Below are 113,997 nucleotides of genomic sequence, written 5' to 3' on the forward strand. Positions count from 1 at the left end.
TCGGCGCGCGGAAGATCAGGCCGGCCCGCCCGGTCTGCACCAGGCGGGTGGACGCGTCGATCACCGGCACCCGGTGCCGGATCATATAGGCGATCTTGGCCATGAACCGGGGCCGCAGGCTGTAGTCCAGGCCGATGACGGATTCGTTGCCGGAGATCGGGTAGACCCGTTCGATCCGCAACTTGCGGACGAAGACGATGCTGCGGATATCGGGCCGGGTCCGCGCCATGTCGGGCGCGATCGAGGCGAACGGAGCCGCCTCGCCTCCGGGCGAGGCGGTCAGCGCGGCAGCGAGGCGCCCGTTCATGTCCTGCAGCGCCCGCAGGTCATCTCGGAAGCGGACGACGTGGTCGTCGAACTGCTGGCGGACGCCGGCCACGACGCGCGCCTCGCTGCGTGAGCGGTCGTAGCGTTCCGTGCCCAGCACGGCGGCGACGCCCAGGAGCAGCAAGATCGCGATGGACAGCGTACGCTTCAACCCGTACCTCCGGCGCCCAAGCCTTTTTCCGGCAGTTTCGCATCTGCATACATTTCGCGCCACTAGGAAACAGTGCCCCCCACGCCGCGCAGCCTGCGGCTGCTTGCTGCCCCCCCAAGGGGGGCGCGTTCCGCCTTGGGACGGCCCGGCGGCGGAACAGCCCCCCACGCCGCGCGGGCTTCGCCCGCTCGCCCACCTCGCGGCCAGACACGGACTGGGCAAACCAGGGCGGCCGACTCTATGATGGCGGCATGCGCATCCTGCTGATCGAAGATGAATCCGAACTGGCCGCATGGCTGGCCCGCGGTCTGGCCCGCCACGGCGGTTTCATGGTCGACTGGGCCGATGACGCCGAACTGGCCGAACGCCGCCTCGCGGTCGAGGAGTTCGACGCCATCATCCTCGACCTGGGGCTGCCGGGGATGGACGGCCACGAATTCCTGCGCCGCCTGCGCGGGCGCGACGACCGCTGCCCGGTGCTGGTGCTGACCGCGCGCGACTCGCTGTCCGAGCGCATCGGCACGCTGCACGAGGGCGCCGACGATTTCATGCACAAGCCCTTCGCGATCGGGGAACTCGAGGCCCGCCTCAACGCGCTGATCCGGCGCAGCCGGGGCCGCGAGCACCCCCGCTGGGTCCTGGGCGACCTGGTACTGGACATCGGCGGCCAGCGCTTCCTGCGCCGCGACGAGCCGCTGAACCTGTCGCCCCGGGAATACGCGGCCCTCAAAGTCCTGATGCAGAAGGCGGGAGAACCGGTCGCCAAGCAGCAGATCCTGGAACGCATCAGCCCGGACGACACAACCATCAACCTGGAAGCCATCGAGGTCCTGGTGCACCGGCTGCGCAAGAAACTGGCCGGCACCGACGTGCAGATCGTCACGCTGCGCGGCATGGGCTACTGCCTGGAGCCGACGCATGACGCGCCCGGCTGAGCGCCGGCCCGTCAGCCTCCGGTCCCTGCTGCTGTGGGTCTTGGTGCCGGCCCAGATCGCGGTCCTGAGCCTGGCCCTGTGGTTCTCCAGCCACCAGCTGCACCAGCAGGTCGACCTGGCCTACGACCGGTCGCTGGCGGGCGCCCTGCGCGCCATCGATCACAACATCTCCACCGCCAGCGGCGGCCTGGCCGTGGAACTGCCCTACCTGATGCTCGAATTCTTCGAGCTGACCGCCAACGACTCGGTCTACTACCGGATCCTCACCGAGGACGGCCTGGCCGACATCGGCAACCAGGACCTGCCGCTGCCCGACGCGCGCCTGCCCTCGAACACCCCAGTGTTCTATGATCGCGACTACCTCGGCGCCTCCATCCGCATCGCCGCCCTGGCCCGACCCATGTCGCCGCCGCTCTACGGACAGAAGGACGGCCGTGTCATCGTCATGGTAGGCGAGGACCGCGCCGGCCGGAACCAGGTGATCCGGGACCTGATGATCCGCAACATCGTGCGCGACCTGATCGAGGTGCTGGCTTCCACCGGCCTGATCGTCATCGGCGTGCTGATCGGCCTGCGTCCCCTCACGCGGCTGTACCGTGAATTGAAAGGCCGGGCCTCCGACGACCTCAGCCCGATCTCCGCGCCGGAACTCCCCCGGGAAGTCCAGCCGCTGGTGGACGCCGTGAACCAGCACGTCGCCCGCCACGCCCGCCAGGCGCGCCGGCAGCGCCAGTTTCTGGACGACGCCTCGCACCAGCTGCGCACGCCGCTGGCCGTCCTGCGCACCCAGCTGGACTACGCCCTGCGCGAACCCGACCCCGCCGAGGCGCGCGCCGCCTTGCTGGCCATGCGCGGCGGCCTGGACCAGGCACAACGCACGGCCGCGCAGATGCTGGCGCTCGCCCGCGCCCGGGAAGCCGACAACCATGCCGAATCGCTGCGGGCCGTAGCGCTCACGCCCCTGGCCCAGGACGTCATCCGCCAGCTCTACAGCCTGGCGCGCCAGAAGCGGCAGACCATCGCCATGGACGGCGGCGAACTCGACGCCACGATGGCCGGGATCGAATGGCTGCTGCGGGAAGCGCTCGTCAACCTGATGGACAACGCCATCAAGTACACGCCCGAGGGAGGCTCCATCACCCTGCGGATCGAGTGCCCGCGCACCGGCGTGGTCCTGAGCGTGCGCGACACCGGCCCCGGCATGACCGAGGCCGACATCCGCAAGGCGGGGCGACGCTTCCGCCGGGGCCAGGCCGGCAAACGCGGCCACGGCGCGGGCCTGGGTCTGGCCATCGTCCACACCATCATGCGGCGCCATGGCGGCGCCCTGCGCATCGAACCCGCCGCCCCCGGCGTCCAGGTCTCGCTCGTCTTCCCCGCCGATCAGGGTTTTCCCGCGAAATCATCTTCTTGAAAGCCGGCGGAAAGCTTGGCCAGCCTAAGGTGTCGCCAACGCGCGCCATCCTTCCCCTGCGACGCGCCCCCGATATCCGAGGAGACCCACCATGAAATCCCGTTCCCTGTCGCTGCTGCTGGGCGGCGCACTGCTGTCCCTGGGCCTGGCGGCCCACGCGGCCCCGACCAAGCCCGAATGCATCGCGCCGGCCAATCCCGGCGGCGGCTTCGACCTGACCTGCCGCCTGGCCCAGGAAGGCCTGAAGGCCTCCGGCGCCCTGGCCGACCCGATGCGCATCGTCTACATGCCCGGCGGCATCGGCGCCGTGGCCTACAACCACGTGATCGCCCAGAAGCCGGACGACGCCAACGCCATCGTGGCCTTTTCCGGCGGTTCGCTGCTGAACCTCGCCCAGAAGAAATTCGGCCGCTACGACGTGAACGACGTGCGCTGGCTGGCCGCCGTGGGCACCGACTACGGCGTGGCCGTGGTGCGCGACGACTCACCGTACAAGAGCCTGAAGGACCTGATGGCGGCCTTCAAGCAGGATCCGAGCAAGATCGTCCTGGGCGCCGGCGGCACCGTCGGCAGCCAGGACTGGATGAAGGCGGCCCTGACGGCGCGCGCGGCGGACGTGGATTACCGCAAGATGCGCTTCGTCGCCTTCGAAGGCGGCGGCGACGCGATCACCGCCCTGCGCGGCGGCCATATCCAGGCCTACATGGGCGACGCGGCCGAGGCCTTCACCATGCTCGAAGGCGGCGCCCCGATCCGCGTCCTGGCCGTATTCAGCGACCAGCGTCTGCCGGGCAAGCTGTCCTCCGTGCCCACCGCCCAGGAAGAAGGCTTCGACATCCAGTGGCCCATCATCCGCGGCTTCTACGTCGGGCCGAAGGTCTCCGACGCCGACTACCAATGGTGGGTGAAGGCCTTCGACAAGACCCAGGCCGACGCATCCTTCGCCGCCATCCGCGACAAGCAGGGCCTGTTCCCCTTCAACAAGTCGGGAGCCGATCTGGACAAGTACGTCAAGGAACGCGTCGCCGACTATGCCAAGCTGGCCAATGACTTCGGCCTGATTCGTCAATAAAGCCAGTCCCCGGACCCCGCCATGAGTGATCGCACCCTGGGCTTCTGCGCCCTGATCTTCGCCGGCCTGATGGCGTGGTTCGGCCACGACCTGCAGGCCCCTTTTTCCTACGAACCGGTGGGCCCGCGGGCCTTCCCGATGCTGATCGCCCTGATCATCGCACTGTGCGGCGCCTGGCTGATGTTCAAGCACTGGCGCGAACATCGCGCCGGGGAAGCGATCGACTGGCCGCGCCTGCTGTTGATGGTGGCCTATGTCTTCGGCTACGCCATGCTCTTCGAAACCCTGGGCTTCATCATCGCCACCGCCATCGTCACCGTACTGATCGGCCGCCTGTTCGGCGGCGGCTGGGGCAAGATGGTCATCGGCGGCGTCGCGATGGGCGTACTGTTCTTCCTGCTGTTCGACCGGGCGCTGGACGTCGTGCTGCCCCTGGGTCCCCTGGAGTTCCTGTCATGAGCCAGATCTTCGACCATCTGAGCATCGGCTTCGATGTCGCCTTCTCCTGGATGAACCTGCTGGTCGCCGCCCTGGGCGCCTTCCTGGGCACCCTGGTCGGCGTGCTGCCGGGCCTGGGGCCGATCAACGGCGTGGCCATGCTCATCCCCATCGCCTACGCCCTCAACCTGCCCCCGGAGACCGCGCTGATCCTGCTGGCGGCCGTGTACGTGGGTGCCGAATACGGCGGGCGCATCAGCGCCATCCTGATCAACGTGCCAGGCGAAGCCAGCGCCATCATGACCACGCTGGACGGCTACCCGCTGTCGCGCAAGGGCCTGTCCAACGTGGCCCTGTCGCTGTCGGGCTGGTCGGCATTCTGCGGCTCCCTGGTGGCCACCATCGGCGTAATCCTGCTGGCCCCCCTGCTGGCCCGCTGGGCCCTGGCCTTCGGTCCGGCCGAATACTTCGTGCTGATCGTCTTCGCCTTCTGCTGCCTGACCAGCCTGCTGGGCCGCCAGCCGGTCAAGGGCACGCTGTCGGCGATGCTGGGTCTGGCGATCGCCACCGTTGGCGTGGACGCCAATTCGGGGGTCTACCGCTACACTTTCGATTCCGTCCACCTGTTCGACGGCATCGACTTCGTGGTCGTGGTGATCGCGCTGTTCGCCATCGCCGAATTGCTGGAGCTGCTGGAATCCTCCATCCGCGGCGAATCCCCGGAAGTCCCGCCCAACGAGCGCAAGCTCTTCAACCTGCAGGAACTGCTGTTCACCAAATGGACCGTGCTGCGCAGCTCCATCCTTGGCTTTTTCATCGGCGTGCTGCCGGGTGCCGGCGCCAGCGTGGCGTCCGCTGTGGCCTACTCCAATGAAAAGCGCTACCAGGAGGGCCGCGACCCCAATGCATGCTTCGGCGAAGGCGACCTGCGCGGCGTGACCGCGCCGGAGGCCGCCTCCACCGCGTCGGCCGTCGGCTCCTTCGTGCCCATGCTGACTCTGGGCGTGCCCGGCTCGGGGACCACGGCCGTGATGATGGGCGCGCTGACCCTGTACAACATCACCCCCGGTCCGGTGCTGTTCGACACCAAGCCTGAACTGGTCTGGGGCCTGGTCGCCTCGCTGTTCATCGCCAACGTGCTGCTGTTCCTGATGAACATCCCCATGGTGCGGGTCTTCTCCAAGGTCCTGTCGCTGCCGAACTGGCTGCTGGTGCCCGGCATCCTGTGCATCAGCTATATCGGGGTGTATGCGATCAACGCCGGCACCTTCGACCTGACCATGGCGGCCTTCCTGGGCCTGATCGGCTACCTGCTGCGCAAGGCCGGCGTGCCCATGGCGCCGATGGTGCTGGGGGTCGTGCTGGGCGACATGATGGAACAGAACCTGCGCCGCGCGCTGTCGATCACCAACGGTGAACTGCACATCCTGTGGGACAGCCCGATCGCACTGGGCCTGTGGATCGTCTCGCTGCTCATCGTCGTCGTCCCGCCCCTGATGCGCCGGCGTCGCGCGAAGCGGCTCCGGAAGGGCGGAGCCGTCATGCCCGACCTCGTCGCCTCGGACGACTGAGGATCCGTCCAGGCTGCGCGCTTCGGCCCGCGCTCACCACCAATCCGGCGGACCACTGCGCAGCAGCCCCGCCGGCAGATCCCAGCCCCAACGGGCGCCCGCCACCCGGCAGGGCGCCCGCAGTCTTTGCGCGGGCCCCCAGACAGTCGGCTCGATCGCCGGGTCGTAGGCCGCATCGGTGGCCGGCCCCAGGATGAAAGAAACCTCCGGCGGGGTTCCGGACACGGCGTCGACCGCGTCCTGCAGCAGCCGCGCCATCCGCGCCAGCGACACGCGCCAGCCGCCGCCCTGGCCGGTCTTCCGGCGCAATGCCAGGCCGCGCAACACGCAGGCCGCCATCAGATAGCCCGCCGACTGGTCCAGCGCCTGGACCGGCAGGGGATCGGGCGCGGCGTCCTCGCCCGCCCAGGCGATGCCGGCGCTCATCTGCACCAGGCTGTCGAACCCCCGGCGCGCCCGCCAGGGGCCGGTCCAGCCCCAGGCGTCCAGGCAGACGTCCACCAGGCCGGGCCGGATGGCCTGGCGGGTTTCGGCGTCCAGCCCCAGAGCGTCCAGGGCTCCAGGCCGATAGCCGTGGACCAACACGTCGGCCCGGGCCAGCAGCCGCCGGAACCGCTCCAGTCCGTCGGGGCGGCGCAGGTCCAGGAAGGCGCAGCGCTTGCCCACGGTGACCTCTGGCACCATGCCCGGCTCGTCCCAGTCCTCGGGATCCAGGCGCAGGACCCGGGCGCCGTAGGCGGCCAGAAAGCGCGTGGCCGCGGGTCCGGCCAGCACACGGGTCAGATCCAGCACGCGGATGCCCGCCAGCGGCCGCCCGGGATCCGGATCGTCCGGCCATCCGGCGTCCGGCGTCCCGGCCGCCCCAGGCAGGCGGTGGACCAGCGGCTCCGCCGCGACGGCGCGCCCCTGTGGATGATCGAACCAGGCGGCCGGCGCGCGCAGCGCGGCCGCGCAGCCGTCCCGGTCCACGATGGCTTCTTCCAGCGCCTCGGCGGACTCGCGCCGGATCCGGTCGGCGACCGCGGCGCGGACGGCATCGTCCGGCAGGCCCAGCGCGGCCAGTGCCCGGCGGCGATGATGGGCCGCGTTGGCGTGCAGGCGGATCCAGCCGTCCCGCGCCGCATAATCGCCCGTGACGGCGTCACGCACGTTCGGCCGTTCCCAGCCCAGTGGCCGGATGCTGAAGCCGAACCACCACGAGGCCAGCGCCCGATCGAGCAGGACTGGCTGGGAATCCCCGGGCCGCACCCATTGCGCCAGCATCAGCGCGGCCGCGCCGATGCCGGCGCAGGCCAGACCGCTGACCGGATAGCGCGAGGCCAGTCCCGCCCGACCTTCCACACGCAGCATGCCGGGCGGCGTGTCCGCGTCCAGCGCGGACAGCATCTGTCGCAGCATGCCGGTGTGATCCGAGGGTGGCGTATCGTGTGTCATCGCATGCCCCCAGTCCGGTGACTTCCAAGCCGAAGCATCCCTCCTCCTCCAGTCTACAGGCTGCCCGGATTCGTCTGGCTGTCAGTCCATGCGGTAAATCGCCCGGTGCTCGCGGATCGCGTAGCGATCCGTCATGCCGGCGATATAGTCCGCGATCGCCCGCGCCTGCGCCACCGGGTCGTCGCACCGGTATTCATCCGCCAGCAGCCTGGGATCGCCCAGAAACGCCTGGAACAGTTCCCGCACCACGCGACGGGCCTTGCCCGTCATGCGCATGACCTGGAAATGCCGGTACAGATTCTTCAGCAGGAACTGCTTGAGGGCATCGGCCTGGGCGCGAATCTCGTCGGAGAAGGCCGCCAGCGGCGGTCCGGCGCGGACATCGTCCACCGTCCGCGGCTGCAGCCGGGCGATCCGTTCCGCCGTGGTGCGCGTCAGGTCCAGCACCAGCGTGTTGATCATCGCGCGGACGACCTCGGACACCAGGCGCTTGGGCTCGGCGTCCGGATAATGGCGCAGGACCCGTTCATGATGCGCCGCGAAGATGTCCAGATCCAGCAGTTGCGGCAGGGTGATCAGGCCCGAGCGCAGGCCGTCGTCCACGTCGTGGTTGTTGTAGGCGATCTCGTCGGCCAGGTTGGTCAACTGCGCCTCCAGGGACGGCTGGGTGCCGTCCAGGAACCGCGCACCGACCTCGCCCAGCCGCCGCGCATGCCCGCGCGAACAGTGCTTCAGGATGCCCTCGCGGGTTTCGAAGCACAGGTTCAGGCCGTTGAAGGCCGCATAGCGTTCCTCGAGTTCGTCGACCACCCGCAGACTCTGGAGATTGTGCTCGAAGCCCCCCGCCTCGGGCGCGAATTCGCGCAGACAGGCGTTGAGCTCGTCCTGGCCCGCATGGCCGAAAGGCGTGTGGCCCAGGTCGTGGGCCAGAGCGATGGCCTCGGTCAGGTCCTCGTTCACCCCCAGGTTGCGCGCCAGCGTGCGCGCGATCTGCGCGACCTCGATGCTGTGCGTCAGGCGGGTGCGGAACAGATCGCCCTCATGGTTGAGGAAGACCTGGGTCTTGTATTCCAGCCGGCGGAAGGCCGAGCAATGGATGATGCGGTCGCGGTCGCGCTGAAAATCGGTGCGGCCGGCGGGCGGCGGCTCCGGATGGCGACGCCCCCGGGAAATGTCCGGGTGGCAGGCGTATGGAGCCGGATCGATCCGATTGTTCATGCCTTCGCGACTCCTCTCCATGGACGGGGGCTAGGACTCCACGGCGGCCGGCAGCAGCGGGCGCACCACGTCGTCGTCGACCGCCCGGACCTCGGCCCGCCCCAGGGCCGGCAGCAGCACGTAGCGGATCCGCCGGCCTTCGTTCTTCTTGTCCACCCGCATCAGCTCCAGCCAGCGATCGGCGCCCAGGCCCGGGGGATCCACAGGGCAGCCGATGGCCGCCACCAGCGCCCGGATACGGTCCACGGCCCCGGCGTCCAGCCCGCCGACCCGGGCTGACAGTTCCGCCGCCATGACCATGCCGCAGCCCACGGCCTCGCCGTGCAGCCACTGGCCGTAGCCCAGACCGGATTCGATGGCGTGGCCGAAAGTATGGCCGAAGTTGAGGATGGCGCGCAGGCCGGATTCGCGCTCGTCCCGGGACACGACCCAGGCCTTGAGTTCGCAGGAACGGCGCACGGCGTGCCGGATGGCCCGGTCGTCGAGCGCGCGCAGAGCGTCGACATGGGCCTCGCACCAGTCGAAGAATTCGGGATCGGCGATCATGCCGTACTTGACGACCTCGGCCAGGCCGGCGGAGATTTCCCGGGGCGGCAGCGTCGACAGGACCCGCGGGTCGATTTCCACGGCCAGGGGCTGGTAGAACGCCCCGATCATGTTCTTGCCGCGCGGATGGTTGATGGCCGTCTTGCCGCCCACCGAGGAATCCACCTGGGCCAGCAGCGTGGTGGGCACCTGGACGAAGCGGATGCCGCGCATGTAGCACGAGGCCGCGAAACCGCAGACGTCGCCCACCACACCGCCGCCCAACGCCACCAGCACGGCCTTGCGGTCCAGGGCAGCCGCCAGCAAGGCATCGAAGATGCGATCCAGGGATTCCCAGGTCTTGTACTGTTCGCCGTCGGGCAGTTCGATGGTCAACAGCGGCCTGCCGGCGGCCTCCAGGGCCGCGCGCAGCCGTGCGCCGTACAGGGCGCCCACCGTCGTGCTGGTGACGACGGCGATTGCCGTGGCGTCGGCCGGGATGCTGTCCGCGACGGCGTCCAGCCGCCCCGCGCCGATGTGGATGGGATAGCGCCCGCCGGGCGTCTCGACCTGGACCGTATGCATGGCTTCCTATTGAGTGGCGCGGGCCTGGGCCGCGGGCTGGGCCGCAAGCAGCGGCAGCAGGTTGCGCAGCACCTGGGCAACCGGCTGCTCCCCCGTGTCCAGCGTGACATCGGCCACGCTTTCGTACAACGGCTCGCGCTGGGCCAGCAGGTCGACGATGCGCTGGCGCGGATCGGCGGTGCGCAGCAGCGGCCGGTTGCGGTCCCTTGCCACGCGCCGGTAGAGTTCGTCGACCCCCGCCCGCAGGTAGACGACGCAGCCTCGCTCGCCCAGCATGCGGCGGTTCGCCTCGGACAGCACGGCGCCCCCGCCCGTCGCCAGGACCAGGCCGGGCCGACGCGTGTATTCGTCCAGCGTGGCCGTCTCGCGGCGGCGGAAGCCTTCCTCGCCCTCGATGTCGAAGATGGTGGCGATGCGCACTCCGCAGCGCGCCTCGATGGCGTGATCCAGGTCGATGAATTCCCGCCCCAGCGCCGCCGCCAGCTGCCGGCCGATCGTGGTCTTGCCCACCCCCATCATGCCGACCAGGAAAATCGGCCGCGCGCCGTCCCGCCCCTGGGGGGAAATCCGGGTTGAATCGGCGGCGCATTCCATCGTCATGGCGGGGCATCGGGCTGTTCGTTTGCGTGTATTATCGCATCAGCCGCTGGGCCGGCCCCGCCCGCGCGCATCATCCTGTTACACAGACTCCGCCCCCGCCTCCTGGCCCGATTCGGCCAGGGCTTACAATCGCCTCTGATGAAACCCACCAATACCTCCTCCAAGCAGAAGGCCCCGGCGGCCCGCTCCTGGTTCACGCGGTTGGTCCTCAAGGCGATCGTGCTTTTCGCCGGCCTGGGCCTGTGCGGAGCGCTGCTCATGAGTCTGGCGCTGGCGCTGGCCTGGCCCAATCTGCCGGACCTGACGGCGATGATCGACTACCGGCCCCGCGTGCCGCTGCGCATCTACACCGCCGACAAGGTCCTGATCGGCGAATTCGGCGAAGAACGCCGCAACGTCCTGCGCTTCGATGAAATCCCGGACGTCATGAAGTCCGCCATCCTCGCGGCCGAAGACGACCGCTTCTACCAGCATGGCGGCATCGACTGGACGGGCGTGCTGCGCGCCGCGCTGGCCAACACCATCCACATGTCCAAGACGCAGGGCGCCAGCACCATCACCATGCAGGTGGCGCGCAATTTCTACCTGTCGTCGGAAAAGACCTACACCCGCAAGTTCTACGAACTGCTGCTCACCTTCAAAATCGAGGCCACCCTCACCAAGGACCAGATTCTCGATCTCTACATGAACCAGATCTTCCTGGGGCATCGGGCCTACGGCTTCGCCGCCGCCAGCCGCGCCTATTTCGGCAAGCCGCTGTCAGAGATCACCCCTGCCGAGGCCGCCATGCTGGCCGGCATCCCCAAGGCCCCGTCGCGCTTCAACCCGATCTCCAACTTCGAGCGCGCCAAGGCGCGACAGGCCTACGTCCTCGGCCGCATGCGCAGCCTGGGCTACCTGACGGACGCTGAATACCAGCGGGCCATGGACCAGACCATCGTGATCCGCTCGGCGGCCAACTCCCCCGGCGGACGCTACGGCGTGCACGGCGACTACCCGGCCGAACTGGCCCGCCAGCTGTTGTACGGCGTCTACCAGGACGACATCTATTCGCGCGGCTTCAACGTCTACACCACCATCGACTCCAAGGACCAGGAAGCCGCCTACCAGGCCGTGCGCGAAGGCATCCTGGACTACACCCGCCGCGCTCCCTACACCGGTCCCGAGGAAAACATCGACCTGCCCAAGGGCATCGAGTCCGACCCCGAAGCGCTCAACGACCTGATCGACGACCAGCAGGAAAAGCATCCCGACAACGGCGACCTGCTCATCGGTATCGTCCTGTCGGCCAGCCCGACCGAGGTCCGGGTCGCGCGCAGCGCCAGCCAGATCATCGACATCACCGACAAGCGCGCCCTGCGCGTCGTGGCGCGCGGCCTGGCCGCCAACGCCAAGGACTCCGTGCGCATCCGGCGCGGTTCGGTCGTCTATGTGCATCAGACGGCGGACTACTGGGAACTCATCAACAAGCCCTCCATCCAGGCCGCCCTGGTCTCGCTGAGTCCGCAGGACGGAGCCATCAAGACCATGGTGGGCGGTTTCGACTTCGACGAAGGCAAGTTCAACCGCGTCACCCAGGCCTGGCGCCAGCCGGGCTCGTCCTTCAAGCCCTTCATCTACGCCTCCTCCCTGGAGCGCGGCCTGACGCCGGCCACGCAGATCTCGGACGAGCCCTTCTCCCTGACGGCCGAGCAGACCGGCTCCAAGGCCTGGAACCCCAAGAACTACGGCCGCTCCTACGAACCCATGCTGACCATGCGCCAAGGCCTGTACAAGTCCAAGAACATGGTCTCGATCCGCATCATGCAGGCCGTGGGCCCCCAGTACGTGCAGGACTACATCACCCGCTTCGGCTTCGACCGCTCGCGCCAGCCGGCCGTGCTGCCGCTGGCCCTGGGCGCCGGCAGCGTGACGCCGCTGCAGCTGGCCGGCGGCTACGCGGTCTTCGCCAACGGCGGTTACCGCGTGCCGCCCTACCTGATCGACTACGTCACCGACAGCGCCGGCAAGGTCATCATGCGTTCCCGGCCGACTGTGGCCGGCGACACCCTGGCGCGCGTGATCGATCCGCGAACTGCCTACGTCATGGACGACATGCTGCGCGGCGTGGCCACCTACGGCACCGGCGCGCGCGCCCACCGCGAGCTCAAGCGCAACGACATCGGCGGCAAGACCGGCACCACCAACGACTCTCAGGACGCCTGGTTCGCCGGCTTCACCCCGAAACTGGTCGCCGTGGCCTGGATGGGCTTCGACCAGCCCAAATCCATGGGCCAGGGCGAGACCGGCGGCGGCGCCGCCCTGCCCATCTGGGTCGATTACATGCGCGCGGCCCTCGCGGGCCAACCGGAAATCCCGCCCGGCCCCCCGCCCAGCGGACTGACGCGCATCGACGGCGACTTCTATTTCTCCGAATTTCCGCCGGGCACTGCCATCGCCCGTGTCGGCCTGCCCGCGCCGGGCGACCCGGCATCCGGCGCGCCCGCCGGCGGCCTGGACGGCATCGGCACGTTGCTGGACCAGCTGCATGGCGGCTCCGACACCGATTCCGACTCCGGCGGCGCCACCCCCCAACCCGTCCGCGTGCCCTTCTGATGACGACCCAGCCCCTTTTCCCGAATGCCGCGCGCCTCCTGGCCGGCGCCGGCCTGGCCCTCGCGCTGGCCGGCTGCGGCATGAAAGGCGCCTTGCGCCTGCCCGACCCGCCGCCAGCCGACGCCGCGCTGGCGGCCCCGCCCACCCTGCCGCCGGCGTCCACGCCGGACACGCGTCCCGCTTCGCGACCCTGACCTTCATGACCGCAGATATCCAGTTCCCCCTCCGGGATGGCATCCTGCATGCCGAAGACATCCCGCTGCCCGAACTCGCCGACCGCTACGGCACCCCCCTGTACGTCTATTCCCGCGCGGCGCTGCGCGCCGCCTGGCTCCGCTACGAACAGGCCATTGCCGGGCACGATGCGCTGATCTGCTACGGCGTCAAGGCCAACTCCAACCTGGCGGTCCTGCACGAATTCCAGCGGCTGGGCGCCGGATTCGACATCGTCTCGGGCGGCGAGCTCGAGCGCATCCTGGCGGCGGGCGCCCGCCCCGACCGCGTCGTGTTCTCCGGCGTGGGCAAGCAGGGCTGGGAAATCCGCAAGGCGCTGGCCGCCGGGATCAAGTGCTTCAACGTCGAATCGGCGGCCGAGCTCGAACGCCTGGCCGACATCGCCCAGGAACTGGGCGTGCGCGCTCCGGTGTCCTTGCGCGTCAACCCGGACGTCGACGCGCGCACCCATCCCTACATCTCCACCGGCTTGAAAGAAAACAAGTTCGGCGTCGACATCCGCCAGGCACCCGAGCTGTATCGCCAGGCGCTGCAGCATCCCGGCCTGGAGATCGTCGGCGTGGACTGCCACATCGGCTCCCAGATCACCCGGATCGCTCCCTACCTGGACGCGCTCGACAAGCTGCTGGGCCTGATCGAAGCCCTGGCGGCCGACGGCATCGCCCTGCGTCACCTGGATCTGGGCGGCGGCCTGGGCATCCGCTACACCGACGAAACCCCGCCCGACCCGGCGGAACTGCTGGAGCCGGTCTTCGCCACGCTGGCGGCCCGGGGGCTGGACCACCTGCAGCTCATCCTGGAACCCGGCCGTTCCCTGGTCGGCAACGCGGGAGTGCTGCTGACCCGTGTCGAATACCTGAAGCGGACCGAAGCGCGCAACTTCGCCATCGTCGACGCCGCCATGAACGACCTGATGCGCCCGTCCCTGTACGAAGCCTGGCACGGCGTCGTGCCGGTCGCCCCGCGCACCGGCACCCCGGTCCAGACCTACGACGTCGTCGGGCCGATCTGCGAGAGCGGCGACTGGCTGGCGCGCGACCGCGCGCTGCCCCTGGAACAGGGCGACCTGCTGGCCATCCAGTCCGCCGGCGCCTATGCCTTCTCCATGGCCAGCCAATACAACTCTCGCCCCCGAGCCGCGGAAGTCCTGGTGGATGGTCAGGATTCCTGGCTGATCCGCCCCCGCGAGACGATCCAGGAACTGTACGCCCAGGAACGCATTCCCCACCGACCCCAGGAGGGATGAACCCGGCCCATGCCCGCCACGAACGCCCCGGACGGACGCGCCGCCCCTAAACTTCCGCCGGTTCCGGACGTCAATCGCCCATAGCCCCGGTTTGCGCTCCACGGAACCGGAACGTTGTCCCACCTTCCTGTTTCATGGCGATCAAGACGCTCCTTCACCGCCCGTCCGCCCCACCCTCCCACTCCACCGCAGGGCGCGTCTGGTCGTTCCTGCTGTATGTCGGCATCCCGGCCCTGATGGCCCTGGGGCTGATCGCCTCCCTGCTGCTGCAACCACGCTACGCCGATTCCGCCGGCCAACCGCTGACGGCACGCTTCATCCACGCAGCCGATGCCGAACTCGAACCGATGCTGGCGCTGGAGCAGCTGCGGCAGCGACCCACCCGGCTCGCCGAATCCGCCGCCGGCCCGGTCTGGCTGCTGGCCGACCTGCCGGCCGGCGGCGACACCGACCCGGACAGCCGGCCCGCGCTCCTGGTGCCGGCCCATCCGGCCGACCCGCCCCGGTGCTGGCTGACCCGGGGCCGTCCCGCCGACGAAGCCGCATCCGACCCGCCGCTCCTGGAAACGCTCGAAGTCCGGAACGGGCTGCTCGGGCAGGAGATGCGGCTGCCGAACACCTCGACGGCCGACCAGATCCTGTGCCGGCTGGACATGACCGTCCCCGCCCGGCTCTCCATCGAGCAGTGGCGGAGCCACGAGCTGTCCGACACCACGGCGCACACCGCCCAGGCCAGCGGCCTGCTGGAGGGCGGGCTGCTGACGCTCGCGGCCTTTCTGGTCGTCATTTCCCTGACCATGCGCGAGCAGCCCTACACGGTGCTGGCCTGCTGGATCCTCTGCAACCTGCGCCTGGGCGCCTGGGCGCTGGGCTGGGATCATCAGTTCCTGGGCGCCATCATCCCGCCCCTCCCCCTGATCTGGATCCGCAAGCTGACCGTCCTGATCTACTACGTTCTGACGATCCAGCTGTTCACCACGCTGTTCCAGCCCAGCCTGGACGCCGTCACCGTGCGCCGCCTGCGTCTGGTCGGCCGCTCGAGCGCGGTCTGCCTGCTGGCGGCGCTGCTGGCGCTGCCCTACGACTGGTTCCAGCTCACGACATTCCTCACCGCCTGGCTGGCGACCGCCCTGGTCACGGTCACCGTGGTCCACGGCCTGTTCCGCTTCAACACACGCTCGCAGCTCTGGCATACGATCGGCATCTGCCTGGCCCTGGCGGTCCTGCTGACGGGCTTGATCCTGATCGGCCTCGGACGCGCGAGCCTGATCGCCCCTTTCCCCGGCACGGCGGCACTGCTGCTCTGCAACGTGCTGGTCGCCCTGGCGTCGGCCGACAAGATGCGCGAGGATCGGCAGCTGCGCCTGCGCCAGCGCAACGACCTGATCGCCCGCGACACGCTCACGCCGCTGGGCCTGTTCACGCTGGGTGCCACCCGGCATTTCGAGCACCTCAATCCGAACGCGCGCGACATCCTCGACATCGCTCCCGAGGCGGACCTGCACGCACTCGCCTGGAGCGATTTCTTTCCCAAGGTCGACTGGCTGGAAATCTCCGTGGCCACGGAGCAGGGCCGCGACACCGAGATCCAGCGTATCCAGGCCTCGCCGAACGCCCCGGCCCGCAACTTTCTGCTGCGCGCCACCCTGGTGGGCAGCCGCATCGAAGGCTCCCTGCAGGACATCAGCGCCCGCACCGAGACCATCCGCAAGCTGCGCCTGATGGCCGACAACGACCCCCTGACCGACACACTCAATCGCCGCGGGATCGAGAAGACCATGCAAAAGGCCATCGAGGGCCTGCAGCAGACCAGCACGCCCTGCGCCCTGGCCTTCCTGGACCTGGATCACCTCAAGCGCGTCAACGACCTGTTCGGCCATTCGACCGGCGACACGCTGCTGCAGATGGTCTGCGAACGACTGAAATACTCGCTGTCCGAGGATCAGCCCCTGGGCCGCATCGGCAACGACGAGTTCATCATCCTGTTCCCCGGCATGCGGGCCGGGGAGGCCCGCCGCGTGGCCCAGGACATGATCGAGAGCCTGAACGGCTCGGCCCTGTATGTCGGCGAACGGGCCTTCCAGCTCAAGAGCGCCATGGGGCTGATCGACATCGACCGCACCATGACGCCCAAGGACGCCATCGCCGCCGCCAGCCGCGCCTGCCGCGACGCACGCAAGCAGCATCAGGACGTCGTCCTGTACGAGGAAAACGCCCGCGAGCTGTTCGACCACATCGACGAGATGCACCTGTTCGAGCAGCTGGAAAGCACCGGCACGTCCGAGGACATCTTCCTGGAAATGCAGCCCATCATGTCGCTGCGCCATCCCCTGCAGACCCTCAATTTCGAGGCGCTGCTGCGGGTGCGCAACACCGGCGCTCGCCCGCTCCAGACCGGCAAGATCATCCAGGCGGCGGAAGACAGCGGCATGGTCACCGCCATCGACAAATGGGTGTTCACGACGCTGCTCGACTGGATGTCCAGGCATCACCTGAAACTCGGCCAGACCCGCCAGGTCAACGTCAACCTCAGCGGAGTCTCGCTGAACGACGACCGCTTCATCAACGTCCTGTTCGGCATCCTCAACCAGCAGCCGCAATTCACCCGGCGCCTGTGCGTGGAAATCACCGAAGGCGTTGCCCTGCAGGACCTGGAACGCACCCGCCAGTTCATGCGGCGGCTGCAGCGCATGGGCGCCCGCGTGGCCCTGGACGACTTCGGCGCCGGCTACACCTCGTTCTCCTACCTGAAAGAACTGCCGGCCGACATGATCAAGATCGACGGCACCCTGATCCGCGACATGCTGGCGAGCGAGGCCAACATCGCCATCGTCAACAGCATCGTGGACCTGGCCCACAACCTGGGCATGGAATGCATCGCCGAATGGGTCGAGGACGTCGCCACCCTGCGCGCGCTGACCGACATGGGCGTGGACTACGTCCAGGGCTACGTGATTTCGAAGTCTCGGCCGCCGCTGGACATCCTGGCCTGCGACAACATCCTGCCGCTGGTCGGCGATCCGGCCGCCCGCGCCTACATCGAGGAGATCAGCGGGCGGCGCCTGTCGTAGGAGCCGCCGGCGGGAACCGGAGGGATCGGGCCGTGTCTTCCGGGCGGCCCCGGACGCATGGGTGCCCTCGGCGAATCACAGTTCGCCGTATGAGTGCAGGCCCGACAGGAACATGTTCACCCCCAGGAAGGCGAAGCTGGTCACCAGCAGGCCCGACAGCGCCCAGTAGGCGGACATGGCCCCGCGCAGGCCCTTCATCAGGCGCATGTGCAGCCAGGCGGCGTAGTTCAGCCAGACGATCAGCGCCCAGGTTTCCTTGGGGTCCCACTGCCAGTAGGTGCCCCAGGCGTCGGCCGCCCACAGCGCCCCCAGGATCGTGGCCACGGTGAAGAAGGCGAAACCCACCGCGATGGCCCGATACATGATGTCGTCGAGGATCTCCAGCGAGGGCAGCCGCCGGGCGATCGGCGCACGGAACGCCAGAATCGAGCCCACGATCAGCGCGCCGATGCCGAAATACAGCATCCAGGTGGCCGACAGCTCGCGCGAACCGAAGATCAGCGGCTCGGCGCACAGGACGGCCCCCAGGATGAACACCGGCACCAGCGGCTTCCAGGTGCGGGTCTCGCCGTGCGACTTGACCAGATAGGCGAAGCCCACCATGGCCGCCAGGCTGAAGGTGCCGTAGCCGATGAAATTCGCCGGCACGTGCAGTTTCATCCACCAGCTCTTCAGGGCGGGCACCAGCGGCTGGATCTGGTAGGCGTCGCGGGTGAAGGAGTACCACAGCAGGAACACCACCAGGGAACTAATGACCAGCAGTACGAAGCCGCCCAGGGCGCGCGTGGCGTAGCGGCGCTCGTAGTACAGGTAGAACAGCGCCGTCACCAGACACAGCAGGACGAAGACCTCGTAGAGGTTGCTGACGGGGATATGGCCGATGTCGGGCCCCAGCAGATGGCCTTCGCGCCAGCGCACCAGCAGGCCGGTCACCCCGGCGTAGACCGCCGTCCAGGTCAGGATGGTGCCCAGCCAGGCCGCCGTGCGGCTGGCGAAGCCGATCCAGTAGCAGAGCGTCGCCAGGACGAACAGGGCGCACATCCAGAGGATGGCCGACTGCGATGAGATCAGGTACTTCAGCAGGAAGACGCTCTCGGCCCGCGACAGGTCGCCCCGCAGCAGTTCGCCGGTGGGGCTGTAGAGCCAGATCGCCAGCAGTGCCGTCAGGCCGCTGGCCGCCATCAGGACGCGCAGCGGCCGCCACAGCCAGCCCATCCAGCTGAACAGACCGACCGCGCCGATCAGGATCAGCTTCTCGTAGTAATCCATGAACGCGCCATATTGCGTCAGCACGTGGCCGGCGCCCGCCGCCAGCAGCAGGAAAAAGCCGAGATCGGTCCAGTCGGGCCGCCCCCGGCGGCCGCGGCGGTCGCCGCTGACGTTCATGTCATGCGGCCAGGCGGCCGCGGCGCTCGCGGCAATGGAATCAGACGTCATGATCGGGTCCTCCTGACAGGCGGCGCAGGGCATCCCGCAGCCGCTCGAATTCGTGGTTGAAATCCAGGGTACGCCGCTGGGTGGTCATGGCGGCCAGCCAGGCGCTGCCCCCGTCCTGCGGACGGATCCACACCCAGACGCGGCGTTCGCGGATGTAGAACATCGAGAACACCCCGAGCACCAGCAGCAGGCAGCCCATGTAGACGATGGTCTTGCCGGGGCTGCGAGCCACTTGGAAGACGCTCGCCTGGACCTGTTCGAAGCCGGTGAGCTGCAAAGCCACAGGGGCAGGATAATCCGGCAGCGTCGCCAGCGCCAGCACGGCCAGGCGCATCCACTGGCGCTCGCGCTCCGAGCCGGGCCCCTGGGGATCGAGCGCGGGCTCGCCGCGCCGGGCCCGCGCCAGATCGCGCAGCTCGGTCAGGCCGAGCTGGATCATGGGCACGGCGAAATTCAGGATCTTTTCCCGCTGGTCCGGGGGCGCGGCATCGATGATGCCGTTGAAGCCGTCGCGCGCGAAGGTGCGCAGCGCCCCGCGCGCGGCCTGGAACATCAAGTCGCGCTGTTCGCCCGCGGGCGCGTTGCGGTCCGCGAACCGTTGCGCGGCCTGGTCGCGCAGGCCGGCGTCATCGAGCGCGGCGCGCAGCTGCATGAATTCCGCCATCGTTCCCTGGCCATCAGCGGGGACGCGCAGATAGCGATAGGGCTGCGAGGCGTTGTCTCGCACCCCCAGCAGGAATACCGGAGCATCGTCGATCTTCACCGGCAGCAGGTACTGGTTGAATTCATGCGCCTGGCCGTCGGCGCCGATCAGCCGGTACTGCACGCTGGGTCCGACATTGCGCAGGCCGTCGTTGCGCGGCCGGGCCGCGCTGCCGGTCACGGCGGCCACGTGCGCGACCACGTCGGCCGGCTGCGGATCCTGGCCGCCGCCCATGTCCTCGACATTGATCACGCGCAAGCCGGTGTAGTCCACCGTCAGTCCGCCCAGACTGGCGGGCAACCTGGCCTCGCGCCCGACCGTGCCCGAGACGTCCACCGGCTGCGCGCCGGCGCCCCGCAGGGGCCAGGCCTTCAGCCGCAGGCCGCTGCCGCCGTCGTCGAAGCTGGACTGGTAGACGGTGACGCCGCGATAGTGCAACGGCTCGTTCACCTGGATCGTGCGGTCGAAGGTCTTGCCGGTCGCCAGGTCGGTCACCGTCACGTCGCTGCGGAAATCGCTGGGCATGCCGGTGTCGTAGTAGGCGATGTGGAATTTATTGAGCTTCAGCGTGAAGGGCAGGGGCTGCAGCAGCACGCCCTGGCCCGCCGCCACGATGCCGACGCTGCTCTGCTTGCCATCGGGCACCAGCATATTGGCCCGGAAGCTGGGATTGCGCGCCGACAGGCGCCCGGACTCGGGCACATCGGAGATCAGCATGTTGCCGGTCACCGGCTGCTTGTCGAACAGCCAGGTCTGCAGCCGCACCGGCAGTTCGCTGTCCAGCAATCCGCCCAGGCAGATCACGACGATGGCCACGTGCGCGAAGATGTAGCCCAGGCGGTTGGCCGCACCCTTCTTGGCGGCCACCATGCGGCTGTCGCCGTCCTCGCGCACCCGGTAGCGAAAGCCCTGGGCTCGCAGCAGTGCGCCCACTTCGTCGCAGGCCTGGCCGGGCGTCCGGCCGCTGCTCAGTTCGACCCGGTGATGGAAGGCCTTGAGGCTGGAGCCGCGCACGTACTCCCGGAACGAGCGCATGTCGCGCAGCATCTTCGGCGCGTTGCGCAGCACGCACAGCGTGGTCGACACCACCAGGAAGGCCATGATGAGCAGGAACCACGCGCTGTTGTAGACGTGCCAGATGGAGAACCGGTCGAAGACTGCGAACCAGAAAGGCCCGAACTGGTCGATGTAGGCGTTGGTCCCCTGGTTCTGGGGCAGCACGGTGCCGATCAGGCTGGCCACGCAGATGAACACCAGCAGGCTGATGGCGAAGCGCATCGAGCCCAGGAGCTCGATGACATCGGCGCCCAAGGCGCGGGAACGGGTGGAAGACGCCACGGCTGCTCGACTCATGAAAATAAAATGCCCCACGTTGCGCCTTTGGCTCGCTGCCCCCCAAGAGGGGCGCTTTTTACCTTGGGTCGGCCCGGCGGTAAAAAAACAGGGGGTGCGCTCGCGCGTGCCCCCTCGGTCCAGAAATTTTAAGTTTTAACGATACACCGGTACGCGCCGGGATCCCTCCAAGACCCTGTGCGCGACCGGGAAATTCCGGGGAACCTCCGGGCAAGCCTTCGCGCCGCGCGCATCCGCTCGCTTGTCGCTCGACTTGTCCAGGCGTTCCCTAGCGCAGACCGGCTGCGTAATCGGCGACGGCGGCCAGATCCTGGTCGGTCATGCGGTCGGCGATGTTGCGCATGATGTCGTTGGCCCGGTCGCCCGAGCGGAACAGCTTGAGCTGATCCAGCAGATACGAGGGGTGCTGGCCGGCGAGGCGGGGGAACTCGCCCGGCAGGCCGGCGCCGTTGGCCGAGTGGCAGGCCGCACAGGCCGGGACCTTGCGGTCGGCGATGCCGGCACGCCAGATGGTCTGGCCGCGCTCCGTGGAGGCTTCGTGCGCGGCCGTGCCGGCCTTGTCCCAATCCATCTTCTGGTGCGACAGGTACAGCGCGACGTTCTGGATGTCCTGGGGCGTCAGGGTGGGAGCGATGGTGGACATGATCGACGGCGCGCCGTCCGCGCCCGTGCGCACCGCGCGCTTGTCGCCCTGGGGCGCGAAATCGCGCAGCTGCTTGGCGATGTATTCGTGCGGCATCGCGGCCAGGTTGGGATTCATGGGGATGGTGCTGTTGCCGCCTTCGCCGTGACAGGTGACACAGGCCAGCACGCCGCGTGACATGTCGCCATTCAGGAACAGCTGTTCGCCGGCCTTGGCATCGGGTTTTTGCGCGTCTTCGGCATGGGCGAGGCCGGGCAGGGCGCCGGCGAGAATCAGGCTGCCGGCCATGAACACACTGGAAAGCGCACGCTTCATGAGATCCTCGGTGGTGATTCGTTCACGACGCCGGAGGCCGGCGCCTGACAGGACCGGCATCATATCCGCCCGGGACACGCGATGCGCGGCAACATTCAATGTGAAATTATACAATAGGCTTCACCCCCTCTCTTGTCGAACCCGCCCCTCGTGTCTCTCCTCCATCGCGCCCGGTTCACGGTGTCCGCCGCCCGGCTGGACCAGCTGCCCGCCCCGACCACCGCCGAAGTCTGTTTCGTCGGCCGCTCCAACTCGGGCAAATCCTCGGCCATCAACGTCCTGACCAATCAGCGGCGGCTGGCCTTCTCCAGCAAGACGCCCGGCCGCACCCGCCTGATCAACCTGTTCGGCATCCCCGATCCGCTCACGCCGGACGCCTGGCTCGGCTTCCTGGTGGACCTGCCGGGCTACGGCTACGCCGCCGTGGACCGCGCGGCGCGCGACGAGTGGGCCGAGGTCCTGGGCGGCTACCTGCACGAGCGCTCCAGCCTGGCGGGCGTGGTGCTGCTGATCGACATCCGCCGGGGCGTCACCGACCTGGACCGGCGCCTGGCCCGCTGGATCGCCCTGCGCGGCCTGCCAACCCTGGCCCTGCTGACCAAAGCCGACAAGCTGCCCTACGGCCAGCGCATCCAGGCCGCCGCCCGGGCGCGCAAGGACCTGGCGGACATCGGCACGCTGACCGCGCTGCCTTTCTCCGCCACCCACCGCGTCGGCCTGGACGAGGCCGCCGCCCACATCGAAAACTGGATCTCGCCCCAGGCCGTGCCCTGAACGCAAGGGGACCTTCCCCCACGAGCCCTTCATCGCCCCGCCGCGCGCGGCGGGTGTTTTCCGGAGTACCGCATGACCGCCTTCCTGCCCCCCGCCGACTTCCCCGCCATGCGCCTGCGCCGCAACCGGCGCGACGATTTCTCCCGCCGCCTGGTGCGCGAAACCCGCCTGTCGGCGGACGACCTGATCTATCCGGTGTTCGTCTGCGAAGGCCGCGACGTGCGCGACCCGGTGGCCTCGATGCCGGACGTGGCGCGGCAATCCCCCGACGTCCTGCTGCGCACGGCCGAACAATGTCTGGAACTGGGCATCCCCGTGCTGGCCCTGTTCCCGCACATCGACCCGTCCCTGAAGACGCCGGACGGCCTTGAGGCCACCAATCCCGACGGCCTGATCCCGCGCACCGTGGCCCTGCTGAAATCGAATTTTCCCGAACTGGGCGTGCTGACCGACGTGGCGCTGGATCCCTACACCAGCCACGGCCAGGACGGCCTGATCGACGCGGACGGCCAGCTGCTGAACGATCCCACGGTGGCCATGCTGGTGCGCCAGGCCCTGACCCACGCCCAGGCGGGCGTGGACATCGTCGCCCCCAGCGACATGATGGACGGGCGCATCGGCGCCGTGCGCCAGGCGCTGGACGCCCAGGACCGCATCCATACCCGCATCATGGCCTATTCGGCCAAGTACGCCAGCGCCTTCTACGGCCCCTTCCGCGACGCGGTGGGCTCGGCCGCCAGCCTGGGGGCGTCCAACAAGGCCACCTACCAGATGGACCCGGCCAACCGCCTGGAGGCCCTGCGCGAAGTCGCCGCCGACATCCGCGAGGGCGCCGACATGGTGATGGTCAAGCCCGGCCTGCCCTACCTGGACGTGCTGCGCGAGGTCAAGGACGCCTTCGGCATGCCCACCTATGCCTACCAGGTCAGCGGCGAATACGCCATGATCAAGGCCGCCGCCGCCAACGGCTGGCTGGACCACGACAAGGTGATGATGGAATCCCTGCTGGCCTTCAAGCGCGCCGGCGGCGACGGCATCCTGACGTATTTCGCCATCGCCGCGGCGAAGATCCTGCGCGAACGGGGCTGACGCCCGCGCGGGCGCGCCGCCGCGGCTGCGGCGCGCCCGCGCAAACAGGATCCGCCCGCAGGACAAAAACAGCCCGTCATCCTGTGTGCCGCTCAACGACCTGGCCTAAACTGGAGCACGGTTGTCGGCGGTTGACGCGTCTCCATCCCGGAACGACCTGAAGGGATGTCGCGCAGGCAGAACGATACTGGAATTGTTTGGATTGTCCGCGAAAGGGAATGAACCGAAGAGGTAAGGCATGACGACCGCGTCCAGCCAGCTCGTCCAAATCGAAGGCATCGACCCTTGCGCCGATCCGCTGACACGCTATCACGCATGCAAGGCGATGGCGCGCGGCTATGCGCAAGCCAGGCAATCAGAAAGCGCGCGGCAAGACCATGCCCGCGCTTTTTGCGCGGTCGCCATCAAGGCGTTCTGGCGCGTCTTGTGCGAACGGCACGGCACGGCGCTACGGATCAGGCCCGTTTCACTCTCACTGCCCGCCCTGGAAATGGACGCGCATCGGCTGGCGGACGATATCGGCCGGCTTGTCGCTGAGTTTCCCGTGGAGGATGCGGGCTATTTGATCGGGTCGATCTATACCGTCATGCTGCCGTCCTCGCTGCGTACCCGAATGGGGGCTTACTACACTCCGCCACCGCTGGTCACGCGGCTCCTCGATCAGGCCGAGGCCGCCGGTTTCGATCTTGCCCGGGGCACGGCCATCGACCCGGCTTGCGGCGGCGGCGCTTTTCTGGCGCCGCTGGCGCTCAGAATGGTGGCGCATGATGGGGGGGCATCGCCAGAATGGACCTTGCGCCGCCTGGGCAAGCGTCTCAAAGGGCTTGAGATCGATCGCTTCGCCGCATGGATGACGACGGTGCTGCTGGAGGCCGCCGTATTGCCGCTGTGCGTAGCGGCAAAGCGCCGCCTGCCGGATGTGGTTATGGTGGGAAACGCGCTACGTCCCCATGATCATGGGCAGTTCGATCTGGTCATCGGGAATCCGCCCTACGGCCGGGTGAAACTGGAAGAACCCATGCGCAGGCATTACGCGCGGTCGCTTTATGGGCACGCCAATCTGTATGGGCTGTTCACCGACCTGGCGCTGCGCCTGGTCAAGCCCGCCGGCATCCTGGCCTACCTCACGCCCACCTCGTTTCTCGGCGGGCAATATTACAAAGCGCTCCGTCAGCTGCTCAATGACGAAGCGACTCCTTTCTCCGTCGATTTCGTGGCGGACCGGGAAGGCGTCTTCGACGACGTCCTGCAGGAAACGCTGCTCACCACTTACACCAAGGGCGCCCGTGATGCGCCAACCACGGTCGCCACGCTCATTCCAAAAGGTCTGAATGCCACCGCCATCGAAAAAGTGGGCGCCGTATGCGTCAACATCGACAAGGAGGGATCCCCATGGCTGCTGCCACGCTCGGCCAGCGATGTGGTATTCCTCGATACCATCGCTCAAATGCCGACCAGGCTGGCGGATCTGGGATATGTCGTCACCACCGGCCAATTGGTCTGGAATCGTCACAAGCGCCAGTTGAGGACTGCCGCGGGGGCGGAATCACTTCCCTTGATCTGGGCGGAATCGGTGACGGCGAATGGCTTTTCATTCAGCGCCGACCGGCGCAACCATGTGCCATATATCGACGTGGAACCCAGCCAGTCCCATCTGGTGACGCGCCACGAGACGATACTGGTTCAGCGCACGACCTCCAAGGAACAGAATCGCCGATTGCTGGCGGCCGTTCTGCCACAGGCATTTCTCGATCGACGCGGTGGCGCGGTGATCGAAAATCACCTGAATCTCGTGCACGCTCCGGTCGGCATGACACCAAGAGTATCCCTGGGCACGATCGCGGCCCTCCTGAGCTCCGACGCCGTCGATCGGGCCTTCCGATGCATCAGCGGCAGTGTCGCAGTCTCGGCCTACGAACTGAACGCCCTGCCCCTGCCGACCATCCAGCAACTGATTGAAGTAGAACGGTCCATTCAGTCAGGCGCCGCCAAGGCCATCATCGAGCGACAAATCGCCTCTTTTTACGGGATGGCCTGAACATGTCTTTCCCCGCCATTCCGGACATCGCCCTGATTGCCGCGCGGCTGCCAGAAATCTTCCCGGAGGGGACCGAGAATCGCAACTACGTCATCCGGGAAATGGCGGCACGCACCGTCTACGTCATGCTGTATGCGGACGCCATCGAGGGAAAAGATCGCTGGATTCGCCCAAGCCACATCTACTTCATGACGCACGAGCAAGCCTCCTGTACCAGCGATGCGGAGCGTGCCGAATGGTTCCGCCTATCCATCAAGCCCGGATATCGCCCATCCGGCGTGCGCTGGTATGCCGACACGACACGCGAGCCCGTGCGCGATGAAACGCTACGCTCCGGGTTTATCGTGTGCCGGGCGGTTGTCGAGCGGGACGGCATCCCAACCACATCCTCCACGCCAAAATATGCACTGGATCATGATTTCGCCGCATTGTTCGACCCAGCGCTGGATGGCACGGCGCTGGATGACGCCATTGTCGCCTGGCGGGCATCGCACCTGTCCAGGGCCGCATTGGCGCGGCAGCACCTGGTCAGGCAAGGCGCGGGCGCGGCGGTGCGATCCGCCATCCCGGTCACCTTCCCCAACGGCGAAACAAGGACACTCGCGGCAGGGCCGTCCAGCGTGATCGCCAAAGCCGTGATCGAGGAATTCGCGCCGCGCTTTCTCAAGCAGCCTGCAGTGCTGTGGCTTTCCGAGTCCGGCAATAAAGTCGTTGCCCGTGATGAACGGCTGGCTTCAGCGCTCAAGCTGAGAATCGACGCATCAAAAGCATTGCCCGACATCATTCTGATCGATCTCGGCGCGGACATCGGCGGCAACGACATGCTTGTCGTCTTTACCGAGGTCGTCGCATCCGACGGCCCGATCAATCGCGAGCGAAAAGCCGTACTGACAGAGGTCGCCATCGATGCCGGTTTCGATGAAAAACATCTGGCATTTCTGACGGCATACCTCGACCGGTCCGGCGCGCCATTCAAAAAGAGCCTCTCGGAACTGGCATGGGGTTCCCATGCCTGGTTCGTATCCGAGCCGGATCATCTCATCAGCCTGCATGACGGAAAGCCGGCGAAACTGTCGGATCGCGCCCCGGACGCCTGATTCGGCATGGCGAAAAGACGACGCGCTCCATCACCGCGGGGCCGGATCAGTCAGCCGAAACAGACGACGGGGCTGAGCCCCGCGCTCAGGCGCGCCGCCAAGGCTGGGACGGATCGACCGGATCCTCGGCCTCTTCTTCGGTCCCGTGAACGCGGCAGCGGTTGCGGCCCTGGCGCTTGGCCTGGTAGAGCGCCTGGTCCGCATACGACAGCAGCTTGTCCAGGCCAGCCGGCAGGCCCTGCCCGTCATGCGCGACGCCAATGCTGACCGTGATCCTCAGGGGCTCGTCGCTGTCGAGATAAAGATGGATCTTTTCCACGCAGGCCCGCAGCCGCTCGGCGATCTCGACGGTGTCCCCGAGCGAGCAGTCGGGCAGGACGAGGCCGAACTCCTCGCCGCCCAGCCTCCCGAACAGGTCCTCAGGACGGATGGCTTCGCGGATCGTACGGGAAAACTCGCACAGCACGTTATCCCCGGCGGCATGGCCGTGCCGGTCATTGATCTGCTTGAAATGGTCGATGTCCAACATCATCAACCCGTTGCCGTGCGGCGCCGGAGGAATCCGCCGCAGATATTCCTGGGCGCCCCGCGTGAACGCCGGGCGGGACAAGGCCTGCGTCAGGTCGTCGTGGTCCAGCGCGCGGTTCAGCGACACGATCAGGTCGCCCCGAGCGGCCAGCGCGCTGGACATGAGCAGCGGCACGGTCATCAGCAGCAGGACGCCCAGCTGCAGGGAAATCCGTGTCCAGACGGACAGGGACGCCAGCAGATCTCCCGGGACCAGGGACCAGTCGGCGTTGAAGCCGAGCACGACCCCCAGGGCCGCCAGCAACGCCAACCAGGCCAAGGTCCACTGCTGGTAGGCATGCGCGCAATACACTAAGGCGGCGAAAGGCAGGAGCAGGGCGCCGGGCCCGCCCAGCAGGAAACACAGCGCCAAGCTGAACGCCAGCAGCATCCCCGGGATCCGCGCGGGCCAGTTCTTCAGATGGCGCAGCGGGCCGTGATCCCTGCGGCGACGATCGATCCCGGGAATTTCCATCCTGGGCAGCAACAGGACGGGCAACAGGAAGATGCAATAGCCCAGCCACTGGCCGAGCAGGCCGCTGACGAGGGCCTCCGGAGCAGCCTCGGCGGCCGGACGCCAGAAGCCGGCGAGCAGGCCGACGGCCACCGTGGTTGCCGACGCCGACAGGCCAGCCAGCAGCATCCGGACCACTGCCCGGGGCGTGCGCAAGTTGTCCAGAGGCCAGAAGCGCGCCAGAATGAGCCAGATCACCCAGACGCCCGCGAGATCCGCCAGGCCGTCGGCCGCGGCCTGGGAAAAGGGGTCGCCGGGACCCAGGCGGGCCAGGACCAGGCCGGCGCCCGCCAGTGCCCACGACAAGGGCCGGATCGACGCCTGCTGACGCAGCAGCACCCCGGCCAGGACCGCGTTCGCCGGCCACAGGGCCGCACGGTCGAACACCGGCTGGAGCAACAGGCTTGCCTGCGCCAGCAGGAACGCCGCCGCCGCGACCCACGCCGCCTGGACGATAGACCGGGAAAAGTTCATACCGAGGGAAAGGGTCTGGCTCATTGTCCGTACGCTGTCCGAATGCCGTCCGCCGACCGGCGGCCTTCTTCGCCAGCGCCGCGACAGCCTCGACTCAAATGTAACTATGCATGATAGCCGGTTTCCGTCGTCGTGAATATCACGAATGTGATGGAAATCGCCGAACCCGTTCGGGAACGGAACCATCGGCCTGCATCCGTTACTTCATCTCATGCTTCCTGGAAGCAAGGCACGGAACGCCTCGAAGTTGCCATCCATCACAAAACAGGTGTGCCAATCAGCGTTTGAAGCGTATACGGCTTGAACACCCTGACCCTGACCGGCGCCAATACCTACTCCGGCAAGACGACGATCAATGCCGGCACGCTGCAAATCGGTGATGGCGACGCAGCCAGCCTCAACACCAGCAAAGTCACCTTCGCCAAAGAAAGCGGCGCCCTCCTCGCCTTCAATCACAACAACGACATGACATTCGACGGCGAAATCAGCGGCGACGGCTCGCTCACCAAAGCGGGCGAGAGCATTCTGACCCTGACCGGCGACAGCGACTACACCGGCGGCACGACGATCAACGCCGGCACACTGCAAATCGGCAATGGCGGCACGGCCGGCAAGATCACCGGCAACGTGGAGGTGAACAGCGACAGCACCCTCGCCTTCAACCGCAGCGACGCCGTGATCTTCGGCGGCGACATCTCGGGCGCCGGCATAATCGTCCAGAATGGCACGGGCACCCTGTCCCTGACCGGCAACAACGCGGCCTACGCCGGCATCACCGAAGTCGGGCACGGCATCCTGACGGTCAACAGCCAGCTCGGCGGCACGCTGCTCGTCCAGGCGGCGGGCCGCCTGCAGGGCAGCGGCACCGTGGGCGACACCATCGTCCACGGCACCGTCGCGCCCGGCAATTCGATCGGCACGCTGCACGTGGCCGGCGACTTCGCCTTCGAGCCAGGCTCGGTCTACGAAGTAGAAGTGGATGCCGCCGGAAACAGCGACCGGATCATCGCCACCGGCACGGCCACCATCGACCACGGCGCCTCGGTGCGCGTCCTGGCCGGCGCGGGCCACTATGCGGCGCACACTCAATACACCATCCTGAGCGCCGCGGGCGGGCTCAACGGAACGTTCTCCGGCGCAACCTCCAACCTCGCCTTCCTCGACCCCTCGCTCGGCTACGGCGCCAATCAGGTCCTGCTGACGATGACCCGCAACGACGCCTCCTTCGCCAGCGTCGGCCTCACCCGGAACCAGATCGCCACCGGCGGGGGCGTGGAAAGCCTCGGAACGGGCCCGATATTCGACGCGGTACTGAATCTGTCGGCCGATCAGGCGCGCGCCGCCTTCGATCGACTGTCGGGTGAAATCCATGCGTCGATGCGCACGGCGCTGCTCGAGGACAGCCACTTCATCCGCGATGCGGCCAATCATCGCCTGCGCGCCGCGCAAGCGGCGCCCGGCTCGGCCTCCGGCGGCGTGCTGCTGGCCGCCCAGGGCGACGTCCCGGGCCTCCTGCCGCCCGTGGCCGCCAACCCCGCCGGCCCGGCCTTCTGGACGCAAGGCTTTGGCTCATGGGGGGCGACACACGGCAACGGCAACGCCGCGCGCCTGGAGCGCGACAGCGACGGCCTGATCGCCGGCGTCGACTGGCCGCTCGGCCGCGGACGCGTGGGCGTGATGGCCGGCTACAGCGACTCGAATGCGAAGGCCGCGGAGCGCGCCTCGTCGGGCTCGAGCCACAACTACCACCTGGGCGTCTACGGCGGCGCCGCCTGGGGCGGGCTCGCCCTGCGCACGGGCGCGGCCTACACCCGGCACTACGTGAAAACCCGACGCGACGCGTCCTTTCCCGGCTTGACCGACCACCTCTCGGGCGCCTACCAGGCCGAAGCCTGGCAGGCGTTCGGCGAACTGGGCTACGACATGGCGGTGGGCGGCTCGCGCATCGAGCCCTTCATCAATCTGGCCCACACGCGCCTGCGCTCCGACCGCTACACCGAACAAGGAGACGCGGCGGCATTGATCATCGGCCAGAAAAAATCGAATGTCTCCTTCGCCACGCTCGGCGTGCGCGCCGCCACGGGCATCACGCTCGGCGGCGCCGAGCTCACCGTCAAGGGCCTGCTCGGCTGGCGTCACGCCTTCGGCGATGTCGAACCGCATTCGACGCAGCGATTCGCCGGCGGCGGCGATGCCTTCCTGATCGGCGGCACACCCATCGCGCGCAACGCGGCGCTGATCGAGGCCGGCCTGGACTATGTCGCGAAGTCCAATACCACGCTGAGCCTCTCCTATGGCGGGCAATTCGGCTCCGGCGTCGCCGATCATGCCATCAAGGCCAGTCTCAACATCAGGTTTTGAACCCTTGCCAGCGCCCGATGAATGCCCGTCCTGCTGTTTAGGGGCGCGGCAACGAAAACGCCAGCCGCACGGGCTGGCGTCATTGCCTGATTCTATTGGTGCCGGCTAGAGGAATCGAACCCCCGACCTTCTCATTACAAGTGAGCTGCTCTACCAACTGAGCTAAGCCGGCAAGGACCGTCATTCTACAGGACGAAGACGCCCTATTTGACGACCTTCAGGTGGGACGGCTTGGGAGCCTCCGGCCCATCGTCCGGAGGCGTCGGGACGTCCGGCCCGGACGCTTGCGGCCCCGGCTGGTCGTCGCCGCCCGGATAGGGGCGCGAGGCCACGACCTCGAACCCCATGCCGGCTCCGGTTTCACGGGCGTACACCGCCGAGACCGCGCCCACCGGGATGAACAGGTGCTCCACCGCGCCGTTGAAACGGGACTCGAATTCGATGTATTCATTGCCCAGCGTCAGGCGATTGGTGGCCAGGTGGCTGATGTTCAGCGTGATCTGCCCGTCGTGGACATGGGCGAGCGGCACCACGGTGTTCTCGTCGACGGTGACCACCAGGTAAGGGGTATAGCCATTGTCCGTGCACCACTCGTGCAGCGCGCGGATCAGGTATGGTTTGGTCGAGGATTCCTGCATGTTCAGCGGCGCATGACCTTTTCGGACGGGGTGAGGGCCTCGATGTAGGCGGGGCGCGAGAACAGGCGCTCGGCGTACTTCTGGATCGGGGCGGCGCTCTTGGGCAGTTCGATGCCGTAATGGCCCAGGCGCCACAGCAGCGGAGCGACGGCGACGTCCAGCATGGAGAACTCCTCGCCCAGCATGTACTTGTTCTTCACCAGCAGGGGGGCGAGTTGGGCCAGGCGGTCGCGGATGTTGGCGCGCGCCGCGTCCCGGACCTTTTCGTCGGTGATGCCGCGGTTCTCCAGCGTGGACACGTGGACGAACAGCTCCTTTTCGAAGTTATACAGGAACAGGCGGGTGCGCGCCCGCATGATCGGGTCGGCCGGCATCAGCTGCGGATGCGGGAAGCGCTCGTCGATGTATTCGTTGATGATGTTCGACTCGTACAGGACCAGGTCGCGCTCGACCAGGATGGGCACCTGGCCGTAGGGATTCATCACCGCGATGTCTTCGGGCTTGTTGTACAGGTCGATGTCGCGGATCTCGAAATCCATGCCCTTTTCGAACAGCACGAAGCGGCAGCGTTGCGAAAAGGGGCAGGTCGTCCCGGAATAGAGCACCATCATGTCGTGGGTTCCAATGCAAAAAAAGACGAAGAACACGCGCGGTCCTGAAAGCGCAAGCCAGGCGTGGCAACGCCTGGCTGGCATCCCGGCCCACGCGGCCGGAGGGTCATGCGCCCCGGAGGGCGCGACCGACCCGGGGATCATCCGATCCGGATGATCCTAACGGACGTGTTTCCAGTATGCCGCATTCATGCGGATGGCGACAAACAGGAACAGGAACAGGAACAGCATGACCCAGACGCCGATCTGCTTGCGCACCAGTTGGCCGGGTTCCGCCATCCAGCCCAGGAAATTGCTGAGATCGGCGACGTCGTTCTCGAATTTGCTGAAGGTCTTGGCGTCGGCCGAGTCGAACTTGCTCGTGACGGACGCTTCGCCCGTGTAGTCCTTCAGAACTTCGGACGTGGCGGTGGAAAAGCCATCCGCGTCATAGGCCGTGGTGGTGCGTTCCCAGTGCGGGGTACCGTTCGCGTCGGCCGCCTGGTGGACCGCGATGCTGGTATAGCTGCGCGGTCCTTCGAGATCCCAGAGCACGTTGGGCATGCCCACGCTGGGGAAGACGACGTTGTTCCAGCCGGTCTTCTTGCTCGTGTCGCGATAGAAGCTGCGCAGGTAGGTGTAGATGTAGTCCACCCCCGACGGGCCGAAGTTCGTGTTCTTGGCGCGGGCGATCACCGACAGGTCCGGCGGGGTGACCCCGAACCAGGCCTTGCCGTCGGCCGGTGTCATGGCGATCGTCATCAGGTCGCCGACCTTGTTGCCGGTGAACAGCAGGTTCTTCTTGATGTCGTCTTCCGACAGCCCCAGGTCCATGAGCTTGTTGTAGCGCATGGCGCCGGCGCTGTGGCAGTTCAGACAGTAGTTGACGAACAGTTTGGCGCCGTTTTGCAGGGCGGCCAGGTCGGTGATGCGGTCCGGCGCACGGTCCAGTTGCGGGCCTTCGCCAGCGGCGAAGGTCAATGAGCAGGTCAAGGACAGGGCCAGGGCACCGAGCAGTTTTTTCAGCATGATCTTTCCGTGACAGTCAGTGGTTCGGCCTTCAGTGGGCCCGGAAGGTGACGCGGTCGGGAACCGGCTTGAAGGAGCCCAACTGAGTCCAGATCGGCATCATCAAGAAGAAGGCCAGGTAGATGACCGTGCCGATCTGCCCAAGGAGGGTATAGGTCGGCGAGACCGGCTGGGTGCCCAGATAGCCAAGCAGCAGGAAGTCGACGATGAAGATCGCGTATAGAGCCTTGTGCCAGCCCGGACGGTAGCGGATCGACTTCACCGGGGAACGGTCCAGCCACGGCAGGAAGAACAGGATGACGACGGCGCCGCCCATGGACACCACACCCCAGAACTTGGCGTCGAGCACCCTCATCAGGATGGCGACGACCACCAGGACGGCCGGCGCCGCCAGGCGCCAGATGCCGGAGAGCTTGCCCTTGGCGAACAACAGGACGGCGGCCAGCAGGGCGCCCGCCGCCATGACCCAGGTGAAGTCGCTGGTGGTGGCGCGCAGCATGGTGTAGAACGGCGTGAAATACCAGACCGGGGCGATGTGCGGCGGGGTCTTGAGCGGGTCGGCCGGCAGGAAGTTGTTGTATTCCAGGAAGTAGCCGCCCATTTCGGGGCCGAAGAAGATGATCGCCGCAAACACGATCAGGAAGCCCGCCACGCCGACCACGTCGTGCACCGAGTAGTAGGGGTGGAACGGAATACCGTCCACGGGGCGGCCGTACTTGTCCTTCGGACCCTGCTTGATCTCGACGCCGTCGGGATTGTTCGAACCCACTTCGTGCAGGGCGATGATGTGCGCCACGACCAGGCCGATCAGCACCAGCGGGATGGCGATCACGTGGAAGGCGAAGAAGCGGTTCAGGGTGGCGTCGGATACGACGTAGTCGCCGCGGATGAACAGGGAGAGGTCGGGGCCGATGAAGGGAATGGCCGAGAACAGGTTCACGATCACCTGGGCGCCCCAGTAGGACATCTGGCCCCAGGGCAGCAGATAGCCGAAAAAGGCCTCGGCCATCAGGCACAGAAAGATGGCCACGCCGAAGATCCAGACCAGCTCGCGCGGCTTGCGGTAGGAACCGTAGAACAGGCCGCGCAGCATGTGCAGGTAGACCACGACGAAGAACATCGAGGCGCCGGTGGAGTGCATGTAGCGGATGAACCAGCCGCCCGGAACCTCGCGCATGATGTATTCGACGGATTCGAAGGCGAAGCGCGCGTCGGGCTTGTAGTTCATCACCAGGAAGATCCCGGAGACGACCTGGATCACCAGCACCATCAGGGCCAGCGATCCGAAGAAATACCAGAAGTTGAAGTTCTTCGGAGCATAGTACTCGGACATGTGCTCCTTGAACATTTTGGTGAGCGGAAAGCGGTGGTCCACCCAGCCCAGCAACCCGGTCGTCTCGACGTTTTTATCGGCCATGGAAGGCTCCTAGATTCAATATCGCAAAAGGATGAACGGGGCCGTTCATCAGGCCTTGTTGTCTTCGTCGACGCCGATGGTGATGCGGGTGCCGTCGGCGGAAAAGACGTAGGGCGGGATCTCGAGATTGTCGGGGGCCGGCTTGTTGGCGAACACCCGGCCGGCCATGTCGAACGTGGAGCCGTGGCAGGGGCAGAACCAGCCGCCCGGCCAGTCGGTCGGCAGACCGGGCTGGGCGCCAGTCTGGAAGTGGGCGGTCGGCGAGCAGCCGAGGTGGGTGCAGATGCCGATGCAGACGAAGTATTCGGGTTTGCGCGAGCGGTATTCGTTCTTCGCCCACTCCGGCGTGAAGCCGGGACGGTCGGAGTTGGGATCGGCGAGTTCGGCGTCATGCTTGGGCAGGTTTTCGAGTTCGGCCTTCGTGCGGCGCACGATCCAGACCGGCTTGCCGCGCCATTCGACGGTCATCATCTGGCCTTCGGTCAGGCTGGAGATGTCGGCCTCGACCGGCGCGCCGGCCGCCTTGGCCTTTTCGGAGGGGGCGAACGAGCCGACGAAGGGAACGGCCGTGGAGACACCCGCGACTCCGCCGAGCGTACAGGCCGATGCGACCCAGAAGCGGCGCGAAGGATCGGGGGGCAGGTTCGGGTCGACTGCGCCCTGCTCGTCGGACTGTGTCGGATGCTGACTCATTCTGTTATCCCTGGTTGCCGCCCGGGGGCGGAGCGTTTTGAACGTGATCTGCCCGTGCGCGAGGCCGCGGCCCCGCAAGGGTCTTCAACCGCGTATTATAGCGTTACGCCCAGTGGGGTAAATGGATGGAGGAATACCGAAATGAGCGCACCCGGGGGTTTTATCAAAGAATTCCGAGAATTCGCCATCAAGGGCAACATGATGGACCTGGCCATCGGGGTCATCATCGGAGGCGCCTTCGGCAAAATCATCGACTCGGTCGTCAGCGACCTGGTCATGCCGCTGATCAACTTCATCATCGGCGGCAACGTCAATTTCGACAACCTGTTCTGGGTGCTGCGCCTGCCCGAAGGCTATGCCGGCGCCATGACGATGGCCGAACTGGCCAAGGCGGGCGCGGTCGTGTTCGCCTGGGGACATTTCCTGACCATCCTCGTCAACTTCCTGCTGCTGGCCCTGGTGGTCTTCATGATGGTAAAACTGGTGAACAATGCCCGGCGCCGCTTCGAAGCCGAGCCGGCGCCGGAGGCCGCCGCCCCCCCCGAGGACATCCTGCTGCTGCGCGAGATCCGCGACGCCCTGAAGAAATAGGTCGCGTCCTACACCGGGTTGTCGATATCCACGAACTCGCAGGGCACGCCGAAGCGGGCCTCGATGGCCGCGCCCAGGGCCTGGACCCCGTAGCGTTCCGTCGCGTGGTGGCCGGCGCCGATGTAGGCCGCATCCGCTTCGCGGGCCAGATGCACGGTGGGCTCGGAGATTTCCCCGCTGACGTAGCAATCCGCGCCCGCCGCCAGGGCGGCGTCCATCATGCCCTGGGCGGCGCCGGTGCACCAGGCCAGCCGCCGCACGGGGCGGTCGGGGTCGCCGATCGTCAGGGGCTCGCGACCCAGTCTGCGGGCGATGTCGGCGGCCAGCGCGCCCACCGTCAGATCCCGGACGGGCGTGCCCAGCCAGACCAGGTCGTCGGGCCCGCAGCGCCGGGGCGCGCCGTCGGGGCCGATGTCCGGGGTCCAGTCCATGACGCGCGCCAGCTGGGCGTTGTTGCCCCATTCCAGGTGGGCGTCCAGAGGCAGGTGATACGCGTACAGGCTGATCTCGCGCGCCATCAGGACCGACAGGCGGCGGTGCTTGGGGCCGCGGATGCAGGGATCCTCGTTCTTCCAGAACCAGCCATGATGCACCAGGACGGCGTCGGCGCCGCGGGCGGCGGCGGCCTGAATCAGGGCCAGCGAGGCCGTGACGCCGGTGACGACGCGGCGGATCTCGTCCCGACCCTGGACCTGCAAGCCGTTCGGGCAATAATCACGGAAGCGTTCGGGCTGCAATACGCCGTTCAGCCAGTCCGCCAGTTCCTGACGTGATATTTTGGCGATCATGTCATGTCCTTTAGCATGTCTTCCCGCCGCCTGGCGAATCCGGGCGGCATGCGGGCCGCGCAATGGGCGGCAAGCCTGAAGCAAGTCGAGTGATTCCATGTTGATGCGACGATTGTGGCTGATTTTCGCCCAGACGGTAACGGTCTGTCTGGGGATCCTGTTCCTGGTGGCGACCCTGCGGCCCCAGTGGCTGCCGGGCGGGGCGCCCGAGTCCCGGACGGTCCCGGCCGCCCCCGCGGCCGCGGCCGGCGCGCCGTTCAGCTATGCGTCCGCCGTGGTGCGGGCCGCGCCGTCGGTGGTCAACATCTATACCACCAAGCACGTGGACGTGCCGCTGGTGCCGCTGCCGGCCGATCCGGGGCTGGAGCGGTTCCTGCGCGGCCTGCCGGGGTTCACGCGGCGGGAGGCGGCGACCAGCCTGGGCTCGGGCGTGATTGCGCGGGCCGACGGCGCGATCCTGACCAACTATCATGTGATCGAGGCCGCCGATGCGATCGAGGTGCGCCTGCACGACGGACGCCAGGCGGCGGCGAAACTGGTCGGCGCGGACCCCGAGAGCGACCTGGCGGTACTGAAGATCGATCTGCCGGACCTGCCGGCGATCGCCTTCGACCCCGATCCGTCGGTGCGCGTGGGCGACGTGGTGCTGGCGATCGGCAACCCGTTCGGCGTGGGCCAGACCACGACCCAGGGCATCGTGTCCGCCGTGGGACGCAACCGCCTCGGACTGAACACCTACGAGGACTTCATCCAGACCGACGCGGCCATCAACCCGGGCAATTCCGGCGGCGCGCTGATCGACGCCCGGGGCGAACTGGTCGGGATCAACACGGCGATCTATTCCGAGACCGGAGGCTCGCTGGGCATCGGCTTCGCCATCCCGGCGGCCGCGGCCCACCACATCCTGGACGAGATCCTGGAACACGGCCGCGTGCGCCGCGGCTGGCTGGGCCTGGAGCCCCAGGACATCACGCCCGACCTGGCGCGGGCCTTCGGCCTGAAGGGCACGCGCGGCGCCATCGTCGCCCGTATCCTGCCGGGCGGCCCGGCGGCGCGCGCCGGGATTCGGGTGGGCGACATCATCCGCTCGCTGGACGGCCAGCCCGTGGAGGACGCCTACGACCTGGTCAACCGGCTCGCGCCCCTGCCGGCGGACTCGACGGCCCGGCTGGCACTGCTGCGCCAGGGCCGTACCCTCGCCCTGGACGTCCGGGTGGGAATCCGTCCCCCAGCGCGCGGGACGGGGCGCTGAGGGTGGCCGGCGCGGTCCGGATGATCCTTGACCCCTATCAATACAGGGAATCAATGACCATGTTCTCATTGTGGATATAACCACTCCACAAGGGGAACATCATGAGAAAGCATGCCACCCTTCTCCTGGCGGCCAGCCTCGCCCTGAAAGGGGCCACCGCCCTGGCCGCCGGCGTGCCCGCCGCCGACGCGGTGCGGGAAGCCGCGCGGCAGCTCTTCCAGCCCATCCCCACGTCCGAGGCCGTGATCGCAGAACGCAGCATTTCCGCGGACAGCATTGAACTGGGCCGCTGGCTGTTCTTCGAACCGCGCCTGTCGCGCAGCCACATCATCAGCTGCAACACCTGTCACAGCGTCGGCACGGGCGGAGCCGACAACATCCAGACATCCATCGGCCACGGCTGGCAGCACGGGCCGCGCAACTCGCCGACCGTACTCAACGCGCTGTTCAACAGCGCCCAGTTCTGGGACGGCCGCGCAGCCGACCTGAAAGAACAGGCCAAGGGACCCGTGCAGGCCAGCGTCGAGATGAACAACACGCCCTCTCAGGTCGAGGAAACGCTCAAGAGCCTGCCGGAATACGTCGCCCTGTTCCAGAAGGCCTACCCAAAGGACAAGGACCCGGTCAATTTCGAGAACATGGCCCACGCCATCGAAGCGTTCGAAAGCACGCTGGTGACGCCCAACTCGAAATTCGACCAGTTCCTGGCCGGTGCCGACAGCCTGGACGAGATCGAGATCAAGGGCCTGGACCTGTTCATGAGCAAGGGCTGCGTGGCCTGCCACCAGGGCGTCAACGTCGGTGGGCAGGGCTACTTCCCCTTCGGGGTGGTGAAGAAGCCCGGCGCGGATATCCTGCCGCCGGACGACAAAGGCCGCTTCACCGTGACCAACACCGCCAGCGACGAATACGTGTTCCGCGCGGGTCCGCTGCGCAACATCGCCCTGACCGCCCCCTATTTCCATAGCGGCGACGTCTGGTCGCTGGAGCAGGCCGTGGCGATCATGGGGTCCAGTCAGCTCGGACAGGAACTGAACGACGGCGAAGTCAAGGTCATCACCCGCTTCCTGCACACCCTGACCGGCGAGCAGCCTCAGGTCGTCTACCCCACCCTGCCGCCGAGCACGCAAGCCACGCCCCGGCCGCAGAAGTAGCCCATCCGCCGGCGCGGGCCGGGCTCCGGGGCGGCAACTCCCTTTGCGCCCCCGGGACCGACCCGCGCAGGGCGGACCACCCGCTCGAGTCCCCCCCTTTCTGCCATCTGGCGCCGCGTCCCGGCGCTGGATGGCTTTCGCGGCCAGGAAACGAAGGTTCCCGGAGTCGCGGCTGCCCGCCGCGCCGGGATCGGCTCAGGGAATCCGGAGCGCACACTCGGCCAGGATCTCATAGAAGGAACCATCCGGACGCGGAGACGAGGCCGCCAGCACGCAGCGGCGCGGCGTCCAGTCCAGGGGTTCGGGCGCCGGCAGCGCGTCCAGGTCGCCCGGTCCCGCCCGGCGCAGCAGCGACACGTGCGGCCGGAAGGGCTCGATCGGCCGGTCGAAACCCAGGCGCGCCAGCGCCCGCCACAGCCACCCGTGCAGCGCGTCCAGCCAGGGCGCCGGCGCCGTCGGGCCGGCCCAGACGATCCGCGGCCCCCGGAAGCGTCCGTAGCGGTCCAGGCGCAGAGGGCCGCCGATCAAGGCGGCCTCGTCGAGCAGGGCCGCCAGATCCGCCACCCGGTCGTGGGGCACCGTGCCCAGAAAGGCCAGGGTCAGATGCAGGGTGTCGGGTCGCATGACGCGTCCGCCGAACGCCGCATGGGCCCGATGCGCCCAGCCGGACAGGGCCTGGACGGCCGCATCGTCCGGCCACAGGGCGAAGAACACGCGCGGGCCGGCGGCCTCCGCCCTCGCCGGGTGGACGGCCTGCCGCCGCGGCGATCCGGCCGGACGGGCTGTCATGCCCCCTCCGGCGCGGGCGATGTCTCCGCCCCGTGCGCGTCGTCCTCGTGCAGTCCGATGATCGTCCAGCCCGCGCCGGGCTGCAGCGTCTCGTCCAGGGTGAACGGCAGCGCATAGCCCTTGGGATTCAGCGCGAACAGCGGGATCACGGGATGGTCGGGCCGGGCGGCCAGGTACTGCGGAAAATCGAAGCTGTCCGACAGGCGCGTAGCCTTGATCCGGGCGCCGGCCGCCAGCAGGGCGGACAGCTTCCAGTAGCCCAGGTCCGGGGCGAACAGGGTGCGGCCGCGATAGGCCGCATCCAGCAGATGCTTTTCGGACTGGCCGGCATCCCGCGACCGGGGCAGGCTGAAGACCCTGCGCTTGCCGAACTCGTCGCGGGCGCGCGCCGTGATCAACTGATTGGCGTCGTCGCGCACGCCCAGGGCCAGCAGGCGCCCCAGTCCGGTGGTGTCGAGATTGCGCTGGGCATGCTCGGAGACCGGACTGCCGTGGTAGGTGGGCAGGCCCATCATCCGGGCGAGCGACAGGCTGTACCAATCGCTGTCGCACAGACGCACCGGTACGCCCTGCTCGTGCAGCGCCTGGCCGACGGCCCGGGCCACGGGATTGGCGCCCGCGATCAGGAAGCCCACCCGGTCCGGCTCGGCCGCCTTCAGCAGGCGTGCCATGGGCCGCGCGGTCAGGCTCTGCCAGATCACCGTGCCGATGATCAGCAGGAACGTCATCGGCAGCAACCGGTCGGCGTGGGGCACGTCCATCTTCTCCAGGCGCAGCGCGAACAGGGCGGACACCGCCGCCGCCACGATGCCGCGCGGCGCGATCCAGGCCAGCAGGCCGCGTTCGCGCCAGTTCAGCCCCGATCCCCAGGTGGAGAACAGCACTTTCACCGGCCGCCCGATCCACAGCATCACCGCCAACACGGCCAGGGCGGGCCAGCCCAGGCCCAGCAACTGGCCCGGCGCCACGCGCGCCGCCAGCAGGATGAACAGGGCCGACAGCAGGATCTGGCTGAGGGTTTCCTTGAACTCCAGGATCTCGCGCACCGGAATGCCGGGCCGGTTCGCCAGCCAGATGCCCATGATGGTCACGGCCAGCAGGCCGGATTCGTGCTGCGCCGCATTGGACAGGGCGAAGGCGGCGAACACCAGCGCCAGCACCGACAGGTTGACCAGGGAATCCGGCACCCAGCCGCGCCGCAGCAGCGTCCCCAGCAGCCAGCCGGCCGCCGCCCCGACGCACAGGCCCGCCGCCAGCGTGGCGCCGAAGGCCCACAGGGCATGGCTCCATTCGTGAGTCATGCGCAGGGCCACCATCAGGTCGTAGGACACGACCGCCAGCAGGGCGCCGATCGGGTCGATCAGGATGCCTTCCCAGCGCAGGGCGTGGGCCACGGGCGCCACGGGGCGCACGGTCTTGAGCAGCGGCGCGATGACGGTCGGTCCGGTCACGGCCGTGATGGCGCCGAACAGGATCGCCAGGTCCCAGGGGAAGTCCAGGAAGGCGTGCACCGCCACAGCCGCCACGGCCCAGGCGATCAGCGTGCCGCCCGTCACCAGCCGCCGCACCACCCGCTCCAGCCCGCGCGTCTGGTGGAACTCCAGGGTCAGGCTGCCTTCGAACAGGATCACGGCCACCGACAGCGACACGATGGGAAACAGCAGGTCGCCAAACAGGGCGTCCGGATCCAGCCAGCCGGCCAGCGGCCCTACGGCGATGCCCGCCAGCAGCAGGAACAGGATCGCCGGCGCCCGCAGGCGCCAGGCCAGCCACTGGGCGCCCATGGCGATCAGGCCGATCCCGGCCAGCATCAGTTCAGGGCTGCGCATCGTTCCGGTCTCCTTCGTCGGCGGCCCGCCCGCCGCCCGCGCGCCGCCCGGCGCCCAGCCAGGCCCGCCAGCCCCGCGTCCGCATCTGGCGCCAGCCCTTGAGCAGGCCGTAGGACAGGTGCGTCTTTTCCTGGCCGACCGGAATGTCGGGCCGCACCCGCATCCAGGACGACTTGGCGTGTCCCAGGCGCTGGTCCGGGTAGACACTGCGATGGCCGATGATCAGATAGGCGGCGATGGCCGATCCGGCCGCGTACAGCGTGCCGACCGCGCCGCCGAACAGTTCCACGCCCATCAGGATGGCGGCCAGCGGCGTGTTCGACGCGGCGGCCACCACCGACACCAGCCCCACGGCGGCGCCCAGAACGGGACTGATGCCGAACAGGTGCGCGAAAGCGTTGCCCGCCACGGCGCCGATGACGAACTGGGGCGTGACAATGCCGCCGTAGAACCCCGAGCCCAGGGTCACCGCCACCAGGATCGTCTTCCACAGGAAACCGGCGTAGGGCATGGTCTCGCCCGCCAGCGCCCGGTCCATGAGCGGCAGGCTCAGGCCCAGATAGTCCGTGGGAATGGCGACGAAGACCAGCAGCGCCAGCACCAGGCCTCCCGCCAGCGGCATCAGCGGCGGCCACACGGCCCAACGTGCCTGCAGCCGTTGGCAGGCATTGCGCACGGCGTAGATCAGGTCCACGAACACGCGCGCCACCAGCCCGCACAGCATGCCGACCAGGATGGTGCGCAGGAACAGCGATTCGGAAAACACCGGCAGCACGTCGACGGCGTAGTGCTCGTAGGGAATCCCCAGGGCCTTGCTGACCTGGTACGAGGTCACCCCCGCGATCAGCGCGGGAAACAGGAAGTCGTGGCGGATGCGGCCGATGATCAGCATCTCCACGCCGTACAGAGCGCCGGCGATGGGCGTGCCGAACACGCTGGCGAAGCCGGCGCTGACGCCGCAGGCCACGATGCGCTGGCGCAGGTCGGAGTTCAACCGGAACACCTGGCCGATCACCGCGCCCAGGGACGCCCCCAGGTGGGAGCAGGGGCCTTCCTTGCCGGCCGAGCCGCCGCTGGCCAGGGTGATGACGGCGGCCACCGGCTTGATCCACAGGGTGCGCCAGGGCATGCGGCCGCCCTGCTCGTGCACGGCGGCGAAAATGGAATCCTTCAGCCCCGACGCCTCCAGGCGGCGGCGCGCGTAACCCATCAGCAGGCCGTTGGCCAGCCCCGCCAGGGGCAGCAGGATCCAGTAGGCCCACAGGGGCATGGACTGGGTGCGCCCGGTCGCGAAGAACAGCGTGTGCAGGAACAGACTGGTGCCGGCGCCGACCACCAACCCGGTCAGAGAGGCCAGGATCAACCATTGCAGCACCGTCGCCAGCATCACGGCGGGCTCCAGCAGATCGATACGGGATACGGAGGGCAGTTTCATGGGGCGGACGGCGCGCGGAAGCCGCGGGAGCCCCGCTCGGACGGCGCGAACGCGCTCGATGCGGGCCTGACCCCGGGCAGTATAGCCGAGGCCGCCGTCCCACCTCGCCCCGAACCGGGCTGGCCGCCCGCGCCCCGTCCGGCCCGGGAAACATCCGGACCAGACGCGGGAAATCCCCCGTTTTTCTAGGGTGATTACGGAGTGGTACGCGGGGCGACCCTTGGTACTATGCAGGGTCGTATCCCCATCGCAATTGAAGAGGAACCTACCATGCCCATCACGAAATGGCTGGCCGCATGCGCCGTGGCGGTCACCGCCGCCATCGCCGCCGCACCCGCGCAGGCGGACACCAAGTTCATCAACATCCTGACCGGCGGCCAAAGCGGCGTCTACTACCCGCTGGGCGTGGCGCTGTCCCAGATCTACAACAAGCACATCCCCGACGCCAAATCCACCGCCCAGGTCTCCAAGGCCTCGGCCGAGAACATGAACCTGCTGCAGGCCGGGCGCGGCGAACTGGCGTTCGCGCTGGCCGACACCGTGTCCGACGCCTACACCGGCAACGCCGAAGCCGGCTTCAAGGCCCCGCTGAAGAACCTGCGCGGCATGACGGCCACCTACAACAACTACATCCAGATCGTCGCCAACGGCGATTCCGGCATCAAGACCCTGGCCGACCTGAAAGGCAAGCGCATCTCCGTGGGCGCCGCCCGCTCCGGCACGGAACTGAACGCCCGCGCCGTCCTCAAGGCCGCCGGCCTGGCCTACGCCGACTTCGACAAGGTCGAATACCTGCCCTTCGGCGAGTCCGTCGAACTGATGAAAAACCGCCAACTGGACGTGACCCTGCAGTCCGCCGGCCTGGGCGTATCCTCCATCCGCGACCTGGCAACCTCGGTCAAGATCACAGTCGTCCCCATCCCGGCCGACGTCATCGCCAAGATCGGCAACGAAGCCTACCAGCCGGCCACCATCCCCGCCGGCACCTACGAGGGCCAGACGGAAGACACGCCCACGGCGGCGGTGCCGAACTTCCTGGTGACCGCCTCGACGGTGCCCGACGATCTGGTCTACCAGATGACCAAGGTCTTCTACGAGCAGCTCGACACTCTGAAGTCCGCCCACAACGCCGCCAAGTCGATCGAGCGCGACAATGCCCTGAAGGGCATGCCGGTGCCCCTGCATCCGGGCGCCGAGCGCTACTACAAGGAAGTGGGCCTGATCAAATGATCCCGCGCGAGCGCCGCGCCGCATCCGGGACCGCCCCGGGGCCACGACGCTCCTCCCCTCCCTCCGGGCGGTTCCGACCTGCGTCTGAACCGCCTTTTCAATCCCCAGGTTTCCGCTTATGAGCTCTCCCCACGATACCGCGGCCCAGCCCCTGCCGCGCGGCATCTTCTGGATCGCCGTCGTCTTTTCCTGCTTCCAGATCTGGACCGCCGCCTACAGCCCCCTGTCCAGCCAGGTGGTCCGCTGCATCCACGTCGGCTTCGTGCTGCTGATGGTTTTTTCCCTGTATTCCGGCGGCGGCCGGGCGAACCGGACGCTGGGCTGGAGCCTCGGCATCCTGGGCTTCGCCCTGAGCCTGTACCACTGGGTCTATGAATCCGACCTGACGGCGCGCGCCGGCCAGATGACCGACGCCGACATGGTGGTGGGCATCATCACCATCCTGCTGGTCTTCGAAGCCACCCGCCGCATGATGGGCTGGGCGCTGCCCGTCATCTGCGGCCTGTTCCTGGCCTACGGCCTGTTCGGCCAGTACATCCCCGGGCCCTTCATGCACCGGGGCTACGGCTTCGACCAGATCGTCGGCACCCTGAGCTTCGGTGTCGAGGGCATCTATGGCACGCCGACCTATGTGTCGTCCACCTATATCTACCTGTTCATCCTGTTCGGCGCGTTCCTGGAACAGGCGGGCATGATCCAGCTGTTCAGCGACTTTTCCATGGGCATGGTCGGCCACACGCGCGGCGGACCGGCCAAGGTCTCCGTGGTCAGCTCCGGCCTGATGGGCACCATCAACGGCTCGGGCGTGGCCAATGTCGTGACCACCGGCCAGTTCACCATCCCGCTGATGAAGCGCTTCGGCTATTCCTCCGCCTTCGCGGGCGGTGTCGAGGCCACGTCCAGCATGGGCGGCCAGATCATGCCGCCGGTGATGGGGGCGGTCGCCTTCATCATGGCCGAGACGCTCAACATCCCCTATGTGGAAGTCGTCAAGGCCGCCGTCATTCCGGCCATCCTGTATTTCACCACAGCCTTCATCTCCGTCCACCTGGAGGCCGGCCGGCGCGGCCTGCACGGACTGGCCAAGGAAGATTGCCCGGATCCCTGGAAGGCCGTGCGCGAGCGCTGGTACCTGCTGCTGCCCCTGATCGGCCTGGTGGCCCTGCTGTTCTCCGGCTACACGCCGCTGTTCTCCGGCACCATCGGCCTGGGCCTGACGGTGATCCTGATCTTCGGCGCCGCCGTCATCCAGGGCGCCTCGCCGGCCATCCTGCGCTACGTCTTCTGGCTGTTGCTGGGTATCGCCTGCGCGGGCTTCATCCAGTTCGGCGTCACGGACTTCTTCGTCATCGTCGCCGTGCTGGGTCTGGCGCTGCTGGTCCGCAAGCACGGGCGCGACACCCTGCGGCTGGCTCTCGATTCCCTGGCCGAGGGCGCGCGCAACGCCCTGTCGGTCGCGGCGGCCTGCGCACTGGTGGGGGTCATCATCGGCATCATCAACCTGACCGGCGTGGCCGCCGAGTTCGGCGGCCAGGTCATCGCCATCGGCGAGAACAACCTGTTCCTGGCGCTGTTCCTGACCATGATCACCTGCCTGGTGCTGGGCATGGGCATCCCGACGATCCCGAACTACATCATCACCAGCTCGCTGGCCGCACCCATCCTGCTGAAACTGGGCGTGCCGCTGATCATCTCGCACATGTTCGTGTTCTATTTCGGCATCATGGCCGACCTGACCCCGCCGGTGGCACTGGCGGCCTTCGCCGCCGCGCCCATCGCCCGGGAGAACGGCCTGAAGATCAGCATCCAGGCGCTGCGCGTGGCCGTGGCCGGTTTCGTGATCCCCTACATGGCCGTCTATTCGCCGGCCCTGATGCTGCAGGGCGGCAGCGCGCTGGACGTGGCCTACATCGTCTTCAAGGCCCTGGTCGCCATCACGCTGTGGGCGGCCGGCATCACCGGCTTCCTGCTGACGCCGATCGGCTGGCTCGAGCGGCTCTACGCCATCGCGGCGGCCATCCTGCTGGTGGCCGCAATCCCGCTGACCGACGACATCGGCTTCGCGGCCACGGCGCTGTTCCTGATCTGGCACGTGGTACGCAGCCGCCGCGCCCGCGCGGCGGGGGCGGCGGCCTGATGCTGGGCGCCCTGGGGGTCTGTCTGACCCTGGCTGCGGCGCCCGGCGTGCCGCCGCGCTTCGTGCCGGCCAGGGCCTTCACGCTGGCCTGGACACACTCCATCGAGAAGATCCGCTGGGAAGAAGACTACACCGTCCGTGCGAGTCCGGACGGCCGCCCGCTCCTGGTTCCCGGCCAGGCGCGCATCCTGGGTTCCGGCGCGGGCATGGAGCCCCCGCCGGACGCCACGCTGCGTCCCGACGGCTGGTACGTCTACCAGCCCCATAACGGCCCGCTGGACGAACTGCGCCTGTCGCGCTCGCCCTACACCGCCGACTACGACTGGTGCGTCGACGGGCGCTGCGAGCCGATGCTGGGCATCATGCCGACCGACGGCGACGTGACGCTGCTGCGGCCCTGCCGGGCGCCCTAGTGTCCTGTTCCTGGCTGCGGCGCAAAAGGAAGCCGCAAAACGGCTTGCCATCCTAAAGAAAAAACATGATAATCATTCTCATGTATATTTGTGTATGCAACGCGATCAGCGAACGCCAAGTCCAGGACGCCATCGCCCAAGGCGCGACGGACCTGGGCGATCTCCAGGCCCGACTGGGCGTGGCGACCTGCTGCGGCCATTGCGCCGAGACGGCGACGGAATACCTGCCTGGAGGCCGCTACGCGGCCGACGCCGGCCCCGCGGCAACCGGACTGATCGGGCAGGTCGAAGTCACCGTCCTGTCGCGCGTCGCCACTCGCCGCGTCGCCTGAACCCGACCAGCGCCTTCCATTCCCCGTCCCCGGTTTCCCGGGCGCGCGGGGCGTGCTAGCCTTGCTGTTTCGGCCTGTCCGATTCCGGCCGGGCCGCGCACCAAGGAGGCACAGGCCATGAAAGGCGACAAAACCGTCATCCGCTATCTGAATCAGCAGCTGAAAAACGAGCTTTCGGCCATCAACCAGTATTTCCTGCACGCGCGCATGCTGCGTCACTGGGGCCTCGAAGCGCTGGGCGAACACGAATACAAGGAATCCATCGGCGAAATGAAGCATGCCGATCTGCTGATCGAACGCATCTTCATGCTCGACGGCCTGCCGAACCTGCAGGACCTGCACAAGCTGCTGGTGGGCGAAACCGTGCCCGAGATCCTGGCCTGCGACCTGAAGCTGGAAACCGCCGCCCAGGCCACGGTCAAGGAGGCCATGGCCTACTGCGAGTCGGTGCAGGACTTCGTCTCGCGGGACCTGTTCCTGACCATCCTGAACGACACCGAGGAGCACATCGACTGGCTGGAGACGCAGATCGGCCTGGTCGAGCAGCTCGGACTCCAGAACTACCTGCAGTCGCAGATGTGACCCTGCTGGATGAGGCGGGCCATAGGACTGTCCGATGCGGACTGTCCTATGGCAGACGAATCGAAGCGGCGTACAAGCCGCGACATGGATCAGCAACGCAGTATGGCGAGCCCGGGTACCGAATCAGAAACCCGATTTCTTCGCCGGGCAGTCGGGGACACGGCCCCAGGCATCGTTGGGCTCGCAGTATTTGTTGCGGGCCGCCCAGGCGCACGAGGGACGCGAGAAGAACCCCAGCGATTCGCAGGCCTTGAGCTCCGCCTGGAAGGCGGCCTGCCATTGGCCGTCGTTCGCGGCAGCTTGGGCCGGGGGCGGAGACGAGGGCGTCGTGACGTCGATGGGCTGGACCACCTGGCTGCCTCCCAGCCCCCCGAGCAGGGCGATGCCCTGCAACCCGTCGCTCAACTGGTTCCGGGACGCCAGCGCGATGGCCTCGTCCATGGAAATCGTGGTGGTCGCCAGGGCGATCGGCCGACCATCCTCCATCAGGGAATCCGGCTGGATCTTCCAGTCGACGGGTGGCGCCAGTTCCGGCACGCCCTGGCGGCCGTCCGGCAGCACCTGCGGAGCGGAGGCGACATAGGGCTTGCCATTGGCGTCCAGCACGGCGGCCTGCTGGTCCAGTTCGGGATGCGGTTTCGGCATCTGGATCTGGGCCGGCCCATGGGCGATCAGCCAGTCGCCCAACCGCAGGCCGCCCCAGGCGGATGCGCCCGCGGCCAGCAGCAGAAAAGCGAAAATCAGACGCCAGGACATGGACGGCGCGCCTCGTCGATCGGTGCGGATGATCCCTGCATTGTATAGGAAGCCATCCCCGCGGCCGGATACCGCTTGTGTCCCGCCGCAGGACCGCCCCCCGCAACCCACGACCGCTCGCCGCGCCTCCCAAGAGGGCGCTTTTTGCCGTGGGGCGGCCAAGCGGCAAAAAGGCTAAGCAAAAACCCGCCCGGCATGTTCGCGCATGGTGTGGAATTCGATGTCGGGATAGCGTTCCTGGGCGACCCGCAATTGAGCGGGCGAGCTGGCCAGGAAGGCGGCCGCGTCCACCACGTCATGGGCAATGTTGGCGGCATTGGCGTCCATGAATTTCTTCAGGGCCTTGGGATCCGGGCAGGTGATCCAGCGCGCCAGGCTGTAGCGCGACGGCATCAGGCGGGCCTCGACACCATATTCGGTCTTCAGGCGGTGGGCGACCACCTCGAACTGGAGCTGGCCCACGGCGCCCAGCAGCAGCGCGCCGCCGGCGGCCTCGGGCCGGAACACCTGGATGGCGCCCTCCTCGCCCAGTTGCGTCAGGCCGATGCGCAGTTGCTTGGTGCGCAGGGGGTCCTTGACCTCGACCGCCTGGAACAGTTCCGGCGCGAAGAACGGCAGGCCCGTGAAAGTCAGCGATTCGCCCTCGGTCAGCACGTCGCCCAGCTGCAGGATGCCGTGGTTGGGGATGCCGATGATGTCCCCGGCATAGGCCTCCTCGACGATTTCGCGCCGCTGAGACAGGAAGGACACGACGTTGTTGGGACGGATTTCCTTGCCGTTGCGGGCGACTTTCAGACGCATGCCGCGCTCGAACCTGCCGGAACTGACGCGCACGAAAGCCACGCGGTCGCGATGCGCCGGGTCCATGTTCGCCTGGACCTTGAACACGACGCCGGTGAACCTGGGCTCGGCCGGCAGCACGCTGCGCTCCAGCGCGGCGCGCGGGCCGGGCGGAGGCGCCAGGTCCACCAGGGCGTCCAGCACCTCGCGCACGCCGAAATTGTTGATCGCAGAGCCGAAGAACACCGGCGTCTGGCGGCCCGCCAGGAACGCCTCGCGGTCGAAGGCCGGCACTGCGCCGGTGATCAGCTCGATTTCCTCGCTGGCCTTGGCGTGGGCGTCGCCGAATCGCGCCGCCAGTTCCGGATTGTCCAGCCCTTCGATGGTCTCGTCATCGTCCCGGTGACGCTCCGAGCCCGGACGGAAAACCCGCATCCGGCCGTGGCGCAGGTCGAAGACCCCGCCGAAATGGCGGCCCATGCCCACCGGCCAGGAAAACGGGATCGCGTCCATGCCCAGGTGGCCCTCGATCTCGGAGAGCAGGTCCAGGGGCTCGCGCACCTCGCGGTCGAGCTTGTTGATGAAGGTGATGATGGGCGTGTTGCGAGCGCGGCAGACCTGCAGCAGGCGGATGGTCTGGGGCTCGACGCCGTTGCCGGCGTCGATCACCATCAGCGCGGCGTCCACGGCGGTCAGCACCCGGTAGGTGTCTTCCGAGAAGTCCTGGTGGCCGGGGGTGTCCAGCAGGTTGATGACGCGGTCGCGATACTCCATCTGCATCACGGAGGATGCCACCGAGATGCCGCGCTGCTTCTCGATTTCCATCCAGTCGGACGCCGCGTGGCGGCTGGCCTTGCGCGCCTTGACGCTGCCGGCGATCTGGATGGCGCCCGCGAACAGCAGCAGCTTTTCGGTCAGGGTCGTCTTCCCGGCGTCGGGGTGGGAAATGATGGCAAAAGTGCGTCGGCGGGCGACTTCGTCGGTCAGGCTCATGGGAAAGTCGGGTGGAACTTCAGGGCGTGGGGCTTCAGTGCTTGTGACTGAAGGAGGCCAGGACGGTGCCGGCCAGGATGAACATCGAACCGAAACCTCGGTTCAGCCAGCGGACGTGGCCCGGCTTGCGCAACATCCGCAGGATCCACGAAGCCAGCGAAGTATAGCAACTCATGGCCACCAGATCGGTGAAGCACAATGTGGCGCCGATCAGGAAATACTGCAGCGGCAGCGGCCGGCCCAGGTCCAGGAACTGCGGCACCACGGCCAGCAGGAACATGGTGCCCTTGGGATTGGTGACATTCACCAGGTAGCCGCGCAGCAGCTGGTCGCGGATCGGGTGCGCGCTTTGCGGCGGCCTCGCCTCGACCGCCACCGGCGCCGCATCGGTGCGGAACTGCCGCACCCCCAGGTACACCAGGTAGGCGGCGCCGATCCACTTGACGATCGTGAAGGCCGCTTCGGACGTGGCCAGCAGGGCGCCCACGCCCAGAGCCACGATGACCAGCTGGCAGATGATGCCGGCCTGCAGGCCGAAGATGGTCCAGGCGCCGTGGCGAAAACCGTATTTCAGTCCCGAAGCCATGGAGCAGATGGCGCCGGGGCCGGGCGAGAACGAGATCGCCCAGGCCGCCGCTAAGAAAGTCAGCCAGGTGGACAGGGCCATGCGTGATCTCCAGTGCTCCGGTGCGCCGGCGGTCCGGGTCAGTCGGCCTTGTGCAACAGCGCGGGGCGTCCCGACGAGGCGGGACGCGCGTCCCGGCGCGGGGCCTGGGGCGCGCCGCCCTCGCGGGCCGGGCGTCCGCCCGGAGCGCGACCGCCGCCGCGGCGGGCTTCCTGGCCGGAACGGCGGTCGGCCGGCGACGATGCCGCCGCCGGCCGGCGTCCGTCGCGGCCGGACGACTCGCGCCGCCCGCCGTCATTACGCCGGCCACCGTCGCCCCGACCGCCGAAATCGCCCTGCAGGCGCGCGATCGCGCGCTTCTCCCGGGCATCCGGGGCCGAATCGGCGGTCACCATGGCGGCCGGATTCCAGCCCTCCACGGTAATCGGCTCGATGGTCTGCTTGATCAGGCGCTCGATGGCGCGCAGCAGCTTGATCTCGGACGCGTCCACCAGGGACAGGGCGGAGCCGGTGCTGCCGGCACGGCCGGTGCGACCGATGCGGTGCACGTAGTCCTCGGGCACGTTGGGCAGTTCGAAATTGACGACCTGCGGCAACTGGTCGATGTCCAGCCCCCGGGCGGCGATGTCGGTGGCCACCAGCACGGCCACCTTGCCGTCCTTGAAGCCGGCCAGGGCTTTGGTGCGCGCGGCCTGGCTCTTGTTGCCGTGGATGGCGGCGGCGGTCAGGCCGTCCTTCGCCAGCTTCTCGGCCAAGCGGTTGGCGCCGTGCTTGGTGCGCGTGAACACCAGAACCTGGTGCCAGCCGCTCTCGCGGATGATGTGACTGAGCAGGTCGCGCTTGTGGGCCTGATCGGTCATCACCATGCGCTGGCTGACCAGCTCGGACGCGGTGTTGCGCCGGGCGACGGAGACCTCGCCGGGATTGCGCAGGATGCCCTGGGCCAGGCCGCGGATCTCGTCGGAAAACGTGGCGGAGAACAGCAGGTTCTGGCGCTTGGCCGGCAGCAGCTTGAGCACGCGACGGATGTCGTGGATGAAACCCATGTCCAGCATGCGGTCAGCCTCGTCCAGCACCAGGATCTCGACGCCGGACAGGTCCAGCGTCTTCTGCTGCGCGTGATCCAGCAGGCGGCCCGGCGTGGCCACCAGGATGTCCAGGGGCTTTTTCAGGGCCGCGATCTGGGGATTGATATTGACCCCGCCAAACATCACCATGGAGCGCACGGACGTGTGTTTGCCGTAGAGGCGCACGGATTCCTCGACCTGGGCGGTCAGTTCGCGCGTCGGGGTCAGGACCAGCACGCGCGGGCGCCCCGGACGGCGGTCCGCGGCGGGGTGGCCCAGCAGGTAGTGCAGGATCGGCAGCGTGAAGCCGGCGGTTTTGCCCGTTCCGGTCTGGGCGGCGGCCAGCAGGTCGCCGCCTTCCAGGACGCGCGGAATGGCCTGGGCCTGGATCGGGGTGGGGTGGGTGTAGCCCGCGTCGTGAACGGCGCGCAGCAGGGGTTCCGCCAGGCCGAGCGAGGCAAAGGTAATCGAAGTATCCAAGAAAATTGACTCCAGCGACCGCCTATCGCTCGAGTCGAGTGATACCAATCGAGGCCGACGTATGAAGAGTGTCAGGTGGGGTGCCGCCAGCGCGCGAGGCGCCCGCCGGGGCCGAAAGAAGTCGCGCGGCGACTGGTTGGCCACGCGAAGCAATGCATTATAGCGTGACTCCCGCGCCGCGCGGCGGATGCATCGGGCCGCCCTCCCCTCGCGTGACCGCCGGCGGACCCGGGAAAATGCATTCCCGGCGCCCGCCGGCTGGGACGCCCTTTAAAATAAAACCATCCGCCCCCCGGCCGGGGGGCGCCATACGAGAGGCCTGGATGCTCCGACGTTACCTGAACCTTGCTGCGCTGGCAGCCCTCACGCTGCTGCTTTCGGGCTGCGGCTACAACGAAATCCAACGCCAGGACGAGCAGGTCAAGGCGGCCTGGTCCCAGGTCCTGAACCAGTACGAGCGCCGCGCCGACCTGGTGCCCAAGCTGGTGTCCTCGGTCAACGCCTACATGGTGAACGAGCGCACCGTGCTGCAGCAGGTCACGGACGCGCGCGCCCGGGTCGGCCAGGTCCGCGTCAGCGTGGACGACCTGGACGATCCGGCCTTGATGGCCCGTTTCGAGCAGGCGCAGGGAGCCCTGTCCTCCAGCCTGTCGCGCCTGCTGGCGGTTTCGGAAAACTACCCCCAGTTGAAGAGCGACGGCCTGTTCCGCGACCTGATGACACAGCTCGAAGGCACGGAAAACCGCATCGCGGTGGCGCGCGAGCGCTACGTCGGCGCGGTGCAGTCCTACAACCTGACGATCCGCCAGTTCCCCACCCTGATCACGGCGCGCGTGTTCGGCTATCAACCCAAGGCCCAGTACGGGCTGGACAAGGCCGACGCCGTCATGCGCGACCCCGAAGTGAAGTTCGATCTGCCCCAGGGGCAGGGAAAATGAACCTGCGCCGCATGCTGGCGAACGGCCTGCTGGCGCTGTGGATGCTGGCGGGCATGGGTGTGGCGCCCGCCCCGGCCTCGGCCGCCGAAACCGCGCAGGCGCCCGCCGCCGCACCGAACCGGGCCGAGCAGACCGCCGCGCCAGACGCGGGCGGCACGGTTGCCGTTCCGGCCTGGACCGGACCGGTCATGGACGAGGCCGGCGCACTGACGGCCGAACAGGTCCGCATGCTCACCGGGCAGGCCCGGACTCTGGAACGGGAACATGGTTCCCAGTTGTTCGTGCTGTTGGTGCCCACCACCGGTAACGAGGCCATCGAGCAGTACGCGCGCCGGGTCTTCGACCAGTGGGCCGTGGGGCGCAAGGGCATTGACGACGGCGTGCTGCTGCTGGTGGCCGTGCGGGACCGCCGCCTGCGCATCGAGGTCGGCTACGGGCTCGAAGGCGCCGTCACCGATGTGGATGCCGGACGGATCATCCGCGAACGGATCACGCCGCGCTTCGCCCAGGGCGACGTCTACGGCGGAGTGGAAGCCGGGGTCTCGGCCCTGTCGGGCCTGATCGCGGGCGAACCTTTGCCGCCCCCAGAATCCTCCAGCGAGAACGACATGCTCGACGAGCGCGTGATGTTCCTGCCCCTGACCTTCTTCGCCCTGGTGATGACCCCTCCCATCGGCGCCCTGCTGATGGGCGGCTTCGTATTCGTGCTGACCGAAAGCCTGCTGTGGGCCGGCCTCGGCGCGCTGGCCGGGCTGGCGCTGGGGATCCTGGGCCGGGTCCTGCGCATCCCCGACCGGCTCGCGCGCGGGCGTGGAGGTCGGGGCGGCGGCCACGGCGGCGGGGGCGGTTTCGGCGGAGGGTTCGGAGGCGGCGGAGGATTCGGAGGCGGATCCTCCGGCGGCGGGGGCGGTGGTGGTGGTGGTGGCCGCGGGGGCGGCGGCGGCGCATCCGGCAGCTGGTAGCCAGCGGAACCGCGACGCGCTGGCGCGCCCGGCCGATCCGGAAGCGGTCGCCGAAACCCCGGCTACAGCGCGGCGAACAGCGCCTGGGCCATGGCGCCGACCAGAGCCTCGCGCCGGGCGTCGGGCGCCGGATCCTCGCCGATCGAGGACCAGTCCGGATGGCCACGGACCTCGTCCAACATGCGCTGCACGTCCGGCGGCAGGTGCCGCAGGGGTTCGGGCGAGGTTTCAGGCACCGGTTCCACGCCCTCGCGCGTGTCCTGCGCGCCGGCATCCGCCGCCGGCTCAGCCGGCTCGGGCTCGGGCGGCGCCATCCGCGCCAGCAGGTCGCCGTCGATGGGCCGCATGGCCGCATGGCCCCGGCATTCCAGCGCCCGCACCAGGGCCAGCTGGCGCAGCCCCAGCAGGTGCAGCACCGGATCGTCCACCGTCATTTCCGTGTTGCCCGCCAACCGGCCCACCAGGCGTTTGCCCCATTGGCTGGCGCCCTGCCAGGCGCCGCCGATGGCGGCCCCCAGCAGCGCGGCGGTTCCCAGGCTCAGGCCCCCGGTCAGCACGTCGATGGTGGCTCCCGCCATGGCTCCGGTGGCCAAGCCCTTGCCGACCTGGATGCCGAACGTGCGCAGGGCCTGGGGATTGAACAAGTCCATCCCCCAGCGCTCGCCCTCCAGCGGCAGAGGATGGTGGGGAAAGGTCGTCTTGCTGAAGCGGTAGCGTTTCAGCAGCGCGTGCACGCATTCCTGTTCCCGGTCGCGGGTGCGCTTGCGCAGCCCCAGGGTGATCGCGGCCATGTCGGTCGGATCCTGGGAACAGGGCAGTCGCAGGGCGGCGGCGTCCACCAGCAGCTCGGCGATCAGGCGCGTGGCGTCCTGCAGCCGGCGCAGGCGCTGCTGGCCCAGGTCCGCGCGCAGGGTCTGCAGGGCGGTCGCATGCTGGTCCAGCATCAGGGCCAGGCGGTCCAGCAGCTGGCCTTCGCCGTCCAGCGCGGGCGCCACGGTATCGAAATCCACCGTGGCGTGCAGCCCCAGGCGAGCCAGCGCGTCGCGCCAGGCCGCCGTGTCCGAGAGCGGCGTGCGGGTGAAGTTCAGCACCGGCAGGATGGGGCGTCCGCAGGCGGCCAGCAGCATCAGTTCGTCGCGATGTTTGGGCAGGACCGGATCTCGGGTGTCGATGACGTACAGGGCGGCGTCGGTTTCCAGCACCGTGGCCAGGACGCGGCATTCCTGCTCGAACCGGCCGGCGGCTTCGGGACTGTCGAGCAGCGCGCGGATACGTTCCGGGCCATCGTGCCTTTCCTGAGGCGGGGACAGCTGGTCCAGGTAGTCCAGGACACCCATGGCGTCCTCCAGCCCGGGGGTATCGCGCAGCACCAGGATGGCCTGGCCGGTCCCGGTCAGCAACTGGGCGCTTTCGACGTGACGGGTGGTGCCGGGGCGGTCCGCGACCTCGCCGAAAGACTCGTCGCGCAGCAGCGTGCGCAGCAGCGAGGTCTTGCCGGTATTGGTATGGCCGACGACCGCCAGGTCGATGGGATTCGAGACGTCAGTCATGGCGGAGACTTCCGATGTGTTCGAGCCAGCCGTCCAGGCTGGGAATCCGGGATACGGCCTGTTGCGACAGAGCGTCCTGCCAGGCCCGCAAGCGTTGGGGCGTGCCCCCCAGGCACAGGGCGCGCAGATCGGGACAGGAACGGCGCAGTTCGTCCAGCCAGGCGGCGGCGCCCCGGTCCGGAGTCAGGCGCGCGTCGCAGACGAACAGCAGGTACGCGGGCGGCACGTGCAGCAGCGCGCGGATGCGGGCGCGGTCATCCCGGCTGTCGCAGCGGCCGAGATCCACCACATCGGCCGGCAGACCCGCCGGGGGCCAGTCCAGGTCGGGCCCCAGCTCGTAGGCCAGCACCGCGGCCCGGCCGTCGGCGGCCTCCACCGGAGCGGCGGGGCCGACCGGACTACCGGCGGCCGGCGCTGGGCGGTCGATGCCCAGGCTGGCGTGGGTGGGCAGCAGCCGTTCGCGCAAGTCCAGCCAGCCCGGGAGGCCCGGATCCACGGACAGTCCGGCCAGGCGGCGCCGCAGGTGCAGCATACAGGCGAACAGCGCCAGCAGCCGCGGCAGCAGCCCCCAGACAACGACGCAGCCGATCAGCCACAGGGACCAGTCGGCCTGGACGCCGGCGGCCAGCGGCCGCGGACCCAGACTGGCGGCGATCTGGGCATCGTCCGGTGCCGGAAAGCCCAGCAGCCCGGGCACGCTGCCCAGCGCCCGCGTCACGCCGACGAAGGTATCCGGCGACAGCAGGGTGGTTTCCCAATGGAAAGTATAGTGGCGCGCGCTCAGCAGCAGGAGCAGCGTGGCCACCGCCCCCAGGAAGGCGGCCGTCCAGGCCCCATGGCTGATCAGCCCGATCGCGGTCTTCCAGGCCCGCGCGCGGCCCAGCAGGGAAAGGAAGGCCTGGGCCGCGAGAGCGGCGTCCGGCCCCCGGACCAGGCGCCGGGTCAGCCAGAGCCACAGGCGCGACAAGGCCGTCGAATCGGGCAACCCCGGCAGCCAGCCGGCCAGCCAGATCAGGAAGGTGAGCGTGTGCAGTCCCAGCAGCCCCAGCAGGGCCAGCGCCAGATTGACCTGCCCCTGCCCCAGGACGGCGGCGGCGGTGCCGATGCCCGCCAGGCCGGCGCACAGCCAGAGGGCGGCCAGCGCCCAGCGGGCGCCGACGGACCATTGGATCAGACGGTCATGCAGTTCGCCGTGTTCGGCCAGCCAGGCGGCCCGCGCCAGGATGCGATCCCCCAGGTCGGCCGGCCGGCGCAAGGCGGCCTGGCAGGCGGCGCGGTCCTCCAGTGGCCCCCAGTGCGCTTCCCGCAAGCGCACGGCCTCGGCCTGCCAGTACTGGAGCAGCGGGCCGGCGTGGCGGGAGTCGGCGGTGGACGGGCGATTCCGCATGGAGAAACGAGCGGGTGAAAACAGGATGATACCGAGTTTTACCGGGCCCGGGCGCGCGATCCTCAGGCGCCCGCGGGCCCGCGGGCCTTGCGCACGCTGGCGGGAGGCACGCCCATGGCTTCGCGGTACTTGGCCACGGTCCGCCGCGCGATCACCACGTCCCGGTCGGCCAGCATCCGCGCCAGCCGCATGTCGGACAAGGGCTTGCCGGCCGGCTCCGACTCCAGCATCGCGCGCATCAGCGCCTGCACCGCCGACGCCGAGGTCTCCTCGCCCGAGCGGGTCTGCACCACCGTGCCGAAGAAAAACTTCAGCTCGTGCACGCCCCAGGGCGTCTGCGCATATTTCAGACGCGTGGCGCGCGAAATCGTCGATTCATGGAGTTCCAGCGCCTGGGCGACTTCCCGCAGGGTGAGCGGCCGCAGCGCCGCGACGCCGGATTCCAGGAACGCCCGCTGATGCCGCGCGATGTATTCCGCCACCCGCAGGATCGTCTGCCGGCGCTGGTCCAGGTTGTGGATCAGGCTGCGGGCCTGGCGCATCCGATCCCGCAGGTCGGGGGACAATTCCTGGCCCGCCAGGCTGTCCGCCAGTTCGGGGTTCAGGCGCACGCGCGGCTCGATGGCGGGGTTGAGACTGACCCGCCAGCCGTCCGCCGCCCGATGGAACAGCACGTCCGGCACGATGTAATGGACGGGGTCGGCCTGCCAGGCGCCCGCCGGCCGGGGATCCAGGCGCCGCAGCGCCCGGTGGGCGGTGTCCAGCAGCGCGCGGTCGCAGCCCAGCGCCTCGCAAAGGCGACCCCAGCGGCCCGCGCCCAGGTCCTCCAGATGATCCGTCAGGCGGCGGGCGCAGGCCAGCACGTCCGCAGGCCACTCGTCGGCACGCGCGCACAGTTGCAGCCGCAGGCATTCGGACAGGTTACGCGCGCCCACCCCCGCGGGATCGAAGGACTGCAGCAAGCGCAGCGCCGTACGCCATTCCTCGTCCTCGACTTCCAGCTCCGGCGGCAGGCTCGCGGACAGCGACACCGGATCGAATTCCAGGTAACCGCGCTCGTCGAGCTCGCCCATCAGCCGCACCACCAGCAGGCGGTCGCGCTCCGTGGCGCGGGTCGCGTGCAACTGCTGCAGCAGATGGTCGATCAGACTGGGGGGCTGGCCCGGCTCCGGCAGATCGTCGGGCAGGACGGCGCGCGCGGGCTGCGACCACAAGCGGTCCAGCCGCTCGGCCTGGGCCGCCGATTCCGGTTCCGGATCGACGGCCTCGAGCAGCGGATTGTCGGCCAGCGCCTGGGCGATCTCCTGATCCAGCTCCTGGGACGAGCATTGCAACAGGGCCAGCGCCTGGCGCAACTGCGGCGTCAGCGTCAGATGCTGATGCTGGCCCAGTTCCAGGGACGGTTGCGCGCGCATGTTCTATCTAGGGCATGTTCAATCTAAAATACAGCCATGAAACCGGAACGAAACGAATCCTCCAGCCGTCGGGACCATGCCTTGCTGCGCAGGATCCTGCTCAAGCTCACAGCCACCTCCAGGATCCTCGCGGCCGCCCTGGTCGTGGTGGTCGCCCTGCTCTGGTATGACGCGCTGAACCGGCTGCTGGCTTTCGGCAACGGCATCGATTATGCCGGAAACCACATCGTGGGGGCGGAAGCCACCGCTCTGCTGCAGCGCTACAACCCCTACTTCTGGGGCGCGCTGGTGGCGTTCGGCTCCCTGCTGCTGGCCTACCTGACCTGGCTGACCGTGCGCGCGATCCTGGCGCGCGCCCGCTTGCGGCCTGTCGATCCCGCCTCCTTCCAGCAACTGGCCGACCATCTGTCCGGCGCCACGCTGGACGTGCTGCTGTGGGCCTGGCAGACTCGCGACGAACCCCTGCGCGTGGGCGACCTGATGCTCACCCGGACCGAGCTGTCCGCCGGCCGCGCCGGCCGCTTGCACCGCGCGGCCGAACAGCTCGCCGTCCTGGAAAACGCCCGTCAGCGGCAATGACCGGAAGGGAGCGCCCCGCTCCGGCGCAGACCCGCGGACGAGACCGGCATCCGGCCGTATTCCCATGAAATCCTTGCCAAGCGGCGGAAAATATGTTTGACTTCCACTTATGAACCCCACGCGCGCCACCTCCCGTGACTTCCCGCAGCTCTCCGCTGCCGGGCGCGCGCGTCCGTCGTTCTCCCTCTCCCTGTCGGGTCTACTGCTGCTAGCGATCGGTTGCCGGGCCTAGCGCCGCGTGGCAGTTCGGCAACCTGTTTCGCCACATCCTCGCATTTCCGCGTCCGTGATCCGGATGCAACCGCCCAGACAGGTACCGACATGATCAAGAATCCCGCCGACAAATACGTTCCGTTCGCCCCGTTCACGCGCGACTTCACTGAGCGCACCTGGCCCAGCCGACGCATCTCCGCCCCCCCGATCTGGATGAGCACCGACCTGCGCGACGGCAACCAGGCGCTGATCGAACCCATGAGCGTGGAGCGCAAGCTGCGCTTCTTCGAACAACTGATCAAGATCGGCTTCAAGGAAATCGAAGTCGGCTTCCCGTCCGCGTCCCAGACCGACTTCGACTTCGTGCGCAAGCTGGTCGATGAAAAGCGCATCCCCGACGACGTCACCATCATCGCCCTGACCCAGGCCCGCGAGGACCTGATCCAGCGCACGGTCGAGGCCTGCGCGGGCGCCAAGCACGCCATCATCCACCTGTACAACGCCTGCGCGCCGGCCTTCCGCAAGATCGTCTTCCGCATGAGCCGCGACGAAGTCCGCGCCATCGCCATCGAGGGCACCCGGATCGTCAAGGCCGAGGTCGCCAAGCATCCGGAAACCCACTGGCGCTACGAATATTCGCCGGAAGTCTTCAGCACCACCGAGCCCGATTTCGCGCTGGAAGTCTGCAACGCCGTGGTCGACACCTGGCAACCGACCGTCCAGGACAAGATCATCCTGAACTTGCCGGCCACGATCGAGGCCACCACCCCCAACCTGTACGCCGACCAGATCGAATGGATGCACACCCATCTGGCCCAGCGCGACAGGATCGTCCTCAGCGTCCACCCCCACAACGACCGGGGCACGGCCGTGGCCGCCGCCGAATTCGCCGTCATGGCCGGCGCCGACCGCATCGAAGGTTGCCTGTTCGGCAACGGCGAGCGCACCGGCAATGTGGATCTGGTCACCCTGGCGCTGAACCTGTACACCCAGGGCATCCACCCGGGCCTGGACTTCTCCGACATCGACGAAGTCCGCCGCTGTGTCGAGTACTGCAACCAGTTGCCCGTGCACCCGCGCCACCCCTACGCCGGCGACCTGGTCTTCACAGCCTTCTCCGGCTCGCACCAGGACGCCATCAAGAAGGGCTTCGCGATGCGCCAGGAAGGCACCGTCTGGGAAGTCCCCTACCTGCCCATCGACCCGGCCGACCTGGGCCGCAGCTACGACGCGGTCATCCGCGTCAACAGCCAGTCCGGCAAGGGCGGCGTGTCCTTCCTGCTGGAACAGGAACACGGCCTGGTCCTGCCGCGCCGCCTGCAGATCGAATTCAGCCGCGCCATCCAGCGCGTTACCGACGAAACCGGCCGCGAGGTCACGCCCAAGGACGTGTTCGAAGTCTTCTCCAGCGAATACCTGGACCGTGAAACGCCGATGAAGCTGATCCGGCACCGCATCACCGGCAGCCCCAAGACCACCGGCCAGAAGCAGTTCATGATCGAGGTCGAGCTGGAAGTCGACGGCGAGGTTCGCCACCTGTCGGGCCGGGGCGACGGCGCGATCTCGGCCTTCGTCGCCGCGCTGGACCTCGACGCCCGCGTGATGGACTACCAGGAGCACGCCATCGGCACCGGCACCGACACCCGCGCGGCGTCCTACATCGAGATGCGCATCCAGGATTCGGCCAGCGGCTACGGCGTCGGCGTCCACGAGGACATCGTGACCTCGTCCTTCCTGGCGATCCTGAGCGCGGTCAACCGCCATGCGGCGGCGGGCGGCGACGTCCGGCCCCGCGCTTCGGTCGCGGCCTGATTCCGCCTCGACGCGAATGTGAAACGGGCGCTCCGCGCGGAGCGCCCGTCATCGGAACTTCAGCGCCATCGGGCGGCGCCGCCTCCGTATCCCGGAGGTTCACCCGGCACCACGATCGCCCGCCTCGTTCAGGCCCCGTCCCACAGGATGGGGCTTTTGCTTGCGCACGCGCCGGAGTCCGATCAATACACGATCGCCAGGCCCGGCAGGTCCACCGTCACCCGGGGCTTTTCCAGCGCCTGGACGACATGGCCGGCGAATTCCCGCGCCAGATCAGGCTGCGAGGACAGGCGGGTATAGCCCAGGGCATCGGCCACCCCCAGGATCTTGTCCAGCAGCAGGACTTTGCCACTGACCCGCAGGGGCTCGCATCCCAGGGACTCCCAGGTTCGCTCGAACCATTCGCGGGCGGCGCGCGCCCGTCCGGGATCCACCGGTGCATCGACGGGCAGTTCCAGCGAACGATGGGCATCGAAAATCACGATCACATGACCCTGCATGGGAGTTTCTCCGTGTAAAGGGACCTCTGGAATGCGCGAATTTACCAGGAAGGGGCGGGTTCCCAGGTGACATCCTCGCCCTTTTCACGTGCCAGGCGCAGCATGGTCAGCAGCGGCCATGCGCGGCGACGCATGCCGACCGGCTGGGCGATGGGGTGTTCGACCGTATCGTCGTGGTCGCCCGAGGCGTCGTCATGGCCGGGATCGGCGGCCACCAGCGCCTCGATGCCGGCGATGGCCTTGTCCAGTTGCGCCCGGGTGATGACGCCGCGTTCCGGCAGGCCGGGCGCGTCGAAGGTCTTGCCGGCGGCCAGCAGAATGGGCCGGGCATGCTGGGCGAACATCAGGACTTCCGCCGCGGATTTCGACTGAAACAAAATGAGCATGGTGGACTTCCCGCAATGGACACATTCATACACTAACCGATCTTCAACCCCCTGCCAAGCGACACAATGAGCGCTCCGACAGGAGGTTCCCCATGCTCGAAACCCTTGCCCCGCGCCGCGTGCCGCCCTGGCTGGCCGGACTGCCGCTGGCGCTCGCCCCCTGGCCCCCGCCGGCCCCCGCGCAGGCCGCGCCCGCCTTGAGCTGCGCCGCGCCGCAGGCCCAGGCGCCCTGCGGCGCGGGGTCCACCCGGGGACCGGCGCCGGCGCCCGCCCCCGACCCGGGCATCGCCAATCCCGTGCACCTGGCCACTGGCGAGAAATTCCTGCGGGCAACCGACCTGCCCGAGCCGGTCTCGGGCGCCCATCCGTCCTTCATCCGCCTGTACCGCTCGGGGTCCGCCGAGGACGGGCCACTGGGCCGGGGCTGGACCAGCGAATACGACATCCGGCTGCGGCCGGCCCCGGACGGCTGGCGGCTGGACCTGCCCGACGGGCGCCGCGTGCGCTTCGACGCCCGGGGCCTGGGGACCGCCCCCACCGACGGGCGCATCCTGGCGCCGGACCCGGAGGGCGCGCGTGCCCGGAGCGCGCGGGCCGGCGCAAACACGGACCGGGCCGGTCGCGCCGCGGATGACACTGGAACAGAGGACTCGTCCGCGGCCTGGCAAGGCGCCGACGGCGGCCGGCTGTTTTTCGACGCGCGCGGCCGGCTGCGAACGATCACCGCCCCCGGACGGCCGGACACCGTCATCGACCGCCACGCCGGCGGCCCGCTGGACGGCCTGGCCCGGGCCATCCGTCGCGGCGATACCGTGCTGCGGCTCGGCTACGATCCGTCGGGACCGATCCCCCGACTGCGCACACTGGACACGCCGCTGGGTGTCTTCCACTACGAATACACCCAGGCCGCGGACGATGCGGGCACGGCGAGCACGCCCCCGGCCGGCGAAACGTCAGCGCCAATGCGGCTGTCCGCCGTGCGGCGCCCCGACGGCATGCGGCGCCGCTACCATTACGAGTCCGGGCTGCAGGCCGGCCACCCCGCCGCGATCACCGGCGTCACGCTGGAGACCGCCGATGGCCGGCGCTGGCGCGCCCGAAGCTGGACCTACGACGCGCGAGGCCGCGTCATCCAGGCGATCCCGGGCGCCCCCGATGCGACGGCGGGCCGCCTGGACCTGGACTACCCGGACGGACCGCCCGGCGCCGGCACGACCCGGATCCGCTCGGCCGGCGGCGCGGCCGAGGTGGACATCCTCGCGCGCGGCGGCCGGACCGTGCCGCGAACGGTGCGCGCAACGTCCTGCCCCGGCTGCCCCGGAACCACCCAACGTCCCGGATATGACGCCCGTGGCCGGCTGAGCGCCATCGGCGATCTGCGCATCCACCACGCGCCGGACGGCCGGATCCGCGCGCTGGCGCAGGCGCGAGGCGGATGGCCCGGCCTGCGCCTGGACTACGGTCCCGACGGCCGGCTGGCGCGCTGGACCAGCCGGCTCACGGGCACGACCCGGCTGACGCACGATGCGCACGGCCGCCTGACCGGCCGGCATCGAGCCGACGGCGGCCGTCTGGACATCCGCCGCGACGCTCTCGGCCGCCCCGTGCTGCTGCGGCACGCGGCGCCGGGCGAACCGCCGCTGGAGATCAGCCTGCGCTGGCGAGGCGACCGGCCGATCCGCCTGACGCATCCCGAGGAAACCGAATTCCTGGAACACGACGCGCACGGCCGGGTGACGGCCCGCGCGGTCCGCCGGCCACGCTCCCGGGGCGGGCTGAACTACCGGGAACGCTTCGCCTACGACGCGCACGGACGGCTGACGCGCCACGACCTGCCGGAAGGCGGGGCGCTGCACTATGCCTGGTCCGGCACGGGTCGCCTGAGCCGCCTGGACTGGGAGGCGGCCGACGGCGCGCGCCGCACCGTGATCGATTCCATGCCGGGCCTGGCCGGCTACCGCTACGGCAACGGCCTGTGGCTGCGCGCGGCGGCCGGACCGGATGGACGGGCCGATACCCTGATCCTGTCCGAAGGACCGCGCGTCCTGTGGGGCGAACGGCGGCGCCACGACGCGCGCGGCCGGATCGCGCACCGGACCGTGTTCCTGGCGTCGGGTGTCTGGCGGCATCAGGCCCTGGCCCACGATACGCAGGACCGGCTGATCGGCCTCCAGGACGGCACGATCCGGACCTGGCTGATCTGGGACGAGGACGGCCGCCTGGCCGCCCGCCTCGACCGACCCATCCGCCCGTCGGATCCGGCCGGCGCGAAAGCCGATGCCGATCCGCCGCCCGCGATCCCCCGCGGCGCGGCCGGCCTGCCACTGGCGGTCGGCGGCAGAACGCTGCGCTACCAGGCCCAAGGCCGGCTGGCCGAGGTCCGGGAGGACGGCCGTCCCCTGGTCCGCTATGCCTACAACGCCCGGGGCCAGCAGATCCGCCGCATCGCGGACGGCGAGGAAACCGAACGCTATTACCTGGACAACCGCCTGGCGGCGATCTGGCGGCGGCCGGCCTCCATGTCCACCGACGACGCCGGCCCCGCAACGGCTCGCGCCACCGTTCCATCGGCCCTGCCAGCCCGCTCCCCGGCCTTCGGCGTCACCCAGCGCTACCTGTACGCCCACGAAGTCCCGGTCGGCCTGCTGCAAACGGAGGCCGACGGCCGCGTCCGCCTGGTTTACCTGCACGCCGACCTGCTGGGCGCCCCCGTCCTGGCGACCGACGATGACCGCGCGGTGCGCTGGGCCGCCGGCTACGACGCGCTGGGCCGCGCGACCCGCCTGCGCGGCGACCTGGACCTGCCGCTGCGCAGGCCTGGCCAGGACGAGGATCCGGCGACGGGCTGGCACGACAACGTCTTCCGCACCTTCCTGCCCGGACGCGGCCACTACCTGGAGCCCGACCCCCTGGGGCCGCTGCCCGGCCATCAGGCCCTGGGCTACGCCGCCCAGCAGCCCCTGCGCCACGTCGATCCTCTGGGCCTGATCCTGCTGGCCTTCGACGGCACGCGCTACGGCCCGCGCAACCAGAGCAACGTCTGGAAGCTCGCCCAGGCCTACGCGGACGGCCCGGCCTACTACCACGCCGGACCGGGCAACGCCTACTATACCGACTGGGACGCGGTCACCGCCGCCGGCAGCCGCCAGATCCTGAGGAACCAGTGGCAGTCCCTGCTGAACGCCCTGGACCGGGCACAGGACGCCGCCGCGCCGGTGCCCATCGACATTCTGGGCTATTCACGCGGGGCGGCCCTGGCCCGCGATTTCGCCAACCGCATCGCGCGGCACACCCGCGATGGCTGGTTCTCCTACGACGATCCGCTGCGCGGGACCATCGGCCTATGCGTCGACCTGCGCTTCCTGGGCCTGTTCGACACCGTGGCGCAATTCGGGCTGCTGGGCGCGGCCAACGCCGGCTTCGACCTGGGCATCGCCGGCGCCTGGCACTGGGTGGCGCACGCCGTGGCCCTGCACGAACTGCGCACCCTGTTTCCCCTGGTCTCGGCGGCCGGCGACGCGGACAACACAGTCGAGGCGCCCTTCATCGGCGCCCACGCCGACATCGGCGGCGGCCTGCTGCTGGACGAGCGTCTGCGACCCATCCCGGACGGCGACCTCTCGGACGTGGCCCTGAACTGGATGCGCTGGCAGGCCCTGGCCGCCCTGGTGCCCCTGTCGGAACTGGCGCCGGACGACCGGGCGGTGGCGCGTCCGCTGCTGCATGACGAGCGCGGCCCCGCCCTGCGCCTGCTGGCAGGCGACCGGGCGCTGCAGGACGCCGCCGCGCGGACGATCGGGCCGCAGGGCGCGGACGCCCGTCTGGGCGACGCGCAGCGGCGGATCGTCGAAGCCTTCATCCGCCGCACCGATGGCGCGGACGGCGGTTCGGGATCCGTGGCCGGCAGCGTGGACATGGCGGCCTACGGCGCCTGGCTGGAAACCGAACGGGGATTGCCCGGGATGGCCGCCCCGGCACAGCGGCCCTGAAATCGGGCTATTATTTCGGGATACCCTCAGATACGGACACCATGCTACCCGAGCAACACACCCGGCTCATCGCCATCCTGCGCTCCGTCCTGGACACACTGATCCCCGGCCAGACCCCGGACGTCACCCTCGAACGCCCGAAGGTCGCCGCCCACGGCGACGTGGCCAGCAATATCGCCATGCAGGCCGCCCGCGCGGCCCGGCGCAACCCGCGCGAACTGGCCCAGGCCGTCGTGGAAGGCGTCCTGGCCCACCCGGACGCGGCCGGCCTGATCGCCTCGGCCGAGGTCGCCGGGCCGGGCTTCATCAATTTCCGGCTGTCGGCCGCCGCCCACCAGGCCGTTCTGGACGCCATCCAGGCCCAGGGCGAACGCTACGGCCACCGGCCCGCCAACGCCGAGCGCGTGCTGGTGGAATTCGTCTCCGCCAACCCGACCGGCCCGCTGCACGTCGGCCACGCCCGCCAAGCGGCGCTGGGGGATTCCATCTGCCGCCTGTTCGCCACCCAGGGCGCCCAGGTCTCGCGCGAGTTCTACTACAACGACGCCGGCAACCAGATCAACAACCTGGCGATCAGCGTCCAGGCGCGGGCGCGCGGCATCGAGCCCGACGACCCGGCCTTTCCCGCCGACGGCTACCGGGGCGAATACATCCAGGACATCGCGCGCGACTACCTGGCCCGCGCCACCGTCCAGGCCAGCGACGGCGACCCCATCCAGGCAGCCGGCGACCTCGACGACCTGGACGCCATCCGGCGCTTCGCCGTGGCCTACCTGCGCCGCGAGCAGGATCTGGACCTGCAGGCCTTCGACCTGCGCTTCGACAACTACTACCTGGAAAGCTCGCTCTACACCAGCGGCCGCGTCGACCGCACCGTCCAGGCCCTGATCGATGCCGGCCACACCTACGAACAGGAAGGCGCGCTGTGGCTGCGCACGACCGAACTGGGCACCGGCGACGACAAGGATCGCGTGATGCGCAAGTCCGAGGGCGGCTACACCTATTTCGTGCCGGACGTGGCCTACCACGTCGCCAAATGGGAACGCGGCTTCCACCACGCCATCAACATCCAGGGCACCGACCACCACGGCACCATCGCCCGCGTGCGCGCCGGCCTGCAGGGCCTGGGCCTGGGCATTCCGGCCGACTACCCCGCCTACGTACTGCACAAGATGGTGCGTGTCATGCGCGACGGCGCGGAAGTCAAGATCTCCAAGCGCGCCGGCAGCTACGTCACCCTGCGCGACCTGATCGACTGGGTCGGGCGCGACGCGGTGCGCTTCTTCCTGGCCCAGCGCCGCGCCGATTCCGAATTCGTCTTCGACATCGACCTGGCCCTGTCGCGCAGCGAGGAAAACCCGGTCTACTACATCCAGTACGCGCACGCCCGCATCCACTCGCTGCTGCGCCAGCACGACGCCGGCGGCCAGGGCACGGCGGCGGACCCGTCCCTGCTGACGGCCTCCACCGAAATCGCGCTGCTGAAGCGCCTGGCGGAATATCCCGGCGTGCTCACGCAGGCCGCCCGCGAACTGGCCCCGCACCAACTGGCGTTCTGGCTGCGCGACTGCGCCGCCGACTTCCACGCCTGGTACAACGCCGAACGCATCCTGGTGGACGACCCCGCGCTGGGCGCCGCCCGCCTGCGCCTGGCCCGCGCCACCGCCCAGGTGATCGCCAACGGCCTGGGACTGCTGGGGGTCGGCGCCCCCGAGCGCATGTAACGTCATGGCTACGCGCAAAAAATCCTCGCGGTCCGGCGGCGCCTGGTTCGGCCTGGTCCTGGGCATGGTGCTGGGGGTGGCGGCCGCCGTGGCCGTGGCCCTGTTCGTCACCAAGGCCCCGATGCCCTTCAAGGACAAGGCCAGCCGCGACGCCCCGACCACCTTGCTGCCGGACGTGAAGAACGCCCCGGACCCGAACATCGCCCTGTACGGCAAGGACGGTCCGGCCGGCACCCGCTCGACCGCCCAGGGCGGCAGCGGCACCAATCCGCCGGCCCCGGCGCCGGAACCCGGCGCGCCGCCGGAGAACCCTCTGTCCGACGCCATCGGCCAGATCATCGCCGGACTGGACAAGCCCGAGACCAAACCCTCGCCGGCTCCGGCCAGGCCCCCGGCCGCACCGCAGACGAGCCAGCCGATCCCGCCGCCACCACCCCCGCCGCCCGCCGCCCGGCCTGCGCCCGGCACACAGACCACCTACTACCTGCAGACCGGTGCCTTCCGATCGCAGAAAGAGGCCCAGGCCATGCTGGCCCGGGTCGTCCTGCTGGGCCTGCCGGTACGCGTCGAGACCGGCGAATCCAACGGCGCCCCCATCAACCGCGTGCGCGTCGGCCCCTTCAAGGGCATCGACGAGATGAACCGCGCCCGGACCCGACTGGGCGACGAAAAGATCGAATCGACGGTCGTCCGCCCCTGAACCGCCGCACCAAGGAGCCCCCCCATGAAGATCGCCCTGTTTTCCCGCCTGCTGTCGGGCCTGGTCCTGGGCCTGGCCGCGCTGGCCATGACGCCCGCCCAGGCGGCGCCCTACGACACCCTGGATCCGGTCCAGCCCTCGGACACTCCGGGCAAGGTCGAGGTGCTGGAGTTCTTCTTCTACACCTGCCCGCACTGCCACGCCATCGAACCCATGGTCGAGAAATGGCGCAAGACCCTGCCTGACGGCGTGGCCTTCAAGAGCGTCCCCGTAGCCTTCAACGCCAGCATGCGCGACATGCAGAAGCTGTACTACACCCTGGAGGCCCTGGGCCGGCTGGACCTGCACCCGCAAGTCTTCAAGGCCATCCACGAGCAGCACCAGGACCTGACCCAGGCCAAGGAAATCATCGACTGGGCCACCGCCCAGGGGCTGGACCGCCAGGCCTTCACCGACGTGTTCAACTCCTTCGGAGTGCAGACCAAAGTCTCCCGCGCCGACGAGCTGACCAAGTCCTACCACGTCGAAGGCACGCCCACGCTGGCCATCGGCGGCCGCTACCTGACCTCGCCCGCGCAAACCGGCACCTACCAGGGCGCCATCGACGAGGCGGACAAGCTGGTGAAACAGTTGCTGGCAAAGTAACAGGCACTCGCCCCGCGGGCTCTCGCAGCCGCCCCGATTCTCCAGGCCGCGGCCAAGAAGGTCGCCGTGATGGAACCGCGAAGCTCGCGGAGCCTCCGCGGCTGAGCGGGCTGTTTCCGGCTCCACTCGGGCGCCGGGATGGAACTTTCGCGCCCCAAACGATACTGACCGCTTGTCAGGCTCCTTCGCCGGGAGCTCCTTCGCCGGGAGTCATAGAATGTCCATCACCTCGAATTATTTCCAGACTCACACAATAAGCAGTTCGTACATAGACAGCTTAAAAGTGGGGAACAGGAAACAAGCAACGCATATGAGCTTATGGGATAAGTTCATAGATCTGTTCAGAAGTGAAAAAAAACAAACCGCATTGAATGCTTTATATGATGCCGTGTATGGCGAACCAAAACAGCGGATAGAGGCTTTTAATTTATTGAAATCTTGTGCCCACGAAACAGATAAATCCAGATTCACCAAGACGATCGATGCCGATGGGATCATTTCTTTTCATATTGACGAAGAATTGATCGGCGAGTCTGAATTGCTCGACGTTCTCGCTGGAGTCCAAAACATCAGCGACATCCGCGACATCCTGTCCGGGATGCCAGCCGAACATCAGATAGAGACACTATTGATCCGGCCCTCAAACAGTTTTACGCAGCGTATTTGACGTGGAAGTCTTGGAAGTAGGCTTTGACACGTGCCGGCTCGCTGGCGACGACTTGCATGTGCTCTTCTGCAGCGGCGCGTAGTTTGGCCTTCGTGCGTATCGGAACCTTGCGCCCGATGACGTGTTTGAGATCGGCATTCAAGCGTTCTTCGGGATTGAGTTCGGGGCTGTAACTGGGCAGATAGAACACTTCCATCTGATCGGAGTGTGCGGCCAACCACGCCTTCACCGGCTTGCAGTGATGCACGCCCAGGTTGTCCAGGATCAGAAACACCTTGCGCCCGGCATCCTGGACCAGCGACTCGAAGAACTCGATCAACTTTTCGTGATTGAACGCGCCATCAATGATCATCCAGCGTGCCTTGCCCTGGTTGGTGACGCTGGCGATCATCGACAGCTTCTGCCGCGTCCCGCCAATGGCCATCGCCACCGGAGTCTTGCCCTTGGGCGCATAGCTGCGACCGCGCACGTCGGTGTTCACCAGCGCCGTCTCGTCACCCCAGTGGACCTCGCCGCCCTCGGCCTTGGCACGTTCGGCGATGGCCGGATACGTGTCCTCCAACCAGGTTTGCACCGCGGCGGGCGATTGCTCGTAAGCACGCTTGATCGGCTTCTGCGGGGTGAAGCCCCAGCGGGCCAGATACTTGCCCACCGAGCGCACATGCAGCGTCACACCACACTCGCGCTCGATCAGCTGCATAACCGCCGCACGGCTCCACAGCGCAAAGTCCATCTTCAGCTGCTCGGGGCGTTTGTCGCAGATGATGCGGCACACCGTCTGTTCCTGCTCGGCGGTCAGTGCGCGATCCTCGCCACGGCGACGGCCACGCCGACGGGGTGCCAGCGACAGCATCCCCCCCGCCTCATAGCGTGCGATCACCTTGCTCACCGCCGTGTGACTCAGCCCAACGTCAACGGCGATCTGAGGTTTGCTTCGTCCGCGTTTGTACGCACGAATCACCTGCCGACGCCTCTCATGCTGCTCGGCCGGACTGAGCTTTCTTGCATCATCTTTTTCCATCCGCAAAGCATCGCATCAGATCGACAGAATTTCAATCTATTTATGGGCCTGATCTATAAGAGTCCTTGAGGAAAAATCCGGTTTGAAATTCTCCAAAGCGATCGATGACAAAGGCATGCTCTTGATTTCTTTTAATGAAAAAGAAATCAGCCAGATCGATTTGCGAGATGTTCTTTTTCTCTATAAAGGCAAGGATGATACAAGGGCACACATACCTGTTTTCGCGGAATTTAGCATGTCTTGTTTTGATCCAACTGGTACTGCCAAACCTCCCGAAGAGATAACTCCGACTACGCTGGGAACCATAGCATCCACGATGCAAGAGGATGAAAAGCAACTATTCTATCAGATGCTGTTTGCCGCTTCTAAAACCGCCAGATCGGCCGAGGATCCAGGACGGTTTCGTCAAGCCATGGCCAATGAAATGGCTCAGAAAATTTATGCAGTTTATAGACCAAAAGAAAATGTCACATCCAACCCCGTATTGTGGCAACCCTGCAATACAGATAAAGATGATGATATAAATACGTTAAAGTTTTTGAATGCCGGAAATTTTGACTGCGACACACAATTCCACGCAATTGGCTATGCTACAAGCGAGCTGACAGGAGATACTGAGTTTCGCATGCTCCATCCTCTAATTTATTATATGACGAATATTCATCACCCCCTAAGCTTTAAGAATGAGGACTGCGACGCGGCCGACTTTGCAAGCACACGATTAGGAACTTTGAGTTCATGCTTCGACGACTACCGAACGAAGACATATGAACCATACCTTGATCGCAAAAGCCAAGTCGATCCACTGCTTAATCAAATTTACAGCAGACATGATGGGACTTTGACGATAGGGGAAGAGGCGAACAATGGGTCAATAACAACCCGAAACAAGCTGACATTGGTCCCCTCTCAGCCATTCCAGGCCGATCCGAATAATCTGGCTTAGCGGCCCCAGGGAAGCCGTGGTGCGAGCCAAGCGGAATGAACGCCCCTGAAAGCGGCTAACGACCCGCCGCCGCGAACGCCTGCGCCAGATCCGCGATCAGGTCGGCCGGGTCCTCCAGGCCGATGTGCAGACGCAGCACCGTACCCTTGCGCATGCGCTCGTCGGCGATCTGCGCCCAGTAGCCGTGCGAGGCCAGGGCGGAGGGTTCGACCTGCGTGACCAGGCTTTCGTAGCCGCCCCAGGAGTAGCCGATCCCGAACAGCCGCAGGCCGTCGATCAGACGGCGCACCTGGGCCTCGTCGAAATCCACGGCCACGGACAGCAGGCCGTTGCGTCCCCGTCGCATCGCGCCGCCACAGCGCACCGCCACGGCCGCGCCCAGCATCAGGTCCGAATGCCCGCCGATGTACTTGGTGGCCGCGATCACCGACACGTCGGCCCCCAGCGTACCAAGGGCCGATAGAGAACCGCGCGCACAGGTCTTCAGGCCATCCACGTGCAGGACAGGGATTGACCCAGGCCAAAGGGCACCATCGAATAAGCCGCCGTCCAGGGGCTGGTCCACCAGGCCTGCACCCACACATTCAATTCCTTCGGCATGCAGGCCCGTCCGCGCCGACGAGCTGACCTGGTTCTACCACGTGGACATTGGCTGAAACGAAGCAAGGCGCCTCGCCCCGACCATTTTGTCCGGTTCCTCATGGAGTCGAAATGGGCTCGCCGGTACAATCGGGTTTGATAGGGTGCCCCGCTCAGGGGCACTTGGAACGAACTCGGACGACCCGAAAAATGCCCGTCAACCTTGACAAGCCGCACCTGTGGAAGACTGACGTGGCGGCGTCGGTCGACATGTACAACCGCTGGTTCATGGACTTTGCGCCGGCCGCCTTTCGTGACACACGAATCCAGACCACTCAGAGCGTGAAGGCCGCGCTTTGCGCTGCCGCCAACCTGACCAACGTACAGCCAGCTTTGCTGCGCCAACATCCGGGGGTTCTCCCGACCCTGAGAATGTCGATGTGCCCACCACTTGCTGTAGACCGGCTCATCGGTTTATCCGGCGTATCGCCGCATCTTGTCCAATGCATGGAGAACCTGAGTTCGACAGTTTGACCCCTGCTTTTTGATCGAAACGCAGTAACGACGCGGCTTTCACAGAATTACAACGATAATTTTGTAATGGCACGTTATCATAATTGCGCATTGACTATACTGTGTATATGTGATTATAGTAATGGCATGTTTATCAAAGTCACCAAGTCAGGCCCCCGCCGCTATGTGCAGCTCGTGGAGGCCTACCGCGACGACGCTGGGTGCCCCAAGCAGCGCACTGTGGCGACACTTGGCCGTTTGGACCAGATGGGTGATTCCATCAAGTCCCTGCACGAAGGCCTGGCGCGCATCCTGGGCATAGAGCCTTCACCAGCGCTTGATGATGGCACCGCCCGCTTCGATTCTTCACGAGCCATCGGGGACCTTTGGGCACTGACTCAGATCTGGAAGCAGCTGGGCCTGGATCGCCTGCGTCAGGTGCTGCGCCAGCGCACCCGCCACAAAATCGACCTGGAGGCGCTACTGCGCGTCATGGTCTTTAATCGCCTGAGCGATGCCGATTCAAAGCTTGGGACCCTGCGCTGGCTACAGACCGTCAGCTTTCCCGATACCGATCTGGCATCGGTTGAGCACCAGCAATTGCTGCGCACCATGGACGCGATGGTGGAGCACCAGGCCGTCATCGATCAGGCGCTGGTCGCAGCCGTCAAACCCTTGGTAAGTGAAGAATTGTCGGTGGTCTTCTACGACATGACCACGATTCGTGCCGAAGGGCTCTCTGAGCAAACGGATGACATTCGCCAGTTTGGCAAGTCCAAGGAAGGCATCATTGCCCGTCAGTTCATGCTGGGGCTGGTGCAAACCGCTGAAGGCATCCCGCTCTATCACGAGATCTTTGAAGGCAATACGGCCGAAGTGGGGACGCTGAAGGCCTCGCTGCAAAAGGTCATGGATCGCTTCCCGGTGCGCCGGGTAATCGCCGTCGCCGATCGAGGGCTGCTGTCGATTGACAACCTCGCAGACTTGCAAGCCATGCGCCTGCCCAATGGCCAGCCGTTGGAATTCATTCTGGCGGTCCCCGGCCGACGGTACAACGAGTTTGCCGAGCTGCTCGAACCGATCAACCAAGCGGCTATCGAGAGCGACAGCCCCGAGATCGTGGGCGAACAGGCGTGGCAAGGGCTGCGGTTGGTTGTTGCCCATGATCGGTACCGGGCTGCCGAACAAACGGCCCAGCGCGATCAGAAAATTGCAGCGCTCGAAGCCCAGGCCGCCCAGTGGGTCGGCAAACTGGACGCCCAGGATGCTGGGGTACGCGGCAAAGGCCGCAAGCTCTCCGATGGTGGCGCGCGCGCCCGGTTCTATCACGCGGTCTGCGAAGCGCATCTCGCACGCATCATCCGGGTAGACCTTAAAAGTGAGCTCTTCACCTACCAGGTCAATGAAAAGGCGCTGGCCCTGGCACGCGCCATGGATGGCAAGCTGCTACTGATCACCAACGTCTGCGATCTGGCGCCAGCCGATGTGATTAGCCGCTACAAATCCCTGGCCGACATCGAGCGGGGCTTCAAGGTGCTCAAGTCCGAAATTGAGATCGGACCCGTCTACCACCGACGCCCCGATCGCATCCGGGCACACGCCATGATCTGCTTTATTGCCTTGGTGTTGCAACGGGTCATACGCATGCGGCTGCGCGAACAGCCCGTGGCCGACGTGGTCTCGCCCGAGCGCGCCTTGTCGATTCTGCGTCGCATCCAGACCCACCGGGTCGTGCTGCCGGGCGGCAAATCCATCACGGGCATCTCGACGATCGATGCCGAACAGGCGGCCATCCTGAAGAGCCTGCAGGTTGGAAAGCTCACAGCAACTGAGGCCTTCGTTAATCTGTAATGGAGCGTTTTTAAGGCGCTTCTTTATAAATCAATGAGTTGCGGTTCTATTGATCCGGCCCTCAAACAGTTTTACGCAGCGTATTTGACGTGGAAGTCTTGGAAGTAGGCTTTGACACGTGCCGGCTCGCTGGCGACGACTTGCATGTGCTCTTCTGCAGCGGCGCGTAGTTTGGCCTTCGTGCGTATCGGAACCTTGCGCCCGATGACGTGTTTGAGATCGGCATTCAAGCGTTCTTCGGGATTGAGTTCGGGGCTGTAACTGGGCAGATAGAACACTTCCATCTGATCGGAGTGTGCGGCCAACCACGCCTTCACCGGCTTGCAGTGATGCACGCCCAGGTTGTCCAGGATCAGAAACACCTTGCGCCCGGCATCCTGGACCAGCGACTCGAAGAACTCGATCAACTTTTCGTGATTGAACGCGCCATCAATGATCATCCAGCGTGCCTTGCCCTGGTTGGTGACGCTGGCGATCATCGACAGCTTCTGCCGCGTCCCGCCAATGGCCATCGCCACCGGAGTCTTGCCCTTGGGCGCATAGCTGCGACCGCGCACGTCGGTGTTCACCAGCGCCGTCTCGTCACCCCAGTGGACCTCGCCGCCCTCGGCCTTGGCACGTTCGGCGATGGCCGGATACGTGTCCTCCAACCAGGTTTGCACCGCGGCGGGCGATTGCTCGTAAGCACGCTTGATCGGCTTCTGCGGGGTGAAGCCCCAGCGGGCCAGATACTTGCCCACCGAGCGCACATGCAGCGTCACACCACACTCGCGCTCGATCAGCTGCATAACCGCCGCACGGCTCCACAGCGCAAAGTCCATCTTCAGCTGCTCGGGGCGTTTGTCGCAGATGATGCGGCACACCGTCTGTTCCTGCTCGGCGGTCAGTGCGCGATCCTCGCCACGGCGACGGCCACGCCGACGGGGTGCCAGCGACAGCATCCCCCCCGCCTCATAGCGTGCGATCACCTTGCTCACCGCCGTGTGACTCAGCCCAACGTCAACGGCGATCTGAGGTTTGCTTCGTCCGCGTTTGTACGCACGAATCACCTGCCGACGCCTCTCATGCTGCTCGGCCGGACTGAGCTTTCTTGCATCATCTTTTTCCATCCGCAAAGCATCGCATCAGATCGACAGAATTTCAATCTATTTATGGGCCTGATCTATAACTGTCGAACTCGGGGGAGAAAGAGCAGCGGCTGCCCATACGCATGCCCGACGTGGAAGCAGATCAGGAACTGGAAAAGCTGGCTGCAGTGATCAAACGTCTGGCGGATCCGGATATTTTCGTCTGGCTCCAGCGTGAAGAGCCCGCGACCGGAATGGAGATTCACCGCGCCGCGACCGTTGTTGCCGACAGGCTATGCGGTGCCGTAGCGAATCCGATCATCCGCAACGCACAGGAACAACGGCAACTCACAACGATTCAAACCTATCTGGAGCAGCGTGGCTACCGACAAACCCATGCCGGCCACGAAGTCAGGTTCGACTCCATGCGGCCCGGCACATTCAGCTTCCGGATGAATGTACCGATCCAGCAAGCGAATGGAACGCAATCCATCAATATTCCTGTCGATGCCATCATCATGCCGAAGACGGCAAAGCACGGGGATCTGCCGTTGTTCTTCGAGGCAAAATCCGCAGGCGACTTCACCAACACCAACAAGCGGCGCAAGGAAGAAGCGATCAAGATGGCCCAGCTTCGCCATACCTACGGCCTCGATGTGCGCTTCAACCTATTCCTGTGTGGATATTTCGATAGTGGCTATCTGGGCTACGAGGCCGCGGAAGGCATCGACTGGGTATGGGAACACCGCATCGATGACCTGTCATTGTTCGGGATATGACCATGACTCGAAAGACCGAGACAATCGACCTCATGGAGGCGTGGCGCCTGACTCTCCAAACAGAACTTGACGGCCGCAAGACTCAGGCCGAACGGAATAAATTTGGCCAATTCGCCACCCCCACTCGCCTTGCCCGCGAAATACTCGCCTACGGCCTGAGCCTGCTGCCCAGAAACAAGGCCATTCGCTTTCTCGACCCGGCGATCGGCACAGGCTCATTCTATTCGGCCTTGCGAGCAACCCATGGTCAGCGTCCTGTGGCCTGGGCGCGCGGCTTCGAGATTGACCCTCACTACGGCGAACCCGCCCAGGAATTCTGGAGGGAAACACCTCTCGACATCACACTCGCGGACTTCACGCGACAAAACCCGCCACCGCACGATGAGGAAAAATCCAACCTGCTCATCTGCAACCCTCCCTATGTGCGACACCATCATATCGACGGCGCCGACAAACGCCGCCTGCAAAGCAGCGCACGAGCCGCCGCCCACATCGAAGCCTCCGGGCTGTCAGGACTTTATTGCTATTTCCTGGCGTTGTCGCACGGATGGATGAGCGAGGGCGGAGTCGCCGGATGGCTCATTCCCAGCGAATTCATGGACGTGAACTACGGCAAGGCGCTCAAGACATATTTGCTGCGAGACGTCACGCTATTGCATATCCATCGATTTGACCCCAACGACGTGCAATTCGACGATGCTCTGGTGTCCTCCGCTGTCGTCTGGTTCAAGAAACAGCAGCCACCCGTTGGCCACCAGATCACATTTTCCTTTGGCGGCACACTACGACAACCCGCACTGATCAGGAAAGTGGATGCAGGCGAACTGGAACGCGCGAGCAAATGGTCCAGGTTTCCCAAACGGAGCGCCGAATCCACGCACGAAGGCTACCGACTCGGCGACTTGTTTTCCATCAAGCGAGGGCTCGCCACGGGAGACAACAATTTCTTCATCTTGGATGAAGACCGCGCCGCCGCGCTTGATATTCCGTCACAGTTCTTGCGTCCGATCCTGCCAAGCACCCGGTATGTGAAGGACAATGAAATCACGGCTGACAAGCATGGGGTTCCGCTGCTCGAGAAGCGCCTGTTCCTGCTCGACTGCACCTTGCCGGAGCATGAAGTCCAGCACGAATATCCGTCGCTCTGGGCTTATCTTCAAACCGGGCGCGAACAAGTCGCGCAACGCTATCTATGCCGTTCACGGCGCTACTGGTACGCCCAGGAGCGCCGCCCTGCGGCGCCCATAGTCTGTACCTACATCGGTCGCAGCGATCACGACGGCAAACCTTTCCGTTTCCTGCTGAATCATAGCCAGGCGACAGCGACGAATGTTTATCTCATGCTTTATCCGTCCCCCTTGCTGACCGACAAGCTCCGGGCCGACCCTGCCGCGCTGCGCACGCTATGGCATGCGCTCAACGCCATCGACGGCACCGTCCTGCTGGATAATGGCCGTGTGTATGGCGGAGGGATGCATAAACTTGAACCCCGGGAACTGTCCAACGTGCCAGCCAATGACCTTGCAGCCTTGGTTGGCCTCACCGGGAAGCGCCCTGACAGGCAACTGGCATTCGAGGCAATGACGGCAGCGCTTTAGTACCATCCGCCGAAGTCCCATCCCGCTGCTTGGCGAACACCTAACCGCGCGACGCCGCCGCGAACGCCTGCGCCAGATCCGCGATCAGGTCGGCCGGATCCTCCAGGCCGATGTGCAGACGCAGCACCGTACCCTGGCGCATGCGGGCGTCGGCCACCGACGCCCAGTAGCCGTGCGCGGCCAGGGCGGAGGGTTCGACCTGCGTGACCAGGCTTTCGTAGCCGCCCCAGGAATAGCCGATCCCGAACAGCCGCAGGCCGTCGATCAGGCGGCGCACCTGGGCCTCGTCGAAATCCACGGCCACGGACAGCAGGCCGTTGGACCCCGTCGCATCGCGCCGCCACAGCGCGTGGCCCGCGTCGTCCGGCCAGGCGGGGAAGAAGATCCGCGACACCCGGGGCTGGGCATCCAGCCAGCGACAGACCTCCATCGCGTGTTCCGCGCAGGCGCGCAGGCGCACCCCCAGGGTGCGCGCCCCGCGCAGCGCCAGCCAGGCGTCGTCGGCGCTGACGGTGCTGCCCAGGGCGTAATGGGTTTCGTGCAGCTTGCCGACGAGCGCGGGGTCGCGCGCCACGGCCGCGCCCAGCATCAGGTCCGAATGCCCGCCGACGTACTTGGTGGCCGCGATCACCGACACATCGGCCCCCAGCGCCAGGGGCCGGTAGATGGCGCCCGAGCCCCAGGTATTGTCCGCCACCACGGTCAGGCCGCGCTCGCGCGCCCAGCGCGACAAGGCGGGCATGTCCAGCATTTCCATCAGCAGCGAGCCCGGGGACTCCAGGTACAGCACCCGGGTTTCCGGGCGCAGGGCGGCTTGCAGGCTGGCGAGATCGCCGCGCACGAAGTCCATGGCCACGCCCATGCGCGACAGCACGGTCTTGTGGAAGTAGCGCACCGGACCGTACACGCAATCCACGACCAGGGCGTGGTCGCCCTGGCCCAGCAGGGCCATCAGCGTCATGCTGATGGCCGCCATGCCGGACGGCGCCAGGAACGCCCGTTCCCCGCCTTCCAGGCGGCACAGCAGCGTTTCCAGGGCCTCGTGGGTCTGCAGGCCGACCCGGCCGTAGGTGGGCACGCGCTCGCCGCGCTGCTTGGCCGCCTGGGCGCGATCCAGCACGTCCATGGAGGCGAAGCGCACCGTGCTGGTGCGGTACGAGGGCAGGGCCACCGGCCCCGAGCCGGTGACGGGGTCCAGGGGCGCCTGGCCGATGTGCTGCAGCAGGGTGTCGGTGCGGTCGGAGTCGTGGGTGGTCATGATGTCGGAATCCGTGTTCTGTATTTCCCGGCCGCTTCAAGGCGGAAAGCGTCCTAGTTTTTCTGGAAACGGTACACCCCGTCCTCGCCGAGGAGGCGCCGCAGGGATCCCTGGAAGTATAGGGCGTGCAGGTGGGCGATGGACTCGCCCATGGCGAAGGACAGCTGGTGCAGGTCGAGCTTGCGGCGGAACAGCACGGGCAGCAGATCGTGGGCGCTGCGCGGCTGGTCACAGACCGCCAGGACCTCGGCCAAGCGCTCGGCGTGATGCGCGCGCTGCTGGGCGATGCGCCGGCGCAGGCCCCGGAAGGGCCTGCCGTGGGACGGCAGCACCAGGGTATCCTCCGGCAGACCGTCGTAGGAGGACAGCGAATCCAGGTACAAGCGCAGGGGGTCGGCCTCGGGCTCCAGATCGAACACGCTGACATTGGTGGAAATGCGCGGCAGCACCATGTCGCCCGAGATCAGCGCGCCCAGGTCCGGACACCACAGCGAAACGTGCTCGGGCGCGTGGCCGTAGCCGACGATGACCCGCCAGCCGCGCCCGCCGATGGACACTTCCTGGCCATGCATCAGGCGGTGGAAGCGGGGCGGCATGTCGGGCACCAGGCGGGTGTAGTAGTCGTGGCGGGCGCGGATCATGTCCTGCGCCTGCGGATCGACCAGGCCGTGGCGGGCGAAGTGCCGCACCGCCGCGCCGCCGGCCGGACCGCTGCCCTCGACCGAGGAATCGGGCACCGAGGTTCCCGACCACGAGCGCGCCAGCACGTAGTCCGTCATGGACATCCACAGCGGCGCCTGCCAGCGCGCGCACAGCCAGTGGGCCAGGCCGACGTGGTCCGGATGCATGTGCGTGACCAGCACGCGCAGCACCGGCAGGCCGTCCAGCGCCTGCTCGAACACGGTTTCCCAGCAATCGCGGACCTCGGTCCGGTCGATGCCGCAATCAACCACCGTCCAGCCCTCGCGGCCGTCGATGCGATCGCGCAGCAGCCACAGGTTGATGTGGTCCAGCGCGAAGGGCAGCGGCATGCGGATCCAGCGCACGTCGTCGGCTACAGCTCGCGCGCGACCGGGTTCGGGCAGGGCGTCGCCCCAGGGATAGTCCAGTTCGTTTTCCAGCGGATTCATGCCGTGTCTCCTTGAAGATTCGGGTTTTCTCCGGGGATGTCTGAACAAGTCGAGCGGAAAGCGGGCGCCGCGAATCGGGATGGGATGCAGGGCGCGAACTGCGGCGATAGCCCGAATCCGCAGATGCACGCGGCGCGAGAACTTGTTCGGAGATCCCCTATGCATTATGTCAGAGTTTCTGCTTTACGTTGACGTAAACGTCATTCATAATGAACGCTGATTCCGTCCCCCCGTTTCACCACCCGCCCTCATGAGCCAAGCCACCTGGACGATTTCCGAGCTTGCCCGCGAATTCGGCGTCACGCCGCGCACGATCCGTTTCTACGAGGATCGCGGCATCGTCAGCCCGGCGCGCGAAGGCCGCAACCGCGTCTACGCTCCGCGTGACCGCACACGGCTCAAACTCGCCCTGCGCGGGCGGCGCCTGGGGCTGCAGCTTTCCGAAATCGTCACCCTGATCGACCTGTACGACCGCGGCGGCGCCAGCAGCGACGCGCAACTGCGGCAGTACGCCGAGGTCCTCGCCAACCATCGCGCAAAACTGGAACAGCAGCGGCGCGACCTGGACGAGACCCTGAAAGAAATCCGCCGCCAGCAGGCCGATTGCGAGGCGCTGCTGCTGGCCCGTCATTCCTAGAAAAGGAGACCTCCCCATGAATCTGCCCGGCCTGAACTTCGACCTCGGCTCCGACCTCGACATGCTGCGCGAGGCGGTCCGCGACTTCGCCCAAGCCGAGATCGCCCCGCGCGCGGCGGCGGCCGACCGCGACGACCAGTTCCCCATGGACCTGTGGCGCAAGTTCGGCGACCTGGGCCTGCTGGGCGTCACCGTGGCGGAAACCTATGGGGGCGCCAACCTGGGCTACCTGGCGCACATGATCGCGATGGAGGAAATCTCGCGCGCCAGCGCGTCCATCGCCCTGTCCTACGGCGCGCACTCCAATCTGTGCGTCAACCAGATCCACCGCAACGGCACCGAAGCCCAGAAGCAGAAGTATCTGCCCGGACTGATCTCGGGCGAGCGGATCGGCGCCCTGGCCATGAGCGAGCCCGGCGCCGGCTCGGACGTCGTCAGCATGCGGCTGCGCGCCGAGAAACGCGGCGACCGCTACGTGCTCAACGGCACCAAGATGTGGATCACCAACGGGCCGGACGCCGACACCCTGGTGGTCTACGCCAAGACCAATCCCGAGGCCCATCAGCGCGGCATCACCGCCTTCATCGTCGAAAAGACCTTCCCCGGCTTCTCCGTGGCGCAGAAACTCGACAAGCTGGGCATGCGCGGCTCGCACACCGGCGAGCTGGTGTTCCAGGACTGCGAGGTCCCGGCCGGGAACGTGCTGGGCGAGGTCGACGGCGGGGTCAAGGTCCTGATGAGCGGCCTGGACTACGAGCGCGCCGTGCTGGCGGCCGGACCCCTGGGCATCATGCAGTCGGTCATGGACGTGGTCGTGCCCTACGTGCACGAGCGCAAGCAGTTCGGCCAGTCCATCGGCGAATTCCAGCTGATCCAAGGCAAGCTGGCCGACCTCTACACTACTCTGCAGGCCTGCCGCGCCTACTGCTACACGGTCGGCAAGAACCTGGACGGCCTGGGCGCCGGCCACGCGCGCCAAGTGCGCAAGGACTGCGCCGGCGTCATCCTGTACTGCGCCGAGAAGGCCACCTGGATGGCCGGCGAGGGCATCCAGATCCTGGGCGGCAACGGCTACATCAACGACTACCCCACCGGCCGCCTGTGGCGCGACGCCAAACTCTACGAGATCGGCGCCGGCACCAGCGAGATCCGCCGCATGCTGATCGGCCGCGAGATCTTCGGCGAGACCGCCTGAGCCGCGCCATGGACGACACCGGCGACCACCGCCGCATCGAACCCGTCACGCCCCGGGGCCAGTCCCCCGAGACCGTGGCGCGCATGATCCTGGCCGGGTTCGATCGCCACTATTCGCTGTTCCGCTACAGCGCGCAGCGGGCCAAGGCTCTGTTCGAATCGGGCGACTGGCACGGCATCCAGCAGCTCTCGCGCGAGCGCATCGAATACTACGACATCCGGGTGAGGGAATGCGCGGCGGCACTGGGCCAGGCGCTGCGCGGCACCACCCGCGCCCACACCGCGCCGGACACGGCCCTGACCGGCGAGCAGATCGAATTCTGGCAGGCTGCCAAGACCAGCTACATCGCGCTGCTGGCCGGCCACCGCCAGCCCGAGTGCGCGGAGACCTTCTTCAACTCGGTGTCCTGCCGCATCCTGCACCGCAACTACTTCAACAACGACTTCCTGTTCGTGCGCCCGGCAGTGGCGACCGACTACATCGACGGCGAACACCCATCCTACCGGGCCTACTATCCATTGACCGAGGGCCTGCTGCCCAGCCTGACCCGCATGGCGGCCGACTTCGGCCTGGCCGCGCCCTATCACGACCTGCCGGCGGACGTGCGGCGCATGGCACGGATGGGCCTGCGCCGCCTGCGCCGCACCCTGCCGCGCGGCCTGGGCAAGCGGCTGGCGCCCGACTGCCAGATTCAGGTGCTCAACACCCTGTTCTTCCGCAACAAGGGTGCCTACATCGTCGGCCGCCTGATCAATCAGACCGCCATCCACCCGTTCGCCGTGGCGCTGTTGCACACGCCCTCGGGCCACATCCAGTTCGACGCCCTGCTGCACACCAGCGACGATCTGAGCACACTGTTCAGCTTCACGCGCGCCTATTTCCTGGTCGACATGGAGGCCTCGGCGGCCTACGTCGATTTCCTGTCGTCACTGTTCCCGCGCAAGCCCAAGGCCGAGATCTACACCACCATCGGCCTGCAGAAGCAGGGCAAGACTCTGTTCTACCGCGACTTCCTGCACCATCTGTCCCACTCCCGGGACGCCTTCGACTACGCGCCGGGGATCCAGGGGATGGTCATGACGGTGTTCACGCTGCCGTCCTATCCCTACGTGTTCAAGCTGATCCGCGACCGCATCGCCAAGGACGGCATGGACGAGGCCACGGTACGGCGCAAATACCAGATGGTGAAGAAGCATGACCGCGTCGGACGTATGGCCGACACCTGGGAATATTCCCAGGTCGCCCTGCCGCGCGGCCGGTTCTCGCCGCGCCTGCTCGAAGGCCTGCGCCGCGAAGTCCCCAGCCTGCTCGAAGAGACCGACGGCCTGGTGGTGTTGCGCCACGTCTATATCGAACGTCGCATGACGCCGCTGAACATCTTCCTGACCAGCGCCTCCGACGCCGCCCTGGAGGCCGCCGTGCAGCAATACGGCCAGGCCATCCGCGAGCTGGCCGCCGCCAACATCTTCCCCGGCGACATGCTGTACAAGAACTTCGGCGTCACCCGCCTGGGCCGCGTGGTCTTCTACGACTACGACGAGATCCAGCGCATGACGGAAATGCAGTTCCGCCGCATCCCGCCCGCCCCGAACGAAGAAGCCGAGATGTCCGGCGAACCCTGGTACCCGGTGGGCGCCAACGATGTATTCCCCGAAGAATTCGAGCGATTCCTGCTGGGCGACCCCCGGGTGCGCGCCGCCTTCCTGAAATACCACGCGCCGCTTTTGGATGCACAATGGTGGCAGGACTGCCGCGCGCGCGCCGCCCAGGGTCGCATCGAGGACATCTTCCCCTACGACCAATCGCGCAGGCTGCAGCCGCCGGACGGCCATTCGCGGCCGATCCGGAGCGAAACAAGGGATTCCCCCTGAAAAAGGAGCAACACCATGTCCGAATCCATCGTCATCGTATCCGCCGTCCGCACCCCCATGGGGGGCATGATGGGCAGCCTGTCCGGCCTGGCCGCGCACGAACTGGGCGCCGTCGCGATCAAGGCCGCCGTCGAACGCGCGGGCATCGCCGGCGACACCGTCCAGGAAGTCATCATGGGCAACGTGCTGCAGGCGGGCCAGGGCCAGGCGCCCGCCCGCCAGGCCGCCCTGGGCGCCGGCCTGCCGAAAGGCGTGCCCTGCAGCACCCTGCACAAGGTCTGCGGCTCCGGCCTGAAGGCCGTGATGCTGGCCCACGACATCATCAAGGCCGGCTCCGCCGACGTGGTGGTGGCCGGCGGCCAGGAAAGCATGAGCAACGCCCCCTACCTGCTGCTCAAGGGCCGCCAGGGCTACCGCTACGGCCATTCCACGGTCTACGACCACATGGCCCTGGACGGCCTGGAAGACGCCTACCAGCGCGGCACCGCCATGGGCGTGTTCGCCGAGGACTGCGCCTCGAAATACAGTTTCACGCGCGAGCAGCAGGACGCCTTCTCGCTGGAATCGCTGCGCCGAGCGCGCCAGGCCACCGAGGACGGCAGCTTCAAGTGGGAAATCGCCCCGGTCACGATCAAGGGCCGCAAGGGCGACACCGTGATCGACACCGACGAAGGCCCGGCCAAGGCCATGCCGGACAAGATCCCGACGCTCAAGCCCGCCTTCAAGAAGGACGGCACGGTGACGGCGGCCAACGCATCCTCGATCTCCGACGGCGCCTCGGCGCTGGTGGTGATGAGCGCCTCCAGGGCTCAGGCGCTGGGCGCCACGCCCCTGGCGCGCATCGTCGCCCATACCCAGCATGCCCAGGAACCGCAATGGTTCACCACCGCCCCGGTCGGCGCGATCCAGAAGCTGCTGGACAAGGCCGGCTGGAAGGCTGGCGACGTCGATCTGTACGAGATCAACGAAGCCTTCGCCGTAGTGACCATGGCGGCCATGGCCGACCTGAAGATCCCGCACGACCGCGTCAACGTACACGGCGGCGCCACGGCCCTGGGCCACCCCATCGGCGCCTCCGGCGCGCGCCTGCTGACCACGCTGATCGGCGCCCTGCGCAAGACCGGCGGCAAGCGCGGCATCGCCTCGCTGTGCATCGGCGGCGGCGAAGCCGTGGCCCTGGCCGTCGAAATGCTGTAAATCCTCCGCAAGCCCCGCGGGATGAGTCCGGACACCGAGCAGTCCCCGCGGACTGCTCGGTGCCTGACGAATCGGAGCGCCTTCCAAGGCGCGACGTGGATGAGATCGGACATGAAATGGTCCCTGCGGACCATTTCATGCCTATCGAATCGAAGCGGCATGCAGGCCATTTTTCTTTACTTCCAGGAACCGACATGCCGGTCATCGAGTCCCGCATCAACCCACGATCCCAGGAATTCCAGGACAACGCCCGCGTCATGCGGACGCTGGTCGACGATCTGCGCGAGCGCATCGCCCGCACGGCGCAAGGCGGCGGCGAAACGGCCCGCGCCCGGCACCTGGCGCGCGGCAAGCTGCTGCCGCGCGAACGGGTCGAACGCCTGCTCGATCCCGGCACGCCATTCCTGGAGCTGTCGCCGCTGGCGGCGCTCGACGTCTACGACAACGCCTCGCCCGGCGCCGGCCTGATCGCCGGCATCGGCCGGGTGGGCGGCACCGAATGCGTGATCGTCTGCAACGACGCCACCGTCAAAGGCGGCACCTACTATCCGCTGACGGTCAAGAAACACCTGCGCGCCCAGGAAATCGCCCAGCAGAACCACCTGCCCTGCATCTACCTGGTCGACTCGGGCGGCGCCAACCTGCCCAACCAGGACGAGGTCTTTCCCGACCGCGACCACTTCGGGCGCATCTTCTACAATCAGGCCGTCATGTCCTCCATGGGCATCGCCCAGCTGGCCGTGGTGATGGGCTCCTGCACCGCCGGGGGCGCCTACGTGCCCGCCATGAGCGACGAGTCCATCATCGTGCGCAATCAGGGCACGATCTTCCTGGGCGGCCCGCCCCTGGTCAAGGCCGCCACCGGCGAGGAAGTCTCGGCCGAGGACCTGGGCGGCGGCGACGTGCACACCCGTCTGTCGGGCGTGGCCGACCACCTGGCCGAGAACGACACCCATGCGCTGCGCCTGGCGCGCGACGCGATGGCCCGGCTGAACCGCCCGGTCCCGCCCGACGCCGGCCCCTGGACCGAACCCCTGCACGATCCGGCCGAGCTGGACGGCATCATCCCCCAGGACACGCGCAAGCCCTACGACGTGCGCGAAGTCATCGCCCGCATCGTGGACGGCTCCGACTTCGAGGAATTCAAGGCGCGCTTCGGCACGACCCTGGTCACCGGCTTCGCGCGGATCTACGGCATGCCGGTGGGCATCATCGCCAACAACGGCATCCTGTTTTCCGAGGCCGCGCAGAAAGGCACGCACTTCATCGAACTGTGCTGCCAGCGAGACATTCCCCTGGTCTTCCTGCAGAACATCAGCGGTTTCATGGTGGGCCGCAAGTACGAGAACGAGGGCATCGCCCGGCACGGCGCGAAGATGGTCACGGCCGTGTCCACCGCCTCGGTGCCGAAATTCACGGTGCTGATCGGCGGTTCCTTCGGCGCCGGCAACTACGGCATGTGCGGCCGCGCCTTCGGCCCGCGCCTGCTGTTCCTGTGGCCCAACGCGCGCATCTCGGTCATGGGCGGCGAACAGGCCGCCAGCGTCCTGGCCACCGTGCGGCGCGACAGCATCGAACGCAAGGGCGGCGCCTGGTCCGCCGACGAGGAAGAAGCCTTCAAGGCGCCCATCCGCGCCCAGTACGAACACGAGGGCCATCCCTACTATTCCACCGCGCGGCTGTGGGACGACGGCATCATCGCGCCTTCGGACACGCGGCGGGCGCTGGGCCTGGGCCTGGCCGCCGCCCGTCACGCTCCGGCCGAAGCCACGCGCTTCGGCGTGTTCAGAATGTAAGGAAACCGCCATGTTCGACACCCTCCTGATCGCGAACCGGGGCGAGATCGCCTGCCGCATCGCCGCCACGGCCCGCCGCATGGGCATCCGCACCGTCGCCGTCTATTCCGACGCCGACGCCGACGCCCGCCACGTTCAGGCCTGCGACCGCGCCGTGCGCATCGGCGGCCCGGAACCCGCCGCCAGCTACCTGCGCGCCGGCGCCATCCTGGACGCCGCCCGCCGCACCGGCGCCCAGGCCATCCACCCGGGCTACGGATTCCTGTCGGAAAACGCCGATTTCGCCCGCGCCTGCGCCGACGCCGGCCTGGTCTTCGTCGGCCCGCCCGTCGATGCGATCGCCGCCATGGGCAGCAAGTCCGCCGCCAAGACCCTGATGTCCGGCGCCGACGTGCCCCTGGTGCCGGGCTACCACGGCGAGCGCCAGGAGGCCGATTTCCTGCGGGAGCAGGCCCGCGCCATCGGCTACCCCGTGCTCATCAAGGCCAGCGCGGGCGGCGGCGGCAAGGGCATGCGCATCGTCCACGCCGACACCGAATTCCAGGCGGCCCTGGCCTCCTGCCAGCGCGAGGCGGCCAGCAGCTTCGGCAGCGCCCAGGTCCTGGTCGAACGCTACCTGACCAAGCCGCGCCACATCGAGATCCAGGTCTTCGCCGACACGCACGGCCAGTGCGTGCACCTGTTCGAACGCGACTGCTCGGTGCAGCGGCGTCACCAGAAGGTCATCGAGGAAGCCCCCGCGCCCGGCATGACGCCGGAGCGCCGCGAAGCCATGGGGCGGGCGGCCGTGGCCGCCGCCCAGGCCGTCAGCTACGTCGGCGCCGGCACGGTGGAATTCATCGTCGAGCCGGACGGGCGCTTCTACTTCATGGAAATGAACACCCGGCTGCAGGTCGAGCACCCGGTCACCGAGGCCATCACCGGCCAGGACCTGGTGGAATGGCAGTTGCGCGTGGCGGCCGGCCAGCCGCTGCCGCTGCGCCAGGACCAGCTGCGCCTCCAGGGCCATGCCCTGGAGGCCCGCATCTACGCCGAGAACCCGGACAAGGACTTCCTGCCCAGCATCGGCCGCCTGGATGCTCTGCAATGGCCGCCGCACGTCGTCTTCCAGACCGGCCCCGTGCGCGTGGACGGCGGCGTGCGCGAAGGCGACACGATCTCCCCGCACTATGATCCGATGATCGCCAAGCTCATCGTCCACGGCCAGGACCGCGAGCAGGCCCGGCAGCGGATGCTGCGCGCGCTGGGCGCGGTGCGCTGCACCGGTGTGCAGACCAACATCGCCTTCCTGGGCCGCCTGATGGACGATCCGGCCTTCGCCGCCGCCGACCTGGACACCGGGCTGATCGAACGCGAGCACGAACGCCTGTTCCCCGCGCCCCGGGACTGCGAGGATACCGCGCTGGCCCTGGCCGCCGCCGCGCTGCTGCACCACGACGGCCTGGCACGCCCAGGTGCCGCATCCGATGCCGGCCCCTGGCGCCAGGCCGACGGCTGGCGCGTGGGCGGGCGCTACGAACGCGTCCTGCCTCTGCAGGACGCCCGGGGAGAACGGGCCGTGCGCGTCCGTCGCGACGGCCGGGACTGGACCCTGGCGGTGGACGACCGCCCCGCGCAGGCCTTCCATTGGCAAGCCGAAGGCCGCCACCCGGCCCGCATCCGCGTCCGCCTGGGCGACGAGGAAACGCGTGGCGACATCCACCGCGACGGCGCGCGCCTGGACGTCTTCACCGACGGCCGGCGGCATACCCTGGAATGGCACGATCCGCTCGCCCTGGCGACCGCGTCCGCCGACGACGCGGCCGGCGGACTGACCGCCCCCATGCCGGGCAAGATCCTGTCGGTCGCCGTCGCGGCGGGCGACGCCGTGACGCGCGGCGCGCCCCTGATCGTCATGGAAGCCATGAAGATGGAGCACACCATCGAGGCCCCCCATGACGGCACGGTCCGTGAAGTCTTCTACGCGGTCGGCGACCAGGTGACCGAAGGCGTCACCCTGATCGATCTGGAGGCCGCCGAGGCCGGTTGATCCGTGGGGGACTCCGGATTCCGGATCCTGCCCGCGCAACCGCCCATCCAGCGACGCGGGCCGGATGCGTTTCCGGAGGAATCCGGTAAACTGGAATGGCAACCGCCTCATGACCGCCATGTACGACATCCTGGTTTATCTGTTCGAAAACTACTACACGCCCCAGGCCTGCCCGCGCGCCGAGGTCCTGGCCAGCAAGCTGGCGGCCGCCGGATTCGAGCACGAGGACATCGACGACGCGCTGAACTGGCTGCGCGACCTGGCCAGCACCACCGAACGCTGCCTGCCGCTGGCCGTCATGCGCGACGCCCGGCGCGATGCCGCGCGCGTCTACACCGACACGGAATACGCGACGCTGGGCACCGAGGCGATCGGCTTCATCAGCTTCCTGGAACATTCCGGCAGCCTGCCCCCGGTCCTGCGCGAAATCCTGATCGAGGCGGCCCAGGCGGCGGACCATTCCCCCCTGTCCCTGGCCGAAATCAAGGTCCTGGCGCTGATGGTCCTCTGGAGCCAGGAGGCCGAGGTCGACCACCTGGTGTTCGAGGAACTGCTGACCGACGACGAAGGCCGGCTGTCGCATTAGGCCCTCCGTTTGGCTAACTCTCCCTACGTGGGCCGCTTCGCGCCCAGCCCCAGCGGCCCCCTGCACGCGGGCTCGCTGGTCGCCGCCCTGGCCAGCTGCCTGGATGCCCGGGCGCACCATGGCCGCTGGCTGCTGCGCATCGAGGACATCGACGAACCCCGCACCGTGCCCGGCACCGACCGCGCCATCCTGCGGCAACTGGAGGCGCTGGGCCTGCGCTGGGACGGGGAGCCGGTCCGGCAGACACAGCGGCATCCCCTATATGGACGGGCATTCGCCCGGCTGCGGGCCGCCGGACGCGCCTACGGCTGCGCCTGCGTCCGGCGGGAGCTGCCACCCGGCCCGTATCCCGGCACCTGCCGGCCACCCGCCGGCGCGGAGCGGGGCGCGGCGCCACGAGAGGCCGGCTCATCCACCCCCGCCACTCCGGGCATGCGTCCGCCCTCCGCGCGGCGTCCGATCCGCAGCTGGCGCTTCCGGGTCGAGCCCGGCGTGGAAACCTTCACGGACCGCTGGCTGGGTCCGCAATCCCAGGACGTGGCGGCCGAAGTGGGGGATTTCATCATCCGCCGGGCGGACGGCCTCTGGGCCTACCAACTGGTCGTGGTGGTGGACGATGGCGACCAGGGCGTCACCGACGTAGTGCGCGGCGCCGACCTGCTGGACTCCACGGCCCGCCAGCGGCAACTGGCCCGTGCCCTGGGCCTGACCCCGCCACGCGTCCTGCACGTGCCGCTGATCCTGGACGCCGCCGGCCACAAGCTGTCCAAGCAGAACCACGCGCCCGCGCTGGACGTCTCGCGGCCCCTGGACTGCCTGCGGACGGCCTGGCGGGACCTGGGATTCGCCGACCTGCCGGCGGACACGCCGCAAGCGTTCTGGCCGGAGGCTACCGCGCGCTGGGCGCGACGGTTCGGGATGGCCCCGGCACTGCGCACCTGAGGCCGCGAGAGCGGGCGCATCCCGCGGTCCGCGCGGGACCGCGCATGCGCCCTACAGCGGTGCCCGCCCTTCGTCCAGCAGTCCGGCCAGCAGGGCTGTCCCGTCGGCCGCCACCCGCAACACTCCGTAGCGTGCTTTTGCGTAGCGCTCCCCCTGGCCCTCGGGGAAGAACCAGCTGCGGGCGCCCCAATCCATCCCATCGGCGCGCCAGCGAAAGGCAAGCGCCACGGCGTCTCCCGTCGGGGCCTCGGGCGCCTCGGCCGTCACCGCCGTCAGTTGCCAGACACCCCGGTCGTCGGGCCGCAGCAGCAGCCAGCCCCGTCCGGCCGCTCCCAGAGCGTCCCACACCGTGTCCTGGCCGCGCAGCCAATCCTGTGCCTGACGGCGCACGGCGTAGTCCAGGGCCATGTAGTCCCCCTGCATCAGTGAGCGGGGATCCACCGGCGCCAGGGCGATAACCACCGGCCGCCCCTGGGCCAGGATCGCCTCATAATGATGCACCCGGACCTGGACCGCGCCCAGAACCAGCGCGCCGCCCGCCAGCAGCCAGACGGGCAGGCCCCGGGCGCGGCGCGCGGCGGGGACCGCCGGCACGACCGTCCGGCTCCATGGCGACCACGACCACAAGGCCAGCGCGGCCAGCCAGGCGGCCGTCAAGCCCAGCGTCCCCGCCTTGGCGACCAGGGTATCGGACGGATCGAAGTAATACAGCGCCAGCCCGGCCAGTCCCAGCAAGACCGATAGCGCCCGCGCCAGCCGGTCTCCCGACCAGCCTCCCAGGACGAAGCCGACCAGGGCCACGGAACACACCGGCGCGCCCACCCATCCCAGGCCCGCCGCGCAGCAAGCCACCGGCGCCCCCAGACGCAGCCCGGCGGGCAAGACCGGCCGGTTCGCGGCCATCCAGGCCCCGAGCAACACGCCGGGCAGCAGCGCGCAGGCGAGCAGGGCGCCCCGATCCCACAACGGCCAGGCCCCAAACGGAGCCTGGGCCTCGAAGGAGAGCAAAGCCGCCAGGATGGACGCCGTCGTCATGGCCGCCCAGGCCAGGGGCCGCCAGAGCGCTCTGCGGGCCGCGGCCAGAGATCCGATCCAGGCGGCCGCGCCCAGCGCCAGCAGGACCGCCAGGCGCCAAGCCAGGCCGGCGGCCCAGGCACCGTCCGGACCACCGCTCCAGCGGAACAGGAAATCCGGGGGCAGCGTCAGCCAGCATCCCAGCGACAACGTCAGCCCGGCCGCCGCCAGACGCACGACGAACCGACGCGTCCCGGCATAAGCCACGACACCCGCCGCCAACAGGATCGACAGACACAGCGCCCGTGCACCATTCTCTTCCATCAGCCAGGCCGCACCGCCGGCGCACAGCAGCAAGCCAAGGACCGCCAGCACGCCGCCCGCTTCCCGCCAAAGCGCCCGGGGCGCCGACCTGCCCAGCCACAGCCCCGGCAGCATCAGCAGCCATCCGGCGCCCAGGACCTCGGCGGCGGAATCCAGCTCGAAACTGAGCGCCACCCAGATCCCCAGCAGCAGGACGACGGGGATCAGGATACCGATCCGCAGCGCCGTGACGTACCAAGGCGCATCGTCCTCATCGGCGCGGCTCTCCGGGGACGCCGGCGCCGCATCCGCCCGACCGTCCCGGGCCGCAGGCGCCGGCCCGGCCTCCACGGCCGGCGACACGGCTGCCCTCAAGCGCAGCGCATGCCGGATCGCCCACAGCCCCAGGGCCAGCACCAGCAGCGCCAGGCCGAGCAGGCCCTCCAGGGAGTCCGCCCGCGGCGCCAGTACGAATCCGGCCACCCCGATCCCTGCCAACAGGGCCAGGGCCGCCACCGCCGGATCGGGGCGCCAGCGGGCATAGACGCCGTAGACTGCCAGGACCGGGACCAGGCCCAGCGCCAGGAGACCGGCGTCGCCGGCGCCGTCCAGCACGGCCCCCTGCGCAGCGACGGCGACCGCCCAGGCCAGCGTCGCCGCCGCCAGAACCCGGCGGATCAGGCCCCGGGGATCCCGCCACGCTGGCCGCAGGCATTCGGCCAGCGCCAGCAGTATCCCGTCCAGACCCAGCAGCCAGGCGCCCGGCAGCGCAGACACATTCCACCGCCACCAGGCAAACGGGGCCGAACCGTTCAGGAACAGCCATAATGACAGGTTCAACAGCGCGGCCCACAGCAGCACCAGGAACACGGAGCGGATCGCCGCCAGCCAGGGCAGGATCAGCACGGCCCAGGCCAGGAACAATTCCCAGGCATCAGCGCCCGTCTGATAGATCTGGCCCACGAGGGCCAGCAGGGCGCCGGTCGCCAGAGCCGCCAGGCCGGCCATCGGCTCCGCCGCGGGATTGCCGCGCCGGGCCAGGCCGGCGGCCAGAACGACGAGCAGGGCCAGCGTCCCCTGGACGCCCGCCAGACGGACGTCCTGCGTCATCCGGGACCAGTTCGCCGCGACCCAGAACACCAGGGACGCGCCGGCCAGCACGGCGGCCAGCAGCCCTGCGCACCGGGCCAGAATCCGGCGCCATCGGGTCTCGTCGTCGGCTCGCAGCCTGGGTTCGGCGACTTGCATGGTGTGATGTCCCCTCGTATGATCCGCGCTAATGCGGCCCAAAATGAGGCCGCCACTGGAACCTCATGACCAAAACCCTGATTATTGCCGAAAAGCCCTCGGTCGCCCTGGACATTTCCCGGGCCCTGGGCGGCTTCACCCGGGAAGGCGACTATTTCGAAAGCGAGCAATACGTGCTGTCTTCCAGCGTCGGCCACCTGCTCAGTCTGGTGGCACCCAACGACCCGGTGCGCGGCAAATGGAGTTTCACCCACCTGCCGGTCATCCCGCCCCAGTTCGAACTGGGGCCGACCGACAAGCGATCCGCCGAGCGGCTCAAGCTGCTGGTCAGGCTGCTCAAGCGCAAGGACGTCGGCGCCGTCATCAACGCCTGCGACGCGGGCCGCGAGGGCGAGCTGATCTTCCGCTATATCATCCAGTATTCCGGGGTGAAGAAGCCCGTGCAGCGCCTGTGGCTGCGATCCATGACCCAGGCGTCCATCCGCGAAGCCTTCGCCAACCTGCGCGACGACGAGACCATGAAGCCGCTGGAGGCCGCCGCCCGGTCCCGCGCCGAGGCCGACTGGCTGGTCGGCATCAACGGCACCCGCGCCATGACGGCCTTCAACAGCAAGGACGGCGGCTTCTTCAAGACTCCGGTGGGCCGCGTCCAGACGCCGACCCTGGCGATCGTGATGGAACGCGAGGACCGCATCCGCGGCTTCGTGTCGCGCAACTACTGGGAAGTCCACGCCACCTTCGTCGCCGCCGCCGGCCTGTACGAGGGCCGCTGGTTCGATCCCGATTTCAAGAAGAACGAGCAGGACCCCGATGCCCGCGACTCGCGCCTGTGGTCCGCCCCGGCCGCTCAGACCATCGTCGCCGCCTGCCGCGAACAGCCCGGCAGCGTGACCGAGGAATCCAAGCCCAGCACGCAGTTGTCCCCGGCCCTGTTCGACCTGACCACCCTGCAGCGCGAGGCCAACTCGCGCTTCGGCTTTTCCGCCAAGACCACACTGTCCCTGGCGCAGTCGCTGTACGAGCGCCACAAGGCCCTGACCTACCCGCGTACCGATTCGCGCTACCTGCCCCAGGACTACGTCGGCACCGTGCAGCAGACCATGCGCGTCCTGGCCGACAGCGAATCGGGCGCGGCCCGTTCCGTGCGGCCCTACGCCGCCCAGGTCGTCAAGCAGGACTGGGTCAAACCCAACCGGCGCATCTTCGACGACAAGAAGATCTCCGACCACTTCGCCATCATCCCCACCCTGCAGGTGCCGCGTGAACTCAGCGACGCCGAATTCAAGATCTACGAGCTGGTGACGCGCCGCTTCCTGGCGGTCTTCTTCCCGGCGGCCGAGTTCCGCGTCACGACCCGCATCACCCAGGTCTCGGGCCATCATTTCAAAACCGAGGGCAAAGTGCTGGTCAACCCCGGCTGGCTGGCCATCTACGGCCGCGAATCCCAGGGCGAAGGCGATTCCCTGATCCCCGTGGCCGATGGCGAGCGCGTGCGCACCGAGGACATCGAAGCGCGCGGCCTGGCTACCAAGCCTCCCGCCCGCTTCAACGAAGCCACGCTACTGTCGGCCATGGAAGGCGCCGGCAAGCTCGTGGACGACGAAGCCCTGCGCGAGGCGATGTCCGAGCGCGGCCTGGGCACTCCGGCCACCCGCGCGGCCATCATCGAAGGCCTGATCAACGAGACCTACCTGCGCCGCGAAGGCCGCGACCTGGTGCCCAGCGCCAAGGCCCGCCAGCTGATGACGCTGCTCGCCGGCCTCGGTGTCAACGAGCTGACCTCGCCGGAACTCACCGGCGAATGGGAGCACCAGCTCAAGCTCATCGAACAGCGCAAGCTCGACCGCGAATCCTTCATGCGCGAGATCGCCCAGATGACCCAGGTGATCGTCAAGCGCGCCAAGGAATACGAGCGCGACACCGTGCCCGGCGACTACGCCACATTGCGGACTCCCTGCCCGAAATGCGGCGGCGTGGTCAAGGAGAACTACCGCCGCTATGCCTGCACGGCCTGCGACTTCTCCATCGGCAAACATCCTGGCGGGCGCACCTTCGAGATCGCCGAGGTCGAGGAACTGCTGGACAAGCGCGAACTGGGCCCGCTGACCGGATTCATCAGCAAGATGGGGCGACCTTTCGCCGCGGTGCTGCGCATCACGGACGAATACAAGCTGGAATTCGACTTCGGCCAGCGGGAGGACGAGGATGCCGAGCCCGTGGACTTCTCCGGCCATACCCCGCTGGGCGCCTGCCCCAAATGTGGCGGCCGCGTCTTCGAGTACGGCATGAACTACGTTTGCGAGCACGCCGTGGGCCCGGAAAAGGCTTGCGGCTTTCGCAGCGGCAAGGTCATCCTGCAGCAGGAAATCCCCGCCGCGCAGATGAGCAAGCTGCTGGCCACCGGCAAGACCGATCTGCTCGACGGCTTCGTTTCCAGCCGCACCAACCGCAAGTTCAAGGCTTTCCTGGTGCGCCAGGCCGACGGCAAGGTCGGCTTCGAGTTCGAGCCGCGCGCGCCCAAGGCGGGCGCCAAGACGGCGGCGACCAAGACGGCGGCGGCAAGCAAGTCCGCAAGCAAGTCCGCCACGAAAACAGCCTCCAAGACCGCTGCGAAAACGGCTGCCAGGAAAACCGCCGTGAAGAAAGCCGCCAAGAAAGCCGCGCCCCGGGCAACCCGGTCCGACGCCCCCGAGGACGACGGCCCGGCCTTCTGAGCTGCGTGCCAGCAGCCGGGCCGCGCGCCGTCGGCTCAGCTGCTGGCGCGGACCTTCAGTTCGAAGCCCAGGTCGAGGGTGGGCGCGTCCACCGGCTCGCCGCGCATCAGCCGCAGCAGCATCCGTGCGGCGGCGTCGCCGACCTCCCGGCGCGGCGTGCGCAGGCTGCTCAGCGCGGGCAGCATCTGCGCGTTGCCCGGCAGATCGTTGAAGCCCACCACGCTGACCCGGTCCGGTACCGGGACGCCCAGTCGCAAGGCTTCCAGCAGGCCTCCGTGGGCCAGGTCGTCGTTACAGAAGAACACCGCGTCCAGGTCCGGATGCGCCTCCACCAGGCGGCGGAAGGCTTCCGCCCCCAGCGCGGCCGACGAGGGCCGGGGATCGAGGATCTCCAGTTGCGGATCGTGGCAGCCGGCCGCACGCAGAACGCCGCGAAAGCCTTCGGCGCGCTCCAGCGTGCGCGGATCCAGCTGGGCGCCGACGAAGGCGATACGCCGCCGCCCCCGCTCCAGCAGATGGCGGGCCACGGCCTGCGCGGCCCCGGTCTGGGAAAAGCCGACGCAATGCACGCCCGGCTCGTCACTGAGCTCCATCACGTGCACGCACGGCGTGTGGCTGGCCTCGATCAAGCGGCGCTGGGACTCGCTGCGGTCGAAGCCGGTCAGGATCAGACCCGCCGGCCGGTGCGACAGATAGCTGTCCAGCAGGGCGGCCTCTCGCTCGGGCCGATACTGGGTGATTCCGACGAAGATCGGGTAGCCTGCTTCCCACATCACGTCCTGGACGGCTTCCAGCAACTCCGTGAACAGTGTGTTGGACAATAGCGGGATCAGCACCACGACGTGGCTGCTCTTGGCCGAGGCCAATGCGCGCGCCGACGGGTCTGGACGGTAGCCGAGCCGCTCCACGGCGGCCCGCACCCGCTCGGCCAGTTCCGGGCGCACGGACGTCTTGCCCGCCACCACGCGCGACGCCGTGATGGGGCTGACGCCGGCCAGGGCCGCCACGTCGGCCAGCGTCGTCCGGCCCGTGGCCCGGCTGCGGCCCCGGCTCCCGGTCGTCCGGGAGCCGGGGCCGCCGTCGGAAAAAGAGTCATTCATACAGGAATTCCCTAATGTCGGACGGCATGAGATAGCGCTATCTTTGCGTCTCACTCGCCTACGGGAAGATCGGTCGGCACAGATCCCACTCGACGCTCCGGGCATCATTGTACGTAAGGACCGTTTTTTTTCAATGCAAAAGATAGCGCTATCTTCTCCTGCCGGAACACCCTGCGCGCCGGACTGTCCGCACCGCGCGGTGGTCGTGATGGGCGTCTCGGGCAGCGGCAAATCCACGGTCGGCGAGATGCTGGCGCGGCGCCAGGGCTGGGCCTTCGTCGAAGGCGATGCCTTCCACAGCGAAGGGAACCACACGAAGATGCGGGCCGGCGTCCCGCTGACCGACGAAGACCGGGAATCCTGGCTGGAAGCGCTGGGCGGCGAACTGGCGCGTCATGCCGCCGACGGCGTCGTCCTCAGCTGCTCGGCCCTGAAGCGGGCCTATCGCCGGCGGCTGCGCGCCCACGTGCCCTGCCTGGCCTTCATCTGGCTGGAAGTCGGCCGGGACGCGGCCCACCGGCGCGTCGCCGGCCGCGGCGACCGCCATTTCTTTCCCGCCACCCTGATCGACAGCCAGTTCGCCACGCTGGAGCCGCCCCACGACGAGGCCGGCCTGCTGCACCTGGACAGCGAGCGCCCCCTGGAAGAACTCATCGCACGCGCCGCCGAATGGCTGCAAAGGAATCCCCATGCAAACCCCTGACACGCCCGCCGGCGCGCCACGCAAGCCCCTGATACGCAAAGCCGCCGAGGCCTTCATGGCCATCACCCTGGCCCTCATGGTGATCGCCGTGTTCAGCAACGTCGTGCTGCGCTACGCCTTCGGTACGGGCCTGGTGATCTACGAGGAACTGTCCCGCCTGCTGTTCGTCTGGCTGGTCTGCATGGGCACGGTCGTCACCGCCCATGAAAAACGGCACCTGAGCTTCGACCTGCTGGTGGATCGCGTGGGTCCGCGCACACGCGCCGCGATGGGCGCGCTGGCCGCACTGGTCAGCGCGATCGTCCTGGGCATGGTCGTCAAGGGCGCCTGGGACCAGGTGATCGCAGGCCTGCACAGCTACAGCCCCGTCATCGGCTATCCCCTGGCGATCGCCGCGGCCGCCACCCTGTTCATGGCCGCCGCCATGGAAGTCCTGCTCTTCAAGCAGGCTGTCCTCGATCGCCCGCGCGGCTGAAAGGAATTCACCGCATGGACACCACCCTGATCTTCCTCGCCGTCCTGTTCGCCTCCATGGCGATCGGCATCCCGATCGCCATCGCCCTGCTCGTCTCGGGCGTGGCCCTGATGTGGCACCTGGACTTCTTCAACACCCAGCTGCTGGCGCAGAACCTGCAGGCCGGCTTCGACAGCTTCCCCCTGCTTGCCGTGCCCTTCTTCATCCTGGCAGGCGAACTGATGAACGTGGGCGGCCTGAGCCAGCGGATCATCGACATGGCACGCGCCTTCGTCGGCCACATTCCGGGCGGCCTGGGCTACGTTGCCGTGTTCGCCTCGGTGCTGCTCGCCTCGATGAGCGGCTCGGCCATCGCCGACACCGCCGCGCTGGCCACCATCCTGCTGCCCATGATGCGCCAGCAGAACTATCCCATGGACTACAGCACGGGCCTGCTGGCCTCCGGCGGCATCATCGGTCCCATCATCCCGCCGTCGTTGCCCTTCATCATCTACGGCGTGACCACCAACACCTCCATCAGCAAGCTGTTCATCAGCGGCGTGGTCCCCGGCATTCTGATGGGCGGCGCGCTGCTGCTGGCCTGGCGCATAGTCGCGCGCCGCCGCCAGTTGCCCACGGCTCCCCGCGCCACGCCGGCCGAACGCCGCCGCGCCGTGGCCGACAGCGTCTGGGCCATCTTCATGCCGGTCATCATCCTGGGCGGCATCCGCTTCGGCGTCTTCACCCCCACCGAAGCCGCCGTGGTGGCCGCGGTCTATGCCTTCCTGGTGTCGCGCTTCATCTATCGGGCGCTCTCCTGGAAGGCCGCCTACGACGTGCTGGTGACCTCCAGCATCACCACGGCGATCGTCATGTTCCTGTGCGGCGCCGCGACCGTGGCCGCTTACATGATCACCCTGGCCGACCTGCCCAACCAGCTGGCCGAACTGTTCCAGCCCATCCTCGCGCACCCCACGCTGTTCATGGCCTGCATGGTGATCTTCCTGCTGCTGGTGGGCACGTCCATGGACCTGACGCCCATCATCCTGATTTTCGCCCCCGTCTGCCTGCCCCTGGCGCTGAAGGCGCACATCGATCCGATCTATTTCGGCTTCATGTTCGTGTTCACCGGCTGCCTGGGCCTGATCACGCCGCCGGTGGGCACGGTGCTCAACGTCGCCGCCGGCGTGGGCGGCGTGAAGATGGAATCCGTCGTCAGGGGCGTCGCGCCCTTCCTGCTGGTCTACGCGCTGCTGCTGGCCCTGCTGGTGGCCTTTCCCCAGATCGTCATCGCCCCGGTCCGCTGGCTGGGCTGAGGCAAACAACACCGCCCTGTCCGGCGGACATTTCCACCAAGGAGAATCCCCATGAAACTGAAAGCCCTGTTCCTGGCCGCCACCCTGGCGGCCGGCGCGATGGCCCTTCCGGCCCAGGCCGCCGACATCCAGACCCGCCTGATCCGCTTCGGCTATGGCCTGAACCAGGATTCCAACCAGGGGCGCGCCGTCCAGGTGTTCGCCGACGAGGTCGCCAAGCTGTCCGGCGGCAAGATGAAGATCCGCGCCGTCGGCGCCGCCGCCCTGGGTTCGGACATCCAGATGCAGCAGGCGCTGATCGGCGGCGCCCAGGAAATGATGGTGGGCTCCACCGCCACCCTGGTCGGCATCACCCCGGAAATGGCGATGTGGGACACGCCCTTCCTATTCAATTCCGGCGAAGAGGCGGACAAGATCCTCGATGGCCGGGCGGGCCAGATGCTCATCGAGAAGCTGAACGACAAAGGGCTGGTCGGCCTGGTCTACTGGGAAAACGGTTTCCGCAACCTGACCAACAGCCAGAAGCCCGTGACCCGCGTGGAGGATTTCAGCGGCCTGAAGCTGCGGGTCATGCAGAACAACGTGTTCCTGGAAACCTTCCAGCGCCTGGGCGCCAATGCCGTGCCGCTGCCGTTCTCGGAACTGTTCACCGCGCTGGAAACCAAGACGGTGGACGGCCAGGAAAATCCCTACAACACCATCCTGTCGAGCAAGTTCTACGAAGTCCAGAAATACCTGAGCATCACCAACCACGTCTACAGTCCCTGGATCGTCACCGCCAGCAAAAAATGGTGGGACGGCCTGAGCGCCGACGAGCGCGACGTGCTGCTCAAGGCCGCCGCAACCAGCCGCGACTTCGAACGCAAGGACACCCGCGCGGAAGCCGACAAGGCCCTGGCGCAACTGAAGGCCGATGGCATGCAAGTCAACGAGGTCGCGTCCGCGGAGATCGAGCGCATGCGCGAAACGATCAAGCCCGTCAACGAACAGATCAAGCAGAACGTCGGCCCTGCCGTCTGGCAGGCGGTGCAGAATCAGTTGAAGGCCATCCGCCAGGGGACCGACCGGCCCCGCAGCTGAGCCACAACAGCGGCAACTCTCCACGGAGCGGCTTGCAAGCCGCCCGCATTCGCCGGGCACGGGACGGTCCGCCGGGACCATCCCGTGCCCGGGCTCATTCAGCCAGGGCCGCTCTCATCTTTTCATGCCCCGGCCGCGGGACCGCCGGTCAGCGATACACCAGGTCGCGGAAATAGAGCGACAGGTCCGGCCAGTAGGTGATCACCATCAGGCAGACCACCACCACGCCGACGAAGGGCAGCAGCGGCCGGATCAGGCGCTCGATGGGCACCCTGGCGACCGTGCAGGCGGCGAACAGGTTCACGCCGAAGGGTGGCGTCACCATGCCCAGGGCCAGGTTCACCACCATGACCACCCCGAAGTGCGCCGGATCGACGCCGAACTGGGTCGCCACGGGCAGCAGCAGGGGCGCCAGCACCACGATGGAAGCGGACGTCTCGATGAACATGCCGATGATGAACAGGGCGATGTTCACCCCCAGCAGGAACGTGATCTCGCTGCCGAACAGGTGGCTGAGCCATTCGCCCAGCATCATCGGCACCCCGGCGCGGTTCAGCAGGAAGCCGAACACGCCCGCGTTGGCGATGATGAACATGATGATCGCCGTGGACACCACGGAGCGGTGGAACGTGCGGCCCAGCGTCGCGACATTCAGCCGGCGATAAACGAAGATGCCCACGAGCAGGGCGTACACCACCGCCACGGCCGAGGCCTCGGTTGGGGTGAAGATCCCGCCGTAGATCCCTCCCAGGATGATGACCGGCATCAGCAGCGCCCACCAGGCCTTCCTGAAGGCGGTCCAGACCGGCAGGCGGCCGTCGCCGTCGTGCTTGCCCAGGCCATTGCGGCGCGCGTACAGCCAGACGTAGGCCATCAGGGCGATGACGATCAGCAGGCCCGGGCCGATGCCGGCGATGAAGACCTCGCCCACCGACGTGTCGGTGGACACCGCGTACAGAATCATGGGAATGGACGGCGGGATGATGACGCCCAGTTCCGCCGCCGAGGCCTGCAGCGAGGCTGCGAAAGGCGCCGGATAGCCGTGCTTGACCATGGCGGGAATCAGGATCGAGCCCACCGCGAAGGTCGTGGCCACGCTGGAGCCGGCCACCGCCGCGAAGATCATGCAGGTCAGCACGCAGCTGCAGGCCAACCCGCCCTGCACGCCGCCCACCACGCTCTTGGCGAATTCGACCATGCGTTCGGAAATGCCGCCCTCTTCCATCAGGTTGCCGGCCAGGATGAAGAAGGGCACAGCGACCAGCGGGTATTTGTCCAGGGCGGCGTAGAGCTGCTGCGCGATCACCAGCCAGGTCATGTGGCCGTCGAAGCCGACCCCGGCCATGGTGGCCAGGCCGATCGACACGGCCACCGGCACGGTCAGGCCGAAGAACAGCAGCATGGAAAGAAGCATCAACTGCGACATGATGCGGTTCCCCGGTCAGACGGTTTCAACGTGGACGCGTCGCGGACCTTCGGCCCAGCAGGCCAGCGCGGCGAACAGCGCCAGGGTCGCTCCGACGGGGATCGCCAGGTACACCCAGGAGATCGACGCGCCCAGGCTGGGCATGGTCTGGAAGCGGACTCTCCAGGTCATCTCGGCCCCGATCCAGACCAGGAATCCCAGGAAGCCCGCGACGATCAGCAGGACGACATGCTCCAACGCCCGCGCCCGGCACGGCGCCAGCAGGTTGTGCAACAGATCCACGCCCAGCATGGCGCCCTGGCGGAATGCCAGGGCCACCCCCAGCATCACCGCCCAGATGATGGCGGCCCGCGTCCAGGCCTCGGACCAGGCCGAGGGCGATTCGAGGATGAAGCGCGCCAGGACCTGATAGAAGCCCGCCGCGACAGCGGACCACAACAGGCCCTGGGCGACCCAGGACACCAGCCGGAACAGGCCCCGGTCGATCAGGCCGAGCGCGCGCATGGCACCCCCTTGGCGCTACGCGCCGTCCCCCCAGGGGGAAATTCGCGCTTGGGGCGGCCCGGCGCGCTCATCGATTTATTGCGTATCACGAATGGACTCGACCAGCGCCTGGCCGAACTGCTTGTAGTACTGCGGATAGACCGGCTGGACCGCCTTGACGAAAGCGGCATGGTCCACCATGTTGACTTGCATGCCGTTGGACTTCAGGGTTTCAATGCCGTCCTTCTCGACTTGATCGACATAGGCGCGCATGGCCTTGGCGCTGGCGACGGCGGCTTCCTTGAACTTCGCCTTGCCGGCGTCGTCCAGGCCGTCATACACGGAGGGCGCCATCAGGACCAGCGCAGGGCCGTAGACGTGCGCCGTCAACGACAGGTATTTCTGCAGCTGCCACATCTTCACGGACACGATCACCGACAGCGGGTTTTCCTGGCCGTCGATGGTGCCCTGCTGCAGGGCGGTGGCGACTTCCGGCCACGCCATGGGAGTGGCCAGCACGCCCAGTTCCTTGAAGGCGGCGATGTGGATCGGGTTTTCCGTCGTGCGGATCTTCAGGCCCTTGATGTCGGCGGGCTCCTTCACCGGACGGACGTTGTTGGTCAAATGACGGAAGCCCTGCTCGCCCCAGGCCAGGGCCACCAGGCCGCGCTTGGGAAATTCGGCCAGCATGTCCTGGCCGATCTTGCCATCCAGGACCTTGCGCGCGTGAGCCAGATCACGGAACAGGAAGGGGATGTCGAACACCCCGGTCTGGGGCACGAAATTCAGCGTGGCGCCCGTGGACACGATGGCCAGGTCGATGGTGCCCAGCTGCAGGCCCTCGATGACCTCGCGCTCGCCGCCCAGCGCGCTGTTCGGGAACTGCTGGATCTTGAAGTCCGGCGCGCTGGCTTCCAGGGTCTTGGCGAAGGCGGCGGCACCCGCGCCGTAGTGCGAATTCTCGGACAGCGCGTAGGCCATCTTGAGCGTGGTCCGGGCCTGGGCCGGAGCGGACGCCGCCATGCCGACCAGGGCCGCGGCCGCGAGCCATCCTGCGAATTTCTTACCTTGGAACATGGTGTCGTCTCCCGAATTCCGATATGAGTATTGTCCGGCCGGCGCCGCGCGCGGCGCGATGTCAAAGCCTAGGTGTTCTAACATGAAGTCAGGCCCTGTCGCAATGGAAACCGCTCGCGGCCCCGGGTTATCACAGGGGGCGGTCCGCATCCGGCCAATCGAGGCAAAATCCACTGGTGCGCCATCCGCACGGGCTGTATGCTCGAATCCTCGGCCAGGCGGCCCGCCGCGGCCGCGAACGGCACCGGCGGCACCGGCTGCGCGCCCCGGGGCCCCATCAGGGAGCGCACATGACACGAAGAATCGCAGTGATCCCCGGCGATGGCATCGGCATGGAAGTCATGCCGGAAGGCCTGCGGGTACTCGAAGCCGCCGCGGTCCGGTTCGGCCTGGACATGGACTTCGAGTCCTTCGACTGGGGCTGCGGCCATTACTTGCGCGAAGGCCGCATGATGCCGGCCGACTGGAAGGACCGCATCGGCGGGCACGACGCCATCCTGTTCGGCGCCGTGGGCGCGCCCGACCGGGTGCCCGACCACGTCGCCATCTGGGATTCCATCATCGCCATCCGCCGCGAATTCGACCAGTACGTCAATCTGCGGCCGGCCCGGTTGATGCCCGGCGTGCCCAGCCCGCTGGCCAATCGCCGCCCCGGCGACATCGACTTCCTGGTGGTGCGCGAGAACACCGAGGGCGAATATTCCAGCCTGGGAGGACGCATGTTCCCGGGCACGGAACGCGAATTCGTCATCCAGGAATCCGTGTTCACCCGCATCGGGGTGGACCGGGTCCTGAGATTCGCCTTCGAACTGGCCTCGCGCCGGCCCGGGCGGCACCTGACGGCCGCCACCAAGTCCAACGGCATCTCCATCACCATGCCCTACTGGGACGAGCGCCTGAAGGCCATCGCCCGGGAATATCCCACGGTCACCTGGGACAAGTTCCACATCGACATCCTCTGCGCCCATATGGTGCGGCATCCCGACCGCTTCGACGTGATCGTGGCCTCGAACCTGTTCGGCGACATCCTGTCCGACCTGGGACCGGCCTGCACCGGCACGATCGGCATCGCCCCGTCGGCCAACCTGAACCCTGACCGCCGCCACCCGTCCCTGTTCGAGCCCGTGCATGGCTCCGCCCCGGACATCGCCGGCCGGGGCATCGCCAACCCGGTCGGGCAGATCTGGTCGGCGGCCATGATGCTGGAACACCTCGGCCAGGGCGACCCCGCCTGGCAGCAGGCGGCCGACGCCATCCTGGGGGCCATCGAGACCGTGCTGTACGAAGGCCCCCGGACGCCCGACATGGGGGGCGCGGCGCGCACCGCCGACATGGGCCAGGCCATCGCCGACCACGTCGCCCGCGCCCGTTGAATCCGGACCGCCATTCACCGAAGACCCGCCGACCGCCCCGCATCGCCATCCGCCAGGAACCCGTCATGCCCGCCCATCACTTCATCGCCAACACCCGCCGGCCCGTGCCCGACGAGCGCACCATCCCGGTCATCGACCCGGCGGACGGCCGGGCCTTCGACCGCATCGCCCGCGGCTCTCCCGAAGACATCGACCAGGCCGTGCGGGCCGCCCAGGCGGCCATGGGCGAACAGTTCGACGGTCCCTGGGCGATGACCTGCGCCCGCGACCGGGGCCGCCTGCTGACCGCCTGGAGCCGCGCCGTGCTGGACGAGGCCGACGAACTGGCTCGCCTGGAGGCGCGCGACACCGGAAAGACGCTGCGCACCGCGCGCAATGACATCGCCGCCCTGGCGCGCTACTTCGAATACTATGCGGGCGCCTGCGACAAGCTGCACGGCGACACCCTGCCCTACGACACAGGCACCCTGGCGATGACGGTGCGCGAGCCGCACGGCGTCACTGGCCACATCATCCCCTGGAACTATCCGGCGCAGATCTTCGGCCGCAGCGTCGGCGCGTCCTTGGCGGCCGGCAACGCCTGCGTGATCAAGCCCGCCGAGGACGCCAGCCTGTCCATCCTCTGCCTGGCCGAACTGGCCGCCCGGGCGGGCTTCCCGCCCGGGGCGCTGAATGTCGTCACCGGCTACGGTCACGAGGCTGGCGCGGCCCTGAGCGCCCACCCGGGCATCCGGCACATCTCCTTCACCGGCTCCACCGCCACCGGCCAGCAGGTCGCCGAGGCCGCCGCGCGGCATCACTGCCCGGTGGTGCTCGAACTGGGCGGCAAGTCGCCGCAGATCGTGTTCGAGGACGCCGACCTGGACGCCGCGCTGCCGGTGGTCGTCAACGCCATCATCCAGAACAGCGGCCAGACCTGCTCGGCGGGCAGCCGGCTGCTGGTCCACGAAAGCATCCACGACGCCTTCGTCGAGCGCGTCGCCGAACGCTTCCGCGCCCTGCGCGCCGGACCGCCCTCGTCGGATGCCGACCTGGGGCCGCTGGTCAACCGCAAGCAGTACGATCGCGTGCGCCGGATGCTGGACGCCGCCCGCGGCGAGGGCTTGGTCGAGGCCGCCCGGGGCCGCATCCTGGACGACGCGCCGCCGGACGGCTACTACCAGGAGGCCGTGCTGTTCCGCGACGTGCCCCCGGACAGCGCCCTGGCCCGGGAAGAAATCTTCGGACCGGTCCTGATCACGCAGGCCTTCCGCGATGAAGCGCACGCCCTGGCGCTGGCCAATTCGACCGACTATGGTCTGGTGGCCGGGGTCTGGACCCGCGACGGGGCGCGGCAACTGCGCATGGCCCGCCACCTGCGCTGCGGTCAGGTCTTCGTCAACAACTACGGCGCAGGCGGCGGCGTCGAACTGCCCTTCGGCGGGGTCAAGTCCAGCGGCCACGGCCGCGAGAAAGGCTTCGAGGCCCTGCTGGGATTCACCGTACTGAAGACCGTGGCGATCCGTTACGGTCACGACGCCTGAAGGAGACACACACATGCGCCTGCGCGACAAGATAGCCATCGTGACCGGAGCCGGCTCCGGGTTCGGCCGGGGGATCGCCTCGGTCTTCGCCCGCGAGGGCGCCCGGGTGGTCGTGGCCGACATCCACGACGCGCACGGTCGCGAGACCGTCGAGCAGATCCGCGCGGCCGGCGGCCAAGCCGGATTCGCGCATGTGGACGTCGCCGATGCGACCAGCATGCACGGACTGCTGGCACGGACCCTGGAGCATTTCGGCGGACTGGACATCGTCGTCAACAACGCCGGAGCCACCCACCGCAACCGGCCCATGCTCGAAGTCACAGAGGCCGAGTTCGACCGGATCTACGCCATCAACGTCAAGAGCATCTATCTCAGCGCCCAGGCCTTCGTGCCGCATTTCCGCCAGCAGGGCGGCGGCGTGTTCGTGAACATCGCCTCCACGGCCGCCATCCGGCCGCGCCCCGGCCTGACCTGGTACAACGGCACCAAGGGCGCCGTGGTGACGACCAGCCGCTCGATGGCGGCCGAACTGGGTCCGGACCGCATCCGCGTCAACTGCGTCAACCCCGTGGTGGGCGCCACCGGCCTGCTGTCGGAATTCATGGGCGTGCCGGACACGCCGGAAAACCGCGCCAGGTTCACCGCCGGCATCCCGCTGGGGCGGTTCTCGACCCCGGACGACGTCGCCCACGCCTGCCTGTACCTGGCCTCGGACGAGGCATCCTTCATCACCGGCGCCTGCCTGGAGGTCGACGGCGGGCGGTGTATCTGACGCTTCTTAAGAACCCCACCTATTTCGGATGCCTGGACTTGCCAGGCAAGGCGCAAACCGCAGCGATAGTCAGACTATCGCGAGGATTTGCAACGCAGCATGGCGAACCCAGGCGCCGAAAGAGTCACTCTTCGACGTACCAGGTGTCTTCGGACAGCATCACCTGCTGGTGCCCGTAGCCGGCCGGCATCATCGGGAAGCAGTTCTGCAGCGGCACCACCGCCACGTCCAGGAAGTACGGACCGTCGTGCGCCATGCAGGCCGCCAGCGCCGCATCCAGGTCGCGCGGGTGTTCGACCCGCGCCGCCCCCCAGCCGAAAGCCCCCGCCAGCGCCACGAAATCCGGGATCGAGGCGTTGTAGCTGTGGCTGTAGCGGCCCTCGTGGATCAGTTCCTGCCACTGGCGCACCATGCCCATGTGGCCGTTGTTGCACAGGATCAGCTTGACCGGCGCGCGGTGCTGCGTGGCCGTGGCCAGTTCCTGGATGTTCATCAGCACGGACGCGTCGCCGCTGACGCAGATCACCGGCTTGTCCGGATGCGCGATCTGCGCGCCGATGGCCGCCGGCAGCCCGTAGCCCATGGTGCCCGCCCCGCCGGAAGTCAGCCAGCGGTTGGGCCGGTCGATGCCGATGTACTGGGCGGCCCACATCTGGTGCTGGCCCACGTCGGTGGACACGACTGCGTCGCGCCCGGCCAGCAGCCGGTCGATGCGCCGCATCAGATCCTGGGGCAGAATGACCTCGTCCGAAGGCTGGAATTTCAGGCAGTCGCGCGCCTGCCAGACGGCGATGCGCCGCCACCATTCGTCCAGGCGGCCGGATTCCAGCGGGTACTGTCCCAGTTCCTTGTGCAGGGCGCGCAGCAGCGGGTAGCAGTCGCCCACCAGCGCCACGTCGGCGCGCACGACCTTGTCGATCGAGGCCGGATCGATGTCCAGGTGGATCTTGTCGGCATGCGGGCAGAAGTCCGACAGCCGGCCGGTGATGCGGTCGTCGAAGCGCGCGCCCACACAGACGATCAGGTCCGCGTGGTGCATGGCCAGGTTCGCCTGCAGCGTGCCGTGCATGCCGAGCATGCCCAGGAACTGCGCGTCGCCGGCCGGATAGGCGCCCAGGCCCATCAGCGTCAGAGTGCAAGGCGCCCCGGTCGCCTGCACCAGGCCGCGGAAGGCGTGGCAGGCGTCGATGCCCGAATTGATCAGGCCGCCGCCGCCGTAGAACACCGGCCGCCGGGCGCGGGCGATCAGCGCGGCGGCGCGCTTGAGCGCGGCCTCGGTCACGGGCGCCAGCGGTTCGGCGGCGGCCTCGGGTTCCACGGCCGCGACGGCGCGCTCCGGCGGCACGCGGGCGATCTGCAGGTCCTTGGGAAAGTCCAGCAGCACAGGCCCTGGCCGGCCGGCGCGCGTCAGGCGCAGGGCCTTGGCCGCCAGGTCGGCGATGTCCTCGGAACGGCGCACCTGGGCGTTCCATTTGGTGACCGGGCGCGAGATCCCGACCGCGTCGCATTCCTGGAAGGCGTCGGTGCCGATGGCGCCGGTCGCCACCTGGCCGCTGACGCACAGCACCGGAATCGAATCGCAGAGCGCGTCCAGCAGGCCGGTGGTGGTGTTCGCCATGCCCGGACCCGAAGTCACGAAGACCACGCCGGGCCGCCCCGTGGAACGCGCATAGCCCTCGGCGGCGTGCATCGCCGCCTGTTCATGGCGCACCAGGACGTGGCGGATGCGCGGCTCGGCGTACAGGGCGTCGTACAGCGGCAGCACCGCGCCGCCCGGGTAGCCGAACACCGTATCCACGCCCAGGGCGATCAGGGTATCCAGCAGGACCTCGGCGCCATTGCGGTCGAGGACGGGAGCGGATGCGGCGGCATGGGCGGCGGTAAGGGCATTCACGGGCGTTCACCTGGACGGAAGGATCGGGGATGCCGCGCCGCCCCTCGCGCGCGGCGGCCCCCGACGTGATCGCCGCCGGGACGAGTGGACTTGCGTGGAGCATCCCAAGGATAATGTGGGCCAGTTTATCCCTTTTCGATCCCGTCCCTTCTCGATCGCATCCGATGGCCACCCCCCGCTCGCCCTGGCACGCCGTGCGTGTCTCGACTCTGCACGGCACCGGCGTCTTCGCCGCCCGCGACATCCCCGCCGACACCCGGATCCTGGACTACACGGGGCGCCGCCTGAGCGCCGAACAGGCCGACGCCCGCTGGCCGGCCAACCCGGACGACCCCTACCACACCTTCTATTTCGCGCTCGGCGGCGGCCAGGTGATCGACGGCGGCCAGCGCGGCAACGACGCCCGCTGGATCAACCACGGCTGTGCGCCCAACTGCGAAGCGCGCGAGAACGAGGCCGGCACCCGCGTGGCGATCTACGCGCTGCGTGATATCCCGGCCGGCACGGAACTGCTCTACGACTATGGCCTGGTGATCGACGAGCCGCTCACCCGCGCGCTGAAGCGCAATTACCGCTGCCGCTGCGGCGCGCCCGCATGCCGGGGCACGATGCTGGCGCTGCCCGAGGAGCCCTGACCGGACCGGCGCGGCTCCGCTCCGCGGCCACTCTCCTGCGCCATACGGTTTCGGACCGCGCCCCGGCACGGCCGGGACCGCGCCGCGCAATCCCCGGCACCCCGGGGATTGCCCCGACTGGCAAGCGCGCCGTTTCGCAGTAGGATGCAGTGTTGCCATCCGGCCCGACACCCGCTCCATCCGTTCCATGCCCGACGACCACGCCGCCGATTCCGCCGACCCGCCCGCCTATGTCCCGCCTCCCGATCCCCCCCTGCGCGTCCCGCTGCGATTCGAGGACTGGCTGACCGTGCTGACCCTGGGCGCACTGGCCTGCATCACCCTGGCCAACGTGATCGTCCGCTACCTGACCGCCGAATCCTTCGCCTGGACCGAGGAAATCTCCATTTTCCTGCTGATCGTGCTCACCCTGAGCGCCAGTTCCTCGGCCTTCGTCCGCCTGCTGCACATTCGCATCGAACTGCTGGCCGACGGCGGCGACACCGAACGGCGGCGACGCTTCGCCCTGGCCGCGGGCACCGTGTCGCTGCTGTTCTTCGCCGGCCTGACGATCCTGCTGGGCCGCATGGCCCTGGACGAATACAACTGGGGAGACACCTCCCCGGCCATCGGTGTACCCACCTGGTGGTATTCCATGTGGCTGCCCGTGCTGTCGGCGGTCATCACCCTGCGTCTGGCCGGCGTCCTGCGACGCGCCTGGGAGCGGACATGATCCCCACCCTGCTGTTCGCGCTCTTCGCCGTCCTGATGGCCATCGGCGTGCCCGTGGGCATTGCCCTGGGGACGGCAGGCACGCTGGCCATCGCCCTGGCCAATCCCGACACCCACTGGTTCGGCCTGATGGCGGTCTCGCAGAGCTTCTACGCCGGCCTGGCCAAATATCCCCTGCTGGCCATCCCCATGTTCGTGCTGGTGGGCTCGATCTTCGACCGCTCGGGCGTAGCCGCCAAACTGGTGCGCCTGGCCCAGTCCATCACCGGCAACGGCCCCGGCATGCTGGCCGTGGTCGCCATCACCGTCGCCATGTTCCTGGGGGGGATCTCCGGGTCCGGCCCGGCCTGCGCCGCCGCCGTAGGCGCCATCATGATCGGCGCCATGAACCGCGCCGGCTACCCCCGCGCCTACTCGGCCAGCGTGGTGGCGGCCGGCGCGGCCACCGACATCCTGATCCCGCCCTCGATCGCCATGATCGTCTACTCGGTCCTGGTGCCGCAGGCCTCGGTGCCCGCGCTGTTCGCCGCCGGCATGTTCCCCGGCATCCTGGCCGGCATCGGGCTGATCATCCCGGCCGTCTGGCTGGCGCGACGCCACAAGATGGGCGCGGCCTCCCGCGCCGAACCCCGCCCGCCCTTCTGGCGCAGCCTGTTCGAGGCCATCCCGGGCCTGGCCGCTCCCGTCATCATCCTGGGCGGCATGCGCATGGGCTACTTCACGCCCACGGAAGCCGCCGTGGTGGCCGTGTTCTACGGCCTGCTCATCGGCCTGTTCGTGCATCGCACCATCCACGTGCGCGATCTGTTCCTCATCCTGCGCGAAGCCGGGGAGCTGTCGGCCGTGATCATGCTGATCGTCACGCTCGCGGGGATCTTCGCCTGGTCGCTGTCCACCCTGTCGATCATCGACCCGATCACCCACGCCATCGTGGATTCCGGCCTGGGACAGTACAGCGTGCTGACGTTGCTGATCCTGCTGCTGATCGTGGCGGGCATGTTCCTGGACGGGATCTCGATCTTCCTGATCTTCGTGCCGCTGATCCAGCCGGTCGCCGTGGCCTTCGGCTGGGACCTGGTGTGGCTGGGCGTGGTGCTGACGCTGATGGTCGCTGTAGGCCAGTTCACGCCACCGGTGGCCGTCAACCTGATGGTCGCCAGCAAGATCGCCCGGATCCCGATGGAAAGCACGGTGCCCTGGGTGCTGTGGCTGGTGGGCGGCATGCTCTGCACCCTGGTCCTGGTCGTGATCTTCCCGCAGATCGCGCTCTGGCTGCCGCATTATCTGGGATACTGACGCTCATTCGAGCGGGCGGAACGGCCCGCCGGGGATTTTTCAAAGAGGAGACTGACATGCGTTTCAAGCGACTCATCGGCGCCGCCGCCCTGGCCTTCACGGCCCTGGCCGCCGCCCTGCCGGCCCACGCCGCCGACTACAAATCCGAATACAAGCTGTCCATCGTGGTGGGCACCAACTTCCCCTGGGGCCAGGGGGCGGTGATCTGGTCCGACCTGGTGCGCGAACGCACCAACGGCCGCATCAACATCAAGGTCTACCCCGGCACCTCCCTGGTCCAGGGCGACCAGACGCGTGAATTCACCGCCATCCGCCAGGGTGTGATCGACATGGCCATCGGCTCGACCATCAACTGGTCTCCGCAGGTCAAGGAACTGAACCTGTTCTCCCTGCCCTTCCTGATGCCCGACTACCCCGCCATCGACGCCCTGACCCAGGGCAAGGTCGGCGAGGAACTGTTCGGTATCCTGTCCAAGAAGGGCGTGGTGCCGCTCGCCTGGGGCGAGAACGGCTACCGCCAACTGTCCAATTCCGCGCGCGAGGTCAAGACGCCTGAAGACGTCAAGGGCATGAAACTGCGCGTGGTCGGCTCGCCGCTGTACATCGACATCTACACCGCCCTGGGGGCCAACCCGACCCAGATGAGCTGGGCCGACGCCCAGCCCGCGCTCGCCAGCGGCGCCGTCGACGGTCAGGAGAACCCGCTGTCCATCTACGCCGGCGCGAAGCTGTACGACGTCGGCCAGAAATACCTGAGCCTGTGGAACTACGTGGCCGACCCGCTGATCTTCGTGGTCAACCAGGACGTCTGGAACTCCTGGACGCCGGCCGACCAGAAGATCGTGCGCGAAGCCGCCATCGAGGCCGGCCGCCAGGAAATCGTCATCGCCCGCAAAGGCGTGACCAACACCGACGATTCCCTGCTGAAGGAAATCGAAGGCCACGGCGTGAAGGTCACGGTGCTCTCGCCCGAGCAGATCGGCGCCTTCGCCAAGGCCACCCGGCCGGTGTTCGACAAATGGGCCAAGCAGATCGGCCCCGATCTGGTGAAGCAAGCGCAGGCCGACATCGCCAAGCGCTGATCCAGCGGCGCCGCGCCCGGGCCGGGGCGCGGCTCGCCTTCCGCGCACGGCGGGTCACGCCTTCCCTCCAACGGCCTCCGCGACGGCGTATGATGCCGACCATCCTCCGCCCTCCGGCCTGCCCATGGAAATCACCTTCGACGTCGCCGTCCTGCTGTTCTTCATCGCGCTGCTGGCGGGCATCGTCGACGCCATCGCCGGCGGCGGCGGGCTGATCACCATCCCGGCGTTGCTGGCCGCGGGCCTGCCGCCCGGGGCGGCCATCGCCACCAACAAGATCGGCGGCATCGCCGGATCGACCGCCGCCACGCTGCATTTCCTGCGCATGCGCCAGATCGACCTGAAGCGCAGCCGCCGGATGATGCTGGCCACCTTCCTGGGGTCGCTGGCGGGCGGGATCGCCCTGACCCGCATCGACAGCGGCGTGCTGCGCCAGGTGATCCCCTTCCTGCTGATCGGCTTCGCCCTTTATTTCCTGCTGTCGCCGCGCGTGGGCGCGGAAGACCGGGCCCAGCGCGTCACGCCCGCCCTGTACGCCGCCACCCTGGCGCCGCTGATCGGCTTCTACGACGGCTTCTTCGGCCCGGGCACGGGCACCTTCTTCGCCATTTCCTGCGTCACGCTGCTGGGCTTCAACCTGGTCAAGGCCACGGCGCACGCCAAGCTGCTGAACCTGTGCAGCAACCTGGCCTCCGTCCTGTTCTTCGCCGCCAGCGGCCACATCGTCTGGGCCTTCGGCCTGCCCATGCTGGCGGGCCAATGGATCGGCGGCACCATCGGCGCGCGCCTGGCCGTCACGCGCGGCCACCAGCTGATCCGCGTCCTGATGGTGGTCATGGCGCTGATCGTGTCGGTGAAGATGCTGCTGGAATAAGCCCCGCGCGGCGAGCCGCGTCCCAGCGCGCTGGCATGGATCATGCGCCCCCCTGACGTGCTCAGACTGTCTCGGT

Annotated in this window: 95 protein-coding genes and 1 tRNA gene (1 of these 96 running past the window's edge); 57 read left to right on the forward strand and 39 right to left on the reverse strand. The window is 67.8% G+C overall.

Features of this window, described 5'->3' with window-relative positions:
* Positions 1-478, reverse strand: partial view of a diguanylate cyclase gene (locus tag ACTPOE_RS13140; protein WP_458872575.1) — the start only. Its footprint begins 2,249 nt before the window's first position; 478 of the gene's 2,727 nt are visible here — the first part of the coding sequence; its start codon is at positions 476-478; its stop codon lies off the left edge, out of view.
* A 251-nt stretch (positions 479-729) separates the two neighbouring features.
* Here ACTPOE_RS13140 and ACTPOE_RS13145 point away from each other — a divergent pair, with 251 nt between their 5' ends.
* From ACTPOE_RS13145 to ACTPOE_RS13165, 5 genes are all read left to right on the forward strand, one after another.
* On the forward strand, positions 730-1,413 hold the full coding sequence (locus ACTPOE_RS13145; protein ID WP_458872576.1) for a response regulator: 684 nt from the start codon (positions 730-732) through the stop codon (positions 1,411-1,413).
* Positions 1,397-2,827 (forward strand): sensor histidine kinase, encoded by a 1,431-nt coding sequence (locus tag ACTPOE_RS13150; RefSeq protein WP_458872577.1) that lies wholly within the window; start codon positions 1,397-1,399, stop codon positions 2,825-2,827. Before ACTPOE_RS13145 ends, ACTPOE_RS13150 begins: the two co-directional genes overlap by 17 nt.
* A gap of 91 nt (positions 2,828-2,918) precedes the next feature.
* On the forward strand, positions 2,919-3,899 hold the full coding sequence (locus tag ACTPOE_RS13155; protein ID WP_458872578.1) for a Bug family tripartite tricarboxylate transporter substrate binding protein: 981 nt from the start codon (positions 2,919-2,921) through the stop codon (positions 3,897-3,899).
* Between the two features lie 21 nt (positions 3,900-3,920).
* Positions 3,921-4,358: a tripartite tricarboxylate transporter TctB family protein gene (locus tag ACTPOE_RS13160; RefSeq protein WP_458872579.1), complete on the forward strand. Its 438-nt coding sequence runs from the start codon at positions 3,921-3,923 to the stop codon at positions 4,356-4,358.
* Positions 4,355-5,908, forward strand: a complete 1,554-nt coding sequence (locus ACTPOE_RS13165) for a tripartite tricarboxylate transporter permease (protein WP_458872580.1) — start codon at positions 4,355-4,357, stop codon at positions 5,906-5,908. The genes ACTPOE_RS13160 and ACTPOE_RS13165 overlap by 4 nt, the downstream gene beginning before the upstream one ends.
* Before the next feature lie 33 nt (positions 5,909-5,941).
* Here the strand turns inward: ACTPOE_RS13165 and ACTPOE_RS13170 are convergent, their stop codons facing one another.
* The 4 genes from ACTPOE_RS13170 to ACTPOE_RS13185 all read right to left on the reverse strand — a co-directional run bounded on the left by ACTPOE_RS13170 (position 5,942) and on the right by ACTPOE_RS13185 (position 10,264).
* Positions 5,942-7,306: a CoA transferase gene (locus ACTPOE_RS13170; protein ID WP_458872581.1), complete on the reverse strand. Its 1,365-nt coding sequence runs from the start codon at positions 7,304-7,306 to the stop codon at positions 5,942-5,944.
* A gap of 117 nt (positions 7,307-7,423) precedes the next feature.
* The gene (locus tag ACTPOE_RS13175; RefSeq protein WP_458872582.1) at positions 7,424-8,560 is read right to left on the reverse strand and encodes a deoxyguanosinetriphosphate triphosphohydrolase; all 1,137 of its coding nucleotides are present in this window, start codon (positions 8,558-8,560) and stop codon (positions 7,424-7,426) included.
* Positions 8,561-8,590: 30 nt separating this feature from the next.
* Positions 8,591-9,670, reverse strand: a complete 1,080-nt coding sequence (gene aroB / locus ACTPOE_RS13180) for a 3-dehydroquinate synthase (RefSeq protein WP_458872583.1) — start codon at positions 9,668-9,670, stop codon at positions 8,591-8,593.
* A gap of 6 nt (positions 9,671-9,676) precedes the next feature.
* Complete coding sequence (locus tag ACTPOE_RS13185; protein WP_458872834.1) at positions 9,677-10,264, reverse strand: shikimate kinase; 588 nt, start codon at positions 10,262-10,264, stop codon at positions 9,677-9,679.
* Between the two features lie 144 nt (positions 10,265-10,408).
* On the opposite strand from ACTPOE_RS13185, the gene ACTPOE_RS13190 reads away from it, so the two are divergent.
* The 4 genes from ACTPOE_RS13190 to ACTPOE_RS13205 all read left to right on the forward strand — a co-directional run bounded on the left by ACTPOE_RS13190 (position 10,409) and on the right by ACTPOE_RS13205 (position 17,416).
* Complete coding sequence (locus ACTPOE_RS13190; protein ID WP_458872584.1) at positions 10,409-12,865, forward strand: penicillin-binding protein 1A; 2,457 nt, start codon at positions 10,409-10,411, stop codon at positions 12,863-12,865.
* Positions 12,865-13,059: an LPS translocon maturation chaperone LptM gene (lptM, locus tag ACTPOE_RS13195; RefSeq protein ID WP_458872585.1), complete on the forward strand. Its 195-nt coding sequence runs from the start codon at positions 12,865-12,867 to the stop codon at positions 13,057-13,059. The genes ACTPOE_RS13190 and lptM overlap by 1 nt, the downstream gene beginning before the upstream one ends.
* 5 nt (positions 13,060-13,064) lie before the next feature.
* Positions 13,065-14,345, forward strand: a complete 1,281-nt coding sequence (lysA, locus tag ACTPOE_RS13200; protein ID WP_458872586.1) for a diaminopimelate decarboxylase — start codon at positions 13,065-13,067, stop codon at positions 14,343-14,345.
* Positions 14,346-14,479: 134 nt separating this feature from the next.
* Positions 14,480-17,416: a putative bifunctional diguanylate cyclase/phosphodiesterase gene (locus ACTPOE_RS13205; RefSeq protein ID WP_458872587.1), complete on the forward strand. Its 2,937-nt coding sequence runs from the start codon at positions 14,480-14,482 to the stop codon at positions 17,414-17,416.
* A gap of 75 nt (positions 17,417-17,491) precedes the next feature.
* Here ACTPOE_RS13205 and ccsB read toward each other — a convergent pair whose 3' ends face one another.
* The 3 genes from ccsB to ACTPOE_RS13220 all read right to left on the reverse strand — a co-directional run bounded on the left by ccsB (position 17,492) and on the right by ACTPOE_RS13220 (position 21,867).
* Positions 17,492-18,802: a c-type cytochrome biogenesis protein CcsB gene (gene ccsB / locus ACTPOE_RS13210; RefSeq protein WP_458872835.1), complete on the reverse strand. Its 1,311-nt coding sequence runs from the start codon at positions 18,800-18,802 to the stop codon at positions 17,492-17,494.
* Between the two features lie 40 nt (positions 18,803-18,842).
* Positions 18,843-20,909, reverse strand: a complete 2,067-nt coding sequence (locus ACTPOE_RS13215; RefSeq protein WP_458872588.1) for a cytochrome c biogenesis protein ResB — start codon at positions 20,907-20,909, stop codon at positions 18,843-18,845.
* Between the two features lie 268 nt (positions 20,910-21,177).
* Entirely contained in the window at positions 21,178-21,867 is a 690-nt protein-coding gene (locus ACTPOE_RS13220; RefSeq protein ID WP_458872589.1) for a c-type cytochrome, read from the reverse strand.
* 150 nt (positions 21,868-22,017) lie between these two features.
* On the opposite strand from ACTPOE_RS13220, the gene yihA reads away from it, so the two are divergent.
* The 4 genes from yihA (at position 22,018) to ACTPOE_RS13240 (ending at position 26,865) form a co-directional block, all read left to right on the forward strand.
* Positions 22,018-22,641 (forward strand): ribosome biogenesis GTP-binding protein YihA/YsxC, encoded by a 624-nt coding sequence (gene yihA / locus ACTPOE_RS13225; protein ID WP_458872590.1) that lies wholly within the window; start codon positions 22,018-22,020, stop codon positions 22,639-22,641.
* Between the two features lie 72 nt (positions 22,642-22,713).
* A complete protein-coding gene (gene hemB, locus ACTPOE_RS13230; RefSeq protein ID WP_458872591.1) occupies positions 22,714-23,730 on the forward strand; it encodes a porphobilinogen synthase in 1,017 nt (338 codons plus the stop codon).
* Positions 23,731-23,968: 238 nt separating this feature from the next.
* Complete coding sequence (locus ACTPOE_RS13235; protein WP_458872592.1) at positions 23,969-25,768, forward strand: Eco57I restriction-modification methylase domain-containing protein; 1,800 nt, start codon at positions 23,969-23,971, stop codon at positions 25,766-25,768.
* A gap of 2 nt (positions 25,769-25,770) precedes the next feature.
* Complete coding sequence (locus ACTPOE_RS13240; protein WP_458872593.1) at positions 25,771-26,865, forward strand: BsuBI/PstI family type II restriction endonuclease; 1,095 nt, start codon at positions 25,771-25,773, stop codon at positions 26,863-26,865.
* Positions 26,866-26,950: 85 nt separating this feature from the next.
* Here ACTPOE_RS13240 and ACTPOE_RS13245 read toward each other — a convergent pair whose 3' ends face one another.
* On the reverse strand, positions 26,951-28,444 hold the full coding sequence (locus ACTPOE_RS13245) for a GGDEF domain-containing protein (protein ID WP_458872594.1): 1,494 nt from the start codon (positions 28,442-28,444) through the stop codon (positions 26,951-26,953).
* Positions 28,445-28,720: 276 nt separating this feature from the next.
* On the opposite strand from ACTPOE_RS13245, the gene ACTPOE_RS13250 reads away from it, so the two are divergent.
* Entirely contained in the window at positions 28,721-30,781 is a 2,061-nt protein-coding gene (locus ACTPOE_RS13250) for an autotransporter outer membrane beta-barrel domain-containing protein (protein ID WP_458872595.1), read from the forward strand.
* A gap of 96 nt (positions 30,782-30,877) precedes the next feature.
* Here the strand turns inward: ACTPOE_RS13250 and ACTPOE_RS13255 are convergent.
* From ACTPOE_RS13255 to petA, 6 genes are all read right to left on the reverse strand, one after another.
* Positions 30,878-30,953: transfer RNA gene (locus tag ACTPOE_RS13255), tRNA-Thr, on the reverse strand.
* A gap of 31 nt (positions 30,954-30,984) precedes the next feature.
* Positions 30,985-31,419: a ClpXP protease specificity-enhancing factor gene (locus ACTPOE_RS13260; protein WP_458872596.1), complete on the reverse strand. Its 435-nt coding sequence runs from the start codon at positions 31,417-31,419 to the stop codon at positions 30,985-30,987.
* Between the two features lie 2 nt (positions 31,420-31,421).
* Positions 31,422-32,030, reverse strand: coding sequence for a glutathione S-transferase N-terminal domain-containing protein (locus ACTPOE_RS13265; protein WP_458872597.1), 609 nt, complete (start codon positions 32,028-32,030; stop codon positions 31,422-31,424).
* A 159-nt stretch (positions 32,031-32,189) separates the two neighbouring features.
* A complete protein-coding gene (locus tag ACTPOE_RS13270) occupies positions 32,190-33,038 on the reverse strand; it encodes a cytochrome c1 (protein ID WP_458872598.1) in 849 nt (282 codons plus the stop codon).
* A gap of 31 nt (positions 33,039-33,069) precedes the next feature.
* Positions 33,070-34,455 (reverse strand): cytochrome b, encoded by a 1,386-nt coding sequence (locus tag ACTPOE_RS13275; RefSeq protein ID WP_458872599.1) that lies wholly within the window; start codon positions 34,453-34,455, stop codon positions 33,070-33,072.
* A 48-nt stretch (positions 34,456-34,503) separates the two neighbouring features.
* Positions 34,504-35,148 (reverse strand): ubiquinol-cytochrome c reductase iron-sulfur subunit, encoded by a 645-nt coding sequence (gene petA / locus ACTPOE_RS13280; RefSeq protein ID WP_458872600.1) that lies wholly within the window; start codon positions 35,146-35,148, stop codon positions 34,504-34,506.
* A gap of 141 nt (positions 35,149-35,289) precedes the next feature.
* On the opposite strand from petA, the gene mscL reads away from it, so the two are divergent.
* Positions 35,290-35,739 (forward strand): large conductance mechanosensitive channel protein MscL, encoded by a 450-nt coding sequence (gene mscL, locus ACTPOE_RS13285; RefSeq protein WP_458872601.1) that lies wholly within the window; start codon positions 35,290-35,292, stop codon positions 35,737-35,739.
* Between the two features lie 8 nt (positions 35,740-35,747).
* Here the strand turns inward: mscL and ACTPOE_RS13290 are convergent, their stop codons facing one another.
* Positions 35,748-36,524 carry a Nif3-like dinuclear metal center hexameric protein gene (locus ACTPOE_RS13290; RefSeq protein ID WP_458872836.1) on the reverse strand — a complete coding sequence of 259 codons (777 nt, stop codon included), beginning with the start codon at positions 36,522-36,524 and terminating at the stop codon, positions 35,748-35,750.
* 106 nt (positions 36,525-36,630) lie between these two features.
* Here ACTPOE_RS13290 and ACTPOE_RS13295 point away from each other — a divergent pair, with 106 nt between their 5' ends.
* Both ACTPOE_RS13295 and ACTPOE_RS13300 read left to right on the forward strand, forming a co-directional pair.
* A complete protein-coding gene (locus tag ACTPOE_RS13295; protein WP_458872837.1) occupies positions 36,631-37,779 on the forward strand; it encodes a trypsin-like peptidase domain-containing protein in 1,149 nt (382 codons plus the stop codon).
* A gap of 101 nt (positions 37,780-37,880) precedes the next feature.
* A complete protein-coding gene (locus ACTPOE_RS13300; protein ID WP_458872602.1) occupies positions 37,881-38,933 on the forward strand; it encodes a cytochrome-c peroxidase in 1,053 nt (350 codons plus the stop codon).
* A gap of 195 nt (positions 38,934-39,128) precedes the next feature.
* On the opposite strand, the gene thpR is transcribed toward ACTPOE_RS13300, so the two are convergent.
* From thpR to ACTPOE_RS13315, 3 genes are read right to left on the reverse strand one after another with little or no spacing between them, the layout of a single operon-like run.
* Complete coding sequence (thpR, locus tag ACTPOE_RS13305) at positions 39,129-39,722, reverse strand: RNA 2',3'-cyclic phosphodiesterase (protein WP_458872603.1); 594 nt, start codon at positions 39,720-39,722, stop codon at positions 39,129-39,131.
* On the reverse strand, positions 39,719-41,551 hold the full coding sequence (locus ACTPOE_RS13310) for a cation:proton antiporter (RefSeq protein WP_458872604.1): 1,833 nt from the start codon (positions 41,549-41,551) through the stop codon (positions 39,719-39,721). The genes thpR and ACTPOE_RS13310 overlap by 4 nt, the downstream gene beginning before the upstream one ends.
* Positions 41,538-42,986: a chloride channel protein gene (locus ACTPOE_RS13315; RefSeq protein WP_458872605.1), complete on the reverse strand. Its 1,449-nt coding sequence runs from the start codon at positions 42,984-42,986 to the stop codon at positions 41,538-41,540. Before ACTPOE_RS13315 ends, ACTPOE_RS13310 begins: the two co-directional genes overlap by 14 nt.
* A gap of 270 nt (positions 42,987-43,256) precedes the next feature.
* Here ACTPOE_RS13315 and ACTPOE_RS13320 point away from each other — a divergent pair, with 270 nt between their 5' ends.
* The 5 genes from ACTPOE_RS13320 (at position 43,257) to bfr (ending at position 47,680) form a co-directional block, all read left to right on the forward strand.
* Entirely contained in the window at positions 43,257-44,216 is a 960-nt protein-coding gene (locus ACTPOE_RS13320; RefSeq protein WP_458872606.1) for a TAXI family TRAP transporter solute-binding subunit, read from the forward strand.
* A gap of 118 nt (positions 44,217-44,334) precedes the next feature.
* Entirely contained in the window at positions 44,335-46,353 is a 2,019-nt protein-coding gene (locus tag ACTPOE_RS13325; RefSeq protein ID WP_458872607.1) for a TRAP transporter permease, read from the forward strand.
* Positions 46,353-46,766, forward strand: a complete 414-nt coding sequence (locus ACTPOE_RS13330; protein WP_458872608.1) for a DUF1850 domain-containing protein — start codon at positions 46,353-46,355, stop codon at positions 46,764-46,766. The genes ACTPOE_RS13325 and ACTPOE_RS13330 overlap by 1 nt, the downstream gene beginning before the upstream one ends.
* 80 nt (positions 46,767-46,846) lie before the next feature.
* On the forward strand, positions 46,847-47,098 hold the full coding sequence (locus ACTPOE_RS13335; protein ID WP_458872609.1) for a (2Fe-2S)-binding protein: 252 nt from the start codon (positions 46,847-46,849) through the stop codon (positions 47,096-47,098).
* 117 nt (positions 47,099-47,215) lie between these two features.
* Complete coding sequence (gene bfr, locus ACTPOE_RS13340; protein WP_458872610.1) at positions 47,216-47,680, forward strand: bacterioferritin; 465 nt, start codon at positions 47,216-47,218, stop codon at positions 47,678-47,680.
* 123 nt (positions 47,681-47,803) lie between these two features.
* Here the strand turns inward: bfr and ACTPOE_RS13345 are convergent, their stop codons facing one another.
* The 4 genes from ACTPOE_RS13345 to ACTPOE_RS13360 all read right to left on the reverse strand — a co-directional run bounded on the left by ACTPOE_RS13345 (position 47,804) and on the right by ACTPOE_RS13360 (position 52,381).
* Positions 47,804-48,436, reverse strand: coding sequence for a hypothetical protein (locus ACTPOE_RS13345; RefSeq protein ID WP_458872611.1), 633 nt, complete (start codon positions 48,434-48,436; stop codon positions 47,804-47,806).
* A gap of 174 nt (positions 48,437-48,610) precedes the next feature.
* A complete protein-coding gene (locus ACTPOE_RS13350) occupies positions 48,611-50,209 on the reverse strand; it encodes a peptide chain release factor 3 (protein WP_458872612.1) in 1,599 nt (532 codons plus the stop codon).
* 34 nt (positions 50,210-50,243) lie between these two features.
* On the reverse strand, positions 50,244-50,876 hold the full coding sequence (locus ACTPOE_RS13355; RefSeq protein WP_458872613.1) for a LysE family transporter: 633 nt from the start codon (positions 50,874-50,876) through the stop codon (positions 50,244-50,246).
* A gap of 38 nt (positions 50,877-50,914) precedes the next feature.
* Positions 50,915-52,381, reverse strand: a complete 1,467-nt coding sequence (locus ACTPOE_RS13360; protein WP_458872614.1) for a DEAD/DEAH box helicase — start codon at positions 52,379-52,381, stop codon at positions 50,915-50,917.
* A 323-nt stretch (positions 52,382-52,704) separates the two neighbouring features.
* Between ACTPOE_RS13360 and ACTPOE_RS13365 the strand changes: the two genes are divergently transcribed.
* Positions 52,705-53,319 carry a LemA family protein gene (locus tag ACTPOE_RS13365; RefSeq protein WP_458872615.1) on the forward strand — a complete coding sequence of 205 codons (615 nt, stop codon included), beginning with the start codon at positions 52,705-52,707 and terminating at the stop codon, positions 53,317-53,319.
* Positions 53,316-54,281, forward strand: a complete 966-nt coding sequence (locus ACTPOE_RS13370) for a TPM domain-containing protein (protein ID WP_458872616.1) — start codon at positions 53,316-53,318, stop codon at positions 54,279-54,281. The genes ACTPOE_RS13365 and ACTPOE_RS13370 overlap by 4 nt, the downstream gene beginning before the upstream one ends.
* Positions 54,282-54,343: 62 nt before the next feature.
* On the opposite strand, the gene ACTPOE_RS13375 is transcribed toward ACTPOE_RS13370, so the two are convergent.
* The 3 genes from ACTPOE_RS13375 to rpoN form a co-directional block, all read right to left on the reverse strand.
* Positions 54,344-55,831, reverse strand: a complete 1,488-nt coding sequence (locus tag ACTPOE_RS13375) for a GTPase/DUF3482 domain-containing protein (protein WP_458872617.1) — start codon at positions 55,829-55,831, stop codon at positions 54,344-54,346.
* Positions 55,824-57,218 carry a DUF2868 domain-containing protein gene (locus ACTPOE_RS13380; protein WP_458872618.1) on the reverse strand — a complete coding sequence of 465 codons (1,395 nt, stop codon included), beginning with the start codon at positions 57,216-57,218 and terminating at the stop codon, positions 55,824-55,826. The genes ACTPOE_RS13375 and ACTPOE_RS13380 overlap by 8 nt, the downstream gene beginning before the upstream one ends.
* Positions 57,219-57,280: 62 nt before the next feature.
* A complete protein-coding gene (rpoN, locus tag ACTPOE_RS13385; RefSeq protein WP_458872619.1) occupies positions 57,281-58,633 on the reverse strand; it encodes an RNA polymerase factor sigma-54 in 1,353 nt (450 codons plus the stop codon).
* Between the two features lie 36 nt (positions 58,634-58,669).
* On the opposite strand from rpoN, the gene ACTPOE_RS13390 reads away from it, so the two are divergent.
* Together ACTPOE_RS13390 and leuA are read left to right on the forward strand one after the other, a co-directional pair.
* Positions 58,670-59,212: a hypothetical protein gene (locus ACTPOE_RS13390; RefSeq protein ID WP_458872620.1), complete on the forward strand. Its 543-nt coding sequence runs from the start codon at positions 58,670-58,672 to the stop codon at positions 59,210-59,212.
* 321 nt (positions 59,213-59,533) lie between these two features.
* Entirely contained in the window at positions 59,534-61,237 is a 1,704-nt protein-coding gene (leuA, locus tag ACTPOE_RS13395) for a 2-isopropylmalate synthase (RefSeq protein WP_458872621.1), read from the forward strand.
* 182 nt (positions 61,238-61,419) lie between these two features.
* Here the strand turns inward: leuA and ACTPOE_RS13400 are convergent, their stop codons facing one another.
* Together ACTPOE_RS13400 and ACTPOE_RS13405 are read right to left on the reverse strand one after the other, a co-directional pair.
* Positions 61,420-61,737 carry a hypothetical protein gene (locus tag ACTPOE_RS13400; protein WP_458872622.1) on the reverse strand — a complete coding sequence of 106 codons (318 nt, stop codon included), beginning with the start codon at positions 61,735-61,737 and terminating at the stop codon, positions 61,420-61,422.
* Between the two features lie 41 nt (positions 61,738-61,778).
* Complete coding sequence (locus ACTPOE_RS13405; RefSeq protein WP_458872623.1) at positions 61,779-62,123, reverse strand: DUF1840 domain-containing protein; 345 nt, start codon at positions 62,121-62,123, stop codon at positions 61,779-61,781.
* Between the two features lie 92 nt (positions 62,124-62,215).
* On the opposite strand from ACTPOE_RS13405, the gene ACTPOE_RS13410 reads away from it, so the two are divergent.
* From ACTPOE_RS13410 to ACTPOE_RS13430, 5 genes are all read left to right on the forward strand, one after another.
* Positions 62,216-66,112, forward strand: a complete 3,897-nt coding sequence (locus ACTPOE_RS13410; RefSeq protein WP_458872624.1) for a phospholipase effector Tle1 domain-containing protein — start codon at positions 62,216-62,218, stop codon at positions 66,110-66,112.
* A gap of 41 nt (positions 66,113-66,153) precedes the next feature.
* A complete protein-coding gene (gene argS / locus ACTPOE_RS13415) occupies positions 66,154-67,836 on the forward strand; it encodes an arginine--tRNA ligase (protein ID WP_458872625.1) in 1,683 nt (560 codons plus the stop codon).
* 4 nt (positions 67,837-67,840) lie between these two features.
* On the forward strand, positions 67,841-68,536 hold the full coding sequence (locus ACTPOE_RS13420) for an SPOR domain-containing protein (RefSeq protein ID WP_458872626.1): 696 nt from the start codon (positions 67,841-67,843) through the stop codon (positions 68,534-68,536).
* Positions 68,537-68,560: 24 nt separating this feature from the next.
* On the forward strand, positions 68,561-69,181 hold the full coding sequence (locus ACTPOE_RS13425; RefSeq protein ID WP_458872627.1) for a thiol:disulfide interchange protein DsbA/DsbL: 621 nt from the start codon (positions 68,561-68,563) through the stop codon (positions 69,179-69,181).
* A 217-nt stretch (positions 69,182-69,398) separates the two neighbouring features.
* A complete protein-coding gene (locus tag ACTPOE_RS13430) occupies positions 69,399-69,848 on the forward strand; it encodes a hypothetical protein (protein ID WP_458872628.1) in 450 nt (149 codons plus the stop codon).
* On the opposite strand, the gene ACTPOE_RS13435 is transcribed toward ACTPOE_RS13430, so the two are convergent.
* Positions 69,832-70,869 (reverse strand): IS630 family transposase, encoded by a 1,038-nt coding sequence (locus tag ACTPOE_RS13435; RefSeq protein WP_458870376.1) that lies wholly within the window; start codon positions 70,867-70,869, stop codon positions 69,832-69,834. The genes ACTPOE_RS13430 and ACTPOE_RS13435 overlap by 17 nt on opposite strands.
* 82 nt (positions 70,870-70,951) lie before the next feature.
* Between ACTPOE_RS13435 and ACTPOE_RS13440 the strand changes: the two genes are divergently transcribed.
* Positions 70,952-71,815 (forward strand): hypothetical protein, encoded by an 864-nt coding sequence (locus tag ACTPOE_RS13440; RefSeq protein WP_458872629.1) that lies wholly within the window; start codon positions 70,952-70,954, stop codon positions 71,813-71,815.
* A gap of 55 nt (positions 71,816-71,870) precedes the next feature.
* On the opposite strand, the gene ACTPOE_RS13445 is transcribed toward ACTPOE_RS13440, so the two are convergent.
* Positions 71,871-72,395: a PLP-dependent transferase gene (locus tag ACTPOE_RS13445; protein ID WP_458872630.1), complete on the reverse strand. Its 525-nt coding sequence runs from the start codon at positions 72,393-72,395 to the stop codon at positions 71,871-71,873.
* A gap of 209 nt (positions 72,396-72,604) precedes the next feature.
* On the opposite strand from ACTPOE_RS13445, the gene ACTPOE_RS13450 reads away from it, so the two are divergent.
* A complete protein-coding gene (locus tag ACTPOE_RS13450) occupies positions 72,605-72,928 on the forward strand; it encodes a XamI family restriction endonuclease (RefSeq protein WP_458872631.1) in 324 nt (107 codons plus the stop codon).
* A 126-nt stretch (positions 72,929-73,054) separates the two neighbouring features.
* A complete protein-coding gene (locus ACTPOE_RS13455; protein ID WP_458870344.1) occupies positions 73,055-74,758 on the forward strand; it encodes an IS1634 family transposase in 1,704 nt (567 codons plus the stop codon).
* 71 nt (positions 74,759-74,829) lie between these two features.
* Here ACTPOE_RS13455 and ACTPOE_RS13460 read toward each other — a convergent pair whose 3' ends face one another.
* Positions 74,830-75,867 (reverse strand): IS630 family transposase, encoded by a 1,038-nt coding sequence (locus tag ACTPOE_RS13460; RefSeq protein WP_458870376.1) that lies wholly within the window; start codon positions 75,865-75,867, stop codon positions 74,830-74,832.
* Between the two features lie 59 nt (positions 75,868-75,926).
* On the opposite strand from ACTPOE_RS13460, the gene ACTPOE_RS13465 reads away from it, so the two are divergent.
* Both ACTPOE_RS13465 and ACTPOE_RS13470 read left to right on the forward strand, forming a co-directional pair.
* On the forward strand, positions 75,927-76,604 hold the full coding sequence (locus ACTPOE_RS13465) for a XamI family restriction endonuclease (RefSeq protein WP_458872838.1): 678 nt from the start codon (positions 75,927-75,929) through the stop codon (positions 76,602-76,604).
* A 2-nt stretch (positions 76,605-76,606) separates the two neighbouring features.
* Positions 76,607-78,202 carry an Eco57I restriction-modification methylase domain-containing protein gene (locus ACTPOE_RS13470; protein ID WP_458872632.1) on the forward strand — a complete coding sequence of 532 codons (1,596 nt, stop codon included), beginning with the start codon at positions 76,607-76,609 and terminating at the stop codon, positions 78,200-78,202.
* Between the two features lie 40 nt (positions 78,203-78,242).
* On the opposite strand, the gene ACTPOE_RS13475 is transcribed toward ACTPOE_RS13470, so the two are convergent.
* Positions 78,243-79,460 carry a trans-sulfuration enzyme family protein gene (locus tag ACTPOE_RS13475; protein ID WP_458872633.1) on the reverse strand — a complete coding sequence of 406 codons (1,218 nt, stop codon included), beginning with the start codon at positions 79,458-79,460 and terminating at the stop codon, positions 78,243-78,245.
* A gap of 53 nt (positions 79,461-79,513) precedes the next feature.
* Positions 79,514-80,590 carry an MBL fold metallo-hydrolase gene (locus ACTPOE_RS13480; RefSeq protein WP_458872634.1) on the reverse strand — a complete coding sequence of 359 codons (1,077 nt, stop codon included), beginning with the start codon at positions 80,588-80,590 and terminating at the stop codon, positions 79,514-79,516.
* A gap of 250 nt (positions 80,591-80,840) precedes the next feature.
* On the opposite strand from ACTPOE_RS13480, the gene ACTPOE_RS13485 reads away from it, so the two are divergent.
* The 8 genes from ACTPOE_RS13485 (at position 80,841) to gluQRS (ending at position 90,843) form a co-directional block, all read left to right on the forward strand.
* Positions 80,841-81,227: a MerR family transcriptional regulator gene (locus ACTPOE_RS13485; RefSeq protein ID WP_458872635.1), complete on the forward strand. Its 387-nt coding sequence runs from the start codon at positions 80,841-80,843 to the stop codon at positions 81,225-81,227.
* A gap of 16 nt (positions 81,228-81,243) precedes the next feature.
* Positions 81,244-82,422 (forward strand): isovaleryl-CoA dehydrogenase, encoded by a 1,179-nt coding sequence (locus ACTPOE_RS13490; protein ID WP_458872636.1) that lies wholly within the window; start codon positions 81,244-81,246, stop codon positions 82,420-82,422.
* Between the two features lie 8 nt (positions 82,423-82,430).
* Entirely contained in the window at positions 82,431-84,293 is a 1,863-nt protein-coding gene (gene aceK / locus ACTPOE_RS13495; RefSeq protein ID WP_458872637.1) for a bifunctional isocitrate dehydrogenase kinase/phosphatase, read from the forward strand.
* Between the two features lie 15 nt (positions 84,294-84,308).
* Positions 84,309-85,490: an acetyl-CoA C-acyltransferase gene (locus ACTPOE_RS13500; protein ID WP_458872638.1), complete on the forward strand. Its 1,182-nt coding sequence runs from the start codon at positions 84,309-84,311 to the stop codon at positions 85,488-85,490.
* Between the two features lie 194 nt (positions 85,491-85,684).
* Positions 85,685-87,286 carry a carboxyl transferase domain-containing protein gene (locus tag ACTPOE_RS13505; protein ID WP_458872639.1) on the forward strand — a complete coding sequence of 534 codons (1,602 nt, stop codon included), beginning with the start codon at positions 85,685-85,687 and terminating at the stop codon, positions 87,284-87,286.
* A 10-nt stretch (positions 87,287-87,296) separates the two neighbouring features.
* Positions 87,297-89,315, forward strand: coding sequence for an acetyl/propionyl/methylcrotonyl-CoA carboxylase subunit alpha (locus ACTPOE_RS13510; RefSeq protein ID WP_458872640.1), 2,019 nt, complete (start codon positions 87,297-87,299; stop codon positions 89,313-89,315).
* A gap of 118 nt (positions 89,316-89,433) precedes the next feature.
* Positions 89,434-89,901, forward strand: coding sequence for a Smg family protein (locus ACTPOE_RS13515; RefSeq protein WP_269356944.1), 468 nt, complete (start codon positions 89,434-89,436; stop codon positions 89,899-89,901).
* A 9-nt stretch (positions 89,902-89,910) separates the two neighbouring features.
* A complete protein-coding gene (gene gluQRS / locus ACTPOE_RS13520) occupies positions 89,911-90,843 on the forward strand; it encodes a tRNA glutamyl-Q(34) synthetase GluQRS (RefSeq protein WP_458872641.1) in 933 nt (310 codons plus the stop codon).
* Between the two features lie 51 nt (positions 90,844-90,894).
* On the opposite strand, the gene ACTPOE_RS13525 is transcribed toward gluQRS, so the two are convergent.
* A complete protein-coding gene (locus ACTPOE_RS13525) occupies positions 90,895-93,408 on the reverse strand; it encodes a GDYXXLXY domain-containing protein (RefSeq protein WP_458872642.1) in 2,514 nt (837 codons plus the stop codon).
* A 65-nt stretch (positions 93,409-93,473) separates the two neighbouring features.
* On the opposite strand from ACTPOE_RS13525, the gene ACTPOE_RS13530 reads away from it, so the two are divergent.
* Positions 93,474-96,122: a DNA topoisomerase III gene (locus tag ACTPOE_RS13530; protein WP_458872643.1), complete on the forward strand. Its 2,649-nt coding sequence runs from the start codon at positions 93,474-93,476 to the stop codon at positions 96,120-96,122.
* 35 nt (positions 96,123-96,157) lie between these two features.
* On the opposite strand, the gene gntR is transcribed toward ACTPOE_RS13530, so the two are convergent.
* Positions 96,158-97,222 carry an HTH-type transcriptional regulator GntR gene (gene gntR, locus ACTPOE_RS13535; protein WP_458872644.1) on the reverse strand — a complete coding sequence of 355 codons (1,065 nt, stop codon included), beginning with the start codon at positions 97,220-97,222 and terminating at the stop codon, positions 96,158-96,160.
* Positions 97,223-97,355: 133 nt separating this feature from the next.
* Here gntR and ACTPOE_RS13540 point away from each other — a divergent pair, with 133 nt between their 5' ends.
* From ACTPOE_RS13540 to ACTPOE_RS13555, 4 genes are read left to right on the forward strand one after another with little or no spacing between them, the layout of a single operon-like run.
* Complete coding sequence (locus ACTPOE_RS13540; protein WP_458872645.1) at positions 97,356-97,925, forward strand: gluconokinase; 570 nt, start codon at positions 97,356-97,358, stop codon at positions 97,923-97,925.
* Positions 97,912-98,400 (forward strand): TRAP transporter small permease, encoded by a 489-nt coding sequence (locus ACTPOE_RS13545; RefSeq protein ID WP_458872646.1) that lies wholly within the window; start codon positions 97,912-97,914, stop codon positions 98,398-98,400. The genes ACTPOE_RS13540 and ACTPOE_RS13545 overlap by 14 nt, the downstream gene beginning before the upstream one ends.
* A gap of 14 nt (positions 98,401-98,414) precedes the next feature.
* On the forward strand, positions 98,415-99,695 hold the full coding sequence (locus ACTPOE_RS13550) for a TRAP transporter large permease (RefSeq protein WP_458872647.1): 1,281 nt from the start codon (positions 98,415-98,417) through the stop codon (positions 99,693-99,695).
* A gap of 51 nt (positions 99,696-99,746) precedes the next feature.
* Positions 99,747-100,775 carry a TRAP transporter substrate-binding protein gene (locus tag ACTPOE_RS13555; RefSeq protein ID WP_458872648.1) on the forward strand — a complete coding sequence of 343 codons (1,029 nt, stop codon included), beginning with the start codon at positions 99,747-99,749 and terminating at the stop codon, positions 100,773-100,775.
* Between the two features lie 148 nt (positions 100,776-100,923).
* Here ACTPOE_RS13555 and ACTPOE_RS13560 read toward each other — a convergent pair whose 3' ends face one another.
* The 3 genes from ACTPOE_RS13560 to ACTPOE_RS13570 all read right to left on the reverse strand — a co-directional run bounded on the left by ACTPOE_RS13560 (position 100,924) and on the right by ACTPOE_RS13570 (position 103,761).
* Positions 100,924-102,201: a TRAP transporter large permease gene (locus ACTPOE_RS13560; protein WP_458872649.1), complete on the reverse strand. Its 1,278-nt coding sequence runs from the start codon at positions 102,199-102,201 to the stop codon at positions 100,924-100,926.
* A 15-nt stretch (positions 102,202-102,216) separates the two neighbouring features.
* Positions 102,217-102,705 (reverse strand): TRAP transporter small permease, encoded by a 489-nt coding sequence (locus tag ACTPOE_RS13565; RefSeq protein WP_458872650.1) that lies wholly within the window; start codon positions 102,703-102,705, stop codon positions 102,217-102,219.
* Between the two features lie 75 nt (positions 102,706-102,780).
* Complete coding sequence (locus tag ACTPOE_RS13570) at positions 102,781-103,761, reverse strand: TRAP transporter substrate-binding protein (RefSeq protein ID WP_458872651.1); 981 nt, start codon at positions 103,759-103,761, stop codon at positions 102,781-102,783.
* A 290-nt stretch (positions 103,762-104,051) separates the two neighbouring features.
* Between ACTPOE_RS13570 and ACTPOE_RS13575 the strand changes: the two genes are divergently transcribed.
* The 3 genes from ACTPOE_RS13575 to ACTPOE_RS13585 all read left to right on the forward strand — a co-directional run bounded on the left by ACTPOE_RS13575 (position 104,052) and on the right by ACTPOE_RS13585 (position 107,429).
* A complete protein-coding gene (locus ACTPOE_RS13575) occupies positions 104,052-105,134 on the forward strand; it encodes a tartrate dehydrogenase (protein WP_458872652.1) in 1,083 nt (360 codons plus the stop codon).
* A gap of 65 nt (positions 105,135-105,199) precedes the next feature.
* Positions 105,200-106,657: an aldehyde dehydrogenase family protein gene (locus ACTPOE_RS13580; protein ID WP_458872653.1), complete on the forward strand. Its 1,458-nt coding sequence runs from the start codon at positions 105,200-105,202 to the stop codon at positions 106,655-106,657.
* Positions 106,658-106,670: 13 nt separating this feature from the next.
* A complete protein-coding gene (locus tag ACTPOE_RS13585) occupies positions 106,671-107,429 on the forward strand; it encodes an SDR family oxidoreductase (RefSeq protein ID WP_458872654.1) in 759 nt (252 codons plus the stop codon).
* A gap of 124 nt (positions 107,430-107,553) precedes the next feature.
* Here the strand turns inward: ACTPOE_RS13585 and ilvB are convergent, their stop codons facing one another.
* On the reverse strand, positions 107,554-109,323 hold the full coding sequence (ilvB, locus tag ACTPOE_RS13590; RefSeq protein WP_458872655.1) for a biosynthetic-type acetolactate synthase large subunit: 1,770 nt from the start codon (positions 109,321-109,323) through the stop codon (positions 107,554-107,556).
* Positions 109,324-109,487: 164 nt separating this feature from the next.
* On the opposite strand from ilvB, the gene ACTPOE_RS13595 reads away from it, so the two are divergent.
* The 5 genes from ACTPOE_RS13595 (at position 109,488) to ACTPOE_RS13615 (ending at position 113,921) form a co-directional block, all read left to right on the forward strand.
* Positions 109,488-109,958 carry an SET domain-containing protein gene (locus ACTPOE_RS13595; protein ID WP_458872656.1) on the forward strand — a complete coding sequence of 157 codons (471 nt, stop codon included), beginning with the start codon at positions 109,488-109,490 and terminating at the stop codon, positions 109,956-109,958.
* Between the two features lie 187 nt (positions 109,959-110,145).
* Positions 110,146-110,670, forward strand: a complete 525-nt coding sequence (locus ACTPOE_RS13600) for a TRAP transporter small permease (RefSeq protein ID WP_458872657.1) — start codon at positions 110,146-110,148, stop codon at positions 110,668-110,670.
* Positions 110,667-111,965: a TRAP transporter large permease gene (locus tag ACTPOE_RS13605; protein WP_458872658.1), complete on the forward strand. Its 1,299-nt coding sequence runs from the start codon at positions 110,667-110,669 to the stop codon at positions 111,963-111,965. Before ACTPOE_RS13600 ends, ACTPOE_RS13605 begins: the two co-directional genes overlap by 4 nt.
* 56 nt (positions 111,966-112,021) lie before the next feature.
* A complete protein-coding gene (locus ACTPOE_RS13610) occupies positions 112,022-113,047 on the forward strand; it encodes a DctP family TRAP transporter solute-binding subunit (RefSeq protein WP_458872659.1) in 1,026 nt (341 codons plus the stop codon).
* 124 nt (positions 113,048-113,171) lie between these two features.
* Positions 113,172-113,921, forward strand: a complete 750-nt coding sequence (locus ACTPOE_RS13615; protein ID WP_458872660.1) for a TSUP family transporter — start codon at positions 113,172-113,174, stop codon at positions 113,919-113,921.
* The last annotated feature ends 76 nt before the right edge of the window (positions 113,922-113,997 follow it).

Source organism: Castellaniella sp. WN, assembly GCF_054457555.1.

Excerpts from the sequence above, each read along its gene's own strand:
- ACTPOE_RS13145 (WP_458872576.1), top strand. The coding sequence starts at position 730 with ATGCGCATCCTGCTGATCGAAGATGAATCCGAACTGGCCGCATGGCTG.
- ACTPOE_RS13150 (WP_458872577.1), top strand. The coding sequence starts at position 1,397 with ATGACGCGCCCGGCTGAGCGCCGGCCCGTCAGCCTCCGGTCCCTGCTG.
- ACTPOE_RS13155 (WP_458872578.1), top strand. The coding sequence starts at position 2,919 with ATGAAATCCCGTTCCCTGTCGCTGCTGCTGGGCGGCGCACTGCTGTCC.
- ACTPOE_RS13160 (WP_458872579.1), top strand. The coding sequence starts at position 3,921 with ATGAGTGATCGCACCCTGGGCTTCTGCGCCCTGATCTTCGCCGGCCTG.
- ACTPOE_RS13165 (WP_458872580.1), top strand. The coding sequence starts at position 4,355 with ATGAGCCAGATCTTCGACCATCTGAGCATCGGCTTCGATGTCGCCTTC.
- ACTPOE_RS13170 (WP_458872581.1), bottom strand. The coding sequence starts at position 7,306 with ATGCTGCGACAGATGCTGTCCGCGCTGGACGCGGACACGCCGCCCGGC.
- ACTPOE_RS13175 (WP_458872582.1), bottom strand. The coding sequence starts at position 8,560 with ATGAACAATCGGATCGATCCGGCTCCATACGCCTGCCACCCGGACATT.
- aroB (WP_458872583.1), bottom strand. The coding sequence starts at position 9,670 with ATGCATACGGTCCAGGTCGAGACGCCCGGCGGGCGCTATCCCATCCAC.
- ACTPOE_RS13185 (WP_458872834.1), bottom strand. The coding sequence starts at position 10,264 with ATGGAATGCGCCGCCGATTCAACCCGGATTTCCCCCCAGGGGCGGGAC.
- ACTPOE_RS13190 (WP_458872584.1), top strand. The coding sequence starts at position 10,409 with ATGAAACCCACCAATACCTCCTCCAAGCAGAAGGCCCCGGCGGCCCGC.
- lptM (WP_458872585.1), top strand. The coding sequence starts at position 12,865 with ATGACGACCCAGCCCCTTTTCCCGAATGCCGCGCGCCTCCTGGCCGGC.
- lysA (WP_458872586.1), top strand. The coding sequence starts at position 13,065 with ATGACCGCAGATATCCAGTTCCCCCTCCGGGATGGCATCCTGCATGCC.
- ACTPOE_RS13205 (WP_458872587.1), top strand. The coding sequence starts at position 14,480 with ATGGCGATCAAGACGCTCCTTCACCGCCCGTCCGCCCCACCCTCCCAC.
- ccsB (WP_458872835.1), bottom strand. The coding sequence starts at position 18,802 with ATGAACGTCAGCGGCGACCGCCGCGGCCGCCGGGGGCGGCCCGACTGG.
- ACTPOE_RS13215 (WP_458872588.1), bottom strand. The coding sequence starts at position 20,909 with ATGAGTCGAGCAGCCGTGGCGTCTTCCACCCGTTCCCGCGCCTTGGGC.
- ACTPOE_RS13220 (WP_458872589.1), bottom strand. The coding sequence starts at position 21,867 with ATGAAGCGTGCGCTTTCCAGTGTGTTCATGGCCGGCAGCCTGATTCTC.
- hemB (WP_458872591.1), top strand. The coding sequence starts at position 22,714 with ATGACCGCCTTCCTGCCCCCCGCCGACTTCCCCGCCATGCGCCTGCGC.
- ACTPOE_RS13235 (WP_458872592.1), top strand. The coding sequence starts at position 23,969 with ATGACGACCGCGTCCAGCCAGCTCGTCCAAATCGAAGGCATCGACCCT.
- ACTPOE_RS13240 (WP_458872593.1), top strand. The coding sequence starts at position 25,771 with ATGTCTTTCCCCGCCATTCCGGACATCGCCCTGATTGCCGCGCGGCTG.
- ACTPOE_RS13245 (WP_458872594.1), bottom strand. The coding sequence starts at position 28,444 with ATGAGCCAGACCCTTTCCCTCGGTATGAACTTTTCCCGGTCTATCGTC.
- ACTPOE_RS13260 (WP_458872596.1), bottom strand. The coding sequence starts at position 31,419 with ATGCAGGAATCCTCGACCAAACCATACCTGATCCGCGCGCTGCACGAG.
- ACTPOE_RS13265 (WP_458872597.1), bottom strand. The coding sequence starts at position 32,030 with ATGATGGTGCTCTATTCCGGGACGACCTGCCCCTTTTCGCAACGCTGC.
- ACTPOE_RS13270 (WP_458872598.1), bottom strand. The coding sequence starts at position 33,038 with ATGCTGAAAAAACTGCTCGGTGCCCTGGCCCTGTCCTTGACCTGCTCA.
- ACTPOE_RS13275 (WP_458872599.1), bottom strand. The coding sequence starts at position 34,455 with ATGGCCGATAAAAACGTCGAGACGACCGGGTTGCTGGGCTGGGTGGAC.
- petA (WP_458872600.1), bottom strand. The coding sequence starts at position 35,148 with ATGAGTCAGCATCCGACACAGTCCGACGAGCAGGGCGCAGTCGACCCG.
- mscL (WP_458872601.1), top strand. The coding sequence starts at position 35,290 with ATGAGCGCACCCGGGGGTTTTATCAAAGAATTCCGAGAATTCGCCATC.
- ACTPOE_RS13295 (WP_458872837.1), top strand. The coding sequence starts at position 36,631 with ATGCGACGATTGTGGCTGATTTTCGCCCAGACGGTAACGGTCTGTCTG.
- ACTPOE_RS13300 (WP_458872602.1), top strand. The coding sequence starts at position 37,881 with ATGAGAAAGCATGCCACCCTTCTCCTGGCGGCCAGCCTCGCCCTGAAA.
- thpR (WP_458872603.1), bottom strand. The coding sequence starts at position 39,722 with ATGACAGCCCGTCCGGCCGGATCGCCGCGGCGGCAGGCCGTCCACCCG.
- ACTPOE_RS13310 (WP_458872604.1), bottom strand. The coding sequence starts at position 41,551 with ATGCGCAGCCCTGAACTGATGCTGGCCGGGATCGGCCTGATCGCCATG.
- ACTPOE_RS13315 (WP_458872605.1), bottom strand. The coding sequence starts at position 42,986 with ATGAAACTGCCCTCCGTATCCCGTATCGATCTGCTGGAGCCCGCCGTG.
- ACTPOE_RS13320 (WP_458872606.1), top strand. The coding sequence starts at position 43,257 with ATGCCCATCACGAAATGGCTGGCCGCATGCGCCGTGGCGGTCACCGCC.
- ACTPOE_RS13325 (WP_458872607.1), top strand. The coding sequence starts at position 44,335 with ATGAGCTCTCCCCACGATACCGCGGCCCAGCCCCTGCCGCGCGGCATC.
- ACTPOE_RS13330 (WP_458872608.1), top strand. The coding sequence starts at position 46,353 with ATGCTGGGCGCCCTGGGGGTCTGTCTGACCCTGGCTGCGGCGCCCGGC.
- ACTPOE_RS13335 (WP_458872609.1), top strand. The coding sequence starts at position 46,847 with ATGTATATTTGTGTATGCAACGCGATCAGCGAACGCCAAGTCCAGGAC.
- bfr (WP_458872610.1), top strand. The coding sequence starts at position 47,216 with ATGAAAGGCGACAAAACCGTCATCCGCTATCTGAATCAGCAGCTGAAA.
- ACTPOE_RS13345 (WP_458872611.1), bottom strand. The coding sequence starts at position 48,436 with ATGTCCTGGCGTCTGATTTTCGCTTTTCTGCTGCTGGCCGCGGGCGCA.
- ACTPOE_RS13350 (WP_458872612.1), bottom strand. The coding sequence starts at position 50,209 with ATGAGCCTGACCGACGAAGTCGCCCGCCGACGCACTTTTGCCATCATT.
- ACTPOE_RS13355 (WP_458872613.1), bottom strand. The coding sequence starts at position 50,876 with ATGGCCCTGTCCACCTGGCTGACTTTCTTAGCGGCGGCCTGGGCGATC.
- ACTPOE_RS13365 (WP_458872615.1), top strand. The coding sequence starts at position 52,705 with ATGCTCCGACGTTACCTGAACCTTGCTGCGCTGGCAGCCCTCACGCTG.
- ACTPOE_RS13370 (WP_458872616.1), top strand. The coding sequence starts at position 53,316 with ATGAACCTGCGCCGCATGCTGGCGAACGGCCTGCTGGCGCTGTGGATG.
- ACTPOE_RS13375 (WP_458872617.1), bottom strand. The coding sequence starts at position 55,831 with ATGACTGACGTCTCGAATCCCATCGACCTGGCGGTCGTCGGCCATACC.
- ACTPOE_RS13380 (WP_458872618.1), bottom strand. The coding sequence starts at position 57,218 with ATGCGGAATCGCCCGTCCACCGCCGACTCCCGCCACGCCGGCCCGCTG.
- rpoN (WP_458872619.1), bottom strand. The coding sequence starts at position 58,633 with ATGCGCGCGCAACCGTCCCTGGAACTGGGCCAGCATCAGCATCTGACG.
- ACTPOE_RS13390 (WP_458872620.1), top strand. The coding sequence starts at position 58,670 with ATGAAACCGGAACGAAACGAATCCTCCAGCCGTCGGGACCATGCCTTG.
- leuA (WP_458872621.1), top strand. The coding sequence starts at position 59,534 with ATGATCAAGAATCCCGCCGACAAATACGTTCCGTTCGCCCCGTTCACG.
- ACTPOE_RS13400 (WP_458872622.1), bottom strand. The coding sequence starts at position 61,737 with ATGCAGGGTCATGTGATCGTGATTTTCGATGCCCATCGTTCGCTGGAA.
- ACTPOE_RS13405 (WP_458872623.1), bottom strand. The coding sequence starts at position 62,123 with ATGCTCATTTTGTTTCAGTCGAAATCCGCGGCGGAAGTCCTGATGTTC.
- ACTPOE_RS13410 (WP_458872624.1), top strand. The coding sequence starts at position 62,216 with ATGCTCGAAACCCTTGCCCCGCGCCGCGTGCCGCCCTGGCTGGCCGGA.
- argS (WP_458872625.1), top strand. The coding sequence starts at position 66,154 with ATGCTACCCGAGCAACACACCCGGCTCATCGCCATCCTGCGCTCCGTC.
- ACTPOE_RS13420 (WP_458872626.1), top strand. The coding sequence starts at position 67,841 with ATGGCTACGCGCAAAAAATCCTCGCGGTCCGGCGGCGCCTGGTTCGGC.
- ACTPOE_RS13425 (WP_458872627.1), top strand. The coding sequence starts at position 68,561 with ATGAAGATCGCCCTGTTTTCCCGCCTGCTGTCGGGCCTGGTCCTGGGC.
- ACTPOE_RS13430 (WP_458872628.1), top strand. The coding sequence starts at position 69,399 with ATGTCCATCACCTCGAATTATTTCCAGACTCACACAATAAGCAGTTCG.
- ACTPOE_RS13435 (WP_458870376.1), bottom strand. The coding sequence starts at position 70,869 with ATGGAAAAAGATGATGCAAGAAAGCTCAGTCCGGCCGAGCAGCATGAG.
- ACTPOE_RS13450 (WP_458872631.1), top strand. The coding sequence starts at position 72,605 with ATGCCCGTCAACCTTGACAAGCCGCACCTGTGGAAGACTGACGTGGCG.
- ACTPOE_RS13455 (WP_458870344.1), top strand. The coding sequence starts at position 73,055 with ATGTTTATCAAAGTCACCAAGTCAGGCCCCCGCCGCTATGTGCAGCTC.
- ACTPOE_RS13460 (WP_458870376.1), bottom strand. The coding sequence starts at position 75,867 with ATGGAAAAAGATGATGCAAGAAAGCTCAGTCCGGCCGAGCAGCATGAG.
- ACTPOE_RS13470 (WP_458872632.1), top strand. The coding sequence starts at position 76,607 with ATGACTCGAAAGACCGAGACAATCGACCTCATGGAGGCGTGGCGCCTG.
- ACTPOE_RS13475 (WP_458872633.1), bottom strand. The coding sequence starts at position 79,460 with ATGACCACCCACGACTCCGACCGCACCGACACCCTGCTGCAGCACATC.
- ACTPOE_RS13480 (WP_458872634.1), bottom strand. The coding sequence starts at position 80,590 with ATGAATCCGCTGGAAAACGAACTGGACTATCCCTGGGGCGACGCCCTG.
- ACTPOE_RS13485 (WP_458872635.1), top strand. The coding sequence starts at position 80,841 with ATGAGCCAAGCCACCTGGACGATTTCCGAGCTTGCCCGCGAATTCGGC.
- ACTPOE_RS13490 (WP_458872636.1), top strand. The coding sequence starts at position 81,244 with ATGAATCTGCCCGGCCTGAACTTCGACCTCGGCTCCGACCTCGACATG.
- aceK (WP_458872637.1), top strand. The coding sequence starts at position 82,431 with ATGGACGACACCGGCGACCACCGCCGCATCGAACCCGTCACGCCCCGG.
- ACTPOE_RS13500 (WP_458872638.1), top strand. The coding sequence starts at position 84,309 with ATGTCCGAATCCATCGTCATCGTATCCGCCGTCCGCACCCCCATGGGG.
- ACTPOE_RS13505 (WP_458872639.1), top strand. The coding sequence starts at position 85,685 with ATGCCGGTCATCGAGTCCCGCATCAACCCACGATCCCAGGAATTCCAG.
- ACTPOE_RS13510 (WP_458872640.1), top strand. The coding sequence starts at position 87,297 with ATGTTCGACACCCTCCTGATCGCGAACCGGGGCGAGATCGCCTGCCGC.
- ACTPOE_RS13515 (WP_269356944.1), top strand. The coding sequence starts at position 89,434 with ATGTACGACATCCTGGTTTATCTGTTCGAAAACTACTACACGCCCCAG.
- ACTPOE_RS13525 (WP_458872642.1), bottom strand. The coding sequence starts at position 93,408 with ATGCAAGTCGCCGAACCCAGGCTGCGAGCCGACGACGAGACCCGATGG.
- ACTPOE_RS13530 (WP_458872643.1), top strand. The coding sequence starts at position 93,474 with ATGACCAAAACCCTGATTATTGCCGAAAAGCCCTCGGTCGCCCTGGAC.
- gntR (WP_458872644.1), bottom strand. The coding sequence starts at position 97,222 with ATGAATGACTCTTTTTCCGACGGCGGCCCCGGCTCCCGGACGACCGGG.
- ACTPOE_RS13540 (WP_458872645.1), top strand. The coding sequence starts at position 97,356 with ATGCAAAAGATAGCGCTATCTTCTCCTGCCGGAACACCCTGCGCGCCG.
- ACTPOE_RS13545 (WP_458872646.1), top strand. The coding sequence starts at position 97,912 with ATGCAAACCCCTGACACGCCCGCCGGCGCGCCACGCAAGCCCCTGATA.
- ACTPOE_RS13550 (WP_458872647.1), top strand. The coding sequence starts at position 98,415 with ATGGACACCACCCTGATCTTCCTCGCCGTCCTGTTCGCCTCCATGGCG.
- ACTPOE_RS13555 (WP_458872648.1), top strand. The coding sequence starts at position 99,747 with ATGAAACTGAAAGCCCTGTTCCTGGCCGCCACCCTGGCGGCCGGCGCG.
- ACTPOE_RS13560 (WP_458872649.1), bottom strand. The coding sequence starts at position 102,201 with ATGTCGCAGTTGATGCTTCTTTCCATGCTGCTGTTCTTCGGCCTGACC.
- ACTPOE_RS13565 (WP_458872650.1), bottom strand. The coding sequence starts at position 102,705 with ATGCGCGCGCTCGGCCTGATCGACCGGGGCCTGTTCCGGCTGGTGTCC.
- ACTPOE_RS13570 (WP_458872651.1), bottom strand. The coding sequence starts at position 103,761 with ATGTTCCAAGGTAAGAAATTCGCAGGATGGCTCGCGGCCGCGGCCCTG.
- ACTPOE_RS13575 (WP_458872652.1), top strand. The coding sequence starts at position 104,052 with ATGACACGAAGAATCGCAGTGATCCCCGGCGATGGCATCGGCATGGAA.
- ACTPOE_RS13580 (WP_458872653.1), top strand. The coding sequence starts at position 105,200 with ATGCCCGCCCATCACTTCATCGCCAACACCCGCCGGCCCGTGCCCGAC.
- ACTPOE_RS13585 (WP_458872654.1), top strand. The coding sequence starts at position 106,671 with ATGCGCCTGCGCGACAAGATAGCCATCGTGACCGGAGCCGGCTCCGGG.
- ACTPOE_RS13595 (WP_458872656.1), top strand. The coding sequence starts at position 109,488 with ATGGCCACCCCCCGCTCGCCCTGGCACGCCGTGCGTGTCTCGACTCTG.
- ACTPOE_RS13600 (WP_458872657.1), top strand. The coding sequence starts at position 110,146 with ATGCCCGACGACCACGCCGCCGATTCCGCCGACCCGCCCGCCTATGTC.
- ACTPOE_RS13605 (WP_458872658.1), top strand. The coding sequence starts at position 110,667 with ATGATCCCCACCCTGCTGTTCGCGCTCTTCGCCGTCCTGATGGCCATC.
- ACTPOE_RS13610 (WP_458872659.1), top strand. The coding sequence starts at position 112,022 with ATGCGTTTCAAGCGACTCATCGGCGCCGCCGCCCTGGCCTTCACGGCC.
- ACTPOE_RS13615 (WP_458872660.1), top strand. The coding sequence starts at position 113,172 with ATGGAAATCACCTTCGACGTCGCCGTCCTGCTGTTCTTCATCGCGCTG.